Genomic DNA, 114,109 nt, shown 5'->3' on the forward strand with positions numbered 1-114,109 from the left:
AGATCCCGCTCAGGTCGCCAAGACCCTCGTCGCGGAGGCGAAGACCGGTGTCAACGTGGTCCGCGTGGTCGCGGGCGATCCGATGAGCGCCGACTCGGTGCTCGCCGAGATCAGCGCCGTCGCCCGCACCTCCGTCGGATTCGAGGTGCTCCCCGGCATCCCCGCCGACGCCGTGGTCCCCAGCTTCGCCGGCATGCCGATCGGCTCCGGCCACACCGTCGCCGACGTGCGCGGAGACGTCGACTGGGCCGCCCTCGCCGCGGCCCCCGGACCGCTGGTCCTGCACGCGACGTCCGGGCATCTCGCGGAGCTGGCGAGCGAACTCGTCGAACACGGCGTGGCCCCGCAGACGCCGGTCGCGATCACCGTCAACGGAACCACCTGTGCGCAGCGCACCATCGAGGCGACCCTCGCCACCGTCAACGACCTCGGCAACGCCCTCACCGGCCCGCTGGTCCTGACCGTCGGCAAGGTCGTCACCCAGCGGGCGAAGTTCTCGTGGTGGGAGTCGCGCGCACTGTACGGCTGGACTGTCCTGGTGCCGCGCACCAAGGACCAGGCCGCGGACATGAGCGAGCGCCTCGAATCGCACGGGGCCATCCCGCGCGAGGTCCCGACGATCGCCGTCGAACCCCCGCGCAGCCCGGCGCAGATGGAACGCGCGGTCAAGGGCCTCGTCGACGGCCGCTACCAGTGGGTCGTGTTCACCTCGACCAACGCGGTCCGCGCGGTGTGGGAGAAGTTCGAGGAGTTCGGGCTCGACGCCCGCGCGTTCTCGGGCGTCAAGATCGCCTGCGTCGGCGAGGCGACCGCGGAGAAGGTCCGTTCGTTCGGCGTCAACCCCGAACTGCTGCCGAGCGGTGAGCAGTCGTCGCTCGGACTCCTCGACGAGTTCCCGCCGTACGACGAGGTGTTCGACCCGGTGGACCGCATCCTGCTGCCCCGCGCCGACATCGCGACCGAGACGCTGTCGGAGGGCCTGCGCGACCGCGGCTGGGAGATCGACGACGTGACCGCGTACCGCACGGTCCGTGCGGCGCCGCCGCCGGTCGAGACGCGCGAGATGATCAAGACCGGCGGATTCGACGCCGTCTGCTTCACCTCGAGCAGCACCGTCCGCAACCTGGTCGGCATCGCAGGCAAGCCGCATGCGCGGACCATCGTCGCGTGCATCGGCCCGAAGACCGCCGAGACCGCCGTCGAGTTCGGACTGCGCGTGGACGTGCAGCCGGAGTCGGCGTCGATCCCCGAACTGGTCGACGCGCTCGCGGCGCACGCCGCGCAGCTGCGCGCCGAGGGCGCGCTGCCGCCGCCGCGTAAGAAGTCCCGTCGTTCGCGGTCGTGACCATGAACAGCGGACAGCCTAGGCCGCGTCGTCTGCGCACCACGCCCGCCATGCGCAGGCTCGTCGCCGAGACGCGACTGGACCCCGCGCAGCTCGTGCTGCCGATGTTCGTCGCCGACGGCATCGACGCGCCGCGCGAGATCACCTCGATGCCGGGCGTGTACCAGCACACGATCGAATCGCTGCGGACGGCCGCCGCGGAGGCGGTCGCGGCCGGTGTCGGCGGACTGATGCTGTTCGGCGTCCCGGTCCCCTCGGACAAGGACGCGGTCGGCTCCGGTGCGGACGATCCCGACGGAATCCTCAACCGTGCCCTGCGGGTGCTCCGCGACGATCTCGGCGACAGCACGGTGCTGATGGCCGACACGTGCCTCGACGAGTTCACCGATCACGGACACTGCGGAGTCCTCACCGACGACGGGCGTGTCGACAACGACGCGACCCTTCCGCGCTACGAGTCGATGGCGCTCGCGCAGGCGCGAGCGGGTGCGCACGTCGTCGCCCCGAGCGGGATGATGGACGGCCAGGTGGCAGCCATCCGCGCGGCGCTCGACGACGCCGGTTTCGCCGACGTGTCGATCCTCGCGTACACGGCCAAGTACGCGTCGGCGTTCTACGGTCCGTTCCGAGAGGCCGTCGGATCGTCGCTGCAGGGCGACCGCCGCACCTATCAGCAGGACCCGGCCAATCGTCTCGAATCGCAGCGCGAACTCCTCGCGGACCTCGATGAGGGCGCCGACATGGTGATGGTGAAGCCCGCCATGAGCTACCTCGACATCGTGCGCGACGTCGCCGATCGCACCGACGCCCCGGTGGCCGCCTACCAGGTGAGCGGCGAGTACTCGATGATCGCCGCAGCGGGAGCGAACGGCTGGATCGACGCCGACGCGGCGTTCCTCGAGTCCGTGCTGTCCATCGTCCGCGCGGGCGCGTCGATCGTCCTCACGTACGCCGCCGTCGACATCGCCCGGCGCATCTGACGCATGTCCGCCCGCCCGCTGACGTGGGCGGATTGCGGCGCGGGAGCGCTGTGCGAGGCGTTTGCGCCCGGCCGACTACCCTGGTGGGCATGACCGTCCCCGGACCAGAGACATCGGACGCGCCCGTACGCCCGGACAGCGTGAGACTCGCTGTGGAGCTGTGGGGCGCAGTGGTGCTGGCCGAGCTGATCACGATGATCGCCCGGTACCCGATCGCGTTCGACACGTCGCAGAAGTACCTGGAGGAGATGCGCAAGAACGGCGAGGACGTGCCCGTGAGCGCGACGGCGCTCGCGGTGGCCGTCACCGCGTTCTCGATCGTCCTGCTCGCCGTGGTCTCGGCGGTGGTGGTCAAGTTCGTCTGGGACGGACGCAACTGGGCACGTCAGGTGCTCGGCGTCTTCGGCGCGTTCCTCGTCGTCCAGTTGTTCTTCGCGGTGATCGCACTGTTCATCACATCCGACAGCGACGGCGGGGCTACCGTTCCTGCATGGGCGATGGTCTTCGAGATCATCGGCGGTGTCGCCGCCATCGGCGTGCTCGTGGCTCTGATGCACCGGGACACCGCGGTGTACTGCCGCGACGTCGCGGCGTGGCGCACCCGTAATCGACAGAACGGCCGCGATCGACAGAATGGCGGAGCTCGGTGATCGAGATCAAACCCAGGAAGCGGGGACCCAAGCCCGATCCGAAGGAACGACCCGCCCTCGTCGTGTGGGCCATGCGCCTGTGGATGCTCTCCGGAGCGCTGCTCATCGCGCTCGGGGTGCTCGGCATCGTCGACCAGTCGGTCAACGTCGGCCTCGAGTTCGGGCCGCTCGCCCTCGGCGTGCTCGTCGTCGTCCTCGGCGTCGCCTACCTGCTGCTCGGAGCGAAGACGTACCGCGGGGAACTGCAGTGGCGGTCGTCGCTGTCGGCGCTCACGTGCGTCGTCGTCGCGATGCTGCTGCCGCTGACCATCGGCTTCCAGAGCAGCGGACTCGCCGTCGTCCTGGCCTGTGCCGTCGTCGGTCTCGCCGGTTCGCTCCTCGCGTACCGCCCGCAGTCGGACAAGTGGTTCAACTGCGTACTGAACGGCGACTGCGAACCCGCCCTGACTACGAACACGGACGACGCCGAGTGACCGACCGCGACCGCACCGATCCCGACCACACCGATCCCGAACTCGACGATCCCGAACTCGACGATCCCGAGCTCGACGAGATCGACGCCGACGCGGACGTCGACGAGCCGGACGACGTCGTCGAACCGACGCCGATCCCCGAAGACGTCGGCGACACCCTGTTCTACGAGCCCGGCGGCAGCTGGTGGGTCGTGGCGATCGGCCCGGTGCTGCTCGCGCTGACGTTGTGGTTGGAGATCGCGGGCAAGGGACGCATCCACTGGGAGGTCCTCACCATCTTCGGCGTCGTCCTGATCGGGTTCTCGATCCTGCAGGTCGTCGCCGCCCGACGCCACGTGTCGGTGCGTCTCACCGAGCAGACGCTGCAACAGGGGACCAAGACGATCGCCCTCGACGACATCGTGACGATCTACCCGGAGAACCGTGGTGAGGACGCCAAGGACTGGGAGAGCGCCCCGGCCATCGGCGAACTGCACGCGGTGCCGCGGCGCCGCAAGGGCGTCGGCGTCAAGCTGACGAACGGCAAGCTCGCGCAGGCGTGGGCCCGCGACGTCGACCGGTTCCGCGGGGAACTGACCGAAGCGCACCTCGCCGTGAAGCTCGGCCTCGCGCCGAAGGGCTCGTCGACCAGCGGTGACTGACCTGAAGAAGGCGCCCTGGGCCGCGGCGGTCGTCGTCGTGGTGTGCCTCGTCGCCATTGTCGGCGGCGCGCTCTGGATGACGCCGGACCGTCCGACGGCCGCGCCGACGACACCGGTCGCGCGAGCCGTCCGCTACGTGAACCTCGGCGACAGCTTCGCGGCGGGCACCGGCACCATGCCGCTGCAGCCGGATTCGCAGTTCACCTGCCAGCGGTCCTCGCTCGACGCCGCGACCGTCCTCGCGGCGCGGCGACACTACCGGCTGACCGACGTCGCGTGCGCCGGCGCGACGACCACACACCTCTACGAGAGCCAGTACGACGGCGTCGGCCCGCAGCTGGACGCGGTGACAGCCGACACCGACGTGGTGACCCTGATGATCGGCGGCAACGACGGCTCGGTGTACTCGTCGCTGATGGGCGACTGCGCGGAATACGCGGCGGACGATCCGACCGGCTCGCCCTGCCGGACACACCTCGGCTCGGATCCGATCACCACGGTCCGTGACGAGACCGGCCCCGCCGTGGAGCGGGCCCTGCGCGACATCCGTTCCCGCGCGCCGCGCGCCGAGGTGCTCATCGTCGGCTATCCGTGGCTGGTCCCGGCGAAACGGGCGTGCCGTCCGGCCGTGCGGCTCGCCGACGGCGACATCGCCTACGTACGACGGGTGGAAGCCGGTCTGAACGCGGCCGTCGCGAAGGCCGCGACCGCCGCGGGTGCGACCTTCGTCGACATGGCCGAACGTTCCCGAGGCCACGACGCGTGCGCTCGGCCCGGGGTCAGGTGGATCGAACCGATGGTCGGCGGGACGTCGCGGATAGTCATGCACCCCAATGCCGCGGGGCAACGCGCCATCGCGGACGCGATCGACGCCGCCCTGCGCTGACACCGCGCCGACGCTCGACGACAGGCGGGCGAACCTGAGAGCAACCTGGGGCGATTGGGTGCGCGGCGCAGGTTTTGGGACACTGGAAGTCATGGTCGCACCAGGGCTGAACACTGCACCGAACACCGCGCGCAGCGAAGAGTATTTCGCTCGCGCCGCGCATGCGACGCCGGGCGGTGTGAACTCCCCGGTCCGTGCGTTCTCCGCGGTCGGCGGCACCCCGCGCTTCATCACCTCGGCGTCGGGCTGCACGCTGACCGACGTCGACGGCAATACCTACGTCGACCTGGTGTGTTCCTGGGGGCCGATGATCCTCGGACACGCACATCCGGCCGTCGTCGAGGCGGTGCAGAAGGCCGCAGCGGGCGGACTCTCCTTCGGGGCGCCGACCGTCGGCGAGATCGAACTCGCCGAGGAGATCATCGACCGCGTCGACCCGGTCTCGCGTCTTCGGCTCGTCAATTCGGGCACCGAGGCGACGATGTCGGCGGTGCGACTGGCACGCGGATTCACCGGTCGAAGCAAGATCGTGAAGTTCTCCGGCTGTTATCACGGTCACGTCGACGCGCTCCTCGCGGACGCCGGTTCGGGTGTCGCGACCCTCGGTCTGCCGACGTCGCCCGGAGTCACCGGGGCGTCCGCCCACGACACCCTCGTCCTGCCATACAACGACCTCGCCGCCGTCGAGGCCGCGTTTGCCGAGCACGGCTCCGACATCGCCGCCGTCATCACCGAGGCGGCCGCGGGCAACATGGGCGCCGTCGCGCCGATCGCGGGCTTCAACGAGGGACTGCGGGCCGTCACCGCCCGCAACGACGCGCTGCTCATCATGGACGAAGTGATGACCGGCTTCCGCGTGAGCCCGGCCGGTTACCACGGGATCGACGGCGTGGTCGGCGACCTGTACACCTTCGGCAAGGTGATGAGCGGCGGCCTGCCCGCCGCCGCGTTCGGCGGTCGAGCCGACGTCATGGAACACCTCGCGCCGACCGGACCCGTCTACCAGGCAGGCACCCTGTCGGGGAATCCCGTCGCCGTCGCATCGGGCCTGGCGACACTGCGCAACGCGACCGCCGACGTGTACGCCACGCTCGACGCGAACGCCGACCGCGTCGCGAGCATGGTGTCGGAGGCCCTGACGGCGGCGGGGGTGCCGCACCGCGTGCAGTTCTCCGGCAACCTCTTCAGCTTCTTCTTCACCGACGACGACGAGCCGATCGTCGACTACGCCGGCGTCAAGAAGACACAGACCTGGCGCTTCGCGCCGTTCTTCCACGCACTGCTCGCGGGCGGCGTCTACGCGCCGCCCAGCGCGTTCGAAGCGTGGTTCGTGTCCGCGGCGCTCGACGACGCGGCTTTCGAGCGCATCGCCGCCGCCCTGCCCGCCGCTGCCGCCGCCGCTGCCGCAGCGACCGCTCCCGGAGAAGGAAACTGATGAAGACGATCGTCCACATGATGCGCCACGGCGAAGTCCACAATCCCGAGGGCATCCTGTACGGCCGCCTCCCCGGCTTCCGGCTCGCCGAGAACGGCCGCGAACAGGCACAACGCGTCGCCGACGTGCTCGCCGACCACGACATCTCGCACGTCTTCGCGTCTCCGCTGCAGCGTGCGCAGGAGACCGCCGCGCCGATCGCCGACGCGCACGGCATCCAGATCACCACGATCGGCGACCTCATCGAGGCCGGGAACCAGTTCGAGGGCCTCAAGGTGGCGGTCGGCGACGGTGCGCTCAGTCAGCCCCGGCACTGGCCCAAGCTGCGCGACCCGTTCACCCCGTCGTGGGGCGAACCGTACATCCAGATCGCGCATCGCATGCTCGCCGCGGCCAACCAGGCGCGCGACACCGCCCGCGGCCACGAAGCGGTCTGCGTGAGCCACCAGCTGCCCGTCTACACGCTGCGCCGGTTCCTCGAAGGCAAGCGTCTCTGGCACGACCCGCGCGTCCGCCAGTGCTCGTTGGCCTCGCTGACCAGCCTCGTCTACGACGGTGACGAACTCGTCGACATCGTCTACTCGGAGCCCGCCGGAGCGTCGGACCCCCGCATCACGGGCGCGTGAGCGGTATGGCCCGACTCCGTCGTGCCGCGGCCGCGGCCGCCGCACTGCTCGCCGCCGTGACCCTCGTCGCGGGCTGTGCGACCGGCGACGACGCCGTCGCCCAGAATCAGGGCAACCAGTTCGTGTCGCCCGACGGCAAGATCGTCATCGACTACCCGCGTGAGGCGCGGCAGAGCGTCGGCGACGTCGAGGGTCCCGATCTGCTGACCGGCGAGAGGGTGTCGTTGTCCCAGTTCAAGGGCGACGTCGTCGTCCTCAACGTGTGGGCGTCGTGGTGCGCGCCGTGCCGCAAGGAGTTCACCGAACTCGACGCGACCTACCAGGCCACCAAGGGCAAGGGCGTGGCGTTTCTCGGCATCGACTTCCGCGACAGCAAGTCGAGCGCGCAGGACTTCGTCAGCGACAACAAGGTCGCCTACCGCTCGATCTACGACTACGGCGGCGCGTCGCTCGCCTCGCTCGGCGTCCCGGTCGGTGCCGTCCCCACGACGGTGATCCTGGACCGGCAGCATCGTCCGGCCAAGGTGTTCCTGAAGTCGATCACCGAAGACGAGCTGACAGCGGCGGTGCTGGCCGTCGCGAACGAGCCGGCATGACCGCCGCCCACCTCGCGTCCGTCGGCGACACCTTCGCGACCACCGTCACCTCCGGCCCGCTGATCCTCGGGCTCGGCGCCGCGATGATCACCGGGTTCGTGTCGTTCGCGTCGCCGTGCGTGGTGCCGCTGGTGCCCGGGTACCTCTCCTATCTGGCCGGACTCGTCGGGGCGGAGGCCCCCGCGGTGACCGCGGACGAGAAGCGCAAGGACGGCCGGTGGCGCGTCGTCGGCGCGGCGGCGCTGTTCGTGCTCGGCTTCACCGTCGTCTACGTGCTGGCGACGGCCGCGGTGTTCGGCGTGACGTCGGTGTTCCTCAACGCCGACCGCCTGCAGTTGATGCAGCGGATCGGCGGCGTCGTGACCATCGTGATGGGCCTGGTGCTGCTCGGGATGATCCCGTTCCTGCAGCGCGACAGGCGCCTGTCGCCGCGCCGCTACTCGAACGTGCTCGGCGCACCGGTGCTCGGCGCCGTGTTCGCAGTCGGGTGGATCCCGTGCAGCAGTGCCACCCTCGGGGCCGTCCTGTCGGTCTCGATGGCGACGCAGGGGCCGTCGGCGTGGCGGGGAGCACTCCTGGTCACGGCGTACTGTCTGGGCTTGGGCATCCCGTTCCTGATCCTCGCCGCGTCGTCGGCGTGGGCGGTGAGGAGCCTCGGATTCATCCGACGTCACGCGCGCACCATCCAGATCATCGGCGGTGTGGCGCTGATCGCGGTCGGCGCGCTCCTCGTGACCGGCGTGTGGAACGACGTCGTCGACTGGATCCGGATGAGTCTGATCAACGATGTGGAGCTGCCGATATGACCCGCCCGGCGAAGCCGAATCCGCTGCAGCGCTTCCTGATCACCCCGCTCCGCAAGACGTGGCGCGGCCTCACCTCGATGCGCACGGCCCTCGCGCTGTTGTTCCTGCTCGCACTCGCCGCCATCCCCGGGGCGCTCCTGCCGCAGCGGGCGCTGAACGAACAGAAGACGCTCACCTACATCGACAAGCACGGCACGCTCGGCGAGTGGATGGACCGAGTGCAGTTGTTCGACGTGTACTCGTCGAGTTGGTTCACCGCCGTCTACGTGCTGCTGTTCGTGTCCTTGATCGGTTGCCTCACGCCGCGGATCTGGGAGCACTACAAGGCGTTGCGCACGCCGCCGGTCGCCGCGCCGCGCAACCTGAAGCGGCTTCCGCGACACATCACCGAGACCGTCGACGGCGAGCCCGCCGAGATCGCCGACCGCATCACCGGAAACCTGCGTGGCTGGCGGACGCGGACCGTCGTCGTCGAACCGTCCGAGCGGTACCCGAACGGAGCGGTGGAGGTGTCCGCGGAGAAGGGCTACCTCCGCGAGTTCGGCAACCTCGTCTTCCATTTCGCGCTGCTCGCGCTGCTGGTCACGATCGCCGCGGGCAAGATGTTCGGCTACGAGGGCACTCGCACGCTCGTCGCCGACGGCGACCAGGTGTTGTGCAACACGTCGACGGCCGTCTACGACTCCTTCCGGTCGGGCGCCCTCGTCGACGGCACCGGCCTCGCGCCGTTCTGCTTCCGCGTCGACGAGTTCTCGGCCACGTTCCTCAAGTCGGGCCAGCCGGAGATGTACGACGCGAAGGTGTCGTACACGGACGACCCGTCGTCCGACCCGGCCACGTGGAGCTCGACCTCCGTCCAGGTGAACAAGCCGCTCCGCATCGCGGGCGACCGCGTCTACGTGCTCGGGAACGGCTTCGCGCCGACGTTCACCGTCACCTTCCCGAACGGGGAGAAGCGCACGCAGACCACGCCGTTCATCCCGCAGTCGGTCCAGTCGATGCTGTCCGAGGGCGCCGTCCGGTTCGACACCCCGGCGGGCATGTTCCCCGATCCCGACGTGCGGCGGAAGAACCAGATCGCGATCGAGGGCCTCTTCGCGCCGGATCCCGTGTACACCCAGGTCCCCGGCCACGCCTCGGTGAACTCCGAGGGGCTCCTCGACTCGCAGTCGCCCGTCGTGAACGATCCGGCCGTCGCGATCCGCGTCTACCGGGGCGACACCGGCATCGACACCGGACAGCCGCAGAACGTGTACACCCTCGACCAGAAGCTCATCGACCAGGGACGACTCGTCCGCAAGGCGTCGGTGAACCTCGACGTGGGACAGGACACCGTGCTCGACGACGGGACCCGCGTGCGGTTCGACGGCTACAAGCGGTGGGTGTCGGTCCAGGTGTCGCACGATCCGGCGCAGAACGGCGTGCTGATCTCCGCGGTGGTCATGGTCCTCGGACTCGTGACGTCGCTGCTGATCCGTCGTCGCCGCATCTGGGCTCGACTGGTGCCCGACGGCGAAGTCCGACGTACTGTAGTAGAAGTGGCCGGACTGGCCCGCACCGATCAGGCGGGCTGGGGCGAAGGCTTCGAAGAACAGGCACACGGCCTCCTGGCCGATGCCGACACGCGCAAGCGGGCCAGACTGTGACGCCGCGCGAGCTCGAGAAGAGGGAAGTGTAGATGGACACCGCTTACGTCAACGAAGACCTGGCGCGGCTCTCCGACTGGTTCTATGCGACGTCGATCACCGTGTACGCGCTGGCGGTGGTCTTCCTCCTCTGGTCGCTGGGATCGGCGCGCTACGCCAAGATCGAGGTGGCGCAGGAGAACGAACTCGTCGCCGCGGGCGGTGTCGGCGGCGACCGCACCCCCGGTCGCGTCGCGAGCGTCGCGCCTCGTCGCTCCAACGGGGAACGCCTCGCCGCGATGGCGTATCCCGTCGTGTGGGTCGGTGCGGCCGCCCACCTCGCATCGATCGTGCTGCGCGGTGTCGCCACCGAACGCGCCCCGTGGGGCAACATGTACGAGTTCATCTCGCTGACCATGTTCGCGTGCGTCGCCGCGGGCCTGGTCGTCCTCCGCCGCCGCGAGCAGCGTCCGCTCATGAGCTTCGTGCTGATCCCGGTGACGCTCCTGCTGTTCATCGGCGGCAAGTACCTGTACACGCAGCCCGCGCCGGTCGTTCCCGCACTGAAGTCGTACTGGCTCGCCATCCACGTCTCGATCATCTCGATCGCGTCGGGCGTGCTGCTCGTGTCCGGTGTCGCGAGCGTGCTGTACCTGGTGAAGCAGAGATGGAGCGCCGACGCGGACGAGACCGCGTCGGGTGTCGGCGGCGCCCTGCGGCGGCTCGTCGGGCACCTTCCGTCCACCGACTCGCTCGACCGCCTCGCCTACAAGTGCGTCGTCATCGGCTTCCCGCTGTTCGGCCTCGGCATCATCTGCGGCGCGATCTGGGCGGAGGCCGCATGGGGCCGCTTCTGGGGCTGGGACCCCAAGGAGAGCGTGTCGTTCATCGCGTGGGTCATCTACGCCGCGTACCTGCACGCCCGTGCGACCGCGGGGTGGCGCAAGGCCGCGGCCTGGGTGAACGTCGCGGGATTCGTCGCGCTGCTGTTCAATCTGTTCGCGATCAACCTCGTCGTCTCGGGTCTGCACTCGTACGCGGGACTGTAAAGAGGTCGACAACAACTTCGGCACTCGCGGCCGCGCTCAGCGCGGCGGCGAGTGCCGAAGTTGTGTCAGGAGTCGAGCGAACGCAGGAAGTCGGGGTCGTCGTCCGGGCCGCGAGGCGATGCGCGGCGCGATTCGGGCACCACGTCGGCTGGCTGTGACGCTCCGACGAGGCGCCACGCCACGAACGCGATCGCGCAGATGAGTGCGGCAGCGAGAATGTAGGGCACGAGAACGGCCACGTCCTTCCCGTCCACGCTACGCGAGGTCGGGAAGGACGTGGCCGTCGTGTCGTCGAGGGTCAGCCGCGATTGAGGAGGGCGACGACGTCGGCCTCGCGGAAACGGCGGTGGCCGCCCGGGGTGCGGATCGACTTGAGGACGCCGGACGACGCCCAGCGGGCCACGGTCTTGGGGTTCACGTTGAACATGGCCGCGACCTGACCGGGGGTGAGGTTGTGCTGGGCGGCGAGCGCGGGGGTGATCAACTCGGCGGCCTGCTCGTCATGCTCTGCGGTTGCGGTCATCGGACCCTCCTGAGGTTCGTGGGGGGACTGGGCGCGGTGTGCGCCGGAAAAGTCGGTGAGATCCTTGTCCCGATTTCCAGTAGTACACGCAGGTGGGGCGGTTGCTCGAACAGTCAGGTGTAAGTAAAGAGACCGTAATGTCCGTTGAGGGACCTTTGGCTGACGTTCCGTTGCACGTCAGGGCCCGTATCCTAGGTGTCATGAGCAATGAGATTCCGGCCGATGAGGCGCCCGCGGCAACCGACGGCGGCGACAAGCCCGCGACGACGGGAACGCTGATCGTCGCGATCGCCTTGTACACGGCGGCCCGCCTCGCGCTCGTCGTCGTGATCGCCGCGATCATCTTCTTCGTGGGCAAGGCGGCGGGCGTCGACGTTCCGCTCGTCGTGGCCGCGGTCTTCGGCGTCCTGATCGCCCTGCCGGTCGGCATGGTCGCGTTCAAGACCCTCCGGCTCCGCGTGAACGACCAGATCACGCGCATCGACGCCGCACGCAGCGCGCGTCACGACGAACTCCAGGCGCGCCTGCGGGGCGATTCGAAGTGACCGGCACGCGGGTCGTCGACCGTCCGTCCGATCGATCGTGGACGGCGGAGGCGGTCCGGCGGATCGGGGCCGACGCGCTGCGGAGCGCGGACACGCACCTGCTGAAGGTCGACCTTCCGGCTTGGTCGCGGACCGAGGCGGGCGGCGTCGACCTGTATCTGAAAGACGAGTCGACGCATCCGACGGGGTCGTTGAAGCATCGGCTCGCCCGGTCGCTGTTCTTGTACGCATTGTGCAACGGATGGATCGGCCCCGACACCACGGTCATCGAGGCGTCGTCGGGTTCGACCGCGGTGTCGGAGGCGTACTTCGCCAAGCTCATCGGCGTCCCGTTCGTCGCTGTCATGGTGACGGGGACCTCGCCGCGTAAGACGGAGCTGATCGAGGCGCAGGGCGGACGCTGCCACTTCGTCGACTCGCCGACCGAGATCTACGCCGCCGCGTCGCAGCTCGAAGCCCAACTCGGCGGACACTTCATCGACCAGTTCACGATGGCCGAGCGGGCCACCGACTGGCGCGGCAACAACAACATCGCCGAATCGGTGTTCGCGCAGATGCGCGGCGAACCGCACCCGGTGCCGGAGTGGATCGTCGTCGGGGCCGGGACGGGCGGCACGTCCGCGACGTTCGGCCGCTACCTGCGCTACCAGCAGCACGACACCCGGCTCGCCGTCGTCGATGTGGAGAACTCCGTCTTCCTGCCCGCGTACGAGGCGGGCGACGGTTCGATCACGTCCACCGGCGGCTCGCGGATCGAGGGGATCGGCCGCCCTCGGGTGGAGCCGTCGTTCGTGTCGCAGGTGATCGATCGGATGATCGGGGTGCCCGACGCCGCGTCGGTCGCCGCGGCGCGATTCCTGAGCGCCCGGCTCGGTCGTCGGGTGGGCGGGTCCACCGGCACCAACTTCTGGGGTGCGTGCGCACTGATGGGGGAGATGGTCGACGAGGGTCGGGCGGGCAGCGTGGTCACGCTCCTGTGCGACAGCGGCGACCGCTACGATCACACCTACTACAACGACGACTGGGTGGCCGAGCAAGAACTCGATCTGGACCCGCCGACCGCAGTCCTCGCCGAGTACTTCGCCACGGGGGTCTGGAACTCCTGACAGGAGGTCCAGCCATGCCCGTCGTCGACGCCGTCGACCTGGTCCGGGAGTACCGGATGGGGACGGAGACGGTCCGCGCGCTCGACGGCGCGTCCCTCACCTTGGACGGCGGCCAGTTCGTGTCCGTCGTCGGACCGTCGGGAGCGGGCAAGTCGACGCTGCTGCACATCATCGGGGCCCTCGACGCTCCGACGTCCGGGTCGATCCGGGTGGACGGCGTCGACCTGACCGCGCTGTCGGACGACGCCGCGTCGGAGTTCCGGCGACGTCGCGTCGGCTTCATCTTCCAGTTCTTCAACCTGGTGCCGACCCTGTCGGCGTGGGAGAACGTCGCCCTGCCGATGCTCCTGGACTCCCGGTCTCTGGCGAAGGCCAAACCCCGCGCCGTCGAACTGATGGAGCGCGTCGGCCTCGGACATCGGATCGATCATCGGCCGTCGGAACTGTCCGGCGGACAGATGCAGCGGGTGGCGATCGCGCGATCGCTGATCATGGAGCCGACGATCGTGCTCGCCGACGAACCGACAGGCAATCTGGACTCGCACACCGGCGCGGACGTCCTCGCGCTCCTCGCCGACGTCGCCCACGAGAATCCGAACCGACTCGTGTTGATGGTGACCCATGATGCGGCGGCCGCGTCGGCCTGCGACCGGGTGGTGACCGTGAGCGACGGCCGCGTGGCGGGTTGATCGGCGTGCGTTCGCTGCTGGCGGGTCTCACCAGGGTTCGTGTGCTCGGCCTGCGGGAGTTGACCTCCCACAAGCTGCGCGTCGTCACGTCGCTGCTCGTCGTGACGGTCTCGTCGGCGCTGCTGGTCGCAGTACTGTCGGTGTACGGCTCGCTGACCGCGTCGGTCCGGGACTTCAACGCCGCGATATCCGGGGCCGCGACGTTGGAGGTGGCCGGGATCGCCGACTCCGGCGTTCCCGACGAGATCGCCGGGGAACTCCGAGAGCGTGTGCCGCAGGCCGACGAGGTGGTCCCGATCGTGCGCGGCTCCGTCGTCATCGACGGGCGTCCGACGGTGCTCCTCGGCTCGGACTATCGGGCGTCGTCGCTGTCGCCGCAACTCGGTGCGGCCGCCGAGTCGGACGGCTCGGGGATCGGCCTCGACGATCTCGACGACGGGATCGTCGTCGGTCCCGCGGTCGGACTCCGCGAGGGGCAGGACGTGCGAGTCGGCGGCCAGACGCTGCGGGTGATCCGGGTGCTGGGCGACGAGGCGTCGACGTTGAACGGCGGCCGGTTCGTGTTCGCGTATCTGCCGCTGGCGCAGCGCCTGGCCGGGCTGACCGATGCCGTCGACTCGCTGTTGATCGTCCCTAAAGCCGACGCCGACCCCGATGATCTGCGACGTTCGGTCGAGCGAGTGGTCGGGGACCGGGCTGGTGTCGTCGATCCCGATTTCCGGGTCCGACAGGCTGAGGTCGCGGGCTCTGTGGTGCGGGACTCGACGCTGCTGGTCTCGATGGTGTCGCTGGTGATCGCGGCCTTTCTCGTCTTCAACACGATGAACATGGCGGTCGCTTCGCGGCGCCGGAGTCTGGCGATGATCCGTGCGCTGGGCGGGCGGCGCAGGCACCTCGCGGGCGACCTCCTGGGCGAGGCGACGCTGTTCGGCCTGGTCGGCGGCGTCGTCGGCATTCCGGTCGGCGTGGTCGCGGGGCGATGGGCGTTGAGTCGGGTTCCCGGCGGAACCTCGTCGGTCGGCATGGAGGTCCGTTACACACTGCCCGCATACGTACCGGTCGCCGGGGTCGCGGCGGCTGTCCTCGCGTGTGTGGCGGCCACGGCGCTCGCCGCGAAGTCGGTGTTCGCGGTGACCCCGGTGGAGGCGATGTCGCCGGGGCAGGTCGCCGACGCCGCTCCGCTGTCGAAGCGGTTGCTGTGGAGCTCGGGCGGAGCCGGTGTCGTCGGGATCGCCGCGTCGTGGCTGATCGTGGAGACCGTCGACGGGCGGCCCGCGATCCTCGCCGGAGCCGTCTACGCCGTCGCCGGTCTGGTGCTGTGTCTCGCGCTCAGCCCCGTGTTGGTCGCGGGTGTGCGGGCGGTCGCATCGCGGTTCGCAGGCCCAGGACGACTGGCCGCGGTCAACTCCGAGCGCGCGCCGCGTCGGGTGTGGGCGACCGTCATGACGGTCGCCGTCGCGGTCGCGGTCGGCATCGGCATCTCGGGTGCGCTCGACAACCTGGTCGGATCGCTGTCGTCGTCGCTCGACGGGCTGAGCACGCCGGACCTGTACGTCTCGTCGCAAGACGCGGAGTCGATCCCGACCGGGCCGATCCTGGACCCGGCCATTCGGTCGGAGGTCGCCGCGACACCCGGTGTGCGACAGGTGATCGGCGGCCAGTGGGCCACCGTCAACCTCGGCGACGCCCGGGTGGTCCTGCAGGGGCTCGAACGGGGAGCCTCGGCGCCGTTCCTGCGCAAGGCGTCGCCCGACGCGGCCGAAGCGGTTCTTCAGGGGCGGGGGATCCTCCTGTCGCGCACCCTCTCCCGCACGTTGGGCTCCGACGTCGGCGACACGCTGACGCTCGCGACCCCGTCGGGGCCGCGCCGGCTGCCGGTGCTCGAGACCGTGAACTACGTGTCGATGGACTCGGGCGTCGCCGCCGTGTCGATCGATCTGCTGCACGACTGGTTCCGTCGGCCCGGGGACACGTACCTGCAGGTGATGATCGACGCGGGGGCCGATCACGACGCGGTCCGCCGGGAGATCGCCGAGATCGCGGACGCGCATCCCGGCGTCGGGGGCGCGGCGGTGCACGTGTACACCGGCGAGCAGGCGCTGGCCGCGGCGCAGCGGACGGCCGAACAGTCGGGCGGGTTCACCGTCGCCATCCAATGGATCGTGTCCGGCGCCGCGGCGATCGCGCTGCTCAACACGCTGCTGCTCTCGGTCCTGGAACGCCGACGCGAGATCGGCGTGCTGCGCTCGATGGGGGCGTCCCGACGGTTCGTGTTCTCGATGGTGCTGGCCGAGGCCGGTGCGATCGCCGTCGTCGGAGCCGTCACCGGCATCGTCATGGGAACCGGACTCCACCTGCTCGCCGACGGGATCCTCACCGAGACCACGTCCATCGACATCGCATACACGCCGCTGTGGTCGTCGACCTGGTACGTGGCGGTGTCCGCGGCACTGTGCCTGATCGGCGCCGTCGTCCCCGCCGTGCGTGCGTCACGCCAGAACATCAGCGAGTCGATCGCGTCGGAGTGAGGGTCGGTCCTCCGTTCTCCGGATGCTCTTCCGCACCGGACGCACATCGATTGTCAATAAATGTTGACAACACTCGAAGTGTCAACATAACCTGACATCATGCACGACGAAGAGATGCCGACCGACACGAACTCGATGACCGGAACCGCAGCGAGCTCCGACCCCGCCGTGGGCCTGGGAACAGTGCGCGCACTGCGAACTCTCGCGGACCGTCTCGAAGACGTCCACGTCGCTTCCGCTCGAGCCGCAGGCTGGAGCTGGCAGGCGATCGCGGACGTCCTGCAGGTCAGCCGGCAGGCCGTGCACCAGAAGCACTCGTATCAAGAGGCCGCGCAAGCGGCTGGAAAGGACGGCAACGATGTTTGACCGTTTCTCGCGGGACGACCGCACAGTATTCATGTTCGCCACGCAGGAGGCCCGCGACCTGGGCCACCCGTCGTTCGGCAACGACCATCTGCTCCTCGGCATGCTCTGCAACGCCAGGAGTCCCATCTTCGGCGTCCTCGCCGACCAGGGCCTCACACTCGACGCCGCTCGCGTCGTCGTCCGTGACTTCCACGCGTCCGACGAGGCGACCGCCGAATCGGATGAGCGGGGTCGGTACGACGAGGACCGCGACGCACTCGCCAGCATCGGCATAGATCTGGACCGCGTGCGGGAAGCGGTCCGCGACAAGTTCGGCGACGACCTCGCCGACGGTTGGGGACAGCGCCGAGGCGGTCGAGGCCACCGGCGGCGCGGTGACGGTTGCGACGAGCGTCGCGGCCATCACCGCCCGCACGGTCGCGGACGCGGCTTCGGCGGCCCGTTCGGCGGACCCGACGGACCCGGCTGGGACGGGGAAGGTCCCTGGGAGGGCGGCCGCGGTCGACGCGGACCCCGAGGCCGGGGACGCGCTCGTATGGCGGGGCCGGTCCGGGACGCCATGCACTCGGCCGTCACCCTGGTCCGCAGTCGGGGTGATCGATCGATCACCGCCGAGCATCTGCTCCTCGGCATCCTCGATGCGGGCGACGACGCCTCGCGCGCCGTCATCGCATCGGCCACCGATGTCGACGCCCTGCGGACCGCCGTCACGGCACTCCTGGAGAGCCGCTCCGCGGCTGTCTAGCCGAGGCCGAGAGCGAGTCCCGTCGCCACCGACCACGCGAGCATCGCGAGGCCGGTGGTGGCGAGGGTCGGGATGAGGTCGCGGCCGCGGGCGCCGGACGCGACCGGGCGCACGGCGACGACCGCGACGGGGGCGGCGAGGAAACCGGCGAACGCCCACGTGGTCACCGGAACCAGCGTCAGAGTCGCGATGAACGGCACGGCGAGCAGGAACACGTACAGGCCGCGGGTGCCGCGGTCGCCCAGGCGGACGGCGAGGGTGATCTTGCCCGACTCCGCGTCGGTCGGGATGTCGCGCAGGTTGTTGGCGACCAAGACGGCGCTCGAGAACGATCCGACGGCGACCGCGGCGACCGCTCCGACCCAGTCGACGCGACCGACGGTCACGAACTGGGTTCCCATGACGGCCACCAGGCCGAAGAACACGAACACCGCTATCTCGCCGAAGCCGAGATAGCCGTACGGCTTCTTGCCGCCGGTGTAGAACCAGGCGCCCGCGATGCAGACGACGCCGACGGCGATCAGCCACCAGGCGGTCGTCGCGGCCAATGCGAGCCCGCCGACCGCGCCGATCCCGAAGCATGTGAACGCCGCGGCCTTGACGGCGCCCGGCGAGGCGGCCTTCGACCCGACCAGGCGCATCGGGCCGACCCGGTCGTCGTCGGTGCCGCGGATGCCGTCGGAGTAGTCGTTGGCGAAGTTCACGCCGATGATCAGCGCCACGGCCACGAGCAGAGCGAGGGCGGCCTTCCACCAGACGACGTCCCCGATGCGGGCGGCCGCACCGACGCCCGCCACGACGGGCGCCACCGCGTTCGGCAGCGTTCGCGGTCGTGCTCCCTGGATCCACTCGTTGACCGTTGCCACGCGTCCAAGCATGTCACGCCCCTCGACCCGTCCATGTGGGGCCCGGCCGTGGCCGCTCCGCTGCGAGTGTGCTCGACTCGGCCATCCGAATGACACGCACTACCCGTATCGAGGGGAATCGGTAGTGCGTTCGGATCAATCAGGCACGGAAAATCCGTCGGAGCGTCGAAAATGTCCATGTCGAATGGTCTGATACGAGGCATGAGACTCAGGGGGAAGCTCGTTGTCACCACCGTGGCCGGGATCGTTGCGGCAGGTGTGCCGGGGCAGGCGTCGGCACTGACCGACCTGCCGCCGATCGGCTCCGACATCGCGATCGACGGCCCGACGATCGGCGACCACCACGACGTCCTCGGGACGTTGCTGCCGTCCACTCTGCTGGGCGACGCCGTCGTCATCGTCACACCCGGAACCGACGACGACGGGCTGTTCCCGCGCGTCGACGGGATCATCGGCGACAGGCGGAGCAAGATCGTCCAGTATCCGGAAGCGCTGTGGCCGATCGCGACCGGCAAGTCGGGCAGGCTCCTGCCCTTCTTCGCGCCGAGCTACGACGAGTCGCGCGACGTCGCCGTCGACCACAATCTGCAGATCATGAGGGCCTTCAAGGACGTCGACCGGGTCGTCGTCTACACCGGTTTCTCGCAGGGCGCGGAAGCGCTCGGCAACGCCGCGGAACAGGCGGCGTCCGAGGGTCTGCTCGGCCCGAACACGATGATCCTCCTCGTCTCCGATCCGCGTGGGCCGTGGGGCCTCAAGTCGGGTCTGCGCGACATCCCGTTCAGCGGGCCGGTGATGGCGGTTTTCGGCGCGGAGAGCAACGGGGCCCGCGACCCCGCCGAGACTGGCGACACGAAGGTCGTCGAGGTGATCGTCCGAGGCGACCCGGTGGCCGACTGGCAGTGGAACCCGCTGCGTCCAGCATCGTCGCTGCTGGTCAACGGCGCCGGGTTCCTCGCGATCCACGCGGGCACAGGGAAGTACTCGTACGCGCATCTGGAGAACCTGGAGCACGAGAGCACCCTGTACAGCGCCGAGGGCGACACCACGTACGAGGTCTACGACACCTATCACCCGCTGGCGTTGTTGCAGTACACGATCGCCGAGGCCGTCGGGATCCCGGTCAGCGACGCCACGATGCGGGAATGGGACAGGCAGGCCGAGCGGTTCTACCCGCTGCAGGAGGTCTCCCCGGCGACGGCCGATCCCGCAGCCGAGGTCGTCTCCGACGCGCCCGCGGGTCGACACCGTCTGCTCGACGACGACGGGCGGTGGGCCGAACCCGACCAGAACGCGGCCAGGCACCGCGCCCCGCGGCACGAGGCCGCCGACGACCCGGTCGACACCACCGTCGATCGGCCCGCGGCGGCCGTCGACGTGACGACGGAGTCGACGCCGGACGAGCCGACACCGGTGGTCGAGCCCGCGACGACCGACGCCGACCCGCAGCCCGCGGAGACGTCGACCGTCGAGACCTCACCCGCCGACACCGTCGACGTTCCGACCGATTCGGGACCGGTGGCGGAGATCAGCTGAGGAGCTCGCGCAGCGCCGCGCGGTTCACCTTGCCCGGTCCGCGCAGTGGCAGCGAGTCGAGGACGAACACCTCGCGCGGGGCGGCGTAGCGGTCGAGACGGTCGACGACGAACTCCCGGATCTCGTCGAGCGTCGGGGCCGCCCGACCCTCCGCCGGAACGACGGCGACGACGACGCGTTCGCCGAGGCGCTCGTCGGGGAGGCCGACGACTGCGCAGTCTCCGACGGCGGGAAGTTCGGCGATCACGGCCTCGACGACCTGCGGGATGACGGTGAGTCCACCGGTGGACACGGCCTCGTCGGCGCGCCCCACGATCGACAGGACGCCGTCGCGGACGACGCCGAGATCGTCGGTGCGGAACCAGCCGGGTTCGGCGAACGCGGGATGGTCGGGCCGGTTGCGGTAGCCGAGCGCGACGGTCGAGCCGCCGAGGACGACGCGGCCGACGCCGTCGTCGTTCGGCGCGTCGATGCGGATCGTCGTCCCCCGCAGCGGGACGCCGTCGTAGACGCACCCGCCGGCGGTCTCGCTCATGCCGTATGTGGTGACGATAGCCAGGCCCGCATCGCGCGCGTCGCGCTGCAGGGCCGGGGGAGTGGCGGCGCCGCCGACGAGGATCGCGTCGAATGTGCGGAGCGCGTTGACCGCGGGGGGATGGGCGAGGGCCTTGCGCAGCTGCACCGGAACCAGCGAGGTGTACCGCCTCGGCCCGTCGAGGGCGTCCGCCGCGGCGGGCAGGACCGCGGGGTCGAAGCCCGCGGACACGTCGACGACGACGGGGTCGGCTCCGGCGGCGATCGACCGCAGCATCACCTGCAGTCCCGCGATGTGGTGGGGCGGCAGGGTCTGCAGCCAGGCTCCGGGGCCGCCGAGCGCGACGGCCGTCGCCTCGGCCGAGGCCGCGAGCGTGGCCGCGGTGTGCATCGCGCCCTTCGGGACGCCGGTGGTGCCCGACGTGGACACGACCAGTGCGCAGCGGTCGTCGACGGGCGCCCCGACGCCGAGGTGCGTGCGCAGCAGCGTCGACTCGTTGGAGTCGACGTCGGGGAGCGGGAGGTATGCGGCGTCGCCCGCCAGCAGAGCCGACAGATCCCGCCGTGCTCGGAGCACGGCGGGAGTCGGCGGCAGTACCAGCGGTCGGAGGACTCTCAGGACTCGTCCTCGTCGTCTCGTCGGGGGAAGGGGTCCTCGTCGAACGGCCATCCGGCGTTCTCCAGGGTCGCCCGGACTCGTTCGATGTCCTCGTCGCGGGGGAGTTCGTCGGTGACCTTGGAGATCTGCACGCCGATGTCGACGCGGTCGATCGCGTCGAGCGGCCGGTCGGCCGCGATCATGTCGATCGCGACCTGGTGGATCTCCTCTTCGCTCAGCTGGCGACGCAGCAGCGCGAAGAGCGGAACGTAGTCGCCCTGCGGCACGCCTTCCGGGTACCCGGCTCGCAGCCAGGCCCGGATGGCGGAGAGAAACGAATGGCGTTCCATCGCGGTGAATCTACTCCGCAACGGGAACCGAGACGGCCAGCGGCCAGCCCGCGGCGGCCAGGCGCGCCGAGACCTGGCGGAGCTCCTCCTGGGACGGAGCCTGTTCGGTGACGGCGTGGATGGCCTCGGTGATGCGCTCGGGCGTCGCCGGGCTGTCGGTCCCGTGCTCGAGGGCGAGCTTCAGGACGATGTCGGTGATCTCCGACTCGGTCAGCACCGGGGTCAGGAGGGCGAGGAGGGGCGGGTAGTCGGACGCCGGGACGCCTTCGGGGTATCCGGCGCGAATCCAGTTGACGACGTTCTCGAACAGTGAGGGTGCCATGTCAGCGTTGGGCCTTTCCGATCCGTGGGCGGATCGTCACTTCTTGTAGGCGAAGTCGGGGAAGATCTTGAGGTCGAAGTAGTAGTTCAGCGTCTGGCGCGTGATCCACAGGATTCCGACGACGATGACGACGGCGGCCAGTCCGATGAGGAAGTAGCCGAGGTACTTCAGGGCGGGGTTGGCGGGGCGGCCCGCGATGGAGCCGTCGCCTGCCGCTTCGGCGCGCATGCCGAGCGCGAAGAGGGCGGGGAGGCCTGCGCCGAGGATGAGTCCGACGGCGAGGACCTTGGTGATCGCGGTGATGATGTCCATGTCTGTGCAGCCTTGTCTGGGTTGGGCCGCTCAGGCCTGGGTGGTTGCGTCGTCGGCGGGGACCGGCGAGTTGGTCTCGTCGTCCCATTCGGCGTTGACGTTGCTGTGGTCGACCTTCTGCTGCTGTGCCCGCCAGTACATGTAGCCGGACAGCGCGGCGAGGATCGCGAAGATGACGATCGCGCCCGGAGCGCCGCCGATGAGGTGAGCGAGCCAGAAGCAGAGTGCGCCGACGATGGCGGCTGCCGGGAGGGTCGTGACCCAGGCGACGGCCATGCGGCCCGCGACGCCCCAGCGGACCTCGGCGCCCTTCTTGCCGAGTCCCGAGCCGAGGATCGAGCCGGTGGCGACGTGGGTGGTCGAGAGCGCCATGCCCGCGGCCGAGCTGGTGAGGATGATCGCGGCGGACGAGGCCTCGGCGGCCATGCCCTGCGGGGCCTTGATCTCGACGAGACCCTTGCCGAGCGTCCGGATGATGCGCCAGCCGCCGAGCCAGGTGCCGAGTGCGATGGCGCTGGCACAGGTGACGACGACCCAGATCGGCAGACCGTGGGAGACCGACGCCGCGTCGAGATGGCCGGTCGCGATCAGGGCCAGGGCGATGACGCCCATCGTCTTCTGTGCGTCGCCGGTGCCGTGTGCGAGGGACACGAGCGATGCGGATGCGACCTGGCCGCGACGGAAGCCCTTCTCCTTCTTGGCTTCGGACATTCCATTGGTGATCGCGTAGATCAGGAGAGTGCCGACGGCGGCGACGACGCAGGCGATCAGGGGTGCGAACAGTGCCGGGACGATGACCTTGCCGAGGATGCCGTGCCAGTTGATGCCTCCGCTGCCGAGAGCCGCGAGGCCCGCGCCGATGAGTCCGCCGAAGAGGGCGTGCGACGAACTCGACGGGAGGCCGAACAGCCAGGTGAAGAGGTTCCACAGGATGGCGCCGATGAGGCCGGCGAAGATGATGATCAGCGCCTTGTTGCCGTCGAGGCCCTCGACGAGCGCGCCTTTGGCGTCACCGGACGTGTTCTGGATCTTCAGAACGTCCTTGGTGATGGTGGCGGCGACCTCGACGGAGAGGAACGCGCCGACCAGGTTGAGGATCGCCGAGAGGCCGACGGCCACCTTCGGCTTGAGGGCACCGGTGGCGATGGAGGTCGCCATGGCGTTGCCGGTGTCGTGGAAGCCGTTGGTGAAGTCGAAGCCTAGGGCTGTGACGATCAACAGCACAAGAATGATCATCTCTGCGGTCATGGACATAACTATGAGGGGCGGACAGTACACCTCGTCAACTCCCGGCAGTCGGTGTTTTCCACGCCTGACCTGTAGGTTTCCATTCGTCATCGACGTATTCACGAGATGTTCACCCGAGCGATCGGTCGACGTCACCGTCGCCTCGGCCGCTGCTTGACGGGCGTCTGTCGACAAGGTGTCCGGCGGGTGAACGAGCGGGCGGCGCGTGGGCCGGTCGCAGCCGCCGTTCGAGGGGACGGGGCGTGTGCGAGAATCGCGGAATGACGCTGAAGCTGGGTATGCCGATCAACTACGCGGGCGACTTCCGGGAGACGATCGAGAACCTCCGCGACTTCGAGTCGGTCGGTGTCCGCCGCGTCACGGTCCCGGAGGCGTACAGCTTCGACGCGGTCAGTCAGCTCGGCTACATCGCCGCCCGCACCGACACGATGGAACTGCAGACCGGCATCCTGCCGATGTATTCGCGGACGCCGACCAACCTGGCTATGACCGCGGCGGGCCTCGACTACATCAGCGGCGGACGCGCGATCCTCGGCATCGGCGCGTCGGGCCCGCAGGTGATCGAGGGCTTCCACGGAGTCAAGTACGACTACCCGCTCGGCCGGGCACGCGAGAACGCCGAGATCTGCCGCAAGGTGTGGCGGCGCGAGCGTCTCGAGTACCGCGGCAAGCACTACCAGCTTCCGCTGACCGCGGAGGACGGCGGCTCGGGCCTCGGGAAGTCGTTGAAGATCATCAATCACCCGGTGCGTGACACGATCCCGATGTTGCTCGCCGCGATCGGCCCGAAGAACGTCGAGCTGGCCGCGGAGCTGTTCGAGGAGTTCCAGCCGTTCCTGTTCCTCCCCGAGTACGTCGAGGAGGCCTTCGGTCCGGCGCTCGCGGCGGGCTACGCCAAGCGCGACCCCGCCCTCGGGGCCCTGTCGATCGTCGTCCAGACGTCGGCGCTGATCACCGACGACGTCGACGCCGCCGAGCAGGCGCTGAACGCGATCCGGCATCACACCGCGCTGTACATAGGAGGCATGGGCGCCCGCGGCAAGAACTTCTACAACTCGCTCGTCCAGCGGTACGGCTACGTCGACGAGGCGAAGCTCATCCAGGACCTGTACCTGTCCGGCCGCAAGGACGAGGCCGCGGCTGCCGTCCCCGACGAACTGGTCCGCAAGATGAGCCTCATCGGCCCGCGTTCCTATGTCCAGGAGCGCGTCGAGGCCTTCCGCGGCGCCGACGTCGGCGTCCTCCTCGCCTCGCCCGCCGCCCACACGCACGCCGAACGCGTCGACACCATGCGCGAACTCGCCGAGATCATCGGCTGACGCGGAACCCGCTCACCTCCACGACATCCGCTCCCCTCCGGAGGGGAGCGGATGTCGACGAAGTGAGCGGACACGCCGTCATTCGGCCGGAGTGCCGGAGATGGTGGTCGAGGTACGGTCAGTGCCATGTCGTCGACCGTGCTGGCCCTCGTCATCGCGACGGTGATCGTCGTCGCCGTCTCCGCGATCGTGGGAGGCCTGTGCCTGGCGTATCTCCACGAGGAGCACGTCCGCGGTACCCGTCCGGGGCGAATCCTGTTCCGCGCCCTCGACGCGATCTCCCGCACCCTCGACCGGATTCCCTGGTTCTGACGTCCCGCGTGTGCATCAGCGCTCGCGACGACGTTCTCGACTGACTTTCCACCAGTAGGCCGCGGCGCCGACGAACGGGATGCAGACGACCACAAGCTTCCATCCGATGCGGGAGCCCTCGCTGAGATCCGACCGGTCGATCGCATCCGCGGCGTGAGACGAGAAACCCCACCACACCCAGCCTAGGACTATCAACACGGGCACAACGGTGAGTACGAGGACGAGAAGCATGGAATAGAAGTCCAAGAAGCAGCCGCCGGACCTCGCGCACTCACTGAGCCCCGCCTCGGCAAGGATGACGGGAGTCGGGGTCACCCCGTCGACACTACTCACCGACGACGACGGGGTGCGGATTCGTCAGTCGGTGTAGCACAGGTCGTCGACGGGGTCGTCGGAGTCGTGGATTCCCCACAGCAGCCGGAACGTCTCACCCTGGTGGAAGCTGAGGCGGGAGACGTAGTGGTCGCACGACTTGGCGAAGACCTGGTCTGCCCGGATCGACGGCAGCACCCGTGCCGTCTCCCCTCCGGTCAGTAGTAGTACGGGTACGGTGACCTGGGCGTTCGTGATGTTCCAGGTGTTCGAATGATGGTCGTTACTGCTGGTCAGGGCGTCGATGATGTTCGATAGGTGAATATCGCGCTCGTGCTACTGCCGACTGACTGCCGACTGAGTCCTACGCCGAGCCGCCGACAGTCCGAAGCGACCCGAGCACCCTGTCAATCAACTCGTCGAGATCGTCCAACTCGTTCCTCCCGAAGCCACTCGAATCGAACTCAGGCACCATCACCTCGCGACCAGCGACAACGACCTTCACCGGAGCAAGGACCGACACATTCTGCTCCCACGAATCAATCCCCACACGAGGCGATCCGGCGAACTCTACGCATTCGGACTGCCCAAGCCGAGCCACCCAGCCCGTGATCAGCCTGTCGTCTGGCTCGTCCCGAAGGCTGGTGAACCCGCTCCAGCAATCGTCGGCACTCGAACCCCGAACCTCACCGATGGTGCCCTCGTTGACCCAGACGATGCGAAACTCCGCACCGTCGTCGGACGTCCGATACTCAACGTAGGCGGCCTCAAGAGGGCCGTCAGCCCCCGACAGGCGTGCTACCGCCGCCACCAGCGACATCGGCACGCCGACGTTTGACAGTCGGGATCGTAGGTACTGAGAGAGATTGTGGAACGGACCATTCTCCGTAAGCGCGTATTTCATCCGTACAGCGTAGAGGCGCGGACCACACCACGACGCACATTCACCCCACAACCCAGCAACCTTGGCGGAGCCGCCAAGGTTGCCGCATCACGAAAGAACCAACCGACACCCAGCAGGTGCCGGTTGACCACCGCCCCTACGAGCGCGCCCTCAACGTGAAGGCCCCCTGGGGGTAGCCTCTCGATCGACCCCAAAACGGCACTCGCTACGCATAGCGGTACAGATCCTGCATGCGGATTTCTCTGTGTTTTGCCCCCGCTCACGGGCCCTGGAACCCGTACACGGCCAGAGGTCGTATGCGTAGCGGCGCCGGTTCGAGGCGGGTCGAGGGTGTACCCCCACCCCTGTCTGGTGCTGGCCCCGTGAGAGTGAGACGGCCCGACCTGAGGCGAGATGTCTACGCAGGTCGGGCCGTCTCGGGGTGTTAGGCGGTGGTGATCTTGACCAGTGCGGCCGGGTTGGTGAACGCGAAGCCGACGCGGATCTTGGCGCGCAGTGCGATGCGGTCGCTGGTGAAGAACGTAGAGGCGTCCGATTCGAGGCTGGCCTGTTCGCGGATCACCAGGTGCGCGTATCGCGAGTCGATACCCCACACCGTCTTCGCGGGCACCTGGGTGGAGACGAGGAGCGGGCGGCCGAGGATCTGGCGGACGGCCGGGTTCGTCGGGTCGGGCTGCAGCAGTGGCCGCGTCGACGTCGACGTCTCCTTGATGTCGGTGAGCTGGGCGGCGACGGTCGGGTTGGCGATCCACGCGGTGATCGATCCGTTGGCGGCTGCGGACAGGTAGTCGGCGGCGTTGAACGGGTCGATGTCCTCGAAGCCCGCGGTGGCGACGGCGAGTGTGGAGACACCGGCGAGGGTCGCCAGTCCTTCCGGGGCACCGGCGCCGGTCTGGTCGGTGCAGAGTGCGGCGTCGATCTTGCGGGACAGGTCGCGGACGAGTCCGTCGCCGATGACTTGCTGGGCTGCGGGGCTCGAGTCGGCGGCGAGCTCGGAGGTGAAGACGGTGAGGCCGCCGAGCTTGCGGGGCGTGCAGACGACTTCGTCGAGGGTGTTGGTCGACTGGGCGAACTCTGCGCCTTCGGCGACCCATCCGGCGGTGGGGTCGTCGGAGACGACGGGGAACCGGATCTCGTGGGTGGCGATCGACAGGGGGCTCAACGCCTGTCCGGCGATCGACTGTTCCATGAGCGGCTGGATGACGAGCTGGCCGACGGTGGCGTCGGAGAGGATCTGATTGTGTGTTGCGGTGGTTGCCACGATGGGCTCCTTACGGTGTGGCGGCGGCGCGAAAGTCTTCGCGGGGTGTGCCGCGTGAAGTGATGGGTTGTGCGCGCTGGTGTTCCGCCTGGGGATTCGTCAGCGTGGCCGCCCGCCGGGGGCGTAAGGGTGCGGGTCGCGGTCTGGCTCCGGGCCGGTGGTCGCGGGTCTCGCGGGCTGGGTGGGCCGGAGGGCGGCCCCGGCACCCTCGCAGGAGGGCAAATTGGTGCCGGGGCCTGGCGGCCCAACCAGTGTCGAGTCTAGTCGGGCAGGCCGGTTAGCTCGGCGTCCTCGGCGTTTGAACGAAGATGACATCCTGGTCTGGCCGTTGATGTCCGGCTGAGGGGTTCTGGATGACGTCGGTCCAGCTCCGACCCCGGGGAGCTTCCTCGAGCGGTGATGCGCCGGGCCGAAGGGACTCGACGGGCCGGTCGGTCGGCGGCCGAGTCGGCTCGGGCTGGTAGTCGACACCGAGTTTGGGGCGGGCCTCGACGATGCGGGAGGCGTGCTCGGCGACCAGGTCCGCGTCGATGCTGCCGTCGTCGGCGCGCAGAGCGTCCATCAAGGCTCCGGCTTCGGGGTCGTGGAACCGGAACAGGTCCTCGGCGTCGTCGAGGTGCTCGCCCGCCAGGCGGATGACGTCGGCGCGTTGCGCGGCGTCGTAGCGGGCGGCAAGGTCGGCGGCCTGCTGCTCGGCGGCCTTAGCTCGGGCGCGCAGCGTCTGGTTCTCCCGCTTGAGTCGTCGGACGTCGGCGATCGATGCAGTGCCGTCGTCGGGGGGCGCCGGGTGCCGTTCGGCGTTGCGTTCACGAGTCCGGTGGGTGTCTGCCTGCTGGACACCCTCCGGTCCTGTTTCGGCCGGATCTGCCGGGTCGTCGATGGGGGTGGTGGGGTCAGTCATGGTGCTTCTCCTGTTCGAGAGTGTGGTCGATCTGGGGTTGTCCGTCGGCGCGCAGTGAGGCGTCGTCGAGGTCGAGTTCGCGGTAGCGGACCGCGGACGATTGCAGGCGGGTGATGAGGCGGTCACGTTCCCCGCCGATGTGCTCGTCGATGGCTCCGATGGTCTCCTTGAGCGACGGCATGATCACGCTGGCGATCAGCTCGTCCCTGTCGAGGTGCCCGATGGTCTCGTCGATGGTCTGCATGAACGCGAGAGCGAGCTGGACGAGGCCGTCGTCGATCCCGTCAGGCCGGTGTGAGCCGACGCGCAGGAACTCCCGGATGATCGCGGCGGGCGCGTCGACGTCGTTGTCGAGATACCGGGCGGTCAGTCCGGCGACGAGCGACAGCTGGTCCGGCGTTGGCCGGTAGTAGTCGAGGAACGCGCCGCCGATCGGCGCGTACGGGTCGACGGGCGGTAGGTGGTCCATTTTCACGATGCCTCCTTGATGGGTCGTCCGCGCCGTCGTCTCTGCGCGGGAGTCCGGCCGCCGACGACACCGTCGGGCCGCCACCGGACACCCGGGGTGTCTACCCACGCGGTACGGCACAGGTCGAGGACTGGGCACTGGCGGCAGATCCGTTCGGCTTCGGCGTGCCGGGCGGCGACAGTGCCGGGTGACTCGGTGTCGTGGTCGATCGGGTCGAACACCGTGTGTCGGCCCGTGCAGGCCGCGCCGGTCAGGTTCGGAGTATCGGCCAGCACACTCTTAGCCAACTCGAACCAGGGCGGATCGACGAGGCGAACCGACGGTGGGCGCGCCACGGGTCAGCACTCCCCGGCGGGCGGCATGGGGACGGTGGTCAGTCCGTAGCCCAGCGGCGGCACCGCGTAGACGAGTGATGCGGTCGTGTTGTCGACGACGAGGGCGCGGCCGGTGTCTTGGTCCCACGCTTCGACGGTCCGGCCGTGGGCGTCTCGGGCGTGGGAATGGTTGTCGATGATGATGTTCATGCTGCGTCCTCCTGGGGTTCGTTGCATGAGAGGTGGCGGTCGCCTTGACCGGATGTGACCGGGAGCCCGCATACGGTGCAGACGGGGTCGGTGAGTTGGGGTTGGCGGCACGTCGGCATGTCGAGATGGAGTCCTGCGCGCTGGTCGTCGGGATCAGTGAGCGGCAGACCACACGCTCGGCACTCCATAGATTCCCCATTGATTCCATTGGTTCCCGTCTCTGAATCCCTGGAATCTTCGGAACCTATGGGGGAATCTATGGACCAGAACCACGACGCACCCTTGCCGAAACCCGACTTTTCTGTCCGGATTCCTGAGCCTCGTTTCGAGCGGGCCTTCTTGACCGCGTTGTCAGTCAGGCCAGCCGAGCGGGTGTGCTTCAACACGTCGGCCGCCGGTGCCGAGCCTCCACATTCCGCCAGGTAGGTGGTGACGATCCTGATGATGCTCGACCTATCGTCCCCGTCGTCGAACGTGGGCTCGGATAGCAGCTCGCGAGCATCCCGGCCGTCGACACCGAGCCAGTCCACCCGTGCGACGTCCGTCCCCTCCGCTGACACCAGCTGGTACCGCAACGACTCCGGAGGCGGCCCAAGGTTCGACTTCGTCGACGCCAGGACACGGACCTTGCCGGTCTCGTCGTCAGGGTCAGCAGCAACCAGCATTCCGGCGCGCGCGGCACCGACGATGCCGATCGACCCGCCACCGCGGTACAACGGGTCACCACCCTTGGCCTTGTTCAAGTGACGCAGCAGCAACACCGTGCAGCCGGTCTCATCCGCCATCGTCGCGAGCGCCGACAGGACTCGCCGAATGTCCTGGTCCTTGTGAGAGTCAACCTTGCCCGGCAGGTACGCCATCAGGACGTCGACGATCAACAAGCGTGCGGACGTCTGCCGGATCAACTGCTCGAGCTGGCGGACGTCGCCGAGCGTCGGCGGAACGAGCGTCCCATCCTCCAACGTGATGCCCTGCACCGCGTGGACACGGGTCACGTCGGCACCAGCAGCGTCCAGGCGCGGCCTGACAGTGTCGGCAAGACCGTCTTCGCCGGACAGGAGAATCACGTCGCCGGGAGTCGTACAGGTGGTGTTGTCGGGCCATGTGCCGCCGTTGGTGATCGTCGCGGCGAAGGTGAGTGCGAGCGTCGACTTACCGAGCGACGGGTCACCGTCCAACGTGACGAGCTTCCCGGCAGGCATACGCCCCGGCCACAACCACGTGATCCGCTCCGGTTTGACGTCGGAGAGCCGGACAGACTGCAACGACGGGCCGGTGGCCTGTTCGGCGACGACGACGAACTCGGCAAGGTCATGCCCGGCGAGGATGTGGTCGGCCGCGTCCTTGCCGGTCTTGGCCTCCACGATGACTGTCGACTCAGCGACCCCTGCGAGCAGCTCGACGACCTGCTGTGCGTGTCGGCGGCCGGGCCCATCCTTGTCAGCGACGACGATCACCGGACGCCCGCGAAGTGGTTCCAGATCAGCCAGGTGAGCCTTCCCCGCCCCCTGCGCCGCACAGACAGCGGGATAGCCGGTCGTCTCGACCGCGAGGACGTCGTTCTCGCCCTCGACGAAGTACACCGGCAACGTCGTTTCGGCCGGCAACCCTTCGGCGTGGAACAGGCTGGTGTCCTTGGTGTCGCCGGACTGGCGGAACTTCTTGAACGGATCCCGGTGAACGATTCGGCCTCCGCCGTAGCGGTAGTTGACGCCGGACCGGTTGTCGTACAGGTCCGCGAGCGTGAGGCCGAGCGCGTCGAGGACGTCGCTGGTCGGGTCGGAGTGGGAGTTGATGAGGACGCGGCCAGGTAGGTGCAGGATCGACACGGATCGGTCGGTGTCGCTGTGCCCAGGTGCCTGTGCGGCGGCCCGCCCGCCCGACTTCTCGTCGACGCGGCAACCATGTTTGTGGAGTGCGTCTACGAGACGCTGGTAGGCGTTCGTGGGTGTCATCAGGAGGTCGTTTCTCGGGGCAGCATCCGACTCAGCGGACCTGCCCCGGTGGTCGGGGTCGGTCGGTGCTGAGCGGGAGCCTCCTGGACCACTCCGCTCGGTTCCCTACCCCGCTGCCGCCTGGGCAACCAAAGGGCAGGGAACCTTGCTAAGAACAGAGACTACCGCTCAGCACCGACAGAGCGGGTTAGGCGGACTCGGCGAGATCAGCGGCGGCGGTGAGGCGTTCAGCGACGAGCCGCGCTTCGGCCGGAGTGAACCGCCACCAGGACGCGGTCTGGTACTCGATCCGACCAGGGGCGACCTCCTTCGGCGAGGAGCCGTCGAACACGACGAGCGTGCGGTCCGGGTATGCCGAGGTTTTCCGAAGGCGTACCGAGCACCGCGACCGCCACACAGTGTCAGCGGTGCCGATCGCCGGGTGAGCCTCGGACGTGACGAGGGCATGGTCTGAGAAGTAGCCTGCGGAGCCGTCCGGCCACACGTAGTCGTTGCTCGGGTGTGCCCACGTCGGGCGTGGCGGCATCCCCGGCACTTTGTCGGCGGCGCCATCGTGGTGGACGATGTCGGCGATCTCGTCGGACTCGGCGACCATGCAGTCCCACAAGGCGTACTCGGGCGTACGGTCCTCGGGCGTACGGTCGTCGGCATCCTCGTCGAGGACGCCCGGCGTGCTGGTGGTGACGAGATTGCCGCTCACGCGATCACCTCGGCGAAGTCCAGGAGTTCGGAGATCGAGGCGGGGGTGAGGGCCGCGACGTCGGCGGCGATGGCGTCGAGGTGGTGTTCGACGGTGTGGGCGGGTACGGTCACGATGGATCTGCTTCCTGGTGGTTGTGGTTCTGGTAGCCCTCAGTGGTCGTCTTGGCGGAAGACACTGGGGGCTTCTTGCTGTTCGGAGTCGGTGACACGTTGTCACTGACCTGCGTCTTGGCTGCACGGCCGCAACGACCGTGCAGGTCGTCAACTGTTGTGTTTTTCCCAACGGTTGACGCATGGTCACCATGACCATGCAGGTCGTCAACCGCGGTCATGGTGACCGTGGTTGCTGCGCGGAGTTGAACTCCGTGCAGGCTCTGCGGCTTGCTGTCCGAGGTCGTGGACAACTTGTCCCTGACCTTTCTGGGCTGACACCGGAGAATCGATGTCAGTGAAACGTTGTCACTGACATCGACGAGGTCCTCGGTGTTGTCGTCGGGCGGGTACCCGAGACCGAGGTCGGCGTGGTCGTCGGCGTTCATCTCAGGCGGCGTCCGGCCCGTTGCTGGCGGCTTCCTGGGCGGCCAGCCAGTCGAGGACGGTCGACTGGCGCCACCGGCGGGAGCCGTTCATCTTGAACGACTTCGGGCCGATGCCCTTGGAGTCCCACGCGCGGATCGTCCCGTGCGTGGAGCCGATCAGGTCGGCGACCTGCTTGGCGGTCAGGATCCGGTCGACTAGTCCGGTGTTGGTCATGTTCTCGCTCATCCCATTCTCCGTTCGATATCAGTTCGTGTTTCCTGATGAACACGAACTGAGATAAGCACATTCCTGCGTAGACTGTCAACACGTTAGCGACTAGAGTTTGTTGCATGAGTGATTCGAGCCCCGAAATTGATGCACCCAAACTCGATGACCAGCGTTTTGCAGAGAACATGAAGGCGATCCGCATAAGTCGCGGGATGAGCCAGTCGGACCTTGTCGAAGCGCTGCGTGCGCTCGGGTGGACCTCGGTGTTTCAAACCACCGTGTCGAGGATCGAGAACGGAGACCGGCCTGTCAGATACGGCGAGTCCCGAGTCATTGCCAGAGCCCTCGGTGTCCATGCTGAACGCTTCCTTCTCCCCGCTCAGGATCAGGAGCTTGCGAGCAAGCTCGCAGCTGCGCGACTTGCTGTGCGCGACAACAACAACGGCATCGTTGGCCTCGCTTTGAACATGGCGAGGGCTCGACGCGCACTCGAACGTGTCATCGACGACGCACGGGCAAACGGATTTGAGCCGACCGATCTACCGTCATCTGGGCCGGACGAATGGGTCGAGCTCGTGCCGGTCAGCGTCAGCGATGAACTCGCGCTCGCGCTGGAGGCGCTGGAGCAGATGACCCCGGAATCAGCCGTCCGGACTGGTCTGGAAGTGGATGAACGCGCCGAACAGCGAGCGAAGGCAAATCGTGACGCGCCGTAATCCGCGGTCGGGTGTTCAGGACCGCTGGCGGCGTGCTGACGGCTCACCGTCCGCGTCAGACGGCGTAGGCATGCGGTGGAGGGCCGAGTACGTCGACGCCGCAGGCGAGCCGCACACGAAAGCGTTCGGCCGAAAAGTCGACGCCCAACGCTGGCTCGACGAGATCACCGCAGACGTCGTCACCGGCAACTACGTCGACCCGACCCGCGGATCGATCACGTTCACACGGTTCTACGCCGACTGGTCGGCCCGCCAGGTGTGGGTGCCGTCGACAAGGAGGAACGCAGACTACGTCGCCGCGCACGCCCCGTACCGGCACAAGCAGATGGTGACCATCCGCCGGTCCGACATCGAAGCGTGGATCAAGCAGATGGTCGACGACGGGCTCGCCGCGACGACGATCCGCACCCGATACAACATCGCGCGCGGCATCTTCCGAGCCGCTCGACTCGACAAGGTCATCGGCACCGACCCGACCGAGAACATCGCACTTCCTCGAGCACGACGCCGCGACGCCGCCATGACGATCCCCACACCCGCCGAGGTCGCTCGCCTCGTCGACTCCTCGGCCGTCGACCAGTTCGGCCTCTTCGTCCAGCTGTGCGCGTTCGCCGGCCTCCGACTCGGCGAGGCCGCAGGAGTACAGGTCGGCGACGTCGACTTCCTCCGCCGGCAACTCACCGTCTCCCGGCAGATCCAACGCGACGGGAACAAGCCACGGATCGCGCCACCGAAGTACGGATCCGAACGCACCGTCTACCTACCCGACGACCTTGTGACAGCGATCTCCGAGCACGTCGCCGACTGGACACCCGACGGCCCGGCTGACCGGTGGCTGTTCGCTGACGACGCTGGCGACCCGTGGTTCGACAACCGGGTTGGCTGGCGGTGGCGGAAGACGAGAAGTGCCGCAGGCGTGGACTTCCGTCTCCACGACCTACGGCACTTCTACGCGTCCGGTCTCATCGCCGCCGGATGCGACGTCGTCACCGTTCAACGCGCTCTCGGACACTCCAACGCGACGACGACTCTCTCGACGTACTCGCACCTGTGGCCCGACGCCGAGGACCGCACCCGCGCCGCCGTGACCGGGCTCATGACGACCGTCGCCGAATCCACTGCCGACGCACTGCCGACTGGCACCCTCGAAAACGGGTAAAACTGCTGGTCAGACGGGTTGTCTAGTAGTAGTACGGGTAGTCATCCCAGTTCGGGGGACGCTTCTCGAGGAAGGCGTCGCGGCCTTCGACGGCCTCGTCGGTCATGTAGGCGAGGCGGGTCGCCTCGCCCGCGAACACCTGCTGGCCCATCAGGCCGTCGTCGGTGAGATTGAACGCGAACTTCAGCATGCGCTGCGCGGTCGGCGACTTCGAGTTGATGGCGCGCGCCCACTCGATCGCGGTGTCCTCCAGGTCGGCGTGGTCGACGACGCGGTTCACCGCGCCCATCTTGTGCATCGTCTCGGCGTCGTACGCCTCGCCGAGGAAGAAGATCTCGCGCGCGAACTTCTGTCCGACCTGCTTGGCGAGGTAGGCGCTGCCGTAGCCGGCGTCGAAGCTGCCCACGTCGGCGTCGGTCTGCTTGAACCGGGCGTGCTCGCGGGACGCGAGCGTCAGATCGGCCACCACGTGCAGTGAGTGTCCGCCGCCTGCCGCCCACCCGTTGACGACGGCGATGACGACCTTCGGCATCGTGCGGATCAGGCGCTGCACCTCGAGGATGTGCAGTCGACCGCCCTCCGCCTTGACGCGCGCTTCGTCGACGCCGTCGACCGTCGCCGCTGCGACGTCGGAGTCGTGGCTGGCCGCGTACTGGTAGCCGCTGCGACCTCGGATGCGCTGGTCGCCGCCACTGCAGAACGCCCACCCGCCGTCCTTGCTCGACGGGCCGTTGCCCGTCAGCAGGACCGTGCCGACGTCGGGGGAGCGGCGGGCGTGGTCGAACGTGCGGAACAGCTCGTCGACGGTGTGCGGACGGAACGCGTTGCGGACCTCGGGGCGGTCGAACGCGATCCGCACGATCCCGTTCGCCCGACCCTCACCGACATGGCGGTGATACGTGATGTCGGTGAGGTCTTCGAAGCCGGGGACCGGCTTCCACTGCGTCGGGTCGAACGGGTTCGAAGTCATGGGCTCCAGGTTAGTGCCGGGTCATCGCTTGTCGCGCTTGGCCTGGCGGCGCTGGCCCTGCGCGATGGACGACGCCTCGTACTTCTTGCGGCCCGACTTGTCTCGGGTGCCGTCGACCCGATCCTTGCCTTTCGACGACACCTTGCCCTTGCCCTTCTTTCCGTCCTTCGACGGCCCGCTCGATCCGGCGCGTGCCGCGGCCAGGCGTTCGGCCTTCAACTCCTCCGCGGCTTCGTGCGCGACGACGGCCAGCCGGGCGCTCACCCGGCTCAACGCCTCCTCGAACACCTCGGCGCGCTCGGCGCGCTTCACATTGGCCTTCTTCGCCTGGCCGCGTCCGCCCTTCGCGGACACCTTCGCGGCGCCCGTGCGGCGGTACTGGACAACGTGCTTGTTGCGTGCGCGACGCGTCCGGCGGTGCAGTTTGAGGAGTTTGTCCTCGGAGAGGTCGGCGATCCGGTCGTCCTCCGTCGCAAGGATCAGCTTGTACTCGGATTCGCTGAGAATGTTCTTGATCGACATGTCGCCGCCTTCGTCTAGTCGCGTTGTCGAGATCACGTTATGCCTTCCCGCAGGCCGGTGACACAGGAATCGGACCTGGTGGTTACGGTTGGACGATGACCGACAGCTCACCGCAGGACTGGAACATTCCGGCCAAAGAGGATTCGCCTCACGAGGGCGGGTTCCGGGCCGACTTGAAGATCACCACCGAACGCGGCGGACCGACCTACGGCGAGATGATCGAGCAGGTCCGCACCTTCATGGACAAGGTCCGCTACGCCTGCCCGACGCACGAGTTGGCCGACGAGGTGATCGACGACCTGAAGAAGCTGAACGCGAAACTCGACACGATGCTCGTCGACGAGTGGACGAGCCCGTCCGGCACGCGCGTCGACCTCCCCTCTCGCGGCAACATCACGCTGCCGCCGTACGAGATCAGTGCGGGCGGCCCCGACGGAGTCGACGCGACGGTCATCTTCCGGCGCTTCCACCTCGGCGGCAACGGCGTTGCCCACGGCGGACACGTCGCGATCGCGTTCGACGACCTCGGAGGCATGGCCGCCGCGCTGCGTATCGGGGGCGTGTCGCGGACCGGCTACCTGACCGTCAACTACCGGTCGCTGACCCCGCTCGAGACGCCGCTCGCGGTGCGGACCTGGGTGGACCGCCAGGAAGGCCGGAAGCTGTTCATCAAGGGCACCATCCACGACGGCGACCGCCTCTGCGCGGACATGGACGCCCTCTTCATCGCGCTCAAGCCGGGCCAGGCGTGACGAACTGGTGAATTCGTGATCCTCGAGATCGCAGATTCACCGGTTCGCGATCGATTGGCCGATTCGTCGTCCGAACGGTTTGATCCGAACGGTTCAATTCCGGTCTGGTGACGTGGGATTTGGGCATTCGGTCGACATATTCCGTCGTTGGCCGTTGATAGGTTCGCGTCACCGCGGGTCGAGTACGGGATCCGCCATGACGAGACGGGCGACGCGGATGACCAGATCATCGATCCGGAAGATGACGAAGACCAAGAGGATCGTGGCGTCGTCCGGCGTCGCGGCGGCGCTCCTCGCCGGCGCTCCGCTCGGCGCCGCGCTCGCCGACGAGGCCGTCGGCGACGCGACAGCGGAGGTGTCCACTCCGGCGCCGGAGGCCGCGTCACCCGAACCGTCCGCGCCGGAAACCTCTGCTCTGGAAACCTCTGCTCTGGAAACCTCTGCTACGGACCCCTCGGTGCCGGATCCCTCTGCGCCCGAGACGGTCACCCCGGTCGAGACTCTCACGCCGACCGCCGAGACCGCTCCGGAAACCGATTCGGATGCGACGACCGCCGTCGACCCCTCCGCGCCGACGCAGAGCCCGGAGCCGACCGAGTCCGACGACGCGGTGATCGAACAGGTCGTCCCCACCGCCGACGCCGACCCGACGACGCCCGCGCCCGGCAGGCATCGGCTGCCTGACGACCGCCAACCGGACTGGACCTACCCGAGCATCGACACCGCGCCGCGGCATGCGCTCACCGAACTCGCGGCGCCCGCTCCCGAATCGGCGGCGGACGACGGCGGAGTGGTCGACCTCCTGTCGACCCTGCTGCACACCGACGGCGACGGATTCGCGCTCCTGCAGCAGATCGCGTTCGCGGCGGTGGCCGTCGGACGACGCGACGCTGTCGCAGGCTCGACGGTGTCGCGCACGGCGCAGAGCGAGTCGGCCAGACCGGCGGCGTACATCGGGTCCGACGACGAACCGCCGTCGGACCCGATCACGGCGATGGTCGCCCGGCTCCTCGCCGCACCGCCGATCGGCGAGCACCTGGTCACCCGTGGCGATCCCGACGACAGGTTCGTCGACGCCGGCGATCCCGACTGGGCGAACGGAGTGACCAACGTCCGCCCACCGGACGGGGTGTCGTATTCGGTCCCGGACGATCCGAGCCTGGGGCGCTGGACAGTCCACAACGACAGCACCGAGACGATCGCGATCGCCAAAGTCATGGGCGACGGCGGGGACGACGTCGTCGTCATCGAACCGGGCGGCTACTACACCGAGACGGCAGGCGGCGGAATGCGCGTCTACCGACTGCAGACCGAGCGCGGCGCGAACGGCCTCAACTCCTTCGGCACGATCCTCTCGATGCCGTCCGGGTCGGACTCCCGCATCATGCCTGCAGTCGACGACGGTGTCTCGATCGACCTCCAGGACCCGCGAAACGTCGTCGACCCGTGGGGGCAGGCTCCCGCCGATCTGTCGTCGTTCCTGGACGCGGTCGGCACGCCCGGTGCGGCCCAGCCGGCCGATCCGGTGGACTTCGGCGTCAGCTACACGGCGGATCCGAGCGGAGCCGTCACGATCTACAACGACAACGCCGACGGAAGGTCGATCCACGTCGTCGACTCGCTGACGACGTCGGGCACCGCAGTCGAAGCGGTGGAGATCCGGGCCGGGGAGAGCCACACCTTCACGCCCCGCGAGCACGTCGGCGGCGACACCTACAGCGTCTTCGCCGCTCCGGTCGACGGGGCTCAGACGGGGACGCTCCTCGGCGGCGTCATGAGACCACGAGGCGGTGCGATCGTGTCGATCGCGCCGACGTCGGGTGTGCGGGAGATCCCGGTGCGGGACGCGGCGCAGACGAACCACCAGCCGGTGATCCGCGACGTGCTCCCACAGCCGAAAGAGGCGAACGAGAGGTCACGCGACTACGTCGTGGACGCCGTCGATCCCGACGGGGACACGATCACCTACACCGTGGTCGGTCAGCCGAGCCGCGGAACCGTGGTCGATCACGGCGGCGGGCGGTTCACGTACACGGCCACCGATCCCGCCGATCTGCACGACGGAGTCGTGCGCGACTCGTTCACGGTGCGCGTCGAAGACGGACGGGGCGGGGTCACCGAGACCCCGGTCGACGTGTTCTACCTCTTCACACAGAACGACAACACGGCGCCGGAGCTGCGGCAGGTCGATACCACCCCCGGCGAGGCGGGCGACGCGTCCTACGACTTCGCGGTGACCGACGCCGACGGAGACTCGATGAACGTCGGAGTGTCGGCGGGGCCGTCGATCGGGCGCGTCGAATCCACGCGGAACGACGACGGCACCTACACCTTCACGTACACCGCGGATCGGGCCCGAGCCCATCAGGGTGCGTACGACGACTCGTTCACCGTGCACGTCTCCGACGGTCACGGGGGCACCGCAGAGAAGACCGTGAACGTGCACGTCCCCGAGTACAACCAGGCGCCGAACGGCGGGGTGTACGAGATAGGTGAGGGGCTCTCCACCGGCGACTTGCCGCTCGAGATAGATCTGAGGGACGCGGACGGCGACACGGTGACCGTGACCGACGTGACCACGTCCAACGGCGGCACCGTCCGCCTTCAGGACGGCAAGGTCTACTACACGCCGAAGCAGCCCGGAGCCCACGGCATGTACGACGGCCCCGACGGGTATGCGGACAACTACTACACCGACACGGTGATCGTCACGGTCGACGACGGGCACGGCGGCACGACGACGTCGACGATGAAGGTCGCGGTGTTCAACACCGGTGCGTCGAAATGGGTGGAACCGGGTCGGGGACGGCTGCTCGTCATCGCGGATCCGAGCAGTTGGGAGTATCAGCACTTCGGCGAGATGACTCCGAACCACGGCGACGAGATCGACAATTCGTATGCCTTCGTCGACTTCATCGAGGGATCGTCGGTGGCTGGTGACTTCGTCGGGTACCGGCAGATGCTCGACGACTACGTCCGCTGCTACGGAGTCGTGGACTGCCCGCCTGTCGATCCTCCGGTGGACCCGCCCGTCGATCCTCCGGTGACGCCGCCTTTCGAACTACCCGATCTCGGCGACGTGTTCGACTTCGGGAAAGACCTTGTCGCCGCCTCGGATTGGAACGAGGCGGCAGACCGTTTGGGACAGGTGTTCCGTTCGCCGGATCCCTTCGCGATGCTCGCCGATCTGGTCCAATGGGCGCTGGACCCGGATGAGGCGGAAGGCCGGATCATCGCGATCGCCGAGGTGCTCGACAAGCGGTTCACCGGGCTCGGCGCGGCGTACTCCCTGAAGGAGAGCATCGACTACATACAGGCCGGGGATCCGGTGCGCGCGACGACAGCGATGCTGTCGGCCATGAGCAACGTGGTCCGAATACTGGGCACCACTCCGCAAGGATGGGCCGCGGCGGCGGCGATCGACGTGTGGACCTACGTTGTCGACAACGCACTCGAGGTCGACCCGTCGTCCTTCGGCGACACCTTCCAGTATGCGGTCGAACATCCGGAGGTCGTGGTGGAGGAGACGCTCACGGCGGTCGTCAAGGTCGGCGGGGACCTGTTGTTCAAGTGGTTGTGACCGCCGAAGAGGCAGCCGTAGTTCACCGATCCTCATATGAGTGACTCCCGGTGATGCGGCCCCGCATAGGTGGTTGAGCCGTGGCGTAGCGCTAGCGGAGCCGCGAGTCGAAACCGCCGGACGTGGGCTGGATCTGCCTGCACGGCAACCCATCTCGTCGAAGTGCCAGCCCGGGTGACGGTGGTTTCGACAAGCCGCTTCGCTAACGCACCTCGACTCCGCTCGGCACAAGCTTCCGCGGCTGCTCAACCACCATGAATCGCTGGTCGGCGGACTGGCCGGCAGTCTGCGTGACCAGCGGGAACACGGCGTAAGGTCACGTCGGCACCAGGAATCAATCGTCGGCGGGCGATCAGACCGCCCCGACGACGGTGTTTCGGCCGATCGTCACACCCGCGCCCACCGTCACGCCGGATCCGAGATGAGCGCGGCGACGTCGGTCATCAGTCGAGAGCGTGCGCCTCGACGACGAACCCGGCCGCGCGGAGTCGTTCGACGAGTACGTCGCCCATCGCGACGCTCGGCGTCAGGACGCCGGACCGGTCGGGGAGCTTGTCGCGGTCGAGCGCGAGGGCGAGAGCGCTCTCACCGAGCATGACCGACGTCGCCTTGTAGCCGGGGTCGCCGTGGGCGCGCATCTGCGAGCGGTAGCGGCGGCCGGTCGTGGTCTTCGTGAACGTCTGCGTGACGAAGTGCCCCGCCTCGCGTGCCTTCTCGTCCGGGCCCTCACCGGGCTTGGGGAGCACGAAGTCGAGGATCTTGCGGGTCGGCCGCAGGCTCATCGCACCGAGGAAGATGCCGGTGCCGACGGACACCGCGCCCGCGATCAGCGCGGACAGTCCGGGGACGCCGCCGACGGCCATCGTCTCCTGGTAGCGGAAACCGTCGCCGTACGCGCCGTCGCGCAACGAGTTGGACCGCCGGACGATGCGTGTATTGAACGAGGCCATGAAGAACGGGGCCAGGGTGCCGCGCAGCGACGGGTCGACCTTGCGGGCGTCGACGGGGGAGATGTCGCTCGGCTCGGAGTTGATGCCCGCGCGCGGCGTGTCGCCGGGGCCTCCGGACAATGCCTGCGGATTCAGCAGCAGGCGACGGGTCTGGGCGTCTTTCGCCTGGTCGGCGATCACCCGGACGGAGTCGATCGTGCCGCCGGACGCGGTGCCCCGCATCGACGTGAGGACCATCGTCGTGTCGGTCATCTCGCCCGCACCGTCCTCGGTGATCTGCCGATGCAGGAGGTACGCGCCGATGTCCGAGGGGATCGAGTCGAATCCGCACGCGTTGACGATGCGTGCGCCGGTACCGCGGGCGGTGTCGTCGGCCTTGTCGATCGCGAACCGCACGAACGGGACCTCTCCGGTGAGGTCGACGTAGTCGGTGCCCGCGGTGGCGGCGGCGATCACCAGGTTCTCGCCGTACTTCAGGTACGGGCCGACCGTGGTGCACACGACCTGCGTCCGTTCGCACATCGCGTCCAACGACGACGGCGACTGCGAGTCGGCGACGATCAACGGCCACGCGGACGCGTTGCTCGAGAGTCGGCGGCGGACCGCGGCCAGCTTGGTCTCGGAGCGCCCGGCCAACGCGATGCGTGTGCCCTCGGGTGCGTGCTGGGCGAGGTACTGGGCGGTGAGCTCCCCGACGAAGCCCGTGGCTCCGAAGACGACCACATCGAATTCGCGACTCATGCCACGAGGTTAGCCGGGGCCGATCGTCCGGTCGATCCCGACGGCGAGCCAACATCCGGCGACGAGCGTGACGGGCACGGCGATCACGTCGAACCCGACCTGATTGCTCACCAGAGCCAGTGCGATGCCCGCGACGGCCGCGGCGATCAGCGTCGCAGACGACCTCCGCCGCGCGAGGCACCAGGCCGCGGTGAACGCGGTCACCTGGAGCGCGGGTGAGGAGTAGCGGATCACGTCGATGGCCGTGTCGAGCGCCGAACCGGACAGGTACACGTCGGGCGGGATCATCGCGGTCAGCTCGAACAGCAGTCCGAGGACGACGGCGAGGGCGACGAGCGGGCGTCGGCGGCGGACGGCGTCGTCGGTCGACACGATGATCGCGAGTCCGGCGGCAACGGTGAGGATTCCGCGGACGATCCGGCCGGGACCGACATCGCGGTACACGTAGGCGTAGTACGGGATCTGCTCGTTGAGGACCCGCGCGAGGCCGCCCGGCGTCATCTCCGACCGGAACTCGAGGTACACGGCGACGTAGCCGAGGACGACCGCGGCGACGGCGGCCGCGCCGAGCACCACGGATCGCCCCGCCCGGCGCGGCCGCGGTGCGGGGAGCGGTTCGCGGACGACCGTCGGCTCATCGGCGGGACGTTCGGCGACCGCCGTGCGCGCACTCACCGCGGTCCGGTCGAGCGGCCGTGAGCGCAGGGCTCCGGCGAGCGCCGATGCGAACTCGAGGTTCGTGGAGTAACGGTCGTCCGGGTCCTTCGCCAGCACGCGCGTGAAGACGGCGTCGAGCGCGGCGGGCAGCCCGGTTCGATGCTCCGACACGGTCGGGATCGGCGAGTTCAGATGCGCGAGCATCACCGCGGGCGGGTTGTCCCCGCGATAGGGCGGGCCGCCGGTCAGCAGTTCGAACGCGGTGCACCCCAACGCGTACACGTCGGCGCGCTGATCGACGGGGCGATCCTGGGCGACGGCCTCGGGGGCCATGTATCCGACGGTGCCGAGGGCTGTCCCGGTGGACGTCAACGACGTCGCCGCGCCGATCGACTTCGCGATCCCGAAATCCGCGAGTCGCACCTCGGGCGTCGCACCGTCGCGGAGCCGGACCAGGATGTTCGCGGGCTTCACATCGCGATGGGTGACGCCGAACTCGGCGTAGGCGTAGTCCAACGCCGATCCGACGCCCGCGACGATCGTCGACACCAGGTCGGGCGGCATGCGGCCGCGGGTCCGCAGGAGTTCACTGGCGTCGGGGCCGTCGACGTACTGCATGGTGAGCCACATCCGGCCGTCGTCGAGTTCGCCCCGGTTCGTACAGGTGGACGATGTTCCCGTGCGCGAGCGGCGCCAGGACGTCGGCCTCGCGGGCGAAGCGTTCACGGAAATCCGGGTCGCGCGAGACTGCGGGGTCGAAGAGCTTCAGGGCGTCCTGCCGCGGCAGCCGTGGATGCTGGACGAGGTACACCTGGCCCATGCCGCCAGCCCCGATCCGGCGGACGACCTCGTATCCGCCGATCCGCGCAGCCTGCGGGCCCGTCATCCGTCCAGGGTAGGCGCGGGCGGGCGGCGCTGTCGCGGCTTCGCGGGGGGTCGTACGAACGGGGGAGGCGTCACCGACTCCGGACCGCCGCGCCCAGCACGAACGCCCCGAGCGGTTTCGGGGACGCCTTCGCGTAGAAGCCGTGGACGTCGGTGATCCGCCACCCGGACGCGGAGATCGCCGCCGGGATGTCCCGCGTGAGGTGGCAGCCGCCGCCGAGACGCTTCTGAAGGGGTTCGAGTCCGCGCTGCCAGCGGCGAACGCCGTCGTCGGGGGCGATGCCGTGCTCGAGGAACCCGAACACGCCGCCGGGTTTGACCACACGGCTCAGCTCGGCGAGCGCCGCGGGCAGGTCGTCGATCGTGCACAGAGTGAAGGTGGACAGCGCCGAGTCGAACGTGTCGTCGTCGAACGGGAGACGCTGACCGTCCAGCCCGGCCCGGTCGATGGGGATCGTCGACGCCGCGACGCGGTCGCGCGCCAGGCGCCAGCCGCCGTCGCTCGGCTCGATCGCCGAGACCCTCTCGACCGACTCCGGGTACTGGCCGACGTTGAAACCCGACCCGAATCCGATCTCCACCACATGACCCGACAGCGGTTCGCAGGCGGCGCGGCGGAGTTTGTCCATCGCGGGCATCCCGCACGTCTTCACGATGATCCGCGGCAGCACCCGCTCCGAATAGAAGCCCATGACGTCACGGTAATAGGGTTTCACCCATGAATCCGTCCACTCTGCAGGCACGCGTGATCGTCGACGAGATGATCCGGGGCGGGATCGACGAAGCCGTCCTGTGCCCCGGGTCGCGGAACGCCCCGCTCGCCTTCGCCCTGCACGCGGCCCACCAGCAGGGACGTCTCCGCCTGCACGTGCGGATCGACGAGCGGTCGGCCGGATACCTCGCGGTGGGACTCGCCGTCGCGTCCGGGAAACCCGTCCCGATCGTGATGACCAGCGGCACGGCCGTCGCCAACATGAGCCCGGCCGTGTTCGAGGCGAACTACGCTCGGGTGCCGCTGATCGTGGTCAGCGCGAACCGGCCGTACGAGCTGCTGGGTTCGGGAGCCAATCAGACGATCGAGCAGTTCGGCATCTTCGGCACCCAGGTCCGCGCGGCCATCAGCCTCGGGCTCGCCGAACAGGACCTCGACACCAATTCGCAGTGGAGGTCGGCCGTCGGACGGGTGATCTCCGCGGCACGCGGTGCGCGCACCGGCAACCCCGGCCCCGTCCAGTTCGACATCCCGCTCCGCGAACCGCTCGTCCCCGACGCGTCGGACGACCCGACGGCCGACCTCGCCGACGTCGCCGGGGGGACGTTCGCGGGTCGACCGGACGGCGAGCCGTGGACGCTGTCGGCCGTCGGACGCCTCGACATCCCCCTCGAGATCGACCTGTCGCGCGACACGGTCGTCGTCTCGGGCCACGGGTCGGGCGTCCACCCGGAGCTCGCCGACCTGCCGACGGTCGCCGAACCGACGGCGCCGCGCCCGGCCAATCCGCTGCATCCCCTGGCGCTCGGCGATCTGACGCCGGCACAGGCGATCATCTGCGGCAGGCCCACACTGCACCGGTCGGTGTCGCGGCTGCTCGCAGACCCGAGAGTCGACGTGTACGCGCTCACCACCGGACCTCGGTGGCCCGATGTGTCGGGCAACGTCCGCGCCACCGGCACCCGTGCGGAGCCGACCGGAGCGCCGACGGCGGAGTGGCTGGCCGGGGCGTCCGACGCGCACGACCGGGTGGTCGAGGCGGTGGACGCCGAACTCGACGCGACCGCCGTCACCACCGGACTGCACGTCGCCAGGGTCGTCGCCTCGGCCATGTCCGCGGGCGACCAGCTCGTCGTCGGCGCGTCCAACCCGGTCCGCGACGTCGCCCTCGCGGGCCGGATCGCCGACGGGGTCCGCGTCATGTCGAACCGGGGAGTCGCGGGCATCGACGGGACCAACGCGACCGCGGTCGGAGCCGCCCTGCGCGCCGCCCCCGGCACCAGGACGATCGCCTTGATGGGCGACCTCACATTCATCCACGACGCCACCGGGCTCGTCATGGGGCCCGCCGAGCCGCGTCCGGCCGACCTGCGGATCGTCGTCGCCAACGACGACGGCGGGGGCATCTTCAGCCTCCTCGAACAGGGCGATCCCCGATTCGACACCGGCGACTACACGGGCGTCTACGAGCGGATCTTCGGGACCCCGCACCGCACCGACCTCGCGGCCCTGTGCGCGGGCTTCCGCATCGGTCACCGCCGAGTGGCCCTCGACGAGCTGCCCGCGGTCCTCGCCGGGCCCGCGCCCGACGGGGGCGTCGAGGTGATCGAGGTGGCGACCAGCCGTGCCGGTCTCCGGCCCGTCCACGACCGGATCGCCGCGCGGCTGCGCCGGGGTAACCTGTGACCTCATGACCAGGATCGTCCAACGGCGCGTGCAGATCGCGCTCGCTGGCCTCGGCGTGATCGTCACGTTGATCGGAGCCGTCATCGTCGCGGGCGCCTACCGGAACGACGCCAAGATCGACGCCAACAAGGCGACGGCCGTCGCCGAGGTCATCGCCGCCGATCGGCTGCACGCCGCCGTCAACTTCGTGACCCCGGACGGTGTGCTGCGCAACCCCAAACTCGGGCTGCTGTACCCGACGCAGCTGTCGACGGGGCAGCGGATCCTCGTCGACTACGACTCGACCGACCCGGACACCCTCGCCCGACCTGCGGGGCGAGGCGCGCAACTGTCGGTGAAGCCCGCGGCGTCGATCGTGGGCGCCGGATGGGTGGTCGTGATCATCCTCATGCTGACCGTGGCCGAAGTGGGGCGGCGCACCCGCCGCGGATAGTCTCGGTGGCATGACAACGGGTTCCCACCGCGCCGGTCTCGACAAGCAGCCGTCCGAAGTCGCCGAGATGTTCGACGGCGTCGCACGCCGCTACGACATCACCAACACGGTGCTCTCGTTCGGGCAGGACCGCCTGTGGCGACGCAACACGCGTCGTGCCCTCGCTCTGCGTCCCCGCGACGTCGTGCTCGACCTCGCGGCCGGGACCGCGGTCTCCACCACCGAGCTCGGCGCGTCCGGCGCCACCGTGATCGCCGCCGACTTCTCGCTCGGCATGCTGCGCGCGGGATTCCGCCGGGACGTGCCCAAGGTCGCGGCCGACGCCCTGCATCTGCCGTTCGCCGACGCGTCGTTCGACGCCGCGACCATCTCGTTCGGTCTGCGCAATGTCAACGACGTGAATCTCGCCCTGTCCGAGCTGAAGCGGGTCCTCAAGCCGGGCGGCCGCCTCGTGATCTGCGAGTTCTCGACGCCGACCTGGAAGCCGTTCCGGACGGTGTACATGGAGTACCTGATGAAGGCGCTGCCCGCCGTGGCGACGCGCGTGTCGAGCAACCCGGACGCCTACGTGTATCTCGCCGAGTCGATCCGGGAATGGCCGACGCAGGACGGTCTCGCCGGACGCATCCGCGACGCGGGGTTCACGGACGTGGGGTGGATCGACCAGACCGGCGGCATCGTCGCCATCCATCACGGCATCCGGCCGTAACCCCGGCACGGTCCGTCCGGTCAGGAGAACGGGGGGCGTGATTCGACGCGGGCGGTGGACCGGCCCGCGGAGTGCCAGGCGCGGGCGATGAGGTCGGTGTCGTCGGGGGTCAGCAGGTTGCCCATCACGCGGACGACCGTCGACATCAGCGCGGCGGAGCGGATGCCCGGCCTGCCGAGCACGGGGACGGTCTTCGGCATGGTGAGCAGGCCCGCGGCACGGCGGGCCGCCGCGAACACCGGACCGTACTCGCGGCGCAGGAGTGCGGGCCACGCCGCGGTGAAGTCGGCCTCGTCGTCGAGCATCGCGACGGCCAGTTCCGCAGTCTCCAACGCGTAGTCGATGCCCTCGCCGTTCAACGGGTTCACGCAGGCAGCGGCGTCGCCGATGAGCATCCAGTTGGCGCCGGCCACCCCGGATACGGCTCCGCCCATCGGCAGGAGCGCCGACGCGATCCGCTGCGGCGGCGCGGTGAGCGACCACTCGTCGCCGACCATCCGCGCGTAGTGCTCGAGGACCGGGCGCAACGCCATCGAGGCGGGTCGTCTCGATGTCGCGAGTGCTCCGACTCCGACGTTGACGAGCCCGTCGCCGAGCGGGAACACCCAGCCGTAGCCGGGCAGCAGTTCGTCGTCGGGGCCGCGCAGCTCCAAGTGCGAGCCCATCCACTCGTCGTCGGCGCGATCGGAGGCGACGTACGATCGCGCGGCCACACCGTAGGCGGTGTCGCGGTGCCATTCGCGACCGAGCGACTTCCCGAGCCCGGAGCGGACGCCGTCGGCGACGATCACGTTTCGCACCGCTATCTGCGCGCGTTCGGCTCCGCGGGTGAGAGTGACCGACTCGATACGACCGCCGGTGATCTGGACGCCGACGGCCTTGGCGCCTTCGACCATGTGCGCGCCGAGGTCGACGGCGAACCGGCGGATAGCGTCGTCGAGTTCCCACCGTGAGACGGCGCTGCCGACGGGACCGAACGTCGACGACGGCCACGGGACCCGTTGCCGCCTGCCCCATCCGTTGAGTTCGAGGCCTCGGATCGTCGGACGGTCGGCGAGGAAGTCTCCCATCCCGAGGTGCCGCATCGCCGAGTGCGCTCGCGGTGTGAGGCCGTCTCCACACGTCTTGTCGCGCGGGAACGTCGCCGCGTCGAGGAGGACGACGTCGAGTCCGCGTCGGGCCGCATGAGCTGCGGCTGCCGCGCCCGCGGGGCCTGCTCCGACGACCAGCAGATCTGCCGACGGCGGCAGGTCTGGGCGGTCGGCGACGTCGGGAAGGGTTGCGCTCGTCACCCGACCAGTATGTCGGGCGGGTCGAAACGATAGGCTGCTGGTGTCATCGACCCTCGCCGAACACGCGGCGACCCGAGAAGACGAGATGGGGCACGAACACCCGTGAAGTCCACATTCGCCGGATTGGATCTCGGCGCAGACGAGTTCGCAGCGCAGGTGCAGGCCTCGCTGGCCCGCGTCGAGGATCTGCTGCTGAGTGAACTCTCGTCGGGTGACGAGATCCTCACGGAGGCCGCGACGCATCTGGCGAAGGCGGGCGGCAAGCGTTTCCGGCCGATGTTCGCGATCCTGTCGTCGCACTTCGGTCCCGACCCGCAGAACGCCGACGTCATCACGTCGGCCGCGGTCATCGAGATGACGCACCTGGCGACCCTCTACCACGACGACGTGATGGACGAGGCTCCGTTGCGTCGCGGTGCGCAGTCGGCGAACGCACGCTGGTCGAACTCGGTGGCGATCCTGGCGGGCGACTTCCTGTTCGCGCGGGCGTCGCACTTGGTGTCGACGTTGGGCCCGGATGCGGTGCGGATCATCGCCGACACGTTCGCCGAGCTCGTCACCGGTCAGATGCGCGAGACCGTCGGCGCGCAGGGCCGCGACCCGGTTGAGCACTACCTGCGTGTGGTGTGGGAGAAGACGGGCTCGCTGATCGCATCGGCCGGCCGCTTCGGCGCCATGTCGGCCGGGGCCGACCCGGAGCGCGCCGCGACGCTGCAGCGCCTCGGCGACATCATCGGCACCGCCTTCCAGGTGTCCGACGACGTCATCGACATCGCATCGGTCACCGGCGACTCCGGCAAGACGCCGGGCACGGATCTGCGCGAGGGCGTCCACACGCTGCCCGTCATCTACGCCCTGCAGGGCGACGGCCCGGACTCGGTGCGTCTGCGGGAACTGCTCGTCGACGCCGACACGGGTGCGGCGCGTCCGGTGACCGACGACGCCGAGGTGACCGAGGCCCTTCACCTGCTGGTGGCGTCGGACGGCATGGTCGCCGCGCGGGCCAAGCTGCAGGAGATGGCGGACGAGGCGAACGGTCTGCTGGCGACGCTGCCCGCGGGTGACGCGAACGACGCGTTCGGCTCGTTGGTGCGGTACACCGTCGAGCGCATCGGCTGACGTCACACCCGGCAGGGGAGTTGCGCCTGGAACTTTCTCGGCGGTCCCCGGCGTTTGAGACTATGACATCTCAGACGACACCACAGGAGGGTCGGCAGTGCATTTCAACGGGCTCAAGACCGCTGCGTTGATGGGGCTGATGTCGGCGATCATCGTCGGCATCGGTGCGGCGTTCGGCAATCGGACCATCCTGATCGTCTCCGTGCTGATCGCGGTGGCGACCAACGCGTACGCGTACTTCAACAGCGCGAAACTGTCGTTGAAGGCGATGCACGCGCAGCCCGTCACCGAAGTGCAGGCCCCCGCGCTGTATCGGATCGTCCGCGAACTGGCGACGGAGGCTCATCAGCCGATGCCCGCCCTGTACATCAGTCCGACGGAGTCGCCGAACGCGTTCGCGACGGGCCGCAACCCGAAGAACGCGGCGGTGTGCTGCACCAGCGGGATCATGGATCTGCTGACCGAGCGGGAGCTGCGCGCCGTCCTCGGTCACGAGTTGTCGCACGTGTACAACCGCGACATCCTGATCAGCTCGATCGCGGGCGCGATGGCCGCGGTCATCACGGGCCTGGCGAACATGGCGATGTGGATGGGCATGTTCGGCGGCAATCGCGAGAACGGGCCCAACCCGCTGGCGATGATCCTCGTCTCCCTGCTGGGGCCGATCGCGGCGAGCGTCATCCAGATGTCGGTGTCGAGGTCGCGGGAGTTCCAGGCGGACGCGTCGGGCGCGGACCTGACGAACGACCCCTTGGCGTTGGCCTCGGCGTTGAACAAGATCTCCGGCGGCATCCAGGCCGCTCCGCTGCCTCCCACGCCGGATCTGACGACGCAGTCGCACCTGATGATCGAGAGCCCGTTCCGGTCCGGCGAGAAGCTGTCGCGCCTGTTCTCGACGCATCCCCCGACCGCCGAACGCATCGCCCGCCTCGAACAGATGGCCCGCGACCGCGGGCAGTCGTACTGATCTGTTTCGGTGATGTGGCCTGGCTCCGGGGCCGGGCTTGTTTTGTCGCGTCGGGTTCGGCGGACGTTGGGTCCAAAGACGCTGGGGACGCGGGAGACGTCCCCCAAACGCTCCCTTCGAACGCATCCGCTCCTGCGGCGGAGGGAGCGGATGCGTTCAGAGGGAGCGGATGGGGGAGGCTCCCGTCGTCCCCAGCATCTTTTGACTGGAGGCGCGCAGGCTACCGGTAGTTGACGAACTGGAGCGCGATGCCGAAGTCCTCGCCCTTGAGGAGGGCGATGACGGCCTGAAGGTCGTCGCGCTTCTTGGAGGAGACGCGGAGTTCGTCGCCCTGGATCTGCGCTTTGACGCCCTTGGGGCCTTCGTCGCGGATCTTCTTGGAGATCTTCTTGGCGTGGTCGGAGTCGATGCCCTGGACGATGTCGCCGGAGATCTTGAACGTCTTGCCGGAGCCGACGGGCTCGCCGGCGTCGAACGCCTTGAGGGAGATGTCGCGGCGGATCAGCTTCTCCTTGAACACCTCGAGGCCCGCGACGGCTCGTTCCTCGGAGTCGGAGGTGATCACGATCTTCTCCTCGCCGGACCAGGCGATGGTGGTGTTGGTGCCGCGGAAGTCGTATCGCTGCGAGAGCTCCTTGCCTGCGGTGTTGAGTGCGTTGTCGACCTCCTGGCGGTCGACCTTGCTCACGACGTCAAACGAAGAATCAGCCATGGAGGGCACACTACACCGTCCCTGAACTGCGGGTTTGCGTGGTGGTGGGAGGTTCGTTGTATTCTTTCTCCCGTTGCCTTCACGGCATCATGGCAGATTGCCCGAGCGGCCAAAGGGAGCGGATTGTAAATCCGTCGCGCAAGCTACACAGGTTCGAATCCTGTATCTGCCACTGACGTGGTGCCCACTTCACGGTGTTGACCAGCTGTTTTGGTTATCTCGCGCCGGTGTGTGTAACCTCGTTGAGGCCTTGCGGTAACGCGGGGTCACGCCCCCTTAGCTCAGTCGGCAGAGCGTTTCCATGGTAAGGAAAAGGTCGACGGTTCGATTCCGTCAGGGGGCTCGCTGGTTTCGCTTCGCAAGACGTGGGACCGACAGGGCGGTGTAGCTCAGCTGGTTAGAGCGCACGACTCATAATCGTGAGGTCGGGGGATCGAGTCCCCCCACCGCTACACATCGAATACCCGGTGCACGCCCCGGTCCGCTACCGCGGGCCGCGATACGGGCCCGAACACAAGTTAGACGCGAAAGTAGGCAAACAAAGTGGCTTCCTCAACCGATGTGCGGCCGAAGATCACCTTGGCATGCGAGGTGTGCAAGCACCGCAACTACATCACCAAGAAGAATCGTCGCAACGATCCCGATCGTCTCGAGCTGAAGAAGTTCTGCCCGAACTGCGGCAAGCACGAGGCGCACAAGGAATCGCGCTGATCATTCGTCGCTCCGCGGCATGACCCACAGCCTTCAAGCGGGCCACCTCACTCTGTGAGGTGGCCCGCTTGATTTTGTTCGCACTCCTGGTAGGAGTGACAATCGTGGGTAACGATCGAGTATCGGTCTTTCTGTGACAGGTGACTATTGTGTGCCTGGACGCCGCAGCCCATGTGCGTCCGGGCGGTGCGACGGCGACCCGCGGGGGGTCGCGTGAGGAGTGTTCAGCAGATGACGCAGCGAGCAGCGGCGACGATGACCCCTGAGGAGATCGCCGCGCACACTCAGTCGATGGTCGGTCACGTGTACACGGTGGACGACTACTACGAGGTGGGTCGCGAGGACATCCGCAGGCATGCGCGGGCCGTGCAGGACCATCATCCGGTCCATTGGAACGAGGCGGCGGCCGCGGAGTTGGGGCACGACACGTTGATCGCCGCGCCGACGTTCATCTCGGTGCTGGGGATCGTCGCGCAGCGTCGCCTGTTCGAGGACGTGGTGACCGGCTACGACGTGTGGCAGGTGATGCAGGCCGATCAGCGGCTGGTGTTCCACCGGCCGGTGAAGGTCGGGGATCGTCTGATCTGTGACGTGTCGCTGGAGTCGTTCCGGCAGTCGATGGGCACGGACATGATGGTCACGAAGAACATCGTGTGGAATCAGCACGACGAGCCGGTCATGACGACGTTCACGTCGTTGGTGGCTCGGCCGTCGGTCGAGGCCGATCCGGCGATGCTCGACAAGCTCGAGCACGTGATGATGTCGACCGATCACACTCCGGACCGGGGGCGGACGGTGTTCGGCCCGTTCGACAGGTACGCGGACGCCGATCCGGTGGTGGAGCCGAAGCCGTACGGTGCGATCGATTTCGACTCGCTGACGGTAGGGCAGGAACTGCCCGCGGTCACGAAGACGCTGACGCTGGGCAATCTGGTGAACTACGCGGGTGTCGCGGGCGACCCGAACCCGATCCATTTCTCGCCGGAGGTGGCGCAGGCGATCGATCTGGAGCATCCGGTGGCGCACGGCATGCAGACGATGGGTCTGGGGGCGGGCGTGATCAGCGCGTTCGTCGGCGATCCCGCGGCCATCTACGAGTACAACGTGCGATTCACGAGCCCGGTGTTCGTCCCGCCGGTCGGATACGCCGAGGTGGACTTCACCGGAAAGGTCCGTTCGCTCGACCCGCAGACGCGTCGCGGGGTGATCGCTCTGGTCGCGAAACAGGGAGATCGGAAGATCTTCGGTCGCGCGCAGGCGCTCGTCCAGTTCGCTTAGGGGAACCGAGTTGGGGCGGGCCGCTGGTTTGCTCTACACTGAACGAGTCTGATGCTTTTCAGCTGCGCGCTGCCCTCAGGGCGGCGCGTTGGTCTTGTAAGCGAAGATCGTGCCGGGCGTGAGCCCGGCGCAAAGGGGCGTAGCTCAACTGGCAGAGCAGCGGTCTCCAAAACCGCAGGTTGCAGGTTCAAGTCCTGTCGCCCCTGCCCTCGGGCAGAATGCATACGAAGGGATCGGTGAGAAGGTGGCCAAGCGGGATCGCAAGGCCGGCGACGTCGACGACACGATCGAGGTCGACGACATCCGGGCCGACGACGAACTCCGTCCGAGCGGCAAGCGCTCGACGCGTGGACGTCGGACGGAAGCCGCGGCGACTGCGGTCGCGACCTCGTCGCGCACCGCCGACAAGGGCGCGTCGTCGAGTCGCAATCCGTTCGCACGCATCTGGGCCTTCCTCAAGCAGGTCGTCAGCGAGATGCGCAAGGTCGTCTGGCCGACGCGCAACGAGATGGTGAACTACACGATCGCAGTGTTCTCGTTCCTGGTGGTCGTGACCGCGATCATCACGGGCTTGGACATCGGCTTCGCGAAGCTGGCCCTTCTGGTGTTCGGCTGACGCGTGAGCAAGCGGGCGTTTCCGCCTGCGACGCTGCGGGGGAAAACCCCGTAGTACTGACGGGCCGCAGGCCCGGGTGAGCAATGAAGGAGTTGGGCGCAGTGAGCACCCCGGAGAACGACATCGAATCGCCGGAGGTCGGTGACGTGACGCCTGATGAGACGACGCAGGCCGCGCCCGAGACCGCCGCAACGCCCGAGCCGGAAGCCGACGTCGATCCCGTCGCCCAGCTGAAGGCCGAACTGCGTCGCGCACCCGGCGAGTGGTACGTCATCCACTCGTACGCGGGCTACGAGAACAAGGTCAAGACCAACCTCGAGACCCGTGTTCAGAACCTCGACGTCGGCGACTACATCTTCCAGGTCGAGGTTCCGACCGAAGAGGTCACCGAGATCAAGAACGGCCAGCAGAAGAAGGTCAACCGCAAGGTCCTTCCCGGCTACATCCTGGTCCGCATGGAACTGAACGACGAGTCGTGGAGCGCCGTGCGCAACACGCCCGGTGTCACCGGTTTCGTCGGGATGACGTCGCGTCCGTCCCCGCTGTCGCTGAAGGAAGTCCTTCAGTTCCTGCTCCCGCGCGCCGAGGTCCGCAAGGCCCAGGCCGCGAAGGCAGCAGCCGAGGCGGGCGAGAGCGTCGAGGCGGCAGCCGCGGCCGTGTCGAACCTCGTCGAGGTCGACTTCGAGGTCGGCGAGTCGGTGACCGTCATGGACGGACCGTTTGCGACCCTCCCGGCCTCCATCAGCGAGGTCAACACCGAACAGCGCAAGGTGAAGGTCCTGGTGTCGATCTTCGGCCGCGAGACTCCTGTCGAGCTCGGCTTCAACCAGGTCGAGAAGATCTGACCGGCTTCACCCGCAAGCGTGCAATGACTTCCGCGTATCCAGCGTGCGCGGATCTGTAGGAAAAAGGACAAGAGGATATGCCTCCCAAGAAGAAGAAGATCTCCGGGATCATCAAGCTCCAGATCCAGGCAGGCGCCGCCAACCCGGCACCGCCCGTGGGTCCGGCTCTCGGTCAGCACGGCGTCAACATCATGGAGTTCTGCAAGGCGTACAACGCCGCGACGGAATCCCAGCGTGGAAACGTCATCCCGGTCGAGATCTTCGTGTACGAAGACCGTTCGTTCGACTTCAAGCTCAAGACCCCGCCGGCGGCCAAGCTGCTGCTGAAGGCCGCAGGCCTGCAGAAGGGCTCGGGCGTGCCGCACACCGACAAGGTCGGCAAGGTGTCGATGGACCAGGTCCGCGAGATCGCGAAGACCAAGGCCGAGGACCTGAACGCCAACGACATCGACGCCGCCGCGAAGATCATCGCAGGCACCGCCCGCTCGATGGGCATCGTCGTCGAAGGCTGATCCACTCGGATCGCACCACCAGAACATCCGTGGGAGGGCCGTGCTCGGCCCACTAACCACTAACTCCCGCCCCGCGCGGGGAGAAGGAACAGAGCATGAGCAAGAAGAGCAAGGCCTATGTGGCCGCCGCTGAGAAGATCGACCGCGACAACCTTTACAGTCCGCTGGAGGCCGTGAAGCTCGCACAGGAGACGTCGTCGAAGAACACCGACGCCACTGTCGAGGTCGCCGTCCGTCTCGGCGTCGATCCCCGCAAGGCCGACCAGATGGTCCGCGGCACCGTCAACCTGCCGCACGGCACCGGTAAGACCGCCCGCGTCATCGTGTTCGCCGCGGGCGACAAGGCCACCGAGGCCGCTGCCGCAGGCGCGGACGAGGTGGGCGCCGAGGACCTGATCGAGAAGATCCAGGGCGGCTGGCTCGACTTCGACGCCGCGATCGCGACGCCGGACCAGATGGCCAAGGTCGGCCGTATCGCGCGTGTCCTCGGACCGCGTGGCCTGATGCCGAACCCGAAGACGGGCACCGTCACCACCGACGTGACCAAGGCCGTCAACGACATCAAGGGCGGCAAGATCAACTTCCGCGTCGACAAGGCGGCGAACCTGCACTTCGTCATCGGCAAGGCGTCGTTCGACGCCGCCAAGCTCGCCGAGAACTACGGCGCCGCGTACGACGAGATCATGCGTGCGAAGCCGTCGGCAGCCAAGGGCCGTTACATCAAGAAGGTCACCGTCTCGACCAACACCGGCCCGGGCGTCCCCGTGGACCCGGCCGTGTCGCGCAACTTCCTCGACGAGGCCTGATCCAGGCCTGCTTCGAGCAGTAGCAACAAGAAGGCGCCTCCCGCTTCGGCGGGAGGCGCCTTTTTTGTGGTCGAGTTCCGATAATTCCTTGTTAACGGGACATGGCCGCGGAACGCACAGGTCGGCGCGCAGGCCTGTTCTGCGCGGAGCGAGCAGAACAGCCGCGGCCGCATGTGTAGTCCGATCAGACGATGCGATGTGTCGTTCACCTGCGCTGATCCCAGTATGGGATGCCGCGCCCCGGCATTGCTCCGCGCCTGAATGACGGGGTCTGAACTGTGATGTCCGGGACTCTCTCGACACGGCGATGACGCCTGTCACGAGCCTTGAAACGACGCTTCGTCGAGGAGTAGATCCTTTCTCAGGAGGCGCGAGAAGACGCGAATCTCCAGATCCGGGTCAGACTTCACGAGGGGGAGACAATGGAGTACAGCGAACTCGCCGACTACCCGCTGCACGGCGGGCAGACGATCGGTTGGGTGCCGACCGCGCATCCCAGTGCATGGCGACGCGACCACCGGCCGCTCTCGACAGACCATGAGACACACGTGGCGTGCGCGACGGACGCTCCCGACGCCGCTGCGGGCTCATGGATCGGAACAGCCTTCCGCGTCGACGGACCACTCGACACGGACGCGTTCGGTGCGGCGGTCGGCGGGTGGATCGCTCGCCACGAGGCGTACCGCACCACGGCGGTCCCCGCCGTCGGCGGTCGCGGATTCACTCGGGCCACCGTGCCGGCGGAGGCGATCACCATCGAGGCGCGTAGTGCTCCTCGGCCCCGCGGAAGCGCCGAGATCTGCAGCCGGATCGAGGCCTTCTTCGCCGATGCGGTCTCGGCCGTCCGGTGGCCCCACCTGGCGGTCGTCACGGTCGAGCCGGACCCGGCGTCACCGTGGTTCACGGTGGTGTTCGCCGCGGACCACGCCGTGATGGACGCGTACACCCAGGTCATCGCGATCGCCGAGCTCACCGAGCTGTACCGGGCCCGGGTGCAGGGGCGCGCGCCGCTCCTCCCGCCGGTGGGATCGTACGTCGACTTCAGCGCGTTCGAGCGTGCGGTCGACGATGCGCTCGACCACGATCACCCCGTGGTCCGACGGTGGGCCGAGTTCCTCGGTGCGGACCGCAGCCTTCCGTCGTTCCCGCTGCCGGTTCGTCGTCCGGCTGGGGACACGGCGCCCGATCTTCAGGCGAGCCTGTCCAGATGGCTGCTCGACGCGGACGCGACCGAGGCGTTCGTCGTCGCAGCGAAGGGCTTCGGCGGATCGCAGACCAGCGGCTTCCTCAGCGCGGTCAAGACCGCGCTCGGTCGGCTCGGTGCCGACGGTTTGCGGTTCGTCATGCCGATGCATACGCGCAGCGCCCCCGAGTTCGCTGCCGCCGCAGGCTGGTTCGTCGGCGTGATGCCGGTCGACGACCCGATCGGGCGGGCGGCGTCGTTCGGCGAGACGATCGCGGGCACCTCGGCCGCGATCCGTGCCAATCGAGATGTCGTGCCCTTCTCGCTGCCACGAGTCACAAGCATCCTCGACGTTCCGGGGCGGCCGGAGTTCGTGGTCTCGTTCGTCGACGGGCGAGCGATCCCGGGCGCCGACGCCTGGACCGAACACGAACGCGCCCTCCGAAGCCGGGTGCGCAGCGGCTCCGAGGTGTACCTGTGGATCAACCGCGCCGTCGGCGGACTCAACCTGTCGATGCGGTACCCGAACAACGAGATCGCCGCATCGTCGGTCCACGCGTTCGTCGCCGAGTTCGCCGCCGTCCTCAGCGAAGTCGTCGAGACCGGCGATGCAGCGCTCGGCCGCCCCGTCCGGATCGTCCAGTGAGGATCGCGGCCGGACGGGAATGGCGACCGGCCACGGGAACTGTCGTCGACTGGACGCCGACCGACGCCACCGTGGCCGCCGGCCGGGCGGCCCGTCCGCATCCGGTGGGGCCGTCGTTCCTGCAGCGGGACCACATCGTCGCCGTGCGAGCCGAGCGGGCGGCCGGAAGAGAACACCACGCCTTCACCTGCGCGACGGTCCCGGTCCCCGGAGCCCTCGATCTCGACCGGATGACGGCGGCCCTCAACGGGTTCCTCCGAGATCATGACGGGTGGCGATCGACGTTTCGTTTCGACGGCGACGACGTGGTGCGCGGACTGGTCGACGCGTCCGACATCGAAGTGGCGCCGCACTCGTTGCCACCGGGAACCGATCCGGTTGACCACCTGCATCGTCGTCTCCCATCGACGGCCGTGTTCGACGTGTTCCCGGCGGTGGCGTTCGGAGCGGTGGCGCACGACGACTCGTTCGACTTCTACTTCGCGATAGATCACGCGTTCGGCGACGCCAGCTCCCAGGCGATCGGACTCGCCGAGATCCTGTCGAGGTACCACGGGGCCGAGGGGCCTCGACCCGTCGCGGGGGCGAGCCACATCGAACACACGGCGTCCGAGTACGCGGTCGCATCAACCATGACGACCGAGACGGAGTCGGTCCGTCGTTGGGAGTCGATTCTCGGCGGGGCCACTCCGGCGATACCGTCCTTTCCACTCGACCTCGGCATCGTGGACGGGCAGGCGGAACCGGTGCGGATCGACCAGGTCCGGATCGCCGACGCCGACCGCGCCGAGCGACTCTCCGGCTGGGCGAAGGCGTCGGGTGCCGGGCTGTCGGCGCTGGTGTTCGCGGCACTGGGGGTCACCGAACGGAGGCTGGTGGGGCGGGACCGCTATCTGACGGCGAGCGTGCTGAGCACGCGCAGCGGTGATCACCTCGCCGCCCAGGGGTGGTACATCAATTTCGTCCCGGTGGCGTTCGACGTCCGGACCGACAGCCTCGCCGAGGTCCTCGGGTACGCGGCGCGAGGACTGGCCGTGGCGAAGGAGATGTCCGCGGACCCGGTGCACGGCGCGCTCGGAGTGCTGATCGGCAAGGGCGTCCTTGACCCGTCGGTGATCGCGAACCCTCAGATGGTCTCGTATCTGGACTTCCGGTGGTTCCCGGCCGCGGACCGTCTGCGCGACGCGCTCATCTTCACCGGAGAAGGCGTGACCGACCACGCGTCGATCTGGATCAGCCGGACTGACGACGGGCTGTTCGCGGCCACCCAACGGCCGGACAATCCGACAGCCGAGGCGTCGGTCGCGAAGTATTTCGACACCCTCGGTGACGTGTTGGCCTCCGTGGACACGCCGTGACCACCGCGGGGCGACTCACCGCCGACGACAACCTGTTTCTGGTGATGGAGCACGTCGTCGACCTGCCGGTGGTCAACCAGGTGGTGTGGCGGCTCGAGTCCGACGTCGACGCGGACCTGGTGAATCGGCTCGGCGACGGCCTGCACGCAGGCAGACTATCGCGGTTGGCGGTGCGTACGGCTGGCCCGACGCGCGATCTCTGGAGGTCCACACCCGACGCGGGAGTCGTCGAGACATCGGATGTGCCGGTCCGGCGGGGCGGGGAGGGCGACTGGGCCCGGACACAGCTCGAGGCACCGATCGACAGTGTCGCCGGGCCCTCGTGGAGACTGACCGCGGCACCGACCAGTGACGGGCGGGTGATGGTGTCACTGGTGTTCTCCCACGTCGTCGCGGATGGAGGTGCGATCCTCGCCGCGGTCGACGAGGCGGTTCGAGGATGTCCCCGACCACTGGAGGTCGGCAGGCGGCGGCCCCTCACGGATTCGCTGAGTCTGGGGAGAGCGGCGGCCTCGGCCGCATGTGAAATCGTCCGGACTCGTCGGCCGAGCGCACCGCGAGAAGCACGCCCGACCGCCACCGACGAGCCGTTCACGTGTCCCACGATCGCGGTGACCGTGGACTCCGGCGTCTTCGACGCGACCGCGCGGGACGCGAACGGCACACCGAACACACTGTTCGTGGCGCTGGTGCTCGGTGTGCTCGAGCGATCGGGACGGGTGGCGACAGGTGACGACGTGCGGATCAATCTGCCGGTGTCGACTCGCCGCGACGACGATCTGCGGTCGAACGCGTCATCGGCCGCGACCGCGGACGTGACGGTGTCGGCCGGTCGGTACGACGACCTCTCCGCGCTGCGGGCATCGTGCAAGGAGGCCTATGTCCGCAGGGAGCGAGACGTCGACCCGTTCGTGTCGACCGTCGTGGTCGCACAAGCACTTCCGGACGCGGCGGTCCGTCGGCTCGCCGCGGGTGCGGGCACTCCGCTGTGCCTGGCGTCCGCGTTGGGCGACCTGCCCGCGTCGTTCGCGACACTCGGCGGCACCGCGACGGGGCCGGTCGCCATGCGGTCGACGACTGTCGGTGCGTCGGCCGCACAGTTGGCCGCGGCGGGCGGAGGCGTCAGTGCGTGGTCGTCTCGGACTCCCGGAGTCGTCACCCTGTGCTTCGCGGGGCTGGATCCGCTGGCGATTCCGGACCGGCGGCGTCTCACGGACCTCGTCCTCGGTGAACTCGGACGCTGGGATCTGCGGGCGGAGGTGTGGTTGGACTGACGTCTGCGGGCCTGTGGACAACCTGTTCGACCGTGTCGGGGGTGCTCGATACCCTGTGGGGCATGCGAGACGACAAGCTGCTGACCAGGATCGCGGGGCTGCTGCGGCAGGCGGAGGGCACCGACAACGAGCATGAGGCGCAGGCCTTCATGGCCGCCGCTCAGCGGCTCGCGACGGCGTCGTCGATCGACCTCGCGTTGGCACGCGCACATGATCCGGCGGCGCGGGCCGCGACCGTGCCGATCACTCGACAGGTCGCCATCGGCGAGGCGGGCAAACGCGGACTGAAGACGTACGTCCAGCTGTTCGTGCAGATCGCACGGGCCAACGATCTGACCTGTGACGTCGCGTCCAACTCGACGTTCGTGATCGCGTACGGATTCGAATCGGACATCGACGCGACGGAGGCGCTGTACACGTCCCTGGTGATCCAGATGGTCGCGGCGAGCGACGCCTATCTGAAGTCGGGCGTCTACAAGGGGGAGACGGCGCGGCAGGTCGTGACGGTCGGGACCGGCTACTTCCGTCGCAAGGCCGTGCAGGAGAAGCCGCTGTCGCCGATCACGGCCCGATTGAACTTCCAGTCGGCGTTCGCAGAGAGGATCGGGAAGCGACTGCAGGAGGCGCGAGACGAGCAGCGCGCGCAGGCGTTGGCACTGGAGGCCGGTGATCGGGCGACGTCGACCGCGGTGGCGCTCCGCGACAAAGAACTCGAAGTGAAGGACTACTACACGCGGTCCACCACTGCCCGCGGATCGTGGCGCCCGACGTCGGCACGGTCGGGCTACTCGTCGGCGGCGCGGCAGGCAGGCGATCGAGCGGGGCGTCGCGCCCGCCTCGGTCCGGATGGGGCGGCGCTGCCCGGTGGGCGTCGCGGGATCGAGTGAGCAGCCCCGATCACCGGACACCGAGCCGGGCGATCGTTACGGTCTCACCATGGAGATCACCACGCGGAAAGTGACAATCGTCGGCGCGGGTGCGGTCGGCACGGCCATCGCCTACGCCGCGCTGATCCGCGGTGTCGCACGGACCGTCGCCCTTCTCGACATCAACGAGGCGAAGGTCGCCGCCGAAGTCCTCGACTTGCGCCACGGCCTCGAGTTCGTGCCCGGCGCCAGGGTGATCGGCGGCAGCGACCCGTCGGTGGCGGCGGACTCCGACGTCGTGATCTTCACGGCGGGCGCGAAGCAGAAGCCCGGACAGTCCCGGCTCGAACTCGCCGAGGCGACAATCGGATTGACGCGCCGCGCTCTTCCGCCGATCGTCGCCGCCGCGCCGAAAGCGGTGTTCATCATGGTCACGAACCCCGTCGACGTCGTCACGTACGCCGCGTTGAAGTTCACCGGACTGCCGCCGAACCAGCTGTTCGGCTCGGGCACCGTGCTCGACACGTCGCGTCTGCGTCACCTGCTCGCCACCCACTGCGGCGTCGCCGTCCAGAACGTGCACGCCTACATAGCGGGGGAGCACGGCGACAGCGAGATCCCGCTGTGGTCGACGGCCACCATCGGTGCCGTCCCACTGCTGGAATGGGAGCCGCTCGCCGGGCGCGACCCGCTCGACGCAGTCGTCCGGGAGCGGATCAAACGCGACGTCGTCGAGTCCGCTTACCGGATCATCGCGGGTAAGGGCGCCACCAGCTATGCGATCGGCCTGGCCGCGGTCCGCATAACCGAGGCGATCCTCGGCGACGAGCACCGGGTGCTGCCGGTGTCCACGCACATCGGGTCGGATATGCACGGGATCTCCGATGTCTGCCTCTCGATTCCGACGATCGTCGATGCGCGCGGGGCGGGTGAACGGCTGCCGGTGTCGCTCTCGGCCGACGAACTCGCCGGCTTGACGGCGTCCGCCGATACCCTGCACGAAATGCAGGAACGCTTCGGCTTGTGAGCAGTCTTCTCGTGACGCCTCGGCCGGCCGGTCGCCTACAGTGGCGGGGTGCGGGATGCGAACAGGGCGCGGGTGTACGACGCCGAACGGCTGGCGCACCGCCTGCTGGAACGAGCGGGCGGCGCGCACAGCGTCCAGATCGCGGGAACGACCCTCACCGTCCCGGCCGAGGCGCGGTTCGCCGATCTGGAATCGGTCGCCCGCTATGTCGACGAGGTGCTGGCCCTGGCCCCGGTGCGGGCGCAGTTCCCACGGGCGGGTGTTGCGGTCCGGGTGCGTCGACGCCGCGGCGGCCGGGCCGCGCACTACGATGCCGCGACGCACACCATGGCAGTGCCCGACTCCGCGGACGGAGCCTGGGCACTGCGTGAACTCGTCGTCCTGCACGAACTCGCGCACCATCTCGACACCGGGGAAGGCGCCGCCCACGGTCCGTCGTTCGTCGATGCGCTCATCGATCTGGTGCGTCTGGTCCTCGGCCCCGAGGTCGCCCTGATCTACCGGGTGCTGTTCACGGAGGCCGGAGCACGCTGACCATCTGAGCCGGGACGGCGCTCGGATCGTGACGTGCGACGTTCGGCCGCAGTCGAATCGACCGCGGATGCTGCACATTGGCCGGCATCGGCAGGCCGCGAGTCGGCCGTCACCTCGCTGGTGCGCCGGGATCGCCCCGGTCTCCGGACGGCGGAACCGCGGGTGCCGACGCCCGCGTGCCGTGACCTGGCGTCGCTGACTTGTGGGCCGCGATCGCGGGTGCGTGTTCCGCGCGTCGAGGGGACGGGCCGGGTGGATCGCGAGCGGGTTTGCCCAAGTATGGCCCGTGGGATCCCTCGCGTATCAGGAGCGGTTCAGTCGGTGAATGTATGTTCACTGAACTTCTCCGGTGGTGGGAGAACTCAGTGATCGATCGGCTTCTATTTGGCACTATGGCGTGTCAAATTCAGTGAACATTAGTTCTCTTAAGAGGGCTTGACGTGATTCAGATCTCGCCCCTAGACTCCGTTACTCACAAGTAAGTTACTTGTCAGTCAGAAGACTGATCGGAAGGAGTGCGGGAATGGGATCAACAGTTCTGCGGCGCGGCCTCGCCGTGCTGGCGTCGGCGGCGACGTTCGTCGGCGTGATGGCGTCCCCTGGGGCGGCGCACGCGGTTCCTCACGCGCCGAGCGCCTCCGACGTCGCGCAGCGATTGACGGACTACATCAACGCGGGCTCGCCGGACGGGCGTCGCGCGGTGAACGTGCTCGAACACGACGTCGATTGGACGGGCCCGACAAGGAAATTGCCGCCGGTTCAGTCGACCGTCGGAACGGGTCCGCGGCAGGCGGGCTTCTGGCCCGCCTTCGCGTACAGTCAGGTCCATCCTCGTGTCGCGCCGCCCGGTGCCGACGACTGGTCGTGTAAACCCAAGGCCGGGCAGAACCCGGTCGTGCTGCTGCACGGAACCTGGGAGAACGCATACGACAACTGGGCCGCGTTCGCTCCGGCGTTGAAGAAGGCGGGATACTGCGTGTTCACGCCCAATTATGGACGCACGGACCTGCTCGACATCGGCGGGCTGGGCACGATTCTCCCCGGCTCCAACGGCGTCGCGAAGGTCAGCCGTTCCGCTGAACAAATCGACCCGTACATCACGAAGGTGCTTTCCGCGACCGGTGCGTCGAAGATCGACTTGATCGGACACTCCCAGGGCGGCTTGCTCGGTCGGTACTGGATGAAGCGGTGGGGCGGACACCGGAAAGTCGATCACTTCATCACCTACGGTGCAACCAACAACGGCACCACGCTCCTCGGTATCGGCTGGCTCGGGCGCGCGATCAACAACGTCGGGATCGATATCCTGGCCCCGGTCACCCTCCTTGTCGGATCCGCGGGGATTGACCAGACCATCGACTCGCCCACGGTGAAGTATGTGAACAACCGCGCCCCCTATCGAGACCCGAATCAGAAGTCGGTCTATCCCGATGTCGACTACACGATCGTCGCCTCCCGATACGACGAAGTGACCACACCGTTCGACCGGACGTTCATCCGGGGATATCGGAACGTTCGGAACATCACCTTGCAGGACGGTTGTGAGCGCGACACGTCCGACCACATCTCGATGTCGTACTCGCCGCGCGCACTGTCGATCGCGTTGCACACTCTCGACCCGGAGAAGTACCCGACGCTCGTCTGCTCGACCAGCCCGTGGTTCTTCAGCTTCTAAGCGATGTGCGGACGGCAGCAGAGGGGAGTGCTGAGCGACCATGACGGGCCGTGTTCCGACGATCGAGCCGGACTCCATCGATGAGCACCGCGTACGCGCGTACTTCGGCGACTGTGTTGAAGTCGAGGTTGCGACCGGTCTGATCCTGACGAACTGGGGCGAGGCGCTCCCGGTGGACCACGCCGAGGACGTCTCGTGGGACCTTCAGCGTGCTATCGCATTCGTGCAGCGTGAGGCGCGACGCGGCGAGGCCGCGGCTTCCGACGGCTGACGCCGCCCGCCGAACCGTGCGGAGCGAATGATGTTCACACAGGCCGGAGTGCGCTGACCACCGGTATCGGGTCGGTTCCGAGGTCGCCGTCGGCCTGGAAGGTCAGGTAGCTCGGTTTGCTCGGGTCGAGCACGAGCTGCTGGCGACGGCCGCGGGCCTTGATCAGGTCCGGCACGATCGTCAGGTATCGGGGCAGACTAGCCGCGTACACGTCGACCCGGAGTCGGTGACCCGCGGCGAGGACGGCGTCGGTCGGCACCAGGTCGACGTCGATCCGGACCGGTTCGTTCGCCGGAACGGGAAGGCGGCGATCCCGAGACAGGTAGTGGACGGCGTCGAGCAGCACACCGTCCGGTGTGTAGGTGGACCGTGACGGGTCGAGCGCGCGGTTGGACGCGGTCAGCGCGCCGTTGGTGAGGACGCGCGACGAACCGTCCGGCGCGACGTCGTTGACGGTCACCGCCCAGATGCCCTCGTGCGCGGTCGTCGCCACGTTCAGCCGCAGATTCATCTCGCCGGACAACTGCGTGTCCTCGTCGACTGGTGCGCTCGTGAACGAGAGGGCCCCGTGCTCCTGGTATCGCGCGTCGGTGCTGTAGTCGTCGCCGAGCACGATCGCGGCTCCCGCGGTCACCTGAGCGAGGTCGCGGGAACGGAAACCGCGCAGGTCGGGGCGCACGTGCAGGGCACGTCGCCGACGCGCGGGCTCGGTCGACAGTCCACCGTCGTGACGGGCGTGATCGGCGGTTCCGGAGCTGTCCTCGGTGAGGAACAGCCGACGCGGCTCCACCTCCGGACGCGGGAACTGCGTGCCGCACGACCACGTGCCGCCCTGCTGCTCCATCGTGACCGGACCGTATTCGTCCACGCTGTTGTCGATGCCCTTGAGCCATTTGTCGAACCAGGCGCGTTCGAGGACGTCCAGGCGCGGCGGGCGGTGCGGGGCCCCGTGGTCGCAACCGGGATCGAGGTGATAGCCGTCGGCGATCAGCATCTGCTTGCGGCCGGGGGCCATCTGCAGCTTCTGGTAGACGCGCGTCGCACTGCGGCCGAACAGGTCGTGCCAGCCGCCGACGGTGAAGGTCGGGCATTCGATGTCTTCGATCACCGGATTGCGTTCGGTGAAGTACGGGTCGTCGAAGATCCGGTCGTCGCGCGCGGTGAGGAAGCCCCACAGCAGGGACGGCATCTCCGACGCAGGCGACTTCACGCGGTCGCGCAGCCAGCGGTACGCGTCGCCGCGCAGGAGGTCGGCGACGCCGGTCGCCGGGTTCGGCAGCCACTTGAGGCCGTTGACGAGGGCCAGCCAGAGCGGGATGAACGCCGACGGCATGCCACCGGTGATGTAGATGTCGCGGACGACGTCCTCGCTGCCCTCGACGGCGAACACGGCCTTCAGCGCGGGCGGACGCAGACTCGCGGCCTGCAGCGAGTTGATCGCCGAGTACGACCACCCGGTCATGCCGACGTTGCCGTCGCACCAGGAGCGCTTGCTGATCCAGTCGATCACCTCGACGGAGTCCTGCTGCTCACGGGGGGACAGGATCTCCCACTTGCCGTGCGACGATCCGGTGCCGCGTACGTCGACGATCACCTGCACGTAGCCGGAGCGGACGAGGTTCCGGTTGATGCCGAATACGTCCCACAGTCCGGTGCCGAACGTCCGCGTCATCCGGGAGAGCCCGCCGAGCGAACCGGAGTCGGCGGTGAAGGTGGTGCTGGCGGTCCGGACGGTGCGCCCGATCAGGGGTGCGTGGAGCGCGTGGTCGATCCCGTCGAGCACCGCGCGGTTGTAGGGGTTCACGTTGAGGACGGCTGGAAACGGCGTCTTCACCGGAGTGCCGAGCACGTTGGCCGGGCGGACGACGGTGGCACGAAGCCGGGTGCCGTCGCTCATGGTCAGGGTGATGCTGCGGTCGATGTGGACGCGGGGGAACGGCTGGCCGCCGTCGACCTGTGCGAGCCATTCACGGGCGATCGCGCCGCCGTCGGCGTCCCGGTACGTTGGGGCTCCGTCGCGGTGGAGTCCGGCGAACTCGCCGTGGTCCGCGCTCAGATGCAGAGTCACCGTCAGTCACCTCTCGTTCGCGGTGTGCGCTGTGGCGCACATCACTGGTCCTCGTCTCATTAAAAACGACGGCGTTCCAGATACATAATCCGGGTCGGTCAAACTGTTGCTCTCCGGTAACGCAATCGTGATCGATCGATCCGCAAGGTCGCATCGGACGGCCCTGGCCTGGGCGGATCCGTGTCGGTCGATCGAGCAACCCGGATGCGAAGAATTTGTGCCGACGGCTCGATTCGACTTAAGCCCCCTCGCTCGCTACTCTTGTCGACGGTGCATCGAGTCCGCTCGATGCGTCGAGTTCAACCAGAGACCGTTGGTCGTCGCGGGCGAGAGCCCCGATCGAAGGTCCGGCTCCGGCCGGCGGCCCACGCAGGATGAACGAGGAATGCTGTAGCCGCGTGTGCCAACGCCCGGCCTCTGTACGCCCCGTGCCTCCTGTGCCGGGGCGTTTCGTGTTTCACGAGCGCCTTCATGCGAACCGACGGGATCTGGACCCGATTCGCACCCGGTGTCAAACCGGGTCGATTGACTGAAGTGACACGAGAGGAGGCGAAGTATGGCTAAGGCCGAAAAGGTTTCTGCAGTCGCAGAGATCACCGAGCAGTTCAAGGGCTCCGATGCGGCGGTCATCACGGAATACCGTGGTCTGTCCGTCACCCAGCTGGGAACCCTGCGTCGCTCGCTCGGTGCAGGTGCAACCTACTCCGTCGCCAAGAACACCCTCGTCAAGCGTGCCGCCGCAGAGGCGGGCGTCGAGGGCCTCGACGAGCTGTTCACCGGTCCGACCGCGATCGCATTCATCCAGGGCGAGCTTCCCGAAGCTGCCAAGGCGATGAAGACGTTCGCGAAGGAAAACAAGAACCTTGTCATCAAGGGCGGCTACATGGACGGCCGTGCGCTGTCCGCGGCGGAGGTCGAACAGATCGCCGACCTGGAGTCGCGTGAGGTTCTGCTGGCAAAGCTCGCCGGTGCCATGAAGGGCAACTTGGCAAAGGCTGCAGGGCTGTTCAACCAGCCTGCGTCGCAGGTCGCGCGTCTCGCCGCGGCTCTGCAGGAGAAGAAGGAAGCATCGGGCGAAGCCGCCTGATCCTCATTCTTTCCACCCAGACCGGCGCGAGCTGGTCGAACACCCATGATCGAGCCTGCATCGCAGGCGCCCCCGCACCGGCGGGGAATTACGGAAGGACGCCACCATGGCGAAGCTCACCGCTGACGAGCTCATCGAGCAGTTCAAGGAACTGACCCTGCTGGAGCTCAGCGATTTCGTGAAGAAGTTTGAAGAGGTCTTCGAGGTCACCGCGGCCGCTCCGGTCGCCGTCGCCGCTGCCGGTGCTCCGGCCGCAGGCGCCGACGCCGCTGCCGAGCAGGACGAGTTCGACGTCGTGCTCGAGTCGGCAGGCGACAAGAAGATCCAGGTCATCAAGGTCGTCCGCGAGGTCGTCTCGGGCCTGGGCCTGAAGGAAGCCAAGGACCTCGTCGAGAGCGCTCCGAAGGCCCTCCTGGAGAAGGTCAGCAAGGACGACGCCGAGGCTGCCAAGGCCAAGCTCGAAGAGGCCGGCGCCAAGATCTCGCTCAAGTGATCTGACGCCGTCGCACGACGGCGCACGAACCGCTCTGCGGTACGTGAATAGAGGCCCGCGGGTTGATCCTGCGGGCCTCTTCTGTCTGTTTCGCTACCCATAAGCAAACCTATGTGAAGCCGTTCACATCCGCGTGTCGGCATGGTCGGCGTTCACTTTGACATGGGTCGCTTCTTCGAGTATTCTCAGGCCACTAAGAAGTTACTGCCGAGTATCGACGTCGCCGGAAGCCGGTCACCACCGTGATCCGAAGGTGTGTGATACCACGCGGTGGGATACAGTGACCGCAGCCACAAACGGCACACCGGAGTGAGCGGGGGCTAAAGCTCACAGGTTTGCGTCCACGGATGGACGCGGGGCAACCATTCGGTATCTGACAACGTCTGGAGGGACGCAGTGGGAGTTGAGGTCACAGTCGAGGGGCTCACCAAGTCGTTCGGCTCACAGAACATTTGGCGAGATGTCAGCCTGACGCTCCCCGCGGGCGAGGTGAATGCCCTCCTGGGTCCGTCCGGTACCGGTAAGTCGGTCTTCCTGAAGACCCTCATCGGCCTCCTGCACCCCGAGCAGGGCTCCGTCATCATCGACGGCACCGACATCACCCAGTGTTCGGCCAAGGAACTGTACGAGATCCGCAAGCTGTTCGGCGTCCTTTTCCAGGACGGCGCGCTGTTCGGCTCGATGAGCCTGTACGACAACATCGCCTTCCCTCTTCGTGAGCACACGAAGAAGAAGGAAGACGAAGTCCGTCGCATCGTCATGGAGAAGGTCGAGCTCGTCGGTCTGGCCGGAGCCGAGGGCAAGCTGCCCGGTGAGATCTCCGGCGGTATGCGCAAGCGTGCGGGTCTGGCGCGTGCGCTCGTGCTCGACCCGCAGATCATCCTCTGCGACGAGCCCGACTCGGGTCTGGACCCGGTCCGCACCGCGTACATCTCGCAGCTGCTGATCGACATCAACGCCGAGATCGACGCGACGATCCTCATCGTCACACACAACATCAACATCGCCCGCACCATCCCGGACAACATCGGCATGCTGTTCCGCAAGGAACTCGTCATGTTCGGTCCCCGCGAGCAGCTCCTCACCTCGGAGCAGCCGGTCGTCAAGCAGTTCCTCTCCGGTGACCGCTTCGGTCCCATCGGCATGTCCGAGGAGAAGGACGAGTCGGTCGCGGCCGCCGAGGCCGCGATGCAGGCCGCAGGCATCTCCGGTGGCGGTACGGCGGACGACTTCTCCGAGATCATCCCGCAGGTGCAGCCCAACCCGGGCATGCCGGTCCGCAAGGCCGCGATCCGTCACCGCGCGAACGTCCTCGGCATGCTCCACACGCTGCCCGAGAACGCTCAGCACGCGATCCGCAACTCGATCGCCGAAGAGGACCGTCGCGCCGCCGAGTCGCCGGAGACCTCGACGACGCTCGTCGCGCTGTCGCAGACCGATTTCAACGATCCGAACGCCCGCTTCACCGGCCTGCCCGGCGGCCCGGAGGGCGTCTACGTCGCGCCGACCGACGTCCACGGCAACACCGCGGCGAGCGCGCAGACCGACGTCGTCGCGCGACCCGACATGGCGAAGACGGCCGTCGCACAGCAGCCCGCGGGCGACGACGCGTTCACCCAGCCGATCGACACGTCCGCCATCGAGACGGCGATCATCGACAAGTCCAACGGGCAGGGGAGTAACCAGGCATGACGAGTGCCACCACGCGTGGCGTCGACAGGTTGGCGAAAGCCGGGGAGGGTGCACTCACCCAGACCGGCAACATCGTCCAGCTGTTCGTCGACGTCGCACGCCAGCTTTTCGTGCGGCCCTTCCAGCTGCGTGAATTCATTCAGCAGGCCTGGTTCATCGCCAGCGTCACGATTCTGCCGACGGCGCTCATCGCGATCCCGTTCGGCGCGATCGTCTCGCTGCAGACCGGATCGCTGATCAAGCAGCTCGGCGCCGAGGCGTACACGGGCGCGGCGAGCGTGCTCGTCGTCGTCCAACAGGGTTCGCCCCTGGTGACGTCGCTGCTTGTCGCTGGCGCCGCAGGATCGGCCGTCGCGGCCGACCTCGGCTCGCGAACCATTCGCGAAGAGATCGACGCGATGGAGGTGCTGGGCATCAATCCCGTCCAGCGTCTCGTCGTGCCGCGCGTGTTGGCGATGGTCCTCGTGGCCGTCCTCCTCAACGGCCTGGTCGCCGTCGTCGGCATCGGCGGCGGTTACTTCTTCAACGTGATCGTGCAGGGCGGCACGCCCGGCGCCTACCTGGCGTCGTTCGGTGCACTGGCGCAGCTGCCCGACCTCTACATCTCGACACTCAAGGCGGCGATCTTCGGTGTGATCGCCGGCGTCATCGCCGCATACAAGGGCCTCAACCCCAAGGGCGGCCCGAAGGGTGTCGGCGACGCGGTGAACCAGAGCGTCGTCGTGACGTTCCTGCTCCTGTTCTTCGCGAACCTGATCATCACCGCCGTGTTCCTGCAGATCGTTCCGCCGAAGGTTGGTTAAGCAATGACTCGTGGTGTGACGATTTCCAAGAGCCGCCCGGAGTACTACCTGTACGAGGCGCGCAAGCAGCTCGGCAAGCCGTTGAAGATCCTCGACGGCGCAGGCGAGCAGATGTCGTTCTACGGACGCACGCTCGCGTGGATCCCGCGGACGCTCATCCACTACACGCGCGAAGTGATGCGCCTCCTCGCCGAGGTCGCATTCGGTTCGGGCGGACTCGCCGTGATCGGCGGCACCGTCGGCGTGATGGTGCTCATGTCGGGCTTCACCGGCGTCGTGGTCGGCATGCAGGGCTATGCGGCCCTCGACCAGATCGGCTCGCAGGCGCTCACCGGCTTCTTGTCGGCGTACGTCAACACGCGTGAGGTGGCCCCCCTCGTGGCGGGCCTCGCCCTGTCGGCGACGGTCGGCTGCGGCTTCACCGCCCAGCTCGGCGCCATGCGCATCTCCGAGGAGATCGACGCGCTCGAGGTGATGGCCGTCCCGTCCATCCCCTTCCTGGTCAGCACCCGCGTGATCGCAGGCTTCGTCGCCGTGATCCCGCTGTACGTGCTCGGCCTGATGGCCGCGTACCTCGCGTCACGGACGATCAACACGGTCTTCAACGGTCAGTCGACCGGGTCGTACGACCACTACTTCAATCTGTTCCTGCCGCCTGCCGACGTCCTGTGGTCGTTCGGCAAGGTGCTGGTGTTCGCGTTCGTCATCATCCTGGTGCACTGCTACTACGGCTACTACGCGAGCGGCGGTCCCGCGGGCGTCGGCGTGGCGGTGGGACACGCGGTGCGTTCAGCGCTGGTGCTGATCGCGGTCATGGACTTCTTCCTGGGCCTGGCGATCTGGGGAACCACCACGTCGGTCCGAGTCGGAGGGTAGGAAAAGCGTGGCGACTGCAAAACGCAGGCTGCTGGGACTGGTCTTCTTCGTCGTGGTCTTCGGACTGCTGGCGGCGGCGATCCTGAAGTTCCAGGGAACGTTCGACAAGTACACGACGGTCACCTTCGAGACGACCAACGCGGGCAATGCGCTCGCCAAGAACGCCGACGTCAAGGCGCGCGGCGTCGTGGTCGGCACGGTCCGCAGCATCGAGGTCCAGCCGGGCGGCAAGGCCCGCGTCGAGCTGGGTCTGGACCCCGACAAGGTCAAGGACCTGCCCGTCGGCACCACCGGACGGGTGCTCCCGAAGACGCTGTTCGGTGAGCGCTTCGTCTCGCTGACGGTTCCGGTCAACGGCACGGGGTCGCTGAGCGAAGGCTCGGTCATCCAGACCGATCCGCGCGGCAGCGCCGCCGAGGTCGAGGACCTGTTCGACGCGCTGATGCCGGTCCTCAAGGCGATCCCGCCGCAGGACCTCAACCAGACGCTCACGGCGATCTCGCAGGCCATCGGCGGCAAGGGCAAGCAGCTCGGTTCGACGATCGACCGTCTGAACACGATCTTCAAGCGCGTCAACGCCAACATGGACGACCTGCAGGGCACGCTCCGCGGTCTCGCCTCGTTCTCGCAGACGTACTCGCAGGCCCTGCCGGACGTCATCGACGCGCTCGACTCGCTGCGCGTCACCGGCAACACGCTCGTCGAGCGCAAGTCCGACTTCGTGTCCCTGATCTCGACGCTGTCCGTCGCGTCGACCGACACCACGAAGTTCCTGCGCAAGAACCGTCGCGATCTGCTCGATCTCGCGATCGACTCCGAGCCGTTCCTGCGTGCACTCGCCAACCAGTCGCCGACGTTCGGCTGCATGTTCCACAACTTCTCGACGCTGATGCCGAAGATCGGTCCGATCGTCGGCAAGGGCACCGACAACCCCGGTGTTCGCGTGAACCTGCAGTTCGTCAACCCGCGCGGTCGGTACCTGCCCAACCAGGACGAGCCCCGCATGCTGTGGACGAATCCGCCCGCACGGTGCTACGAGCCCGCGAGCAACGGACGCCCGTTCCCGCAGTACCCGGGCGGCGGCATCCCCGACGGCTCGTACCAGGTGCCGTCCCGTAACGCAGGCCCGACCACGTGGCCCGACCTGCCGCAGCCGCAGTTCAGCGGCACCCCGTCCGGCACGGTCTACGACGACCCCGACTACGTCAAGCAGATGCAGATCGTCTACGGCGCCTCGAGCGGTGTGGAGCCTGCGGACGTCCCGACGTGGGTCACCTACATCGGTGGAGGATCAGTGCACGGAACGCAGGTGGCGATCAAGTGAGATCACTGACAGCCCCCCTCATCAAGCTGGTGGTGTTCGCGGTGGTCACCGCGATCGCGACCGCCATGCTCGGACTGACGATCGCCAATGCGGGCGGCAGCGGCCGGACCGGCTTCAAGGCGGTGTTCTCCGACGCCGCGATGCTCAATCCCGGTGACGACGTCCGCATCGCGGGCGTCCGGGTCGGCCAGGTCGACAGCGTGGAGATCACCAACCAGAACCAGGCGCTGGTGACGTTCAACGTCGACCGCGACTCGCTGCCGGCGAGCACCAACATCTACATCCGCTACCGCAACCTCACCGGCCTGCGGTACGTGGCTCTGGAGAAGGGCGTCGGCGACGCCGGACAGAACGTCGGCGAGGGCTACACCTTCGGCACCGATCCCAAGGTCAAGAACACCCATCCCGCGGTGAACCTGACCGAGCTGTTCAACGGCTTCCGTCCGCTGTTCAAGCAGATCACCCCGGACGACATGAACACCCTGGCCGAGACGGTCATCAAGGTGTTCCAGGGCGACATGGACACGACGATCAGCCAGCTGATCACGCAGACGTCGTCGCTGACGAACGCGCTCGCCGACAAGGACCAGGTGATCGGCGACATGATCACCAACCTGACCAAGGTCCTCGAGACGGTCAACCGCAACGACGACCAGTTCACCAGCCTGCTCGACAACACCGAGAAGCTGGTGACCGGGCTGGCCGCACAGCGCGGCTCGGTCGGTTCGGCGATCACGTCGGTCTCGAACCTGACGACCGTGATGGGCTCGATCCTGTCGAAGACCCGCCCCGCCATCCAGGGCGACATCGCGGGCCTCAAGACGGTGTCCGATCAGCTCAACTCGCGTACCGACGACATCGAGAAGGCTCTGACGAACCTCCCGGTGAAGCTGCAGAAGATCGGCCGCGCCGCCACCTTCGGCTCGTGGTTCCAGTTCTACCTCTGCGGAATCGACGTCGTCGCGGGCAACGGCAAGTCGACGCTGCTGACGCAGCCCGCCGTCGGCCTTCCTGACATCAACCACGTCCTGTACACCAGTGCCGCCACGCGGTGCTGGAAGGACAACAAGCGACCGGGGGAGTGACAATGACCACAGAGCCGAACACACCCGCCGGCCAGGAGCAGGACGAGGCCCCGAAGAAGAGCAGGCGTTTCGCCGGCCGTCGCAGTGCCACGGGCATCGGCGGGCTCGGCGTGCTGATCCTCGTCATGATCGCGGTGGCGTCCTTCTACCTGAAGGACCTTCCGCTGCTCGGCGCGGGAGCGCAGTACACGGCGTCGTTCTCGGAGGCCGCCGGACTCAAGCCGGGCAATGAGGTCCGCGTCGCGGGCATCAAGGTCGGCGAGGTCACCGGCGTCGAACTCGACGGCGACCGCGTGGACGTCCACTTCCGTGCCAACAACACGTGGATCGGCGACCAGTCGCAGCTCTCGATCCAGATCAAGACGGTCCTCGGACAGAAGTACCTCGCGGTGAACCCGCGCGGCAGCGAGCTGGCCGACCCGAGTGTGAAGTTCACCGACACGGTGGCTCCGTACGACGTCATCGAGGCGTTCGGCGACGCGGCCAACCAGATCGAGAACGTCGACACCGACAACGTCGCGAAGAGCCTTCGCACGCTGTCGAACGCCTTCTCGGGCACGGCGGGCGACATCGGGCCGTCGTTGGAGGGCATCTCGCGACTGTCGAACACGATCGCGAGCCGCGACCAGGAAGTGCAGCGACTGCTGCGTGCGACGAAGGACTCCTCGAAGATCCTCGCCGACCGCAACCAGGAGTTCACCCGCCTCATCGCGGGTGCGGGCACCCTGCTGCAGGAGCTCAACCACCGCCAGGACGACATCTCCGCTCTCCTCGCGAGCACGACGACGCTGAGCCGCGCGCTCACCGGCATCGTCCGTGACAACGAGAACCAGATCGGTCCGGCCCTCGACTCGCTCAAGGGCGTCACCGACATGCTGACCCGCCAGAACCAGAACCTGCGCGACACGATCACGTACATGGCGCCGTTCTACCGCCTGTACGCGAACGTCCTCGGCAACGGCCGCTGGTTCGAGTCGGCCGTGACGAACCTCCTGCCGCCTGCCCTGCCGCAGCAGAACACGACGCGTCCGCCGAACATGCAGAAGAACCTCAACAACGGCGGAATGGGGGTCCGATGACCACCGACGGCAACGACAAGGGCCTGTTCTCCAAGAAGAACATCGTCTTCGGCGCTCTCGGCGCAGTCCTCCTGCTGATCGTCGGCACCGCGGGCTGGTGGGCGTCGACCCTCATCGGGACGACGACGGTCCACGCGACATTCAGCAGCGCCGTCGGCATCTACGAGGGCAGCAACGTCCGCGTGCTCGGCGTCGACGTCGGCAAGGTCACCAAGGTGACGCCGAACGGCGAGACCGTCGACGTCGACATGCGCGTCAACCGCGGCGTGAAGCTGCCGGAGAACGTCGGTGCGGTGCAGATCATCCCGTCGATCGTCGCCGACCGCTACATCCAGCTGACGCCGGCCTTCAGCGGCGGACCGGAGGCGGGCAGCGAGATCAACCTCGGCACCGATCGCACCAATGTGCCGGTGGAGATCGACTCGATCTACAGGAATCTGCAGAAGCTGTCGGTGTCGCTCGGTCCGGACGGCGCGAACAAGAACGGCGCGGTCACCGACTTCGTGTCGACGTTCGCCAAGAATCTCGACGGCAACGGCTCCAAGCTCGGTGACGCGATCACCAACCTGTCGAAGGCGGCGACGACGCTGTCGGACGGTCGCGGCGACCTGTCGACGACGATCAAGAACCTGAACGTCTTCGTCGGAGCACTCCGCGAGAACGACTCCCAGGTGCGTCAGTTCAACACTCAGATGGCGTCGTTCAACACCTTCATGGCGGGCGAGCGCAACCAGCTGGGCAAGGCGCTCGACACCCTGTCGTACGCGCTCGGCGACGTCGCGACGTTCATCAGCGACAACAACGACAAGCTCGGCGACGCGATCCGCGATCTGCAGCCGACCGGTCAGGCTCTCCTCGACAACAAGAAGCACCTGCTGGAGATCTTCACCGTCCTGCCGGTCACCATCTCCAACCTGATCAACGCGTACGACGCGGAGTCGGGAACCGTCGCGATGCGTCTGAACCTGACAGATCTGCAGAACCCGCTCGCCGCTCAGTGCCGCTTCCTCGATCTGAAGAACCTGATGCCGGGCAACCCGCTCGCCATCGACTTCAGCAAGAAGATGGCTCCGCTGATCGACGGCTGCAAGAGCCTGACGAAGCAGATCGGCGAAGGCGTCCTCGAGCCGATGCTGCCGATCCTTCCGTTCGGCATCATGAGCGCCAAGAAGCAGCAGCAGAATCCGGCGCCGGGCACCAGCAAAGGCAACCCCGACCCGCGACTCCCCGGAGGCAACTGATGAAGCTCACGCTGAACAAGCGCGCGCGGGCCGTCGCCGTCGGCGCCGTCATGGCGACCGTTGTGTCCGTCACGTCGGCGTGTGCGGGAATCCAGTCGGTTCCGCTGCCCGGCGGCGTCGACGTGGGCGACAACCCGCGCGAGTACCGCATCCAGTTCGCGAACATCCTCGACCTGGTCCCGCAGTCGATGGTGAAGATGGACGGCATCCCCGTCGGTCAGGTCACCAAGATCGAGGTCCCCGAGGACTCGTGGGATGCGGTGGTGACCGTCAAGGTCAAGAACTCCGTCGACCTGTCGGACAAGGCCAACGCGGCCGTCCAGCAGACCAACCTGCTCGGCGAGAAGTTCGTGGCACTGTCGGAGCCGGACGGCGTCACCTCGGCGACGCCGCGTCAGCCGGAGTCGCAGATGATCATGTCGGACAACGGCCGGACCAGGACGACGACCGACATCGAGCAGCTCCTCGGGGCACTGTCGATGCTGCTGAACGGCGGCGGCATCAACCAGCTCGAACCGATCGTCACCGCGATCAACGAGTCGATCGGCACCGACCCGGGCCGCTTCGCGTCGCTGCTCCGCCAGACGGAGACGCTCATCACCGGTTTGAACGCGCAGAAGGACGACATCATCCGCGCCATCGACGGCGTGAGCGAACTGTCGGCGCGGGCGAACAACCAGACGGCGCAGATCGAACGCATCCTGAACGAGCTGCCTGCAGGCGTCCAGGTGTTGGAGGAGCAGCGTCCGCAGTTCGTCGACCTGCTCACCAAGCTCGACGACCTCGGTCAGGTCGGCACCGACATCCTCGGCAAGGCGCACGATCAGATCATCACCGACCTGAAGGCGCTGCGCCCGATCCTCACCGAGCTCGGCAAGTCGGCGCAGGACGCGGTCACCGCGCTCCCGCTGATGCTGACGCACCCGTACCCCGATGATCTGCTCCCCGCGGTCCAGGGCGACTCGACGAACCTGTTCATGACCCTCGACTTGCGGCTGCTGAACCAGCTGGAAGCGCTTGGCGTCGGTCAGGGGACCCCGAAGTACAGCCCGCCGAAGGTTCGCCCGCCGAACGTCGACCAGAGCAATCCGTACATCAACGGAAACGGTCCGCGCTGGGGCTGGCCGACCATCAGCCTGCTCCCGCCCGCACCGAATTCGAAGAAGGGTCCGAACACGCCCCCGTCGGGCGGTCGCTACCCGGCCAGCGCTTCGTCGAAGAAGAAGTCGTCGAAGAAGCCGAAGAACCAGTACACCGCTCTGCCGTCGGACGGTGACGGCTCCGACTTCATGGCGGGCACCATCGCTCTCGTGAAGGGGGACGACGCATGATCAGCCGCCTTGTCAAGATCCAGTTGATCGTGTTCGCCGTCATCGGTGTTCTCGCGATCGTCTACGTCGGCGGCAAGTACGCCCGCCTCGACAAGCTCGCGGGCCTGTCGACCTACAAGGTGACCCTGCCGATGGAGGACGCGGGCGGCATCTTCCCGAACGCCGAGGTCACCTACCGCGGCGTGCCCGTCGGCCTCGTCGGGGACATGCGCATGACCAACACCGGCGTCGAGGTGACGCTGAACATGAATTCGAGCGCCGCCGAGGTCCCGGCGTCGGCGAAGGCCGTCGTCGCGAACCGGTCGGCGATCGGTGAGCAGTTCATCGACCTGCAGCCCAAGAACGGCGACGGCCCGTTCCTCCAGGACGGCGACACCATCAAGGAGTACTCGCTGCCGCCGAAGCTGCAGAACGTCATCGCCGACACCATCTCGCTGACCAAGACGGTTCCGGTCGACGATCTGAAGACCGTCGTCACCGAACTCGGCAAGGCCTTCAACGGCCAGGGCGAGAACCTGAGCCGACTCGTCGACTCCCTCGACAAGCTGTCGCAGAGCGGTGTCGAGAACCTCGACGACACGATCTCGCTGATCAAGAATTCGAACGTGGTGCTCGGCACGCAGGCCGAGCAGTCGGACCAGATCCTCGCGTGGTCGAAGAATCTGGAACTCGTGACCGCGACGCTCGCGGGCTCGGATCCGGCCGTCCGGCGGATCCTCTCGAACGGTCCGCGCGCGGCATCGGCCCTCTCGACGTTCATCCAGGACAACGGCGACGACGCGGGCAAGCTGATCCACCAGCTCGGGGCCACCGTGAACTACGTCGAGCCGGCGTCGTTCGCGACCGGCGCCACGTTCGCGATGCTGTCGGCGCTGTCGGCCGGCAGCCATTCCGCGTCCCCCGGCGACGGTCAGATCCACTTCGGCATCGTGCTGGAGACGGGCAACCCGGCCAGCTGCACCAGGGGCTACGAGAGCACCGACGCGATCATCGCGGAGATGAAGAAGCGCAACCCCGACTTCGACATCAACTACGACGACTTCCCGTTCAACACCAACGCGAACTGTGACGTGCCGGTCGGCAACCCGACCGCGGTCCGCGGCGCGCGCCGGGCGGTGCTGGCGAACCCCGACTTCGCACAGCCCTGGGACAACAAGCCGAAGAAGGATCCCGACAAGTTGAACCTGAACCCGCTCGCCAACCAGTTGGCCGGGCTCATGGGTGTTCATACGAAGTAGCTCGACGAGACGGCTCGCCGACAGCCACCACGGTGTCGGCGGGCCGTTCGCGTTTCCACCGGAAGGTACAGTGGCGCACGATGAAATCTGACGATGATAAGCGGGAGGAGACGGCCGACGAGGTCGTCGCCGACGATGCCGCGAGCACGGAGACTGTCGGTCTGACGAAGTCGGACGATGCCGAGAGCGTCCCCGTCGAGCTGTCGAAGACGGACGAGGCGGACGACGTCGACGATTCCGCGGACGAAGCCGACGCCGAAACCGCCGACGACGCCGACGACGCCGAGGGCTCGGACTCGTCCGACTCGGAGACCGAGACGGTGGCGACCGCGGTGGACGATGCGTCGAGTCGACACTGGCTGGCATCGGCCGCGCTCGCAGCGGCGTCCGCGGCCCTCGTGGCCGCCGTCGTGTGCCTCGGCTACTTCGGTTACGTCGGCATCCGCGCCTACGCCGTCGACTCCCAGCGCGACCAGGTGCGCAGCGGAGCCGTCGACGGCGCCGAACAGGCCATCCTCAACACCTTCACCGTCGATCCCGCGCATATGGACGCGTGGCAGAAGCGCGTGGCGTCCTCGTTGACCGGCGACGCGTTGAAGCAGGCCGTCGACGAGTCGGCGCAGGGCGTGATCAAGCAGGTCGAGGCCGCCAAGGACAAGGCCAACTCGATCAAGGTCCGCATCATCAGCAGCGCCGCGACCGAAGTGAACGCCGACGAGGAGACCGCCAAGGTGCTCGTCCTCTCGGAGGCGACCGCCTCGAGCGCGCCGGACCAGCCGACCGGGCAGTCGTACCTCGTGACGATGGTCAAGGCGGACGGGCTGTGGAAGGCGTCGGTGATCGTGCCGCTGTCCGGGATCGCGTACGACGACAGCAGTTCGACGCCGATCCTCAACAACAACCAGGGTGGAGGCAACTGATGGCCGCCGGTCCGAACAAGCCTCGCCGCACGCCGAAGGTCGCGGGTCGCAGCACGTCGCGGGTGGAGCTCTCGGCGAACGCCACCGCCAAGCTCGCGCAGCAGGCCAAGGACGAGTACGAGACGCCGACGGCGGTCGCCTCGGGTGTCGAGCGCAAGCGTCAGAGGGCCGACGCCGAGAAGGCGGCGGTCGAGCGCAAGCGCGCGGTCACCGACGTCGAACCCGGCGTGAACAACACGTCCGGGACGTACCGTCTCGCGGCGATCCTGGCCGCCGCGGCGGTCGTGGTCGGCGTCATCGCCACGATTCTCGCGTTCCACCCCGGCGCCGAGGTGTCGGACAACCGCGCGTTCGTCGACCAGGGGGAGACCGATCGTGTGCTCTCCGCGGCTCGGGACGGCGCGTGCAGCCCGTTCACGTTCGACTACCGCAAGCTCGACGCGTGGACCTCGAACTTCGAATCGAAGCTCACCGGCGAAGCGCTCGACGTGATCCGCAAGTACGCGAAGACGTCGAAGGAACTCGCCGTGCAGACGCAGAGCGCGTCGGACTGCCGGGTGGACGTGGTCGGGCTGTCCGATCTGACCGCGACCAGGGCTGTGGTTCTGACCGACATGATCGTGAGCACCACCAAGGCGGGCGCGATCGACCAGTCGGCGATGCCGCATGTGCGATTGACCCTGGTCAGAGACCCCGCCAATGGCGATGACAACTGGTTGATCAGCAATATCGAAGCCCTCTGACGTCGAGCGGGCGCCGGCGTCCGGAAGAGAAATCTGATCGGATTCCGCGCGTTCGCTTGACGAGGGGACCCTTCCGGGTCCAATCTGTCAGCAACCGATTGCACAGGCAGGCAGCCGAGGGGCGTCGGTTTCGCGCCAGGGGTTGACAGGACCCCTCACATTTCTGGTATAGTTGGACGTTGCGCTGGCTGCCTCCTGTCTACTGTTGTCTTTCCGCCGGTCACCACGGTGATCGTCACGGATTCACGTCGTTCTTCAGGTTGTTTCGCCACGCAGTGGCCCCACGGCCAATGGCTACTACGCCACGCACCGAGAAACTTCGTGTTGGAAGGACGCATCTTGGCTCTCGACCGCCAGTCCACCTCAACCACAGCGGGTATCATCCCGGGCGCACCGCATCGCGCCTCATTCGCCAAGATCGACGAGCCTCTGGAGGTTCCGGGTCTGCTGGACGTCCAGCTCGACTCGTTCGACTGGCTCGTCGGAACGCCGGAATGGCGCGCGAAGGCGATCGCCCGAGGTGAAGAGAACCCGGTCGGCGGACTCGAGGAAGTCCTCCGCGAACTCTCGCCGATCGAGGACTTCTCGTCCTCGATGTCGCTGTCCTTCTCCGATCCGCACTTCGACGAGGTCAAGGCCTCGGTCGACGAGTGCAAGGACAAGGACATGACGTACGCGGCTCCGCTGTTCGTCACCGCGGAGTTCATCAACAACAACACGGGCGAGATCAAGTCGCAGACCGTCTTCATGGGCGACTTCCCGATCATGACCGACAAGGGCAGCTTCGTCATCAACGGCACCGAGCGTGTCGTCGTCAGCCAGCTGGTCCGCAGCCCCGGTGTGTACTTCGACGCCACCATCGACAAGGCCACGGAGAAGACCCTCCACTCGGTGAAGGTGATCCCGGGTCGCGGCGCGTGGCTCGAGTTCGACGTCGACAAGCGCGACACCGTCGGCGTCCGCATCGACCGCAAGCGTCGTCAGCCGGTCACCGTGCTGCTGCAGGCCCTCGGCATGACCCGCGAGGAGATCACCGAGCGCTTCGGCTTCTCCGAGATCCTCATGTCGACGCTCGAGAAGGACTCCACGTCCAACCAGGACGAGGCGCTCCTCGAGGTGTACCGCAAGCTGCGTCCGGGCGAGCCGCCGACCAAGGAGTCGGCCGAGAGCCTGCTGGAGAACCTGTTCTTCCGCGAGAAGCGCTACGACCTGGCGCGCGTCGGCCGTTACAAGATCAACAAGAAGCTCGGCCTCACCGCGAACCCGATGTTCGGCGAGTCGGTCCTGACCCGCGAGGACATCGTCGCGACGGTCGAGTACCTGGTGCGCCTGCACGAGGCCGATCCGAACATCATCTCGAACATGACCGTCCCCGGCGGCGTCGAGGTCCCGGTCGAGGTCGACGACATCGACCACTTCGGCAACCGTCGCCTCCGCACGGTCGGCGAGCTGATCCAGAACCAGATCCGCGTCGGCCTGTCGCGCATGGAGCGTGTCGTCCGCGAGCGCATGACCACGCAGGACGCCGAGGCGATCACGCCGCAGACCCTGATCAACATCCGTCCCGTCGTGGCGGCGATCAAGGAGTTCTTCGGAACCAGCCAGCTGTCGCAGTTCATGGACCAGAACAACCCGCTGTCTGGCCTGACCCACAAGCGTCGCCTGTCGGCGCTCGGCCCCGGCGGTCTGTCGCGTGAGCGCGCGGGCCTCGAGGTCCGCGACGTCCACCCGTCGCACTACGGCCGCATGTGCCCGATCGAGACCCCGGAAGGCCCGAACATCGGCCTGATCGGTTCACTGTCGGTCTACGCCCGCGTGAACCCGTTCGGTTTCATCGAGACCCCGTACCGCAAGGTCGTCGACGGTGTCGTCACCGACGAGATCGCCTACATGACCGCCGATGAAGAGGATCGTTACCTCATCGGTCAGGCCAACACGAACTACGACGCCGACGGTCGTATCACCGACGAGCGCGTCCTGGTCCGCATCAAGGGCGCCGAGGTCGAGTTCGTCCCGGCCGCCTCGGTGGAACTGCTCGACGTCTCGCCGCGCCAGATGGTGTCGGTCGCGACCGCGATGATCCCGTTCCTCGAGCACGACGACGCCAACCGTGCCCTGATGGGCGCCAACATGCAGCGTCAGGCGGTTCCGCTGGTCCGCAGCGAGTCGCCGCTCGTCGGCACCGGCATGGAGCTGCGCGCCGCGGTCGACGCGGGCGACGTCATCGTCACCGGCAAGACCGGTGTGGTGGAGGAGGTCTCGGCCGACTTCATCACCGTGATGGCCGACGACGGCACGCGTGACAGCTTCCGTCTGCGCAAGTTCGAGCGTTCGAACCACGGCACCTGCGCCAACCAGGTCCCGATCGTCGACGAGGGTCAGCGCGTCGAGGCCGGTCAGGTCCTCGCCGACGGCCCCTGCACCGATCAGGGCGAGATGGCGCTCGGCAAGAACCTGCTCGTGGCGATCATGCCGTGGGAGGGCCACAACTACGAGGACGCGATCATCCTGTCGCAGCGCCTCGTCGAAGAGGACACTCTCACCTCGATCCACATCGAGGAGCACGAGATCGACGCCCGCGACACCAAGCTCGGTGCCGAGGAGATCACTCGTGACATCCCGAACGTCTCCGACGAGGTCCTCGCCGATCTCGACGAGCGTGGCATCGTGCGCATCGGCGCCGAGGTCCGCGACGGCGACGTGCTGGTCGGCAAGGTCACCCCGAAGGGCGAGACCGAGCTGACCCCGGAGGAGCGTCTGCTCCGCGCGATCTTCGGTGAGAAGGCCCGCGAAGTCCGCGACACCTCGCTCAAGGTGCCGCACGGCGAGACCGGCAAGGTCATCGGCGTGCGCGTGTTCAGCCGCGAGGACGACGACGACCTGGCGCCCGGCGTCAACGAGCTCGTCCGCGTCTACGTCGCGCAGAAGCGCAAGATCCAGGACGGCGACAAGCTCGCCGGTCGGCACGGCAACAAGGGCGTCATCGGCAAGATCCTCCCGCAGGAGGACATGCCGTTCCTGCCCGACGGCACGCCCGTCGACATCATCCTGAACACGCACGGCGTCCCGCGTCGTATGAACATCGGTCAGATCCTCGAGACCCACCTGGGTTGGGTCGCGAAGGCCGGCTGGAACATCGACACCGACAAGCTGGAGGAGGAGTGGGCCAAGCGCCTGCCCGCCGACATGCTGTCGGCCGAGCCGAACACGAACACCGCGACCCCGGTGTTCGACGGCGCCAAGGACGACGAGCTGGCGGGTCTGCTCGGCTCGACGCTCCCGAACCGCGACGGCGACGTCATGGTGGGCCCCGACGGCAAGGCGGAGCTGTTCGACGGTCGCTCCGGCGAGCCGTTCCCGTACCCCGTGTCGGTCGGCTACATGTACATCATCAAGCTGCACCACCTGGTCGACGACAAGATCCACGCTCGTTCGACCGGTCCGTACTCGATGATCACGCAGCAGCCGCTCGGCGGTAAGGCGCAGTTCGGTGGACAGCGCTTCGGTGAGATGGAGTGCTGGGCGATGCAGGCGTACGGCGCCGCCTACACCCTGCAGGAACTGCTGACCATCAAGTCGGACGACGTCGTCGGCCGCGTGAAGGTCTACGAGGCGATCGTCAAGGGCGAGAACATCCCCGAACCGGGCATCCCCGAGTCGTTCAAGGTGCTCCTGAAGGAGCTCCAGTCGCTCTGCCTCAACGTGGAGGTGCTGTCGTCCGACGGCGCGGCCATCGAGATGGCCGACACCGACGACGAGGATCTCGAGCGCGCTGCTGCCAATCTCGGCATCAACCTGTCGCGCAACGAGAACGCCACCGTCGACGACCTCGCGAACTAGACCAGGAAGGTCAAAAGACATTGCTCGACGTCAACTTTTTCGACGAACTCAAGATCGGTCTTGCGACGGCCGACGACATCCACACCTGGTCGTACGGTGAGGTCAAGAAGCCGGAGACCATCAACTACCGCACCCTGAAGCCCGAGAAGGACGGACTCTTCTGCGAGAAGATCTTCGGCCCCACCCGGGACTGGGAGTGCTACTGCGGCAAGTACAAGCGCGTCCGCTTCAAGGGCATCATCTGCGAACGCTGCGGTGTCGAGGTGACCAAGGCCAAGGTGCGCCGTGAGCGCATGGGCCACATCGAGCTCGCCGCTCCGGTCACCCACATCTGGTACTTCAAGGGTGTGCCGAGCCGCCTCGGCTACCTGCTCGACCTGGCGCCGAAGGATCTCGAGAAGATCATCTACTTCGCCGCCTACGTCATCACCTCGGTGGACGACGAACTGCGTCACGCGGAGCTGTCGACCCGCGAGGCCGAGATCGGCGTCGAGCGCAAGGCCATCATGGACGACCTCGAGGTCGCCCTGGCCGAGCGCCAGAGCAAGCTCGAAGCCGACCTGGCCGAGCTGGAGGCCGAAGGCGCCAAGGCCGACGCCAAGCGCAAGGTCCGCGACGCGGGCGAGCGTGAGCTCAAGCGCATGCGCGACCACGCGAACCGTGAGGTCGAGGCGCTCGACGAGATCTGGGACAAGTTCGTCAAGCTCGCTCCCGGCGAGCTGATCGTCGACGAGCGTCTGTACCGCGAGCTCGAGGACCGCTTCGGCGAGTACTTCGCGGGCTCGATGGGCGCCGAGGCGATCAAGAAGCTCCTGGAGACCTTCGACATCGACGCCGAGGCCGAGTCGCTGCGCGAGACGATCCGCTCGGGCAAGGGCCAGAAGAAGCTGCGCGCGCTCAAGCGCCTGAAGGTCGTCGCCGCGTTCCAGCGTTCGGGCAACTCGCCGCAGGCGATGGTCCTCGAGGCCGTTCCGGTGATCCCGCCGGAGCTGCGTCCGATGGTCCAGCTCGACGGTGGCCGCTTCGCCACGTCCGACCTGAACGACCTGTACCGTCGCGTCATCAACCGCAACAACCGCCTCAAGCGCCTCATCGATCTCGGTGCGCCCGAGATCATCGTGAACAACGAGAAGCGCATGCTGCAGGAGTCGGTCGACGCACTGTTCGACAACGGTCGTCGCGGCCGTCCGGTCACCGGTCCGGGCAACCGCCCGCTGAAGTCCCTGAGCGATCTGCTCAAGGGCAAGCAGGGTCGTTTCCGTCAGAACCTCCTCGGCAAGCGCGTCGACTACTCGGGCCGTTCGGTCATCGTCGTCGGTCCGCAGCTCAAGCTGCACCAGTGCGGCCTGCCGAAGCTGATGGCTCTCGAGCTGTTCAAGCCGTTCGTGATGAAGCGCCTCGTCGACCTGAACCAGGCGCAGAACATCAAGTCGGCCAAGCGCATGGTGGAGCGTCAGCGTCCCGCCGTGTGGGACGTCCTCGAAGAGGTCATCGCCGAGCACCCGGTGCTGCTGAACCGTGCTCCCACGCTGCACCGTCTGGGCATCCAGGCGTTCGAGCCGCAGCTCGTCGAGGGCAAGGCCATCCAGCTGCACCCGCTCGTCTGTGAAGCGTTCAACGCCGACTTCGACGGTGACCAGATGGCCGTGCACCTCCCGCTGTCCGCGGAGGCGCAGGCCGAGGCCCGCATCCTGATGCTGTCGAGCAACAACATCCTGTCGCCCGCGTCGGGTCGTCCGCTCGCCATGCCGCGTCTGGACATGGTGACCGGTCTGTACTACCTGACCAGCCAGAAGCCCGGCCAGGTCGGCGAGTACACCGGTGCGTCGGGCGACGACGTCGAGCGCGGCGTCTACTCGAGCCCGGCCGAGGCCATCATGGCCGTCGACCGCGGCGTGCTGAGCATCCAGTCGACGATCAAGATCCGTCTCACGGATCAGCGTCCGTCGGCCGAGGTCGAGGCCGAGCTGTTCCCGGAGGGCTGGCACCGTGGGCAGGCGTGGGAGACCACGACCACCCTCGGTCGCGTGCTGTTCAACGAACTGCTTCCGCACGACTACCCGTTCATCGACGAGCAGATGCCGAAGAAGCGTCAGGCCGTGATCATCAACGATCTCGCCGAGCGCTACCCGATGATCGTCGTCGCGCAGACCGTCGACAAGCTCAAGGATGTCGGCTTCTACTGGGCCACGCGGTCGGGCGTCACCGTCTCGATGTCGGACGTCCTCGTGCCGCCGGCCAAGGCGGAGATCCTCGAGCGTTACGAGGAGCGGGCCGACGGCCTGGAGCGCAAGTTCCAGCGCGGCGGTCTGACGCCCGACGAGCGTCGCGACGCCCTTGTCGAGATCTGGAAGCAGGCGACCGAAGAAGTCGGTAAGGCTCTGGAGGAGTACTACCCCGACGACAACCCGATCACGATGATCCCGAAGTCGGGCGCAACGGGCAATATGACCCAGGTGCGTAACCTCTCGGGCATGAAGGGCCTGGTGACGAACCCGAAGGGTGAGTTCATCCCGCGTCCGATCAAGTCGTCGTTCCGTGAGGGCCTGACCGTCGCCGAGTACTTCATCAACACGCACGGCGCTCGTAAGGGTCTGGCCGACACGGCTCTGCGCACCGCGGACTCGGGCTACCTGACCCGTCGTCTCGTCGACGTGTCGCAGGACGTCATCGTTCGCGAGACCGACTGTGGCACCGAACGCGGCATCCTCGTCCCGCTGGCCGAGAAGTCGGCCGACGGCACGATCATCCGCGACGCTCACGTGGAGACCTCGGCGTACGCTCGTACGCTCGCGGTCGACGCCGTCGACGAAGCGGGCGACGTCGTGGTCGAGAAGGGCCACGATCTGGGCGACCCGGCCATCGAGGCTCTCCTCGCGGCGGGCGTCACCGAGGTCAAGGTCCGTTCGGTCCTCACCTGTGCCACCGGCACCGGCGTCTGCGCGCACTGCTACGGCCGCTCGATGGCGACCGGCAAGCTCGTCGACATCGGCGAGGCCGTCGGCATCATCGCGGCCCAGTCGATCGGTGAGCCCGGCACGCAGCTGACGATGCGCACGTTCCACCAGGGTGGCGTCGGTGACGACATCACCGGTGGTCTTCCGCGAGTCACCGAGCTGTTCGAAGCACGTGTCCCCAAGGGCAAGGCTCCGATCGCCGAGGTGTCCGGCCGCGTCACCATCGAGGACGACGATCGTTTCTACAAGATCACCATCGTCCCCGACGACGGCAGCGACGAGGTCGTCTACGACAAGATCTCGAAGCGTCAGCGCATGCGCGTCTTCAAGCACGAGGACGGCACCGAGCGTCTGCTCGCCCACGGCGATCACGTCGAGGTCGGCCAGCAGCTCATGGAGGGTGCGGCCGATCCGCACGAGGTCCTGCGTGTGATGGGTCCCCGCCAGGTGCAGATCCACCTCGTCAACGAGGTCCAGGAGGTGTACCGGAGCCAGGGTGTGTCGATCCACGACAAGCACGTCGAGACGATCGTCCGCCAGATGCTGCGTCGCGTGACGATCATCGACTCCGGCGCCACCGAGTTCCTGCCCGGTTCGCTCACCGAGCGCGCCGAGTTCGAGGCGGCCAACCGCGCGGTCGTCGCCGAGGGCGGCGAGCCGGCATCGGGTCGTCCGGTCCTCATGGGCATCACGAAGGCGTCGCTCGCGACGGACTCGTGGCTGTCGGCGGCGTCGTTCCAGGAGACCACTCGCGTGCTCACCGATGCGGCCATCAACAGCCGCAGCGACAAGCTCGTCGGCCTCAAGGAGAACGTGATCATCGGCAAGCTGATCCCGGCGGGCACCGGCATCGACCGGTACCGGAACATCCAGGTTCAGCCGACCGAGGAAGCTCGTGCCGCCGCGTACGCGCTGCCCACGTACGACGACACCTACTACAGCCCGGACAGCCCCTTCGGCGCTCCGAGCGGTGCCGCCGTTCCGCTGGACGACTACGGCTTCGGCAGCGACTTCCGCTGACCTGAGTTCACGACGAACCCCCGCCCGATTCGGTCGGGCGGGGGTTTCGTCGTATGGGGCCGACAACAAGGGCGGAGGACCCGACCGGCACGAGAACTCCGGTTCTGGCACAGATATGCGCCCGGGTGCGACACAATGCGGCGAGTAGCAAACGCCAGGAGGTCGCATGCAGTCGTGGTCGGAGATCGTCGCCGACGTCGAACGGAACTGGGTGATCTACGCGTCCATGCCCGTCATCGCGGCGCTGATCGGCTGGGGCACCAAGATCGTCGCTATCCGGATGATGTTCCGGCCGCATCGGTTCAAGGGCATCGGACGGCTCGGATGGCAGGGCATCATCCCCAAACGCGCCCCGGAGATGGTCGCCGTCCTCTGCGAAACGCTCACCGGTCGGCTGATCTCGTCGTCGGAGATCGTGCAGCGGATCGACGGCGTCGAGCTCGCGGCGCTGATCGACAGGCCGATGCGTGCGGAGGTCGCCCGCATCGTGAACACGATCGCGCCCGAGTTCCAACCGACCGTCTGGCACGCGCTGCCCGAGCCGGCCCGAGACGCGGTGATCGAGCGGGCCCAGCGAGTGTCGCCCGACGTCGTCGTCGCCATCGCGGACGCGTTGACCGAGCGGATCGACGAGGTGTTCGACCTGCAGACGATGGTGACGCAGGAGTTCCTGTCCGATCCCGAGACGCTGGAGAAGATGTTCTCCGAGGTCGGGCGTCGCGAGTTCGCGTTCATCCGGCGCAGTGGTCTGGTCTTCGGTTTCCTGATCGGTCTCGTCCAGGTGTTGGTGTGGGCGCTGTTCCACAACCCGTGGGTCATGCCGCTGTTCGGTCTGTTCACCGGTTGGTTCACCGACTGGGCCGCGCTGCGCCTGATCTTCAATCCGAAGGAGCCGACGAAGTACTTCGGCGTCATCACCTGGCAGGGTCTGTTCCTCAAGCACCGCATCCCGGTGTCGGAGGAGTACGCGGTACTGATCGCGTCTCGCGTGCTGACCACGGAGAAACTGATGAGGGGAGTGTTCGACGGGCCGCAGCGGGCCGCGCTGATCGACCTCGTCGCCGAGATCCTGGAGGAGGAGGTGCGCGACCAACTGGGCGACGTGTCGAAGACGTTGCGGCGTGAGGTCGGCGATCTCAAGGCGCTCGACTCGATCGGCTTCGGCGGTCTGTCGGTCGGCGGGCTGCTGGGCGTCGCCACCGATGCGTTGAACACGCCGCTGAAGGCGGTCACATCGCTCGGCCTGGACACGATCGAACTGGGACCGATGTGCCAGGCGGCGGCCGCCGACATGGTGGAGGTCCTGCCGTCGGTGATGGCGGGAGCAGAGGACTATCTGACGCGGACGCTCGACATCGAGACGATCATGGCGGAGAAGATGAAGGCGATGACGCCGGAGGAGTTCGAGGGCGTGCTGCGTCCGGCGTTCCAGGCCGACGAGCGCACACTGATCATCGTCGGCGCCGTCCTGGGCTTCATGGTCGGTGAGTTGCAGGTGCTGCTCGTCGAACACTTCACGGTGTGAACTGAATCACAACGCATTGCGTAAATCATTACGCAGCGCATAGTGTTTGAGTTACGCAAACGCAGAAAGAACCTGGCGGATGCGAAACCCGGACATCACCGCAAGGAGAACATCATGACTGCATCGAACAAGGCCGCCGAGACCACCGCCACCGACGCGAAGGTCGCCGACGCCGTCATCACCGACTTCCTCACCACCGTCATCGAGTCGACCCGCGACCTCGTCGACAATCTCCTCGAGTCGGCGGGCACCGTCGAGCGCAACGTCCGCGAGCGCGCCGACGACGCCCGCGAGAAGCTGACCGGCGACGACGCCGTCGACGCCCTGCGCACCCAGATCCAGAACCTGTCCGACCAGGTCGAGAAGTTCGCCAACCTTCGCCTGTCGTCGGAGAAGAAGGCCGACGCCGACAAGTGATCGGCCCCGCCGAACGTCGAGAAGTCCGGGATGCTCCGTCGGAGCGCCCGGACGTTTCGGCGTCATGACCAGCCGCATCTCGACCCGCATCCCCGAGGAGAATCATGGCCGACGACGAGCCGTACCTGATCAAGCGCTACTCCAACCGCAAGCTCTACGACTCGGTCCGGCGCAAGTTCACCACCCTCGACGAGGTCGCCAAGCTCCTGGAGTCGGGTATCCGGGTGCTGATCCGCGACCATGACACCGGCGTCGACCGTACGGACGAGGTGCTCGCGCAGGTTCTGCGTCGTCGAGTGAAGGGGGCTCCCGGAGGGGTGAGCCTGCTCTCGGACCTGCTGCGCGCGCCCGTCGACGTCGCGAAGACCGTCGTCGACGCGACGGGTCTCGACACGGAGCTGCGCCGCGCCGTCGGCGAGCCCGCCGCGGCCGAACCTCCCGTCGAACCGGCCTCGGACGAGCCGGACCCCGCGGCGGTCATGGAGCGTCAGGCCGCCGAGATCCGCGAACTGCGCGACCAGGTCTCGACACTCACCCAGGCGGTCACCATGCTCATCGAGCATCAGACCGCGGCCGCCTCCCCGCCGCCCGCGGACGACTGATCCGAGCGTTCCCGCGGTACTTCTGGTCGGTGCTCATCGGCGGGACGATGAGCGTTGACTAGAAGTGTCGCGGGACCAGTCGGGCCGCTTCGAGCCGCGGACGAACCCGAGCGGCGACCTCGTGTCGCTCGAGTGCGACCCAATCCCAGCGCACGACGTCGAATCCCATGTCGCGTAACGCGTTCTCTCGGTCCTTTTCGCGCATGACGGCGTCACCGATACTCTCGCCGGGCTTCAGGTTCGCGAGGTACTTGGCGCGACCGTCGAACTCACCGATCACCAGGCCATCCCAGTCGTAGTCGCTGTAGTAGACACGGTCGGCGACCCGCACCTCGACTTGCAGGTCGGGCACGGGAAGCGAGGCCTCGATCAACTGCGCGCGCCCCCAGGACTCACCTGGGTTCGCCGACCGCCCGTCCGCCAATCGCAGAGCCGCGCGCACCTTGTCCGAACCTCGACGGCGCCGCGAATCGAGTGCGTCCCGGAGTTCGTCGCGGGTGACCCCGAGACGGAGCGCGGAATCGAGGACCGCGAGCGCTCCCGCGAAGTCGGTACCGGCCGCCACGTCCACAGCGGTCGTCGGCAGGTCCGTGACCAACAGTCCGTCGATCCTCGTCACCTCGGCGAACGTCGTACGGGTGTGGATGTGCCTCGTCGCCAGTCGTTTGCCGTGCGCGCCAGATTCCACGGACTCATGGAGGCGGGTGAGGTCAGGCTTGAGCATCTCGATCCGCTGGATCGCCGCCGCCGATTGATGACTGAGGATCAGGCCCGGCGTGCGCGCCGCGATCGTCAGGCATCGTCGACGGTAGACCTCCTGAATCAGGCGCCACGGCTCGTCCGGGAGACTGGATCTCGGAATGTACATGCCGCGGCAGGCGACGACGAGTTCGCCGCAGCGAACCGCCTGTCGGATCTCCGCATCTGTGCGGCCGGCCTCGAGCGCGGCAGCACGTTCGACGACTCCGTTGATATCGGTGGTCCACATGCCGCCAATCAAAGCCGGAATCGCCGGGTCTGACTACTACGTTGTCCACAGGGCACCTCCCGCGGCACTTCTAGTCAACGCTCATCGTCCCGCCGATGAGCCCTGACTAGAAGTGCCGCGGGAAGTCGTCAGGCCAGGGATTCGGCGCGGGAGCCGACGGCCGCGGTCACGGCGGCGAACTTGGCGACCAGTTCCTTGCCGAACATGGCCTTCACCAGTCCGGAGAGCGGGCCGGTGATCTCGAAATGACTCTCGTATCGACTCCGGCCGTCGCCGAGGTCGACGACCGTGTGTCGGCGCAGGCTGCGGACCAGCCCGAACGGTGCGGGTTTCATCGAGTAGGCGAAGCCGACTCCCGGGGTGACGTCCACGATGTACTCGCGTTTCGACTTCAGACCGCCGGGGCCGAGCTCGAATCGCATGTCGATGGGCGAGCCGGGTTCCAGGGTCGATGAGCACTCGACTTGAAACGGATTCCATTCGCCGTACGACGCGAAGTCGGTGAGAACTCGCCACACCGTCGCGGCGGGGGCGTTGATGTCGACAGAACTGTCGGTGACCAGTGACATGACGCCATTTTAGAACGTGTTCCACGTCTGAATCGTGCCGGGTTGGCGACGACCTCCGGCATGAAATCGTCGTTGTTAACAAAACGGACGCCTCGCCGATAGTCCTAGGAATGCGTTGTAAGTCACACAAGGGGGGAACTGTGTCTCAATCCGTCAATCGTGCTCAACGTCGCGCACGTGCCCGGGAAACCTTCCGCCGCGAGCATCGGCTCCGCAACGGCCTCGTCGCACTCGGGGCCGTCGCCGCGCTCGGCGCGGGAACCGTCGGGGCGACGGGCGTCGCGTATGCCGCGCCCGCGGCTCCGGCCGCATCGTCGTCGGTCGACATGGGATCGCTCGACTTCGGTGCGATCCTCGGCATGCTCGACGACCCGATGCTCGGCCAGTTCATCGAGGGATGCCGCACCGGCTCCCTCGCTTCGGGCCCGGACTCGTCCACGAGCACCGAGTACGACCCGGCCGATCCGCCGCTCGCGATCGCCGACTGCAGCGGCTCCAACGGCACGGGCATCGCGCTCGTCCTGCCCGAGAGCATCGAGGTCGGCCAGGCCGCACAGGGCATGGAGATGGACCTCGGCGCCGACATCAACCTGCTGCTCGTCAAGTACAAGATGGGCAAGCGCAACCTCCTCGAGGTGCTCGGCGGCGTCGTCCTCGGCAGCGACACCGTCAAGGGGCTCGCGAAGGCCGCGGTCGGCATCAGCGTCGACCCCGGTGCATTCGACAAGTACAAGACGTACGACGCCGTGAAGCGCGACGCCGCGCTGCCGGTGAACCCGGCGTCGAAGGATCTGTGCGTGCAGGCCGACGGCTCGACGAAGAACCCGGTCCTCGGCGGCTGTTTCCTGGTCGGCGGCACTCTCGTCAAGAAGGGCGCCGACCTCAACCTGTCCAAGCGCACCGAAGCGCTCAAGATGGCCGAGTACCTCACCGGCCACAAGTACGACTACACGAAGCCGCAGGACCTGCCCGCGCCGGTCAAACCGATCGGCAAGTCGGTCATCTCCGGTGACGGCGTCAACATCGCCCTGTCGATGCGCGGCGCGACCGCCATCGCGCAGACGCGCAGCGCGATCGCGCTGGCGATGGCCGGAGCCGATCATGGTCGGACGTCCACCGCGTCGGCCGACCTCGGCATCGCGATGGGCGTCAACATGGACACCGACGACATCGTCTTCACCTGGTTCGGACAGAAGCTCGACTTCACGAAGCTCCGCGACTCCGGCCTGCTGACGTCCGACATCGCAGGATCCGCGGGCGCGGACGCCGACGGCATGCTCGACATGATCGACGGCATCAACGGCAACCTGCCCGGTCTCAAGGAGGTCGCCTGCTTCGGCCTCGACACGACGGCCACCGCAGAAGGCCTCGGAACGTGCAGCAACTACCTCGGCACGTTCGACTACTACAAGGACCTGCGTCCGGTGACCGACGGCGGCCATCGTCAGACGCAGTACGGCCTCACCGACGTGACGTCGCTGTTCATGGGCAACGACGCCCTGCTCAAGCAGTTCGCGCCGATGCTCGGAGGCGACGGCGACCTCGGCGGGGTCATGGACACCCCGTTCATGGGCGACCTCCTCAAGGCACTGACCTCCGAGGACAGTCGTCTCAAGTTCGCGAAGGACTTCGTCCGCTACACGCAGGACGTCGAGACGACGTTCGCGAAGGAGCCGGTGTTCGAGGCCGACGGCGTGACGCCCAAGCTCGACGACAACGGCAAACCGGTGATGAAGGTCAAGACCGCTCCGCGAATGGTCGGCGTCACACACCTCGTCGACGAGGAGTACGACTCGCCGGTGATGGTCCAGGACCGCGACGCCGACGGGGTGCTGCTCTGGGTCGACGCCAAGGGCGCACCGGTCGCCGAGGGCGCCGCGGGAGCGAAGCCCAAGATGGTGCAGAAGGTGGAGAACGGCGTCCCGGTCACGGAGAAGAAGACCCGGAAGGTCGCCGCCCCGACGATGGTCTGGGTCGACGCGGCGGGAGCCGAAGTCGCCGAGGGCACCGCCGGGGCCACGCAGGTCCAGAAGACCGAGCAGGCCAAGGACGACAAGGGCGCGCCGATCTTCGATCCGGTGATCGAGAGGACGACCACCGCGCACTGGCTGACCAGCGACTACGGTCTGCGTGAGCCGCTGGTGATCCAATGGCTCGGCCACGAGCTGGTGTTCTTCCCGGCCGTCGAGGTCAACGGGACCACGCGACCCAACCTGATCGGGCTGCCGGAGATCCGCCGGATCACCGATGACGCGGAGACGGGCCTCCTCCCGAAGATCAAGCTCGTCCAGTGGGACAACCCGTTCGGTCTCGGCACGCTCACCGTCAACCCGTTCGACCCGATCGGGATGTTGACCGGCTACATCAAGTCGGTCACGATCGTCGACGATCTGAAGGGCGTGGGCGATCTCGTCGGTGCGCTGACCCCGAAGACCGATTCGGGCGCCACGACGCCCGACACCGACACGACGCCCGCCGTCGACGAGACGACCCCGGCGGCAGACACCGCAGCCACGACGGTCGTGCCGTCGGACAAGGCTCCCGCCGAGGCTCCGACGTCCGATCCGGTCGTGACAACGCCGGTCGAGACCCCGGAACCGGTCGTCACACAGGAAACGGCTCCGGTCGAGGAGCCCGCCGTCGTCGACGAGCCCGTCGTCGACACGACGCCGGAACCGGAACTCGCACCCGCGAGCTGACGAGCGATCCGGACGCGGCAGTTCTGGTCGCCGCTCCTCGTCCCGACGAGGAGCGTGCGCCGGAGCTGCCGCGTTCTGCTGTGCTACGCGCCGATCGCCCGCGCGATCATCGGCCACGAGTTCACGAGGTCGGCCTTGAACAGGCCCCAGGTGTGGACCCCGTCGGGGCGGGCCACGAAGCGGTGGGGGATCCGGAGGCTCGACAACCGGCTCGCCATGTTGCGCGTGCATGCGAGGGCGAGGGCCTCGATGACGTTCCCGCCGATGAGGCCGCTGCCGTTCTGCAGCAGGCTCCCGTCGACGGGGCCCGCGATGCCCGAGCCCGCGGACAGGTAGACGGCCTTGCCGCGCAACTTGTTCGCGTTGAGGATCGGGTCGTGGCGCGCCCACGTCGGATTTCCGGGCGGACCCCACATGTTGACGACGTTGCCGCCGCCGCGCGCGACGATCGCGGTGTTGGCGAGGACACCGAGCGGGTCGGTCGTCGAGGGGCATCCGCTGTAGGAGGCGACGGCCCGGTACCGCCACGGTGCGTGCGTCACGATGTCGAGGGCGGGACCGGCCGACATCGACACCCCGGAGATCCCGTTGCGGCCGTTCGTGCGATACGTGCTGTCGACGACGGCCGGGAGTTCGCGGTTGATGTACGTCTCCCATTTGTTGACGCCGAGGACCGGGTCGGGCGCGTTCCAGTCGGTCCACATCGAGTTGCGTCCACCGATGGGTAGGACGACGTTCACCCGTTTGCCGCGGAAGAACCGCTCGACACCGGCGTTGTTGAACCACGAGATCCCGTCTTCGGCGCCTCCCGCGCCGGGCAGCATGTAGAAGACGGGAAGGCCCGCGGGGGAGCCGGCGGGGCGGATCACGTGACTACGGAGAACGCGGCGCATCGACGGCGAGTACACGGAGATGAGGTCCACGGTCGGACCCACGCGTTGGACGCCGACGAGGCGGGGCGCGGCGTCGGCCTGGGCCGGAGTGAGGGCGGTGGCGAGGAGCGCGAGGATCGCGGCGAGAACACCCGCCCGCATGGTGACTCCGGTCATGATCGTCCCCCTGTGTGCTCCATCTCGCTCACACTAGTCGTGGTCGCGAATCGGACCAAAGCGTCGTCACTGTTCCGTTGTCAGATCGCGACCTGGTCCATTGCCTACAGTGGACTCGTGGCCCAGCACACAGGGACGGACCAGCCTGCGACGCGTTTCCGCAGGTTGCTGCACATCGACCTGGACCAGTTCCAGGTGTCGGCCGAGCGGCTGCGTCGCCCCGACCTCGTCGGGGCTCCGGTGATCGTCGGGGGCGATGGCGATCCGTCCCGGCCGAGACAGGTGGTGACGTGTGCGTCGTACGAGGCGCGCGCAGCGGGCGCCCGAGCGGGGCTGCCGATGCCCGCCGCTCGCCGCAAATGCCCCGACGCGGTGTTCCTCCCGTTGGACATGGAGTTCTATGAAGAGACGTCGGCGGCGGTGATGGACGTGATCCGGTCGTTCGGTCATCCGGTCGAGGTGTGGGGCTGGGACGAGGCGTACATCGGCGTCGACCCGCGGGACGAGCCGGCCACACTCGACGCACACGGGGTCACCGAGCTGGCGCACTCCGTCAGACGAGCCGTCCGCGATCGGACGGGGCTGCCGTGCTGTCTCGGGATCTCCGACAACAAGCAGCGCGCGAAGATGGCCGCCGGGTTCGCCAAGGCGGCGGTCCGCGAGCCGGACGCGCCGGACGAGGCGAGGGTGTTCACTCTCGACGACGGCAACTGGAACGAGTTGATGGGTCCGAGGCCCACGCGCGATCTGTGGAGCGTCGGACCGAAGACGGCGAGGAAGCTCGCCGACCGCGGGATCGACACCGTCGCCCAGCTGCAGGCCGTCGACAGGGACGATCTGATCGCGTTGTTCGGGCCCAGCCAGGGCAACTGGTTGTACGTCCTCTGCCGCGGCGGTGGCGACGACGCGATCGCGACCGCGCCGTGGATCGCGAAGTCGCATTCGAAGTCGAATACGTATCCCGCGGATCTGACCTCGCGCGACGACCTGTCGGCGGCGGCGGGGGAGCTGACGCGCGAGGTGCTCGATCAGGTGATCCAGGAGGGGCGGATTCCGTTCCGGGTGGGCCTCACGGTGCGCACGTCGACGTTCTACACGCGAACCAAGATGCGCAAGCTCGCGGCGCCCGGCACCGACTACGATGCGATCGCACCCGTCGTCGCCGACCTGCTCGACGCGTTCGATCTCGATCGTCCCGTCCGGCTGCTCGCCGTCCGACTCGAACTGCTCGACCCGTGAGGAACTCCGATGGCTGAACCGAAGACGAAACCGACAGATGCGAGCGTCGACGCGTTCCTCGACGCCGCGACGCCGGCGCGTCGCCGTGCCGACGGCCTGGTCCTGGTCGACCTGTTCCGCGAGGTCACCGGGGTCGACCCGGTCATGTGGGGTCCGTCGATGGTCGGCTTCGGGCGCTACCGGTACATCTCGCCCGTCAACCCACGGACCCGCGGCGACTGGCCGAAGACCGCGTTCTCACCCCGCAAGGCGAGCCTTTCGCTGTACGGGCTCAAGGATCTGCCCGAGGGCGCCGCGCTGCTCCCCGAACTCGGCGTGTACACCGAAGGCATGGGGTGTGCGTGTACGTCAAGAAACTCGACGACATCGACCTCGGCGTCCTCCGGCGTCTCGTCGCCATCGCCTGGTCGCGAACCGACGACCCCGAACCGGCCTGACATTCCGTCTGCCGAACGGGACCGATGGTCCGATCAGCGGCGCGGTCGGTCGAACTCGGCGACGACCGCGGTCTGACCACGGTTCACGGCGTGCTGTCGCGGGGTGACGTGATCGAAGTCGGCGATCGACGGGTCCGCGCCCGCGTCGAGCAGTCGACGGACCGTCTCGACGTGGGGAGCGTCGCCGTCGCCGAGGACCACGGCTTCCAGGAGTGCGGTCCAGCCCGATTTGTTGACCACGTCGAGCGGCACGCGGGCGTCGATGAGGATCGCCACGGTCGACACGTGAGCGTGCTCGGATGCCGGGATGAGCGCGGTGCCGCCGTACCGGTTGAGGCTGGTGACGTCGGCGCCGTGACGCAGGGTCGCGCGCAGTATGTCGTCGAATCCCTCGGCGCCCGCGTACAGGAACGCGGAATCCTGCAGGTCGTCCTTGGCGTTCGGATCGGCTCCCGCGTCCAGCAGCGCGATAGCGCTCGCGGCGTGCCGATTCTTGGTGGCCGCGACCAGCGGTGTCCGACCGTGCGCGCCACGCGATTCGAGGTCGGCGCCGTCGGCGATGGCCCGGCGCACACCGTCGACGTCGCCCGTGAGTGCCGCGACGTGGAGCCGGGCGGTGGCCGCGGGGTCGACCCGCTTCGAGGCGGGCGCTGTGGTGGCGGTCGGCGACACCGTGGTCGCGGGCGTCGATGTGGTGGCCGAGGCTCCGGATGGTGAGCCGGAATCGGAGCAGCCGGTGACGGCGGTGGCGGCGACGACCGCGGCGGCGACGACGGCCGCGGCGGCGACGACGGCCGACAGTCTTATCGTCGACGATCCCGTCGACCCGGGGCGCTTCACGGCGTGACTCCGGCCGACCTCGCGTGCAGGGCGCGCAGCTCGTCGGTGAACTCGGGGACCGGTCCGAATGCGTCGACGCCGGGCGCGACGTCGGCGATCGACAGGGGAGCGACCGGCGATTCGGGCAGCCCCCACTCGCTTCGCCAACGGGTGAGCTGCGCGGTGCTGCCCGCGTAGACGATCCGGCCGAGTCCGACCCACGCGTGGGCTGCCGAGCACATCGCGCAATGCTCACCCGAGGTGTAGGTGACCGACGCCGCACGCTGGTCGGGCGTCATGTTCTGCACCGCCCACTCGACGATCGTCAGTTCCGGGTGCCGAGTCGAGTCGCCGCCGGACACGCGGTTACGGTCTTCGAACACCACCTGGTCGTCGGCGTCGACGAGGAGGGAGCCGAAGGCTTCGTCTCCCGCCTCGACGGCTTCCCGAGCGAGCTCGACACAGCGGCGGAGGTGGGCGTGATCTGTGGGAGTCAGAGTCATCCCTCGACGCTATCGCGGAATTCTGAGTGCTTTCAGTGCCGTCGCCGAATCGACGTCGAGCCCGATCCGGTCCCACGGCACACCGACCTCGACGACCGCGTAGGCCGACGTCGGGAACTCGTCGATCGCGGCCTCCGGGTCGAGGGTGAGCGCGGTCTCCGGCATGCCCGGGAAGTGGCCCACCACGAGCAGCGTCGCGGCGTCGGACGGAGCGTGAACGCGGATCGTCTCGAACAGTTCGTCCGGCGTGCAGCCGTAGATGTCGTCGATGTACTGGACGTCGGCGTCGATGCCGGTGCGTTCGAGTGTCTGCCGGGTGCGTTCGGCGGTGGAGCACAGGACGGCGTCGACGGAGTACCCGTCGTCCCGAATCCAGTCGCCCGCCAACGCGGCCTGTCTGCGGCCCCGGTCGTTCAACGGCCGATCGTGGTCGGGGACGCCGAGCGGGTAGTCGCTCTTGCCGTGGCGGAGCAGGATCAGCGTGCGACTCACGCTGCGCCCGCGGTGCGCCGCAGCATCGGGTCGGCGGCCATCGTGCGCAGGATCTGCGCCGTCGCACGCCATGCCGCACCCTCCTGCGAGTAGTAGCCGTGGGCGTCGAGGTCCCCGGCGGCCGCCGCCTCGTCGGCCAACTCCGCCAGCTCGAGGTGCTCGTCGAAGCATCGGGTGGTCAACGAGACGAGCCGTTCACCTCGGCATGCGGCGTCCACGTCGGACGTGCTCAGCGTCATCAGACGTTCCAGGTCACTGCGGTACATGACCTCACCGTAGAACCGACCCCCGACAAATCCGGGCAACAACACGGTCGGATCATTCGGATCGACCACCCGGATTGGAATCACGACGGGCGCAACAGTGGGTGCGGACCGGGCGCGAACCTACCGTCGAGAACCATGACGACATCTCAGATCAGCATCACGCACGCCATCCCCGACAGCGGTACCGAACTCAACACTATCGCCGCACAGACCGCGAATGCCGTGGCCGCGAACCCGGCGAATGCGGCCGCGGTCTTCGCGGCGTCCGCCACCGCCGGTGAGGGAGTGTCCAGTCAGGTCGGCATCCGATCGTTCAGCGTGACCGTCGACGAGCCGCCCGTGCTCGGCGGCCGCGACACCGCGCCGAACCCCGTCGAGTTCTATCTCGCCTCGCTCCTGTCCTGCCAGGTCGTCACCTACCGCTTCTGGGCCGAGCGGCTCGGCGTGACCCTCGACTCGTTGGCCCTGCACGCCGAAGGCGATCTCGACGTCCGCGGCTTCTTCGGCCTCGACGACGACGTCCGCCCCGGTTTCACGCAGGTGCGCGTGACGGTCGACGTCGCCGGACCGGACGCGCCCGAACGCTACCGTGAGCTCCACGACATCGTCGACAAGCATTGCCCGGTGCTCGATCTCACGGTGAATCAGACTCCGGTCACGACGGATCTGCGGATCGCGGACGCGTGAGACCGGCCGGACGACGGTCGCGTCCGCCGCTGTCGTCCGGTCACCCCGCACGTGAGGCGATCATCGACCGATACGCTTGTAGGGATGCATACCTGGGCCCCTGCGCTGTTGGCGATCGCCGCCGCGCTGCTGATCGCCGGAGGCACCGTGCTGCGGCAGCGGTCCTCGGCGTCGAGCGGTGCGATCACCCGCGGTTGGTGGTTCGGGGCCGGTATCGCGCTGACGGGATTCGCCTTTCAGGCGACGGCCCTCGGCCTCGGGTCGATCCTGCTCGTCCAGCCGCTCGTCGTGTTGGCGGTGTTGTTCGCGCTGCCGTTGGAGGCGTGGGCCGACCACCGGCACCCGCACCGTCACGAGTGGATGTGGGGAGCGCTGCTCGTCACCTGCGTGGTCGTGTTCCTGATCATCGCGCGCCCGGTCGCGAGCGACCGTCCGCCACAGGTGGTGATCATGGGGATCACGATCGGCGCGATCATCGCCGGGCTCATCGGGCTCGTCGCGGTCGCCGAACGCAGCTGCAACCGCCACCACAAGGCGTTGTACTACGGACTGGCGTCCGGCGCGTTGTTCGGTGTGTCGGCGGTCCTCATCAAGGCCGTCACGTATCGGATCGTCGACGATCCGCTCTCGGTGTTCACCAAGTACGAGATCTACCTGCTGGTCCCCGTCGTGGTGCTGGCGGTCGTCGCGCAGCAACGGGGCTTCGGTTCCGGCGACTTGCAGACGTCGTTCCCCGCGATGAACGTGATGGAACCGGCGGTCGCGATGGTGCTCGGCGTGGTCCTGCTCGGCGAGAACATCGCGGTGGGCCTGCCCGCGGCTGTGGTCCTCGGCACGATCCTCGCGCTCTCCGTCGTCGCCGTCGTGAAACTGGCCCAACATGCAGCGATCCGCGGTGACCAACGGACGTCGGTCACCGCGGATGCGTGAGTGAAACGGTTCAGGCGGCGTCGATGACGGCCTTCAGATTCTCGGCCCACTCCTCGGCGGCCTTCGCGGGCTTCTCGGTGCTCGACGCGTCGTGACGGTAGTGCTCGCCGACCTCGACCGCGCCCCGCGCGACCAGCTTGTCGGCGATGATCTCGCCACCGCGGTTGAACGTGTCGTCGTACACGGTGTCGCCGAGCCCGAACACCGAGAAACGCAGACCCGCGAGATCGGGCTTCTCCTCGTCCAGCTCGTCGGCGAACGGAAGCGCGCTCGAGGGCAGTTCGCCTTCGCCGTACGTCGAGCAGACGATCACCAGGAAGTCGTCGGTGTTCAGATCCTCGGCCGCGTACTCGGCCATGTCGTAGATCGCCGGGTCGTGATCGGCGGCCAGGACGTCAGCGATCGCGTCGGCGACGAGCTCACCGGTGCCGGTCTCGGTGCCGTAGAGGATGACAGCTGCCATGGTCGGGGATCTCCTGTTGTTGAGGGGGAACGACGCAGAATACGGTAGCGTAACCAACTCGCGTCGTCGAATCTCCGACCAGGGACTTTAGGCCTGTGACGTGGCTCAGTTGAGTTTCCAGTGATTCGTTTCCGGCTTGTCGGTGACGAAATAGGTCACCGACCCGGTCTCGCCGTCCGCGCTGGTTGCGGGGCAGTCGATCTGGGTGTTCGCCGGTTGCGCTTTGAATCCCGAACCGCAGTCGACGCTCGCGCCCGGCACCTGCTCGTCCAAGGCCCGCGTCAGTTTCGTCGTGAGGTCGGACATGGAGAACAGGAAGTCGACTGTCTGGTACTTGATATCGCCGGAGTCGCTCGTCACAGTCACATCGATACGGACGTCGGTGCCGGAGGCCTTCGCCGTGCACTGGAACTTCGTTCCGACGGCGGGGTCCTTGCCGGGGTCGTCGCACGTGATGGAGTCGACCTTGGAGCCGACGGTCGCATACTCCGTGTTCAGGGTCGTAGTTATCTCGTTCTTCAGCTTGTCCTGATCGATCGTCGTTCCGCCGACCGAGAAGCTGCACGACGCGAGCAACGGGGTGACGACGAAGGCGGACAGGGCCAGGACGCGCATGTTCTTCACACGTCGACGGTAGAACTGGTCGCCGTGCGGAGAGCGCGGATTCGTCGGACTGTCGCCTGATCGGCGGATAGGGCGCGGGACTGCACAGCACTTCGTCCCGCGTGGGCGTTAAGCTGTCATTCCCTCCTATAGGAAAGGTGCACGGAAGTGGACTGGAGTTCGTTCTGGGGTGTGCTGTGGTACACCGTGTTGGTTTTCGCGTTCGTCGCCTACCTGATCGTGCTGTTCCAGGTGCTGACGGACCTGTTCCGTGATCACACGCTCGGCTCGGGTGCCAAGGTGCTGTGGATCATCGGCCTCATCGTCCTGCCGTACCTGACGGCGTTCGTGTACGTGGTCGCCCGCGGCAAGGGCATGACCGAACGTTCGCGTGCGACGGCGCTCGCCGTCGACAAGGCGAATCAGGAGTACATCCGCAACGCTGCGGGCAAGGCGTCGCCCGCCGAGCAGATCGCGACCGCGAAGTCGCTGCTCGACGCGGGCGTGGTGTCGCAGGAGGAGTACGACACCCTCAAGGCCAAGGCCCTCGCGTCCTGACCTGCGCTCATCGAGCACGACGGCGATCCCCGCTCCGGCGGGGATCGCCGTTTCTCGTCGGGGCGCATGTCGTCGCCCGCGAATTGTCGCCGCAGGCAGATAGTGTTGGTGGCGACGGCACACGTCTGCCGGGGAGAGGGGACGGCATTGGCGACGCGCATCGACAGTTGGATATGGGCGATCCGACTGACCAAGACCCGGTCCGCCGCGGGTGCGGCCTGCCGCGCGGGTCACGTCCGCCTCAACGGGGTCACGGCCAAGCCGTCGGCGCAGGTGTCGATCGGCGACCGCGTCACCTACCGTGCCGACGGTCGGGAACGGATCGTCGAGGTCACCGGACTGATCGCCAAACGCGTGTCCGCGCCGCTCGCCGCGGAGAACTACATCGACCACAGTCCACCGCCGCCTCCCCGTGAGGTGATCGCTGCGATCCCGCGCAGGGACTCGGGTGCGGGCCGACCGACCAAACGCGAACGACGCCAGCTCGACCAGTTCCGCGGCGGCGCGTTCCTCGTGGTCATCGCGGCCGTCGTCATGCTCCTCGTCGGCGCGTGCGGCGACGACTCGTCGGACTCCGCCGACAGCACAGCGGAGCCCAAGACCGGCACCGGACCAGATTTCGACAGGTGCGGCGGCCTCACGACCGAGGACGTAGCCCGGCTCACCACCATCACCGGTATGACCCTCGCCATCGACAACCCGTCCACCTGCGAGTGGCGCAACGGGCCGTCGCGCGCGGCGACCGCGTCGTTCAACTGGTACCGCGGCTCGCCGATCGGACGCGAACGGGGAACCGAGCAGCTCTCGCGCGATCACACCCAGGACCACAGCGTCGGCGGACAGCCTGGGTTCATCGCGAGCTCGGGCGCCATCTGCGAAGTCGGTGTCGCGTGGGACGCAGACTTCATCGAGATATCGCTGCGCGCACCGACGACGCTCGACGGCGAATCGACGATGCCGACCGACAAGGTCTGCGACGGGGCGAAGGCCCTCGCCGACTTCGTGGTGAAGAGGGCGTCATGACTTCGACGATCCGAAAAGCGATCACCCTCGCCGCCTTCGCCCTGGCAGTGGTTCTGGGCGTCGCGTCATGCACGGTCGACGGAACACCCGTCCGTCAGGGACGTGACGTCGGCACCGACACCGGACACGTCGACACCGACAAGTTCGAGAAGCTCCTCGCCGAATGCGAGATCCTGCCCGCCACGCAGATCGCGAAGGCGGTCGGCGGGTCCATCGCCTCGCCTGGATTCTTCGGAGCGAACTGCCGGTGGGTCGTGACGACGCCCGCGGTCGTCGACGTCACGTTCAACTGGTTCGAGTGGGGCGACTTCAACCACGAGAAGGACACCGCCAAGAGACTCGGGTTCACCACCGACAACATCCAGGTGCAGAGCAGCGCGGCGTTCACCGCCCGCGACCCGAAGCGTCCCGCGGTCTGCGGTGTCACCGCCAAGGCCCCGATGGGCGGGATCTACACCTGGTGGGTCGAGCCGTCGACGGCGTCGGCAGGCGACGCGTGCGCCGCGCCGATCAAACTGATGGAACTGATCCTCACCGGCTCGTACTGATCTCGGGTCGTCCTCGCAGCGCGCGCTTGTGTCCCGTGCCAGGCGGGGCCCAGCGCAGTTAAGGGGTGAATCGGTGTCGCGTGGTGACACCGATTCGCCCCTTAAGCGTCAAATCAATCTAGTCGCGGGGTATGACTGCGACCGAGACGGACGCCGCGGTGACCAGGGCGTCGTCGTCGCCGGGGATCAACAGCCACAGGAGCAGGCAGTCGTCGAGGCGCTGACGGCGGACGGTGATCGGGACGCCCGGCGTCACCGGGCGCAGATACTCGATGACGGCGCGGTGGGGACCGTCGAGCAGATCGAGGTGATCGACCAGTTCGTCCTCGACGGCCGCGAAGTAGGCGGCGTTGTTGAGATGGCGGAACGGATCGAAGTCGGTGACGCGCAGGACGTGCTCGCGGTCGGGCAGGTCGACGTCCGACGCCGGCGGAGCCTCGCCCGGGTTCATCGCCTTCCAGCGGAGACGATGCTCGTCGGTCATCTCGGTGAGGGTTCGCATCGCGGTGTCGCTGATGCGGGCGGGCATTCCGCTCTCGGTCATGTTGATCCAGAACGCGTTGGTCTCCACGTGTCCGCCGGGTCGCGGCTCGGGATTGAACCGATTGGTCTGGGCCGTGCCACGGATCGTCACCCGCATGTCGGTCCATCGGGTCGAGAACGCGCCGCACCAGCGTTCCACCCGGAAGTCCGACGGCCAGGTCAGCGGCTCGAAGACGTCGATGACGGTCCGGCGGATGATCCAGAACGGGTCGGTGTCGGCGAAATCGGTGACGGCGATGTTGTCGTTGGCGACGTCCTGCAGATAGCGGGCCAGGCCGTCGAGGCGCACGCGCATCTCCTGATCGATGTCGCCGGTCCGCACCCGGTAGTCGGCCGCGTAGAACGGCGCTCCGGTTCGTCGGACGGTCATCGGTTCGTATGGATACGGTGTGCTCACGGTCAGCTTCCTCTCGTATCGGTCGCGGCGTGTGCCTGTGGTCTCGATGCGTCAGGCCGCTTACGCTAGGCTCAAGGCAAAACTAGAACACGTTCACCCTGTGGCTTGCAGCTACCCGGCCGACGGAGGAAGACCGATGGCGCACGTAATCACCCGCCCCTGCTGTAACGACGGTACGTGCGTAGCCGTCTGCCCGGTCAACTGTATCCATCCGACGCCGGACGAGCCGGACTTCTTGACCGCGGAGATGCTGTACATCGACCCGGAGACCTGCATCGACTGCGGCGCCTGCATCGACGAGTGCCCGGTCAACGCGATCTTCCCCGACGACCAGCTCGCCGCCAAGGACGAGCCCTACCTGCAGATCAACGCCGACTACTACAAGGACCACGACGTCGACGGCGGCCTCGTCAAGCATCCGAAGCCGCCCGCGCTGCCCGACGGCGAGGGACTGCGCGTCGCGATCGTCGGCGCCGGACCGGCCGCGTTCTACGCGGCCGAGGAACTCGTCAAGAAGCGGCAGATCCAGGTCGACATGTTCGACCGCCTCCCGACGCCGTACGGCCTGGTCCGAGCGGGCGTCGCGCCCGACCATGCCAAGACCAAAGGCGTCGAGTCGTCGTTCGGCATGGTCGAGAAGAAGCAGAACTTCACCTATCACCTGAATGTGGAGGTCGGCACGCACATCACCGGCGACGAACTGCGGGAACGCTACGGTGCGGTCCTGTACGCGGTCGGTGCACCCCACGACCGCAGGCTCGGCATCGACGGTGAGGACCTCGCCGGATCGATCGCCGCCACCGACTTCGTCGCCTGGTACAACGGGCACCCCGACTACGCGGACCGCACGTTCGACCTGTCGGCCGACCGCGTCGTCGTCATCGGCAACGGCAACGTGGCGCTCGACGTGGCGCGCATCCTCGTGACCGATCCCGACGAGTTGGCGCGGACCGACATCGCCGATCACGCACTCGACGCGTTGCGCGGGTCGGCGATCCGGGAGGTCGTCGTCATGGGTCGCCGCGGCGTCGAGCACGGCGCGTTCACCAACGGTGAGCTGCTGTCGCTGAACGAACTCGACGGCGTCGACATCGTCATGCCGGACGAGCTCGTCCTGTCCGAGGAGACCGCGGCCGCCGAAGCCGACGACTCGCTGGACTCCGTGATCGCCACCAAGATTCGCATCGCCCGGGAGTTCGCCGACCGTCCGCGGGGCGGCGACCGGCGCATCGTCTTCGAGTTCCTCACCTCGCCGACGTCGATCATCGGGGCCGACGGCGTCGAGAAGGTCGCCTTCGTGCGCAACCGGTACATCGGCGGCGGGGTCATCGAGCAGACCGGTGAGGTCGGCGAGATCGATGCGGGAATGGTCGTCCGCTCGGTCGGCTACCGCGGACGCCCGATCGCGGGCCTGCCGTTCGACGAGGTGAAGGCCGTCGTCCCCAACGACGACAGTCGAGTCCTCGACGCGACCGGAGGCTCGCCGATCCCCGGACTGTACGTCGCGGGCTGGATCAAGCGCGGCCCGACGGGCGGCATCGGCCGCAACAGGTACTGCGGCGAGGAGGCCGCCAAGGCGATCATCGCCGACTTCGCCGCGGGCGTCGTTCGGAATCCGGACAAGGACGCGTCCGACGTCGTCGATCTCGTCACCACGCGGGGAGCCCACCGAGTGGACCTCGCCGGGTGGAAGGCCATCGACGCCGCGGAACGGTCGGCGGGCCGGGAGTCGGGACGCCGCAGAGTGAAGCTGGTGACCGTCGACGCCCTCGAAGCCGCGGCAGACGGGCAGTGAGTCGTCTCGACGGCGCTCGACGGGCCGGGGGCGGCGCTCGACGGGCCGGAGAACCCGACGGGGCGCTGCGGATCGCACTGCTGTCGTACCGGAGCAAGGCGCACTGCGGGGGACAGGGCGTCTACGTCCGTCACCTGTCGCGTGAGCTCGCGATGCTCGGACACGACGTCGAGATCTTCTCGGGCCAGCCGTATCCGGAGCTCGATCAGTCGGCGATCGACGCCGGGGTGACCCTCACGAAGGTCCCCAGCCTCGACCTGTACGGGGAGCCCGATCCGTTCCGGACGCCGAGGCTGCGCGAGTTCCGCGACTGGATCGACTGGATCGAGGTGGCCGCCATGTGGACTGCCGCCTTCGGCGAACCGCTGACGTTCAGCCTCCGTGCCGCACGGTTGCTGCGATCGCGGCGTGCCGACTTCGACGTCGTCCACGACAACCAGTGCCTCGGCTACGGGCTGCTGTCGATCAAACGGGCGGGATTCCCGCTGGTCGCGACGATTCACCACCCGATCACGCAGGATCGTGCGCTCGCCGTCCGCGCCGCGAACGGGCTGAAGAAGATCAGCGCGTGGCGCTGGCATTCGTTCCTCGCGATGCAGGGCCGCGTCGCCCGCCGGATACCGTCGCTGCTGACCGTGTCGAAGAGCAGCGATGAGGACATCCGTCGGGCGTTCAAGGTGTCCGACGGCGCCATCGCCACCATCCCGCTCGGCGTCGACACCGACGTCTTCGCGCCGCGCGGCGAACGTGTACCGGGGCGGATCGTGTGCGTCGCGAGCGCCGACGCGCCGCTCAAGGGCGTGTCGTACCTGCTCGAAGCGGTCGCCAAGGTCGCGGCCGAACGGCACGTCGAACTGACGCTGGTGTCCAAGCTCGACCCCGACGGTCCGTCGGCGCGCCTCATCGACGACCTCGCGATCGCCGACAAGGTGACCGTCGTGTCCGGGGTGGACGACGACGAGCTCGCCGCACTGCTCGCGAGCGCCGAGATCGCGTGCGTGCCGTCGCTGTACGAGGGCTTCTCGCTGCCCGCCGTCGAGCACATGAGCTGCGGGACGGCCCTTGTCGCGACCCGTGCGGGTGCGATCCCCGAGGTGGTCGGTCGGAACGAGGAGGCCGCGATCCTCGTCGAACCGCGCGACGCGGGCGCATTGGCGCAGGCGTTCGTCCGCCTCCTCGACGACCCGGACCTGCGCGCTCGTCTCGGTGACGGGGGCCGCTCGCGGGTCAGTGCACAGTTCAGCTGGTCGGCCGTCGCGGCCGCCACCGCCGAGCGCTACCGCGCGGCGATCCGATCAACCGAGGGAGCACACGAATGCTGACCGTCGACTTCGACCGCCTCAACGTGGGCCCCGGCGTCCGCGCGATCGACATCGGCGCAGGTCAGGGTCGTCACTCGTATGAGATGTTGCGGCGCGGAGCCGATGTGACCGCGTTCGACCAGAACGCGAAGGACATGTCCGACGTCTCCGACATGTTCGGGGCTCTCGTCGCCGCCGGGGAGGTCCCCGAGTCCGGAAACGCGACGACACGCGTCGGAGACGCCCTCGGATTGCCGTACGACGACGCGTCGTTCGACGTGGTGCTGATGTCGGAGATCCTCGAGCACATCCCGAACGACGAGGCCGCGATCGCCGAGATGGTGCGCATCCTCAAGCCCGGCGGACTCGCCGCCGTCACGGTGCCGCGGTTCTGGCCGGAGAAGGTGTGCTGGGCGCTGTCGGACGAGTACCACGAGGTGGAGGGCGGTCACGTCCGGATCTACCGGGAGTCGGAACTGGCGTCGAAGCTCCGATCGGCGGGCCTCGAGGTGACCGGAAGCGGGCACGCGCACGCCCTGCATGCGCCGTACTGGTGGCTCAAATGCGCAGTCGGCGTCGACAACGATGAGAACCCGCTCGTTCGCGGCTATCACAAGATGCTGGTGTGGGACATGATGAGCAAGCCGTGGGTCACGCGCGTCGGCGAACAACTGCTCAACCCCATCGTCGGCAAGTCGGTCGCCATCTACCTGCGCAAACCAGCCTGAGACGATGGCGATCCCCCACATCGACGGCGTTCTGGACGCGCGTGCCGTGCGCGCGACCGGGGCCGCGATCGCGCGGATGCAGGAGTCGTCGGGCGCCCTGCCGTGGTTCCCCGGTGGCAAGACCGACCCGTGGGATCACGTCGAATCGGCGATGGCGTTGTCGGCCACCGGGTTCCGCGGCGAAGCCGAGGCCGCGTACGAATGGTCGCGGCGGACGCAACGAGCCGACGGGTCGTGGCCGATGGAACTGCGCGACGGCGTCGTCGTCGACCCGGGCGTGGACAGCAACTTCTGCGCCTACATCGCGGTCGGTGTCTGGCACCACTTCCTGATCGTCGACGACGCGGCGTTCCTTCGCCGAATGTGGCCGACGGTCCGGTCGGCGCTCGACCGCACGTTGGTGTTCGCCCGCGACGACGGGGCCTTCCGCTGGGCCGCCGACTTCCGGACCGGCGCGATGTTCGAGAACGTGCTGATCACCGGCAACGCCAGCATCCATTCGGCGCTGCGCTGCGGTGTGGAGATCGCCTCGATCCTCGACGAGCCCGCCGAGCGCTGGCTGCGGGCCGCGGACCGCCTGGCCGACCTGTTCGACCGCTGGCGTCGAGACCGGTCGGTTCTCGACCCGGCGTCCACTCACTCGATGGACTGGTACTATCCGGTGCTCGGCGGCGTGGTCCGTGGCGACGCCGGTCGGGACCTGATCGACTCGCGGTGGTCGGATTTTGTCGTCGACGGTCTCGGTGCGCGGTGCGTCGACGACCATCCGTGGGTGACAGGCGCGGAGACGTGTGAGTTGGCGCTGGCTGTCGAAGCGATCGGCGACACCGACCGTGCGGCGGCGCTCGTGGAGTCGATCCAGCATCTGCGGGACGACGACGGGTCGTACTGGACCGGTCTGGTGTTCTCCGACGGCAAACGCTGGCCGGTGGAACAGAGCTGCTGGACGTCGGCCGCGGTGGTGCTCGCCGCGGACGCGATCAGCGGGGCGACGCCCGCGGGCGGCATCTTCCGCGACATCGCTCTGGGGGCTGTCGTCTCCGCTTCGCGGAGGCTAGACTGAGCGTATTGGACAGCTGTCCAGTCTTGCGTCTAGTCAGGAGTATCCGTGGACTTCGGAATCGTGCAGTTCACCAGCGACCTCGGTCTGCGCCCGCACGAGCTCGCCCCGCTCGTCGAAGAGGCCGGTTTCGCCGCCTACTACGTTCCCGAGCACAGTCACATCCCGACCAAACGCGAGGCCGCGCACCCGAGGACCGGCGACGACACGCTTCCCGACGAGCGCTACACCCGTACCCTCGATCCGTGGACGTCCCTCGCATCGGCGGCGGCGGTCACCTCGCGCATCGAACTGTCGACGGCCGTGTGCCTGCCGGTGCAGTCCGACCCGTTGACGCTCGCCAAGACCCTCGCCACGCTCGATCACATCTCCGACGGCCGATTGTCGATCGGCGTCGGCTTCGGCTGGAATCTCGACGAACTCGCCGACCATCACGTTCCGGCGGGACGTCGTCGGACGATGCTCCGTGAGTACCTCGAGGCCATGCGCGCCCTCTGGACGCAGGACGAGGCCGAGTATCACGGCGAGTTCGTCGAGTTCGGCCCGAGCTGGGCGTACCCCAAGCCGTCGAAGCCGATCGCGGTGACGGTCGGGGCGGCGGGCACCGAGAAGAACTTCAAGTGGATCGCGCGCAGCGCCGACGGCTGGATCACGACGCCGGGCGAGACCGACATCGACGAGTCGGTCCGGCTGCTCCAGAAGATCTGGGCCGACGCCGGTCGTGAGGACCGACCGCAGGTGGTGGCCCTCGACATGCGTCCCGACGCGGAGCGCCTCGCCCGCTGGCGTGACCTCGGCGTTACCCGAGTCCTCTACGGCCTCCCCGACAAGGACGCCGACACGGCCCGCGCCTACCTCGCGAAACTGGCGGCCAAACTCTCCCTCTGACCTCCCGACCGGGGCTGACTGCGGGCTACGACCGCACGAGGACGCGGAGGGAGCCGTGGACGGCGACTTCGGCGAACGCGCCGGAGTCGAGGGCCTGGCGGTAGATCTCGTACGGCGGACGACCGCCGTCGGCGGGATCGGGGAAGACGTCGTGGATCAGCAGCGCGCCGCCCGGGCGCACCCAGCGCGCCCAGCCGTCGTAGTCGTTCTGCGCTGCCTCCATCGAGTGGCCGCCGTCGATGAACACGAAGTCGACGGCGCGACCCCACACGCGGGAGGCCGCAGTCGACGGCGCGATCAACGCCAGGACGGTCTGCTCCAACCCCGCGTCGAACATGGTCCGACGGAACCGCGCCGCGGTGTCGAGGAGACCCGCATGCGGATCGACGAGCCCGGTGTCGTGATACTCCCACCCCGGCTGATGCTCCTCCGATCCGCGATGGTGATCGACGGTGACGATCAGTGCGCCGTGACGTTCCGCGGCGTCGCCCAGATACACCGTGGACTTGCCGCAGTACGTGCCGATCTCGACCCCTAGGCCGACCGAATCAGGTTGTGAGAGATAGTGATCCGCGACGGAATGCAGGGCGTCTGCCTCATCGTGGGGCATGAATCCGGGGGCGGCGTCGGCGACGGTGAGACGTTCGTCGGGCAGAGCCGACGGGCGTGTGGGCGAAGACATGGATCGATCGTACGGGTGGCGCGGATTACAGCTACGGTGAAACCCATGAAGGCTCAAGTGATCGTCAGCGAGACCGGCCCCGGCGGCCTCGAACTCCAGGAACTCCCCGCACCGCAGGCGAGTCCCGGCCAGTACCTGATCGACGTCCGATCGTGCGGCGTGTGCTTCCCGGACCTGCTGATGAGTCAGGGCAAGTATCAGTTGCGTCCACCGCTGCCGTTCACGCCGGGCACCGAGGTCGCGGGCGTGGTGGCGTCGGCGCCCGACGGCGGGGCTTACAGCGTCGGCGACCGCGTGGTCGTCGCATCCATGCTCGGCGGCTTCGGCGAACAGATCACCGTCGTCGAACAGCAGTTGTTCCCGCTCCCTGACGCCCTGACCTTCGACGAGGGCGCCGCACTCGGCATCAACTTCCAGACGGCGCTGTTCGCGCTCAAGCTCCGCGCACAGACCGCGCCCGGCGAAGTCGTGGCCGTCCTCGGTTCGGCCGGCGGCGTCGGTGTCGCATCGATCCTCGTCGCGAAGGCCATGGGCGCCAAGGTGATCGCCGTCGTCCACCGCACCGGGCAAGAGGAGATGCTCCGGGGACTCGGCGCCGACGAGGTGGTCCAGCTCGACGACGGCTGGAAGGACAAGGTCCTCGAACTGTCCGACGGCGGCGTCGACGTGCTCATCGACCCGGTCGGCGGCGAGGTGTTCGACGAGGCCCTCCGCACCGTCGGACCCGACGGTCGCTACGTCGTCATCGGATTCGCCGCGGGCGGCATCCCGACCGTGAAACTGAACCGTGTGCTGTTCCGCAACATAGCCGTCGTCGGCGCGGCCTGGGGCGAGTACATCCGCACCCATCCGGACGTTCCAGGACTGCTGCACGACGAACTCGTCGAGATGATCGACGCGGGCATGCGCCCGCCGGTGAACCACCTCTACGCTCTCGAAGACCTCCCGGCCGCCCTCACCGACCTCGCCGAAGGCCGCGTCAAGGGCAAGGCCGTCGTCCGAGTGTCGGAGTAGATCAGGGCGTCAGATCCAGGCGCTTCCACGCGTGGTCGCGGTACGGCGAGTCGTTGCCGGTGAGCCAGCCGTGCATCGCGCTCGCGACGTGGGCGGCGGTCGGGACCTCGGTCGCGAAGTGCCTGTCGGCGGATCCCGCCCGATATTCGAGTGCGAACACGTCGTCGGCGTCCCGACGGCTCTGCATGTACGTGTTCAGAGCGGTTTCGACGATGACGAAGTCGTCGACGGCCATGCGTGAGACGAAGAAGTCGACCGACTCCGGGCTGAGCACGTCGAATGTGCCGTCACGGTGTGTCGTCATGCGGGCCGGAATCGCGCGGCGCGGGTCGAGCAGCAGACCGTTCTGCGGATCGTAGACGGCGAACCCCGCGGCGAACGCCAACGGCACGACGGCGTCGCGCGCTTCCTGGATCGACGAGTAGGGAGACGGGACGAACACGCAGTCGCCCTCGGCGTCGATCGGTGCGACGGACAGGAAGCCGTCCTCGCCGGAGCGCTCGGACGCGGTGCTCACCGCGTCGGCCAACCGCTGTG

117 protein-coding genes and 4 tRNA genes (2 of these 121 cut by a window edge) are annotated in these 114,109 nt (G+C 67.8%); 80 read left to right on the forward strand and 41 right to left on the reverse strand.

Features of this window, described 5'->3' with window-relative positions; all coding sequences use genetic code 11:
• The 12 genes from GYB83_RS00565 to ccsB all read left to right on the forward strand — a co-directional run.
• Nucleotides 1-1,345 carry the 3' portion of a bifunctional uroporphyrinogen-III C-methyltransferase/uroporphyrinogen-III synthase gene (locus tag GYB83_RS00565; RefSeq protein ID WP_161893638.1) on the forward strand. Its footprint begins 278 nt before the window's first position, so only the last 1,345 of its 1,623 coding nucleotides appear in the window; its start codon lies off the left edge, out of view; it ends in the stop codon at nt 1,343-1,345.
• A 2-nt stretch (nt 1,346-1,347) separates the two neighbouring features.
• Entirely contained in the window at nt 1,348-2,325 is a 978-nt protein-coding gene (hemB, locus tag GYB83_RS00570; protein ID WP_161893639.1) for a porphobilinogen synthase, read from the forward strand.
• Nucleotides 2,326-2,414: 89 nt separating this feature from the next.
• Complete coding sequence (locus GYB83_RS00575; protein WP_161893640.1) at nt 2,415-2,975, forward strand: hypothetical protein; 561 nt, start codon at nt 2,415-2,417, stop codon at nt 2,973-2,975.
• Complete coding sequence (locus GYB83_RS00580; RefSeq protein ID WP_186349686.1) at nt 2,972-3,448, forward strand: hypothetical protein; 477 nt, start codon at nt 2,972-2,974, stop codon at nt 3,446-3,448. Before GYB83_RS00575 ends, GYB83_RS00580 begins: the two co-directional genes overlap by 4 nt.
• Nucleotides 3,445-4,089, forward strand: a complete 645-nt coding sequence (mce1N, locus tag GYB83_RS00585; RefSeq protein ID WP_161893641.1) for a transport-regulating membrane protein Mce1N — start codon at nt 3,445-3,447, stop codon at nt 4,087-4,089. The genes GYB83_RS00580 and mce1N overlap by 4 nt, the downstream gene beginning before the upstream one ends.
• Nucleotides 4,082-4,975: an SGNH/GDSL hydrolase family protein gene (locus GYB83_RS00590; protein ID WP_228461103.1), complete on the forward strand. Its 894-nt coding sequence runs from the start codon at nt 4,082-4,084 to the stop codon at nt 4,973-4,975. Before mce1N ends, GYB83_RS00590 begins: the two co-directional genes overlap by 8 nt.
• A 91-nt stretch (nt 4,976-5,066) precedes the next feature.
• A complete protein-coding gene (hemL, locus tag GYB83_RS00595) occupies nt 5,067-6,410 on the forward strand; it encodes a glutamate-1-semialdehyde 2,1-aminomutase (protein ID WP_161893642.1) in 1,344 nt (447 codons plus the stop codon).
• Entirely contained in the window at nt 6,410-7,036 is a 627-nt protein-coding gene (locus GYB83_RS00600) for a histidine phosphatase family protein (RefSeq protein WP_161893643.1), read from the forward strand. The genes hemL and GYB83_RS00600 overlap by 1 nt, the downstream gene beginning before the upstream one ends.
• A gap of 5 nt (nt 7,037-7,041) precedes the next feature.
• Nucleotides 7,042-7,632 (forward strand): TlpA family protein disulfide reductase, encoded by a 591-nt coding sequence (locus tag GYB83_RS00605; RefSeq protein WP_161893890.1) that lies wholly within the window; start codon nt 7,042-7,044, stop codon nt 7,630-7,632.
• Nucleotides 7,629-8,438, forward strand: coding sequence for a cytochrome c biogenesis CcdA family protein (locus GYB83_RS00610; RefSeq protein WP_161893644.1), 810 nt, complete (start codon nt 7,629-7,631; stop codon nt 8,436-8,438). Before GYB83_RS00605 ends, GYB83_RS00610 begins: the two co-directional genes overlap by 4 nt.
• Nucleotides 8,435-10,084 carry a cytochrome c biogenesis protein ResB gene (gene resB / locus GYB83_RS00615; protein ID WP_161893645.1) on the forward strand — a complete coding sequence of 550 codons (1,650 nt, stop codon included), beginning with the start codon at nt 8,435-8,437 and terminating at the stop codon, nt 10,082-10,084. Before GYB83_RS00610 ends, resB begins: the two co-directional genes overlap by 4 nt.
• Nucleotides 10,085-10,116: 32 nt before the next feature.
• Complete coding sequence (ccsB, locus tag GYB83_RS00620) at nt 10,117-11,112, forward strand: c-type cytochrome biogenesis protein CcsB (RefSeq protein ID WP_161893646.1); 996 nt, start codon at nt 10,117-10,119, stop codon at nt 11,110-11,112.
• Between the two features lie 65 nt (nt 11,113-11,177).
• Here the strand turns inward: ccsB and GYB83_RS23310 are convergent, their stop codons facing one another.
• Together GYB83_RS23310 and GYB83_RS00625 are read right to left on the reverse strand one after the other, a co-directional pair.
• Nucleotides 11,178-11,339 (reverse strand): hypothetical protein, encoded by a 162-nt coding sequence (locus GYB83_RS23310; protein ID WP_186349687.1) that lies wholly within the window; start codon nt 11,337-11,339, stop codon nt 11,178-11,180.
• A gap of 71 nt (nt 11,340-11,410) precedes the next feature.
• Complete coding sequence (locus tag GYB83_RS00625) at nt 11,411-11,635, reverse strand: BldC family transcriptional regulator (protein ID WP_161893647.1); 225 nt, start codon at nt 11,633-11,635, stop codon at nt 11,411-11,413.
• Between the two features lie 200 nt (nt 11,636-11,835).
• Here GYB83_RS00625 and GYB83_RS00630 point away from each other — a divergent pair, with 200 nt between their 5' ends.
• The 6 genes from GYB83_RS00630 to GYB83_RS00655 all read left to right on the forward strand — a co-directional run bounded on the left by GYB83_RS00630 (nt 11,836) and on the right by GYB83_RS00655 (nt 17,614).
• The gene (locus GYB83_RS00630) at nt 11,836-12,180 is read left to right on the forward strand and encodes a DUF4229 domain-containing protein (RefSeq protein WP_161893648.1); all 345 of its coding nucleotides are present in this window, start codon (nt 11,836-11,838) and stop codon (nt 12,178-12,180) included.
• Complete coding sequence (cds1, locus tag GYB83_RS00635) at nt 12,177-13,286, forward strand: L-cysteine desulfhydrase Cds1 (protein ID WP_161893649.1); 1,110 nt, start codon at nt 12,177-12,179, stop codon at nt 13,284-13,286. Before GYB83_RS00630 ends, cds1 begins: the two co-directional genes overlap by 4 nt.
• A 14-nt stretch (nt 13,287-13,300) precedes the next feature.
• On the forward strand, nt 13,301-13,975 hold the full coding sequence (locus tag GYB83_RS00640) for an ABC transporter ATP-binding protein (RefSeq protein WP_161893650.1): 675 nt from the start codon (nt 13,301-13,303) through the stop codon (nt 13,973-13,975).
• Between the two features lie 5 nt (nt 13,976-13,980).
• Entirely contained in the window at nt 13,981-16,503 is a 2,523-nt protein-coding gene (locus tag GYB83_RS00645; RefSeq protein ID WP_161893651.1) for an FtsX-like permease family protein, read from the forward strand.
• A 99-nt stretch (nt 16,504-16,602) separates the two neighbouring features.
• Nucleotides 16,603-16,869, forward strand: a complete 267-nt coding sequence (locus tag GYB83_RS00650) for a helix-turn-helix domain-containing protein (protein ID WP_161893652.1) — start codon at nt 16,603-16,605, stop codon at nt 16,867-16,869.
• Complete coding sequence (locus GYB83_RS00655; protein ID WP_161893653.1) at nt 16,862-17,614, forward strand: Clp protease N-terminal domain-containing protein; 753 nt, start codon at nt 16,862-16,864, stop codon at nt 17,612-17,614. The genes GYB83_RS00650 and GYB83_RS00655 overlap by 8 nt, the downstream gene beginning before the upstream one ends.
• Here the strand turns inward: GYB83_RS00655 and GYB83_RS00660 are convergent.
• A complete protein-coding gene (locus tag GYB83_RS00660) occupies nt 17,611-18,480 on the reverse strand; it encodes a 1,4-dihydroxy-2-naphthoate polyprenyltransferase (protein ID WP_161893654.1) in 870 nt (289 codons plus the stop codon). The genes GYB83_RS00655 and GYB83_RS00660 overlap by 4 nt on opposite strands.
• Before the next feature lie 201 nt (nt 18,481-18,681).
• On the opposite strand from GYB83_RS00660, the gene GYB83_RS00665 reads away from it, so the two are divergent.
• Complete coding sequence (locus GYB83_RS00665) at nt 18,682-20,016, forward strand: PE-PPE domain-containing protein (protein WP_228461104.1); 1,335 nt, start codon at nt 18,682-18,684, stop codon at nt 20,014-20,016.
• On the opposite strand, the gene menE is transcribed toward GYB83_RS00665, so the two are convergent.
• From menE to GYB83_RS00690, 5 genes are read right to left on the reverse strand one after another with little or no spacing between them, the layout of a single operon-like run.
• Entirely contained in the window at nt 20,009-21,220 is a 1,212-nt protein-coding gene (menE, locus tag GYB83_RS00670; RefSeq protein ID WP_161893655.1) for an o-succinylbenzoate--CoA ligase, read from the reverse strand. The two genes, GYB83_RS00665 and menE, sit on opposite strands and share 8 nt — an antisense overlap.
• A complete protein-coding gene (locus tag GYB83_RS00675; RefSeq protein WP_161893656.1) occupies nt 21,166-21,498 on the reverse strand; it encodes a DUF3349 domain-containing protein in 333 nt (110 codons plus the stop codon). Before GYB83_RS00675 ends, menE begins: the two co-directional genes overlap by 55 nt.
• A 10-nt stretch (nt 21,499-21,508) precedes the next feature.
• Nucleotides 21,509-21,820: a DUF3349 domain-containing protein gene (locus GYB83_RS00680; RefSeq protein WP_161893657.1), complete on the reverse strand. Its 312-nt coding sequence runs from the start codon at nt 21,818-21,820 to the stop codon at nt 21,509-21,511.
• Between the two features lie 36 nt (nt 21,821-21,856).
• Nucleotides 21,857-22,132: a hypothetical protein gene (locus tag GYB83_RS00685; protein WP_161893658.1), complete on the reverse strand. Its 276-nt coding sequence runs from the start codon at nt 22,130-22,132 to the stop codon at nt 21,857-21,859.
• Nucleotides 22,133-22,162: 30 nt separating this feature from the next.
• Nucleotides 22,163-23,380 carry an inorganic phosphate transporter gene (locus GYB83_RS00690; RefSeq protein ID WP_161893659.1) on the reverse strand — a complete coding sequence of 406 codons (1,218 nt, stop codon included), beginning with the start codon at nt 23,378-23,380 and terminating at the stop codon, nt 22,163-22,165.
• Nucleotides 23,381-23,640: 260 nt separating this feature from the next.
• Here GYB83_RS00690 and GYB83_RS00695 point away from each other — a divergent pair, with 260 nt between their 5' ends.
• Together GYB83_RS00695 and GYB83_RS00700 are read left to right on the forward strand one after the other, a co-directional pair.
• Nucleotides 23,641-24,699: an LLM class F420-dependent oxidoreductase gene (locus GYB83_RS00695; RefSeq protein WP_161893660.1), complete on the forward strand. Its 1,059-nt coding sequence runs from the start codon at nt 23,641-23,643 to the stop codon at nt 24,697-24,699.
• Between the two features lie 126 nt (nt 24,700-24,825).
• Nucleotides 24,826-25,011, forward strand: coding sequence for a hypothetical protein (locus tag GYB83_RS00700; RefSeq protein WP_161893661.1), 186 nt, complete (start codon nt 24,826-24,828; stop codon nt 25,009-25,011).
• 15 nt (nt 25,012-25,026) lie between these two features.
• On the opposite strand, the gene GYB83_RS00705 is transcribed toward GYB83_RS00700, so the two are convergent.
• The 12 genes from GYB83_RS00705 to GYB83_RS00760 form a co-directional block, all read right to left on the reverse strand.
• Nucleotides 25,027-25,326 (reverse strand): hypothetical protein, encoded by a 300-nt coding sequence (locus GYB83_RS00705; RefSeq protein WP_161893662.1) that lies wholly within the window; start codon nt 25,324-25,326, stop codon nt 25,027-25,029.
• Between the two features lie 42 nt (nt 25,327-25,368).
• The gene (locus GYB83_RS00710) at nt 25,369-25,521 is read right to left on the reverse strand and encodes a hypothetical protein (protein ID WP_161893663.1); all 153 of its coding nucleotides are present in this window, start codon (nt 25,519-25,521) and stop codon (nt 25,369-25,371) included.
• Nucleotides 25,522-25,687: 166 nt separating this feature from the next.
• The gene (locus GYB83_RS00715; protein WP_161893664.1) at nt 25,688-26,227 is read right to left on the reverse strand and encodes a hypothetical protein; all 540 of its coding nucleotides are present in this window, start codon (nt 26,225-26,227) and stop codon (nt 25,688-25,690) included.
• Nucleotides 26,228-26,651: 424 nt separating this feature from the next.
• A complete protein-coding gene (locus GYB83_RS00720; protein WP_228461106.1) occupies nt 26,652-27,488 on the reverse strand; it encodes a phage major capsid protein in 837 nt (278 codons plus the stop codon).
• Nucleotides 27,489-27,765: 277 nt separating this feature from the next.
• A complete protein-coding gene (locus tag GYB83_RS00725; protein ID WP_161893665.1) occupies nt 27,766-28,389 on the reverse strand; it encodes a hypothetical protein in 624 nt (207 codons plus the stop codon).
• Nucleotides 28,382-28,864 carry a hypothetical protein gene (locus GYB83_RS00730; RefSeq protein WP_161893666.1) on the reverse strand — a complete coding sequence of 161 codons (483 nt, stop codon included), beginning with the start codon at nt 28,862-28,864 and terminating at the stop codon, nt 28,382-28,384. The genes GYB83_RS00725 and GYB83_RS00730 overlap by 8 nt, the downstream gene beginning before the upstream one ends.
• A complete protein-coding gene (locus GYB83_RS00735) occupies nt 28,861-29,193 on the reverse strand; it encodes a WhiB family transcriptional regulator (RefSeq protein WP_161893667.1) in 333 nt (110 codons plus the stop codon). Before GYB83_RS00735 ends, GYB83_RS00730 begins: the two co-directional genes overlap by 4 nt.
• A gap of 3 nt (nt 29,194-29,196) precedes the next feature.
• Nucleotides 29,197-29,382 carry a hypothetical protein gene (locus GYB83_RS00740; protein ID WP_161893668.1) on the reverse strand — a complete coding sequence of 62 codons (186 nt, stop codon included), beginning with the start codon at nt 29,380-29,382 and terminating at the stop codon, nt 29,197-29,199.
• Entirely contained in the window at nt 29,379-31,337 is a 1,959-nt protein-coding gene (locus GYB83_RS00745) for an AAA family ATPase (RefSeq protein WP_161893669.1), read from the reverse strand. Before GYB83_RS00745 ends, GYB83_RS00740 begins: the two co-directional genes overlap by 4 nt.
• 187 nt (nt 31,338-31,524) lie before the next feature.
• Nucleotides 31,525-32,037 carry a hypothetical protein gene (locus GYB83_RS00750; protein WP_161893670.1) on the reverse strand — a complete coding sequence of 171 codons (513 nt, stop codon included), beginning with the start codon at nt 32,035-32,037 and terminating at the stop codon, nt 31,525-31,527.
• A gap of 109 nt (nt 32,038-32,146) precedes the next feature.
• Entirely contained in the window at nt 32,147-32,578 is a 432-nt protein-coding gene (locus GYB83_RS00755) for a hypothetical protein (RefSeq protein WP_161893671.1), read from the reverse strand.
• Nucleotide 32,579: 1 nt separating this feature from the next.
• Nucleotides 32,580-32,804 carry a helix-turn-helix transcriptional regulator gene (locus GYB83_RS00760; RefSeq protein ID WP_161893672.1) on the reverse strand — a complete coding sequence of 75 codons (225 nt, stop codon included), beginning with the start codon at nt 32,802-32,804 and terminating at the stop codon, nt 32,580-32,582.
• Between the two features lie 104 nt (nt 32,805-32,908).
• Between GYB83_RS00760 and GYB83_RS00765 the strand changes: the two genes are divergently transcribed.
• The gene (locus GYB83_RS00765; protein WP_161893673.1) at nt 32,909-33,502 is read left to right on the forward strand and encodes a helix-turn-helix domain-containing protein; all 594 of its coding nucleotides are present in this window, start codon (nt 32,909-32,911) and stop codon (nt 33,500-33,502) included.
• Nucleotides 33,503-33,572: 70 nt separating this feature from the next.
• On the forward strand, nt 33,573-34,661 hold the full coding sequence (locus GYB83_RS00770; protein ID WP_161893674.1) for a tyrosine-type recombinase/integrase: 1,089 nt from the start codon (nt 33,573-33,575) through the stop codon (nt 34,659-34,661).
• A gap of 22 nt (nt 34,662-34,683) precedes the next feature.
• Here GYB83_RS00770 and GYB83_RS00775 read toward each other — a convergent pair whose 3' ends face one another.
• The gene (locus GYB83_RS00775; protein ID WP_161893675.1) at nt 34,684-35,631 is read right to left on the reverse strand and encodes a 1,4-dihydroxy-2-naphthoyl-CoA synthase; all 948 of its coding nucleotides are present in this window, start codon (nt 35,629-35,631) and stop codon (nt 34,684-34,686) included.
• Between the two features lie 21 nt (nt 35,632-35,652).
• Nucleotides 35,653-36,153: a hypothetical protein gene (locus tag GYB83_RS00780; protein WP_161893676.1), complete on the reverse strand. Its 501-nt coding sequence runs from the start codon at nt 36,151-36,153 to the stop codon at nt 35,653-35,655.
• 95 nt (nt 36,154-36,248) lie between these two features.
• Here GYB83_RS00780 and GYB83_RS00785 point away from each other — a divergent pair, with 95 nt between their 5' ends.
• Nucleotides 36,249-36,905, forward strand: coding sequence for a PaaI family thioesterase (locus tag GYB83_RS00785; protein ID WP_161893677.1), 657 nt, complete (start codon nt 36,249-36,251; stop codon nt 36,903-36,905).
• A gap of 241 nt (nt 36,906-37,146) precedes the next feature.
• Entirely contained in the window at nt 37,147-40,485 is a 3,339-nt protein-coding gene (locus GYB83_RS00790; protein ID WP_161893678.1) for an Ig-like domain-containing protein, read from the forward strand.
• Between the two features lie 443 nt (nt 40,486-40,928).
• Here the strand turns inward: GYB83_RS00790 and GYB83_RS00800 are convergent, their stop codons facing one another.
• The 4 genes from GYB83_RS00800 to GYB83_RS00815 form a co-directional block, all read right to left on the reverse strand.
• Nucleotides 40,929-42,176 carry a saccharopine dehydrogenase family protein gene (locus GYB83_RS00800; RefSeq protein WP_161893679.1) on the reverse strand — a complete coding sequence of 416 codons (1,248 nt, stop codon included), beginning with the start codon at nt 42,174-42,176 and terminating at the stop codon, nt 40,929-40,931.
• 9 nt (nt 42,177-42,185) lie between these two features.
• Nucleotides 42,186-43,451: a protein kinase domain-containing protein gene (locus GYB83_RS00805; RefSeq protein ID WP_161893680.1), complete on the reverse strand. Its 1,266-nt coding sequence runs from the start codon at nt 43,449-43,451 to the stop codon at nt 42,186-42,188.
• Nucleotides 43,420-43,719, reverse strand: coding sequence for a protein kinase family protein (locus GYB83_RS00810; RefSeq protein ID WP_161893681.1), 300 nt, complete (start codon nt 43,717-43,719; stop codon nt 43,420-43,422). Before GYB83_RS00810 ends, GYB83_RS00805 begins: the two co-directional genes overlap by 32 nt.
• Before the next feature lie 70 nt (nt 43,720-43,789).
• Nucleotides 43,790-44,410 (reverse strand): class I SAM-dependent methyltransferase, encoded by a 621-nt coding sequence (locus GYB83_RS00815; protein WP_161893682.1) that lies wholly within the window; start codon nt 44,408-44,410, stop codon nt 43,790-43,792.
• Between the two features lie 26 nt (nt 44,411-44,436).
• On the opposite strand from GYB83_RS00815, the gene menD reads away from it, so the two are divergent.
• The 3 genes from menD to GYB83_RS00830 are packed head-to-tail and all read left to right on the forward strand — an operon-like array spanning nt 44,437 to nt 47,258.
• The gene (menD, locus tag GYB83_RS00820) at nt 44,437-46,116 is read left to right on the forward strand and encodes a 2-succinyl-5-enolpyruvyl-6-hydroxy-3-cyclohexene-1-carboxylic-acid synthase (protein WP_161893683.1); all 1,680 of its coding nucleotides are present in this window, start codon (nt 44,437-44,439) and stop codon (nt 46,114-46,116) included.
• 4 nt (nt 46,117-46,120) lie between these two features.
• Nucleotides 46,121-46,549, forward strand: coding sequence for a hypothetical protein (locus tag GYB83_RS00825; protein WP_161893684.1), 429 nt, complete (start codon nt 46,121-46,123; stop codon nt 46,547-46,549).
• A gap of 10 nt (nt 46,550-46,559) precedes the next feature.
• Nucleotides 46,560-47,258: a demethylmenaquinone methyltransferase gene (locus GYB83_RS00830; RefSeq protein WP_161893685.1), complete on the forward strand. Its 699-nt coding sequence runs from the start codon at nt 46,560-46,562 to the stop codon at nt 47,256-47,258.
• 20 nt (nt 47,259-47,278) lie between these two features.
• On the opposite strand, the gene GYB83_RS00835 is transcribed toward GYB83_RS00830, so the two are convergent.
• Nucleotides 47,279-48,550, reverse strand: coding sequence for a geranylgeranyl reductase family protein (locus GYB83_RS00835; RefSeq protein ID WP_161893686.1), 1,272 nt, complete (start codon nt 48,548-48,550; stop codon nt 47,279-47,281).
• Nucleotides 48,551-48,652: 102 nt separating this feature from the next.
• Here GYB83_RS00835 and GYB83_RS00840 point away from each other — a divergent pair, with 102 nt between their 5' ends.
• Both GYB83_RS00840 and htpX read left to right on the forward strand, forming a co-directional pair.
• Nucleotides 48,653-49,669 (forward strand): polyprenyl synthetase family protein, encoded by a 1,017-nt coding sequence (locus tag GYB83_RS00840; RefSeq protein WP_161893687.1) that lies wholly within the window; start codon nt 48,653-48,655, stop codon nt 49,667-49,669.
• Nucleotides 49,670-49,766: 97 nt separating this feature from the next.
• On the forward strand, nt 49,767-50,636 hold the full coding sequence (gene htpX, locus GYB83_RS00845; RefSeq protein WP_161893688.1) for a zinc metalloprotease HtpX: 870 nt from the start codon (nt 49,767-49,769) through the stop codon (nt 50,634-50,636).
• Nucleotides 50,637-50,856: 220 nt separating this feature from the next.
• On the opposite strand, the gene GYB83_RS00850 is transcribed toward htpX, so the two are convergent.
• Complete coding sequence (locus tag GYB83_RS00850) at nt 50,857-51,348, reverse strand: YajQ family cyclic di-GMP-binding protein (RefSeq protein WP_161893689.1); 492 nt, start codon at nt 51,346-51,348, stop codon at nt 50,857-50,859.
• Nucleotides 51,349-51,439: 91 nt separating this feature from the next.
• Between GYB83_RS00850 and GYB83_RS00855 the strand changes: the two genes are divergently transcribed.
• From GYB83_RS00855 to GYB83_RS00940, 18 genes are all read left to right on the forward strand, one after another.
• Nucleotides 51,440-51,520 (forward strand) — tRNA-Tyr (locus GYB83_RS00855).
• Between the two features lie 98 nt (nt 51,521-51,618).
• Nucleotides 51,619-51,691: transfer RNA gene (locus GYB83_RS00860), tRNA-Thr, on the forward strand.
• Nucleotides 51,692-51,726: 35 nt separating this feature from the next.
• Nucleotides 51,727-51,800, forward strand: a tRNA-Met gene (locus GYB83_RS00865).
• Between the two features lie 91 nt (nt 51,801-51,891).
• A complete protein-coding gene (gene rpmG, locus GYB83_RS00870) occupies nt 51,892-52,059 on the forward strand; it encodes a 50S ribosomal protein L33 (RefSeq protein ID WP_008377524.1) in 168 nt (55 codons plus the stop codon).
• A gap of 231 nt (nt 52,060-52,290) precedes the next feature.
• Complete coding sequence (locus tag GYB83_RS00875; RefSeq protein WP_161893690.1) at nt 52,291-53,337, forward strand: fused (3R)-hydroxyacyl-ACP dehydratase subunits HadA/HadB; 1,047 nt, start codon at nt 52,291-52,293, stop codon at nt 53,335-53,337.
• A 133-nt stretch (nt 53,338-53,470) separates the two neighbouring features.
• A tRNA-Trp gene (locus GYB83_RS00880) sits at nt 53,471-53,543 on the forward strand.
• A gap of 38 nt (nt 53,544-53,581) precedes the next feature.
• Complete coding sequence (gene secE, locus GYB83_RS00885) at nt 53,582-53,953, forward strand: preprotein translocase subunit SecE (protein WP_161893691.1); 372 nt, start codon at nt 53,582-53,584, stop codon at nt 53,951-53,953.
• Nucleotides 53,954-54,054: 101 nt separating this feature from the next.
• Entirely contained in the window at nt 54,055-54,798 is a 744-nt protein-coding gene (gene nusG, locus GYB83_RS00890; RefSeq protein ID WP_161893692.1) for a transcription termination/antitermination protein NusG, read from the forward strand.
• 77 nt (nt 54,799-54,875) lie between these two features.
• Nucleotides 54,876-55,310 carry a 50S ribosomal protein L11 gene (rplK, locus tag GYB83_RS00895; protein WP_161893693.1) on the forward strand — a complete coding sequence of 145 codons (435 nt, stop codon included), beginning with the start codon at nt 54,876-54,878 and terminating at the stop codon, nt 55,308-55,310.
• 95 nt (nt 55,311-55,405) lie between these two features.
• Complete coding sequence (gene rplA, locus GYB83_RS00900) at nt 55,406-56,116, forward strand: 50S ribosomal protein L1 (protein ID WP_161893694.1); 711 nt, start codon at nt 55,406-55,408, stop codon at nt 56,114-56,116.
• A gap of 422 nt (nt 56,117-56,538) precedes the next feature.
• Nucleotides 56,539-57,945 carry a condensation domain-containing protein gene (locus GYB83_RS00905; RefSeq protein ID WP_161893695.1) on the forward strand — a complete coding sequence of 469 codons (1,407 nt, stop codon included), beginning with the start codon at nt 56,539-56,541 and terminating at the stop codon, nt 57,943-57,945.
• Complete coding sequence (locus GYB83_RS00910) at nt 57,942-59,303, forward strand: condensation domain-containing protein (protein WP_161893696.1); 1,362 nt, start codon at nt 57,942-57,944, stop codon at nt 59,301-59,303. The genes GYB83_RS00905 and GYB83_RS00910 overlap by 4 nt, the downstream gene beginning before the upstream one ends.
• Complete coding sequence (locus tag GYB83_RS00915) at nt 59,300-60,577, forward strand: hypothetical protein (protein WP_161893697.1); 1,278 nt, start codon at nt 59,300-59,302, stop codon at nt 60,575-60,577. Before GYB83_RS00910 ends, GYB83_RS00915 begins: the two co-directional genes overlap by 4 nt.
• Before the next feature lie 62 nt (nt 60,578-60,639).
• Nucleotides 60,640-61,464, forward strand: a complete 825-nt coding sequence (locus GYB83_RS00920; RefSeq protein WP_161893698.1) for a DUF2786 domain-containing protein — start codon at nt 60,640-60,642, stop codon at nt 61,462-61,464.
• A 49-nt stretch (nt 61,465-61,513) separates the two neighbouring features.
• Nucleotides 61,514-62,470, forward strand: coding sequence for an L-lactate dehydrogenase (locus GYB83_RS00925; protein WP_161893699.1), 957 nt, complete (start codon nt 61,514-61,516; stop codon nt 62,468-62,470).
• 48 nt (nt 62,471-62,518) lie between these two features.
• On the forward strand, nt 62,519-63,004 hold the full coding sequence (locus GYB83_RS00930; protein WP_161893700.1) for a TIGR04338 family metallohydrolase: 486 nt from the start codon (nt 62,519-62,521) through the stop codon (nt 63,002-63,004).
• A gap of 523 nt (nt 63,005-63,527) precedes the next feature.
• The gene (locus tag GYB83_RS00935) at nt 63,528-64,679 is read left to right on the forward strand and encodes an esterase/lipase family protein (RefSeq protein ID WP_161893701.1); all 1,152 of its coding nucleotides are present in this window, start codon (nt 63,528-63,530) and stop codon (nt 64,677-64,679) included.
• A 40-nt stretch (nt 64,680-64,719) separates the two neighbouring features.
• Entirely contained in the window at nt 64,720-64,950 is a 231-nt protein-coding gene (locus GYB83_RS00940) for a hypothetical protein (RefSeq protein ID WP_161893702.1), read from the forward strand.
• A 34-nt stretch (nt 64,951-64,984) separates the two neighbouring features.
• Here the strand turns inward: GYB83_RS00940 and GYB83_RS00945 are convergent, their stop codons facing one another.
• A complete protein-coding gene (locus tag GYB83_RS00945) occupies nt 64,985-67,006 on the reverse strand; it encodes a CocE/NonD family hydrolase (protein ID WP_371864983.1) in 2,022 nt (673 codons plus the stop codon).
• A 568-nt stretch (nt 67,007-67,574) separates the two neighbouring features.
• Between GYB83_RS00945 and rplJ the strand changes: the two genes are divergently transcribed.
• The 18 genes from rplJ (at nt 67,575) to GYB83_RS01035 (ending at nt 91,291) form a co-directional block, all read left to right on the forward strand.
• Nucleotides 67,575-68,105: a 50S ribosomal protein L10 gene (gene rplJ / locus GYB83_RS00950; protein WP_161893704.1), complete on the forward strand. Its 531-nt coding sequence runs from the start codon at nt 67,575-67,577 to the stop codon at nt 68,103-68,105.
• A gap of 106 nt (nt 68,106-68,211) precedes the next feature.
• On the forward strand, nt 68,212-68,598 hold the full coding sequence (rplL, locus tag GYB83_RS00955; protein ID WP_161893705.1) for a 50S ribosomal protein L7/L12: 387 nt from the start codon (nt 68,212-68,214) through the stop codon (nt 68,596-68,598).
• Between the two features lie 396 nt (nt 68,599-68,994).
• A complete protein-coding gene (locus GYB83_RS00960) occupies nt 68,995-70,290 on the forward strand; it encodes an ABC transporter ATP-binding protein (protein ID WP_161893706.1) in 1,296 nt (431 codons plus the stop codon).
• Nucleotides 70,287-71,093, forward strand: coding sequence for an MlaE family ABC transporter permease (locus GYB83_RS00965; RefSeq protein WP_161893707.1), 807 nt, complete (start codon nt 70,287-70,289; stop codon nt 71,091-71,093). Before GYB83_RS00960 ends, GYB83_RS00965 begins: the two co-directional genes overlap by 4 nt.
• Nucleotides 71,094-71,096: 3 nt before the next feature.
• Entirely contained in the window at nt 71,097-71,969 is an 873-nt protein-coding gene (locus GYB83_RS00970) for an MlaE family ABC transporter permease (protein WP_161893708.1), read from the forward strand.
• A gap of 7 nt (nt 71,970-71,976) precedes the next feature.
• Nucleotides 71,977-73,293 carry an MCE family protein gene (locus tag GYB83_RS00975; protein WP_161893709.1) on the forward strand — a complete coding sequence of 439 codons (1,317 nt, stop codon included), beginning with the start codon at nt 71,977-71,979 and terminating at the stop codon, nt 73,291-73,293.
• The gene (locus tag GYB83_RS00980) at nt 73,290-74,378 is read left to right on the forward strand and encodes an MCE family protein (RefSeq protein ID WP_161893710.1); all 1,089 of its coding nucleotides are present in this window, start codon (nt 73,290-73,292) and stop codon (nt 74,376-74,378) included. The genes GYB83_RS00975 and GYB83_RS00980 overlap by 4 nt, the downstream gene beginning before the upstream one ends.
• 2 nt (nt 74,379-74,380) lie before the next feature.
• Nucleotides 74,381-75,457, forward strand: coding sequence for an MCE family protein (locus GYB83_RS00985; protein WP_161893711.1), 1,077 nt, complete (start codon nt 74,381-74,383; stop codon nt 75,455-75,457).
• Entirely contained in the window at nt 75,454-76,698 is a 1,245-nt protein-coding gene (locus GYB83_RS00990; RefSeq protein ID WP_161893712.1) for an MCE family protein, read from the forward strand. Before GYB83_RS00985 ends, GYB83_RS00990 begins: the two co-directional genes overlap by 4 nt.
• Complete coding sequence (locus GYB83_RS00995) at nt 76,698-78,029, forward strand: MCE family protein (RefSeq protein WP_161893713.1); 1,332 nt, start codon at nt 76,698-76,700, stop codon at nt 78,027-78,029. Before GYB83_RS00990 ends, GYB83_RS00995 begins: the two co-directional genes overlap by 1 nt.
• The gene (locus GYB83_RS01000; RefSeq protein WP_161893714.1) at nt 78,026-79,267 is read left to right on the forward strand and encodes an MCE family protein; all 1,242 of its coding nucleotides are present in this window, start codon (nt 78,026-78,028) and stop codon (nt 79,265-79,267) included. The genes GYB83_RS00995 and GYB83_RS01000 overlap by 4 nt, the downstream gene beginning before the upstream one ends.
• Nucleotides 79,268-79,347: 80 nt before the next feature.
• A complete protein-coding gene (locus GYB83_RS01005) occupies nt 79,348-80,187 on the forward strand; it encodes a hypothetical protein (protein ID WP_161893715.1) in 840 nt (279 codons plus the stop codon).
• Complete coding sequence (locus tag GYB83_RS01010) at nt 80,187-80,930, forward strand: hypothetical protein (RefSeq protein WP_161893716.1); 744 nt, start codon at nt 80,187-80,189, stop codon at nt 80,928-80,930. Before GYB83_RS01005 ends, GYB83_RS01010 begins: the two co-directional genes overlap by 1 nt.
• A 339-nt stretch (nt 80,931-81,269) precedes the next feature.
• Nucleotides 81,270-84,770 (forward strand): DNA-directed RNA polymerase subunit beta, encoded by a 3,501-nt coding sequence (gene rpoB, locus GYB83_RS01015; RefSeq protein ID WP_161893717.1) that lies wholly within the window; start codon nt 81,270-81,272, stop codon nt 84,768-84,770.
• A 20-nt stretch (nt 84,771-84,790) separates the two neighbouring features.
• Entirely contained in the window at nt 84,791-88,747 is a 3,957-nt protein-coding gene (locus GYB83_RS01020) for a DNA-directed RNA polymerase subunit beta' (protein WP_161893718.1), read from the forward strand.
• 166 nt (nt 88,748-88,913) lie between these two features.
• On the forward strand, nt 88,914-90,272 hold the full coding sequence (locus tag GYB83_RS01025) for a DUF445 domain-containing protein (protein WP_161893719.1): 1,359 nt from the start codon (nt 88,914-88,916) through the stop codon (nt 90,270-90,272).
• Between the two features lie 114 nt (nt 90,273-90,386).
• Nucleotides 90,387-90,689, forward strand: a complete 303-nt coding sequence (locus tag GYB83_RS01030; protein ID WP_161893720.1) for a hypothetical protein — start codon at nt 90,387-90,389, stop codon at nt 90,687-90,689.
• A 104-nt stretch (nt 90,690-90,793) separates the two neighbouring features.
• The gene (locus tag GYB83_RS01035) at nt 90,794-91,291 is read left to right on the forward strand and encodes a polyhydroxyalkanoate synthesis regulator DNA-binding domain-containing protein (RefSeq protein WP_161893721.1); all 498 of its coding nucleotides are present in this window, start codon (nt 90,794-90,796) and stop codon (nt 91,289-91,291) included.
• A gap of 58 nt (nt 91,292-91,349) precedes the next feature.
• Here the strand turns inward: GYB83_RS01035 and GYB83_RS01040 are convergent, their stop codons facing one another.
• The gene (locus tag GYB83_RS01040) at nt 91,350-92,279 is read right to left on the reverse strand and encodes a hypothetical protein (protein WP_161893722.1); all 930 of its coding nucleotides are present in this window, start codon (nt 92,277-92,279) and stop codon (nt 91,350-91,352) included.
• A 128-nt stretch (nt 92,280-92,407) separates the two neighbouring features.
• The gene (locus tag GYB83_RS01045; protein WP_161893723.1) at nt 92,408-92,848 is read right to left on the reverse strand and encodes an SRPBCC domain-containing protein; all 441 of its coding nucleotides are present in this window, start codon (nt 92,846-92,848) and stop codon (nt 92,408-92,410) included.
• A 140-nt stretch (nt 92,849-92,988) separates the two neighbouring features.
• On the opposite strand from GYB83_RS01045, the gene GYB83_RS01050 reads away from it, so the two are divergent.
• A complete protein-coding gene (locus tag GYB83_RS01050; protein WP_161893724.1) occupies nt 92,989-95,547 on the forward strand; it encodes a hypothetical protein in 2,559 nt (852 codons plus the stop codon).
• An 83-nt stretch (nt 95,548-95,630) separates the two neighbouring features.
• On the opposite strand, the gene GYB83_RS01055 is transcribed toward GYB83_RS01050, so the two are convergent.
• A complete protein-coding gene (locus GYB83_RS01055; protein WP_228461108.1) occupies nt 95,631-96,596 on the reverse strand; it encodes an alpha/beta hydrolase in 966 nt (321 codons plus the stop codon).
• Nucleotides 96,597-96,713: 117 nt separating this feature from the next.
• On the opposite strand from GYB83_RS01055, the gene GYB83_RS01060 reads away from it, so the two are divergent.
• Both GYB83_RS01060 and GYB83_RS01065 read left to right on the forward strand, forming a co-directional pair.
• The gene (locus GYB83_RS01060; RefSeq protein ID WP_161893725.1) at nt 96,714-97,835 is read left to right on the forward strand and encodes a DNA polymerase IV; all 1,122 of its coding nucleotides are present in this window, start codon (nt 96,714-96,716) and stop codon (nt 97,833-97,835) included.
• Between the two features lie 9 nt (nt 97,836-97,844).
• Entirely contained in the window at nt 97,845-98,348 is a 504-nt protein-coding gene (locus GYB83_RS01065; protein WP_228461109.1) for a DUF1801 domain-containing protein, read from the forward strand.
• Here the strand turns inward: GYB83_RS01065 and GYB83_RS01070 are convergent.
• From GYB83_RS01070 to GYB83_RS01085, 4 genes are read right to left on the reverse strand one after another with little or no spacing between them, the layout of a single operon-like run.
• Entirely contained in the window at nt 98,306-99,112 is an 807-nt protein-coding gene (locus tag GYB83_RS01070) for an ankyrin repeat domain-containing protein (protein ID WP_228461110.1), read from the reverse strand. The genes GYB83_RS01065 and GYB83_RS01070 overlap by 43 nt on opposite strands.
• Complete coding sequence (locus GYB83_RS01075) at nt 99,109-99,594, reverse strand: nucleoside deaminase (RefSeq protein ID WP_161893726.1); 486 nt, start codon at nt 99,592-99,594, stop codon at nt 99,109-99,111. The genes GYB83_RS01070 and GYB83_RS01075 overlap by 4 nt, the downstream gene beginning before the upstream one ends.
• Nucleotides 99,595-99,603: 9 nt before the next feature.
• Complete coding sequence (locus tag GYB83_RS01080) at nt 99,604-100,086, reverse strand: SixA phosphatase family protein (protein ID WP_228461111.1); 483 nt, start codon at nt 100,084-100,086, stop codon at nt 99,604-99,606.
• On the reverse strand, nt 100,083-100,352 hold the full coding sequence (locus GYB83_RS01085; RefSeq protein ID WP_228461112.1) for a hypothetical protein: 270 nt from the start codon (nt 100,350-100,352) through the stop codon (nt 100,083-100,085). The genes GYB83_RS01080 and GYB83_RS01085 overlap by 4 nt, the downstream gene beginning before the upstream one ends.
• A 168-nt stretch (nt 100,353-100,520) precedes the next feature.
• On the opposite strand from GYB83_RS01085, the gene GYB83_RS01090 reads away from it, so the two are divergent.
• Nucleotides 100,521-101,039: an OsmC family protein gene (locus GYB83_RS01090; RefSeq protein WP_371864984.1), complete on the forward strand. Its 519-nt coding sequence runs from the start codon at nt 100,521-100,523 to the stop codon at nt 101,037-101,039.
• A gap of 84 nt (nt 101,040-101,123) precedes the next feature.
• Nucleotides 101,124-101,969 (forward strand): DMT family transporter, encoded by an 846-nt coding sequence (locus GYB83_RS01095; RefSeq protein ID WP_161893729.1) that lies wholly within the window; start codon nt 101,124-101,126, stop codon nt 101,967-101,969.
• Nucleotides 101,970-101,979: 10 nt separating this feature from the next.
• Here the strand turns inward: GYB83_RS01095 and GYB83_RS01100 are convergent, their stop codons facing one another.
• Together GYB83_RS01100 and GYB83_RS01105 are read right to left on the reverse strand one after the other, a co-directional pair.
• On the reverse strand, nt 101,980-102,432 hold the full coding sequence (locus GYB83_RS01100) for a flavodoxin domain-containing protein (protein WP_161893730.1): 453 nt from the start codon (nt 102,430-102,432) through the stop codon (nt 101,980-101,982).
• A 105-nt stretch (nt 102,433-102,537) separates the two neighbouring features.
• Entirely contained in the window at nt 102,538-103,047 is a 510-nt protein-coding gene (locus tag GYB83_RS01105) for a DUF4333 domain-containing protein (protein ID WP_228461126.1), read from the reverse strand.
• 156 nt (nt 103,048-103,203) lie between these two features.
• Between GYB83_RS01105 and GYB83_RS01110 the strand changes: the two genes are divergently transcribed.
• The 3 genes from GYB83_RS01110 to GYB83_RS01120 all read left to right on the forward strand — a co-directional run bounded on the left by GYB83_RS01110 (nt 103,204) and on the right by GYB83_RS01120 (nt 105,164).
• Complete coding sequence (locus GYB83_RS01110; protein ID WP_161893732.1) at nt 103,204-103,593, forward strand: SHOCT domain-containing protein; 390 nt, start codon at nt 103,204-103,206, stop codon at nt 103,591-103,593.
• A gap of 147 nt (nt 103,594-103,740) precedes the next feature.
• Entirely contained in the window at nt 103,741-104,616 is an 876-nt protein-coding gene (locus GYB83_RS01115; protein ID WP_186349688.1) for a DUF3558 family protein, read from the forward strand.
• The gene (locus GYB83_RS01120; protein ID WP_161893734.1) at nt 104,613-105,164 is read left to right on the forward strand and encodes a DUF3558 domain-containing protein; all 552 of its coding nucleotides are present in this window, start codon (nt 104,613-104,615) and stop codon (nt 105,162-105,164) included. The genes GYB83_RS01115 and GYB83_RS01120 overlap by 4 nt, the downstream gene beginning before the upstream one ends.
• 118 nt (nt 105,165-105,282) lie before the next feature.
• Here GYB83_RS01120 and GYB83_RS01125 read toward each other — a convergent pair whose 3' ends face one another.
• Nucleotides 105,283-106,077, reverse strand: coding sequence for an acyl-[acyl-carrier-protein] thioesterase (locus GYB83_RS01125; protein WP_161893896.1), 795 nt, complete (start codon nt 106,075-106,077; stop codon nt 105,283-105,285).
• Between the two features lie 163 nt (nt 106,078-106,240).
• Here GYB83_RS01125 and GYB83_RS01130 point away from each other — a divergent pair, with 163 nt between their 5' ends.
• From GYB83_RS01130 to GYB83_RS01150, 5 genes are all read left to right on the forward strand, one after another.
• Nucleotides 106,241-107,899: an FAD-dependent oxidoreductase gene (locus GYB83_RS01130; RefSeq protein WP_161893735.1), complete on the forward strand. Its 1,659-nt coding sequence runs from the start codon at nt 106,241-106,243 to the stop codon at nt 107,897-107,899.
• Between the two features lie 65 nt (nt 107,900-107,964).
• A complete protein-coding gene (locus GYB83_RS01135; RefSeq protein WP_161893897.1) occupies nt 107,965-109,221 on the forward strand; it encodes a glycosyltransferase family 4 protein in 1,257 nt (418 codons plus the stop codon).
• On the forward strand, nt 109,215-109,928 hold the full coding sequence (locus GYB83_RS01140; RefSeq protein ID WP_161893736.1) for a class I SAM-dependent methyltransferase: 714 nt from the start codon (nt 109,215-109,217) through the stop codon (nt 109,926-109,928). Before GYB83_RS01135 ends, GYB83_RS01140 begins: the two co-directional genes overlap by 7 nt.
• A gap of 4 nt (nt 109,929-109,932) precedes the next feature.
• Nucleotides 109,933-110,991 (forward strand): glucosidase family protein, encoded by a 1,059-nt coding sequence (locus GYB83_RS01145; RefSeq protein ID WP_161893737.1) that lies wholly within the window; start codon nt 109,933-109,935, stop codon nt 110,989-110,991.
• A gap of 45 nt (nt 110,992-111,036) precedes the next feature.
• Nucleotides 111,037-111,876: an LLM class F420-dependent oxidoreductase gene (locus tag GYB83_RS01150; protein ID WP_161893738.1), complete on the forward strand. Its 840-nt coding sequence runs from the start codon at nt 111,037-111,039 to the stop codon at nt 111,874-111,876.
• A gap of 25 nt (nt 111,877-111,901) precedes the next feature.
• Here GYB83_RS01150 and GYB83_RS01155 read toward each other — a convergent pair whose 3' ends face one another.
• Nucleotides 111,902-112,558: a class I SAM-dependent methyltransferase gene (locus tag GYB83_RS01155; RefSeq protein WP_161893739.1), complete on the reverse strand. Its 657-nt coding sequence runs from the start codon at nt 112,556-112,558 to the stop codon at nt 111,902-111,904.
• 45 nt (nt 112,559-112,603) lie between these two features.
• Here GYB83_RS01155 and GYB83_RS01160 point away from each other — a divergent pair, with 45 nt between their 5' ends.
• Nucleotides 112,604-113,572, forward strand: a complete 969-nt coding sequence (locus GYB83_RS01160; RefSeq protein ID WP_161893740.1) for an NADPH:quinone oxidoreductase family protein — start codon at nt 112,604-112,606, stop codon at nt 113,570-113,572.
• 1 nt (nt 113,573) lies between these two features.
• On the opposite strand, the gene GYB83_RS01165 is transcribed toward GYB83_RS01160, so the two are convergent.
• Nucleotides 113,574-114,109: the 3' portion of a hypothetical protein gene (locus tag GYB83_RS01165; RefSeq protein WP_161893741.1), read on the reverse strand. It continues 109 nt past the right edge of the window; 536 of the gene's 645 nt are visible here — the last part of the coding sequence; its start codon lies beyond the right edge, outside the window; it ends in the stop codon at nt 113,574-113,576.

Source organism: Gordonia spumicola, from assembly GCF_009932475.1.
GTDB lineage: Bacteria > Actinomycetota > Actinomycetes > Mycobacteriales > Mycobacteriaceae > Gordonia > Gordonia spumicola.

Coding starts and splice junctions, on each gene's coding strand:
- GYB83_RS00630 (WP_161893648.1), top strand. CDS start 11,836: ATGAGCAATGAGATTCCGGCCGATGAGGCGCCCGCGGCAACCGACGGC.
- GYB83_RS00935 (WP_161893701.1), top strand. CDS start 63,528: ATGGGATCAACAGTTCTGCGGCGCGGCCTCGCCGTGCTGGCGTCGGCG.
- GYB83_RS00785 (WP_161893677.1), top strand. CDS start 36,249: ATGACCGACAGCTCACCGCAGGACTGGAACATTCCGGCCAAAGAGGAT.
- menD (WP_161893683.1), top strand. CDS start 44,437: ATGAATCCGTCCACTCTGCAGGCACGCGTGATCGTCGACGAGATGATC.
- GYB83_RS00725 (WP_161893665.1), bottom strand. CDS start 28,389: ATGACTGACCCCACCACCCCCATCGACGACCCGGCAGATCCGGCCGAA.
- GYB83_RS01140 (WP_161893736.1), top strand. CDS start 109,215: ATGCTGACCGTCGACTTCGACCGCCTCAACGTGGGCCCCGGCGTCCGC.
- GYB83_RS00995 (WP_161893713.1), top strand. CDS start 76,698: ATGAAGCTCACGCTGAACAAGCGCGCGCGGGCCGTCGCCGTCGGCGCC.
- rplL (WP_161893705.1), top strand. CDS start 68,212: ATGGCGAAGCTCACCGCTGACGAGCTCATCGAGCAGTTCAAGGAACTG.
- GYB83_RS00605 (WP_161893890.1), top strand. CDS start 7,042: ATGGCCCGACTCCGTCGTGCCGCGGCCGCGGCCGCCGCACTGCTCGCC.
- GYB83_RS00655 (WP_161893653.1), top strand. CDS start 16,862: ATGTTTGACCGTTTCTCGCGGGACGACCGCACAGTATTCATGTTCGCC.
- GYB83_RS00715 (WP_161893664.1), bottom strand. CDS start 26,227: ATGAAATACGCGCTTACGGAGAATGGTCCGTTCCACAATCTCTCTCAG.
- GYB83_RS01000 (WP_161893714.1), top strand. CDS start 78,026: ATGATCAGCCGCCTTGTCAAGATCCAGTTGATCGTGTTCGCCGTCATC.
- GYB83_RS00765 (WP_161893673.1), top strand. CDS start 32,909: ATGAGTGATTCGAGCCCCGAAATTGATGCACCCAAACTCGATGACCAG.
- GYB83_RS01085 (WP_228461112.1), bottom strand. CDS start 100,352: ATGTACCGCAGTGACCTGGAACGTCTGATGACGCTGAGCACGTCCGAC.
- GYB83_RS01035 (WP_161893721.1), top strand. CDS start 90,794: ATGGCCGACGACGAGCCGTACCTGATCAAGCGCTACTCCAACCGCAAG.
- GYB83_RS00780 (WP_161893676.1), bottom strand. CDS start 36,153: ATGTCGATCAAGAACATTCTCAGCGAATCCGAGTACAAGCTGATCCTT.
- GYB83_RS01100 (WP_161893730.1), bottom strand. CDS start 102,432: ATGGCAGCTGTCATCCTCTACGGCACCGAGACCGGCACCGGTGAGCTC.
- GYB83_RS00805 (WP_161893680.1), bottom strand. CDS start 43,451: ATGCAGTACGTCGACGGCCCCGACGCCAGTGAACTCCTGCGGACCCGC.
- GYB83_RS01160 (WP_161893740.1), top strand. CDS start 112,604: ATGAAGGCTCAAGTGATCGTCAGCGAGACCGGCCCCGGCGGCCTCGAA.
- GYB83_RS00970 (WP_161893708.1), top strand. CDS start 71,097: ATGACTCGTGGTGTGACGATTTCCAAGAGCCGCCCGGAGTACTACCTG.
- GYB83_RS00740 (WP_161893668.1), bottom strand. CDS start 29,382: ATGAACATCATCATCGACAACCATTCCCACGCCCGAGACGCCCACGGC.
- GYB83_RS01055 (WP_228461108.1), bottom strand. CDS start 96,596: ATGACCGGAGTCACCATGCGGGCGGGTGTTCTCGCCGCGATCCTCGCG.
- GYB83_RS01120 (WP_161893734.1), top strand. CDS start 104,613: ATGACTTCGACGATCCGAAAAGCGATCACCCTCGCCGCCTTCGCCCTG.
- GYB83_RS00690 (WP_161893659.1), bottom strand. CDS start 23,380: ATGACCGCAGAGATGATCATTCTTGTGCTGTTGATCGTCACAGCCCTA.
- GYB83_RS00770 (WP_161893674.1), top strand. CDS start 33,573: ATGCGGTGGAGGGCCGAGTACGTCGACGCCGCAGGCGAGCCGCACACG.
- hemL (WP_161893642.1), top strand. CDS start 5,067: ATGGTCGCACCAGGGCTGAACACTGCACCGAACACCGCGCGCAGCGAA.
- GYB83_RS00775 (WP_161893675.1), bottom strand. CDS start 35,631: ATGACTTCGAACCCGTTCGACCCGACGCAGTGGAAGCCGGTCCCCGGC.
- GYB83_RS00640 (WP_161893650.1), top strand. CDS start 13,301: ATGCCCGTCGTCGACGCCGTCGACCTGGTCCGGGAGTACCGGATGGGG.
- GYB83_RS00760 (WP_161893672.1), bottom strand. CDS start 32,804: ATGAGCGAGAACATGACCAACACCGGACTAGTCGACCGGATCCTGACC.
- GYB83_RS00790 (WP_161893678.1), top strand. CDS start 37,147: ATGACGAAGACCAAGAGGATCGTGGCGTCGTCCGGCGTCGCGGCGGCG.
- GYB83_RS00575 (WP_161893640.1), top strand. CDS start 2,415: ATGACCGTCCCCGGACCAGAGACATCGGACGCGCCCGTACGCCCGGAC.
- GYB83_RS00650 (WP_161893652.1), top strand. CDS start 16,603: ATGCACGACGAAGAGATGCCGACCGACACGAACTCGATGACCGGAACC.
- hemB (WP_161893639.1), top strand. CDS start 1,348: ATGAACAGCGGACAGCCTAGGCCGCGTCGTCTGCGCACCACGCCCGCC.
- menE (WP_161893655.1), bottom strand. CDS start 21,220: ATGGCCGTTCGACGAGGACCCCTTCCCCCGACGAGACGACGAGGACGA.
- GYB83_RS01025 (WP_161893719.1), top strand. CDS start 88,914: ATGCAGTCGTGGTCGGAGATCGTCGCCGACGTCGAACGGAACTGGGTG.
- GYB83_RS01045 (WP_161893723.1), bottom strand. CDS start 92,848: ATGTCACTGGTCACCGACAGTTCTGTCGACATCAACGCCCCCGCCGCG.
- GYB83_RS00965 (WP_161893707.1), top strand. CDS start 70,287: ATGACGAGTGCCACCACGCGTGGCGTCGACAGGTTGGCGAAAGCCGGG.
- GYB83_RS00695 (WP_161893660.1), top strand. CDS start 23,641: ATGACGCTGAAGCTGGGTATGCCGATCAACTACGCGGGCGACTTCCGG.
- GYB83_RS01040 (WP_161893722.1), bottom strand. CDS start 92,279: ATGTGGACCACCGATATCAACGGAGTCGTCGAACGTGCTGCCGCGCTC.
- GYB83_RS00940 (WP_161893702.1), top strand. CDS start 64,720: ATGACGGGCCGTGTTCCGACGATCGAGCCGGACTCCATCGATGAGCAC.
- rplK (WP_161893693.1), top strand. CDS start 54,876: ATGCCTCCCAAGAAGAAGAAGATCTCCGGGATCATCAAGCTCCAGATC.
- GYB83_RS01095 (WP_161893729.1), top strand. CDS start 101,124: ATGCATACCTGGGCCCCTGCGCTGTTGGCGATCGCCGCCGCGCTGCTG.
- ccsB (WP_161893646.1), top strand. CDS start 10,117: ATGGACACCGCTTACGTCAACGAAGACCTGGCGCGGCTCTCCGACTGG.
- GYB83_RS00685 (WP_161893658.1), bottom strand. CDS start 22,132: ATGGACATCATCACCGCGATCACCAAGGTCCTCGCCGTCGGACTCATC.
- GYB83_RS00825 (WP_161893684.1), top strand. CDS start 46,121: ATGACCAGGATCGTCCAACGGCGCGTGCAGATCGCGCTCGCTGGCCTC.
- GYB83_RS00625 (WP_161893647.1), bottom strand. CDS start 11,635: ATGACCGCAACCGCAGAGCATGACGAGCAGGCCGCCGAGTTGATCACC.
- rplJ (WP_161893704.1), top strand. CDS start 67,575: ATGGCTAAGGCCGAAAAGGTTTCTGCAGTCGCAGAGATCACCGAGCAG.
- rplA (WP_161893694.1), top strand. CDS start 55,406: ATGAGCAAGAAGAGCAAGGCCTATGTGGCCGCCGCTGAGAAGATCGAC.
- GYB83_RS01130 (WP_161893735.1), top strand. CDS start 106,241: ATGGCGCACGTAATCACCCGCCCCTGCTGTAACGACGGTACGTGCGTA.
- GYB83_RS01075 (WP_161893726.1), bottom strand. CDS start 99,594: ATGACTCTGACTCCCACAGATCACGCCCACCTCCGCCGCTGTGTCGAG.
- resB (WP_161893645.1), top strand. CDS start 8,435: ATGACCCGCCCGGCGAAGCCGAATCCGCTGCAGCGCTTCCTGATCACC.
- GYB83_RS00925 (WP_161893699.1), top strand. CDS start 61,514: ATGGAGATCACCACGCGGAAAGTGACAATCGTCGGCGCGGGTGCGGTC.
- GYB83_RS01145 (WP_161893737.1), top strand. CDS start 109,933: ATGGCGATCCCCCACATCGACGGCGTTCTGGACGCGCGTGCCGTGCGC.
- GYB83_RS01030 (WP_161893720.1), top strand. CDS start 90,387: ATGACTGCATCGAACAAGGCCGCCGAGACCACCGCCACCGACGCGAAG.
- GYB83_RS00675 (WP_161893656.1), bottom strand. CDS start 21,498: ATGGAACGCCATTCGTTTCTCTCCGCCATCCGGGCCTGGCTGCGAGCC.
- GYB83_RS00810 (WP_161893681.1), bottom strand. CDS start 43,719: ATGACGGGCCCGCAGGCTGCGCGGATCGGCGGATACGAGGTCGTCCGC.
- GYB83_RS01125 (WP_161893896.1), bottom strand. CDS start 106,077: ATGACCGTCCGACGAACCGGAGCGCCGTTCTACGCGGCCGACTACCGG.
- GYB83_RS00610 (WP_161893644.1), top strand. CDS start 7,629: ATGACCGCCGCCCACCTCGCGTCCGTCGGCGACACCTTCGCGACCACC.
- GYB83_RS01105 (WP_228461126.1), bottom strand. CDS start 103,047: ATGCGCGTCCTGGCCCTGTCCGCCTTCGTCGTCACCCCGTTGCTCGCG.
- GYB83_RS00680 (WP_161893657.1), bottom strand. CDS start 21,820: ATGGCACCCTCACTGTTCGAGAACGTCGTCAACTGGATTCGCGCCGGA.
- GYB83_RS00920 (WP_161893698.1), top strand. CDS start 60,640: ATGCGAGACGACAAGCTGCTGACCAGGATCGCGGGGCTGCTGCGGCAG.
- GYB83_RS00905 (WP_161893695.1), top strand. CDS start 56,539: ATGGAGTACAGCGAACTCGCCGACTACCCGCTGCACGGCGGGCAGACG.
- GYB83_RS00815 (WP_161893682.1), bottom strand. CDS start 44,410: ATGGGCTTCTATTCGGAGCGGGTGCTGCCGCGGATCATCGTGAAGACG.
- GYB83_RS00755 (WP_161893671.1), bottom strand. CDS start 32,578: ATGAACGCCGACGACCACGCCGACCTCGGTCTCGGGTACCCGCCCGAC.
- GYB83_RS00850 (WP_161893689.1), bottom strand. CDS start 51,348: ATGGCTGATTCTTCGTTTGACGTCGTGAGCAAGGTCGACCGCCAGGAG.
- GYB83_RS01065 (WP_228461109.1), top strand. CDS start 97,845: ATGGCTGAACCGAAGACGAAACCGACAGATGCGAGCGTCGACGCGTTC.
- GYB83_RS00800 (WP_161893679.1), bottom strand. CDS start 42,176: ATGAGTCGCGAATTCGATGTGGTCGTCTTCGGAGCCACGGGCTTCGTC.
- GYB83_RS00745 (WP_161893669.1), bottom strand. CDS start 31,337: ATGACACCCACGAACGCCTACCAGCGTCTCGTAGACGCACTCCACAAA.
- GYB83_RS01155 (WP_161893739.1), bottom strand. CDS start 112,558: ATGTCTTCGCCCACACGCCCGTCGGCTCTGCCCGACGAACGTCTCACC.
- GYB83_RS00875 (WP_161893690.1), top strand. CDS start 52,291: ATGACGCAGCGAGCAGCGGCGACGATGACCCCTGAGGAGATCGCCGCG.
- GYB83_RS00700 (WP_161893661.1), top strand. CDS start 24,826: ATGTCGTCGACCGTGCTGGCCCTCGTCATCGCGACGGTGATCGTCGTC.
- GYB83_RS00665 (WP_228461104.1), top strand. CDS start 18,682: ATGAGACTCAGGGGGAAGCTCGTTGTCACCACCGTGGCCGGGATCGTT.
- GYB83_RS01010 (WP_161893716.1), top strand. CDS start 80,187: ATGGCCGCCGGTCCGAACAAGCCTCGCCGCACGCCGAAGGTCGCGGGT.
- GYB83_RS00985 (WP_161893711.1), top strand. CDS start 74,381: ATGACCACAGAGCCGAACACACCCGCCGGCCAGGAGCAGGACGAGGCC.
- GYB83_RS00830 (WP_161893685.1), top strand. CDS start 46,560: ATGACAACGGGTTCCCACCGCGCCGGTCTCGACAAGCAGCCGTCCGAA.
- GYB83_RS00990 (WP_161893712.1), top strand. CDS start 75,454: ATGACCACCGACGGCAACGACAAGGGCCTGTTCTCCAAGAAGAACATC.
- GYB83_RS00600 (WP_161893643.1), top strand. CDS start 6,410: ATGAAGACGATCGTCCACATGATGCGCCACGGCGAAGTCCACAATCCC.
- GYB83_RS01005 (WP_161893715.1), top strand. CDS start 79,348: ATGAAATCTGACGATGATAAGCGGGAGGAGACGGCCGACGAGGTCGTC.